The sequence below is a fragment of the Klebsiella sp. Q2 genome (assembly GCF_009900705.1).
GTDB classification, from domain to species: domain Bacteria; phylum Pseudomonadota; class Gammaproteobacteria; order Enterobacterales; family Enterobacteriaceae; genus Klebsiella; species Klebsiella quasipneumoniae.
The window spans coordinates 1-94079 of sequence record NZ_JAAABE010000009.1 but is presented as its reverse complement, the minus strand read 5'-3'; the positions used below and the strand labels follow the sequence as shown (position 1 = coordinate 94079).

92 protein-coding genes and 1 other annotated feature are annotated in these 94079 nt (G+C 57.3%); of the genes, 33 read left to right on the top strand and 59 right to left on the bottom strand.

Going from position 1 to position 94079, the window contains the following annotated elements; genetic code table 11:
• A partial coding sequence (locus tag GT756_RS24695; RefSeq protein WP_032423035.1) for a carbohydrate porin occupies positions 1 to 262 on the top strand: 262 nt, incomplete at its 5' end.
• Positions 263 to 466: 204 nt separating this feature from the next.
• On the opposite strand, the gene phnV is transcribed toward GT756_RS24695, so the two are convergent.
• The 5 genes from phnV to phnR all read right to left on the bottom strand — a co-directional run bounded on the left by phnV (position 467) and on the right by phnR (position 5156).
• Positions 467 to 1264 (bottom strand): 2-aminoethylphosphonate ABC transport system, membrane component PhnV, encoded by a 798-nt coding sequence (phnV, locus tag GT756_RS24690; protein ID WP_064178482.1) that lies wholly within the window; start codon positions 1262 to 1264, stop codon positions 467 to 469.
• 2 nt (positions 1265 to 1266) lie between these two features.
• Positions 1267 to 2127: a 2-aminoethylphosphonate ABC transporter permease subunit gene (gene phnU / locus GT756_RS24685; protein ID WP_004202231.1), complete on the bottom strand. Its 861-nt coding sequence runs from the start codon at positions 2125 to 2127 to the stop codon at positions 1267 to 1269.
• On the bottom strand, positions 2127 to 3239 hold the full coding sequence (gene phnT, locus GT756_RS24680; protein ID WP_049092166.1) for a 2-aminoethylphosphonate ABC transport system ATP-binding subunit PhnT: 1113 nt from the start codon (positions 3237 to 3239) through the stop codon (positions 2127 to 2129). The genes phnU and phnT overlap by 1 nt, the downstream gene beginning before the upstream one ends.
• Before the next feature lie 5 nt (positions 3240 to 3244).
• Positions 3245 to 4258 carry a 2-aminoethylphosphonate ABC transporter substrate-binding protein gene (gene phnS, locus GT756_RS24675; protein ID WP_160125114.1) on the bottom strand — a complete coding sequence of 338 codons (1014 nt, stop codon included), beginning with the start codon at positions 4256 to 4258 and terminating at the stop codon, positions 3245 to 3247.
• A gap of 178 nt (positions 4259 to 4436) precedes the next feature.
• Entirely contained in the window at positions 4437 to 5156 is a 720-nt protein-coding gene (gene phnR / locus GT756_RS24670) for a phosphonate utilization transcriptional regulator PhnR (protein WP_160125113.1), read from the bottom strand.
• Between the two features lie 141 nt (positions 5157 to 5297).
• Here phnR and phnW point away from each other — a divergent pair, with 141 nt between their 5' ends.
• Complete coding sequence (gene phnW / locus GT756_RS24665; RefSeq protein WP_004202236.1) at positions 5298 to 6401, top strand: 2-aminoethylphosphonate--pyruvate transaminase; 1104 nt, start codon at positions 5298 to 5300, stop codon at positions 6399 to 6401.
• Between the two features lie 9 nt (positions 6402 to 6410).
• Positions 6411 to 7220: a phosphonoacetaldehyde hydrolase gene (gene phnX / locus GT756_RS24660; protein ID WP_060656547.1), complete on the top strand. Its 810-nt coding sequence runs from the start codon at positions 6411 to 6413 to the stop codon at positions 7218 to 7220.
• Here the strand turns inward: phnX and nepI are convergent.
• A complete protein-coding gene (gene nepI, locus GT756_RS24655; protein ID WP_004202240.1) occupies positions 7217 to 8410 on the bottom strand; it encodes a purine ribonucleoside efflux pump NepI in 1194 nt (397 codons plus the stop codon). The two genes, phnX and nepI, sit on opposite strands and share 4 nt — an antisense overlap.
• 211 nt (positions 8411 to 8621) lie before the next feature.
• Between nepI and GT756_RS24650 the strand changes: the two genes are divergently transcribed.
• Both GT756_RS24650 and GT756_RS24645 read left to right on the top strand, forming a co-directional pair.
• Positions 8622 to 8981 (top strand): type II toxin-antitoxin system RelE/ParE family toxin, encoded by a 360-nt coding sequence (locus GT756_RS24650; protein ID WP_160125112.1) that lies wholly within the window; start codon positions 8622 to 8624, stop codon positions 8979 to 8981.
• Positions 8965 to 9288 (top strand): DNA-binding transcriptional regulator, encoded by a 324-nt coding sequence (locus GT756_RS24645; protein ID WP_004173862.1) that lies wholly within the window; start codon positions 8965 to 8967, stop codon positions 9286 to 9288. The genes GT756_RS24650 and GT756_RS24645 overlap by 17 nt, the downstream gene beginning before the upstream one ends.
• Before the next feature lie 128 nt (positions 9289 to 9416).
• On the opposite strand, the gene GT756_RS24640 is transcribed toward GT756_RS24645, so the two are convergent.
• The 8 genes from GT756_RS24640 to ivbL all read right to left on the bottom strand — a co-directional run bounded on the left by GT756_RS24640 (position 9417) and on the right by ivbL (position 17276).
• Positions 9417 to 9869 (bottom strand): DUF1198 domain-containing protein, encoded by a 453-nt coding sequence (locus GT756_RS24640; protein WP_004181583.1) that lies wholly within the window; start codon positions 9867 to 9869, stop codon positions 9417 to 9419.
• Between the two features lie 136 nt (positions 9870 to 10005).
• A complete protein-coding gene (gene uhpT / locus GT756_RS24635; protein WP_004202242.1) occupies positions 10006 to 11397 on the bottom strand; it encodes a hexose-6-phosphate:phosphate antiporter in 1392 nt (463 codons plus the stop codon).
• 145 nt (positions 11398 to 11542) lie between these two features.
• Positions 11543 to 12871, bottom strand: coding sequence for an MFS transporter (locus GT756_RS24630; protein WP_004202243.1), 1329 nt, complete (start codon positions 12869 to 12871; stop codon positions 11543 to 11545).
• A gap of 11 nt (positions 12872 to 12882) precedes the next feature.
• Complete coding sequence (gene uhpB, locus GT756_RS24625; RefSeq protein WP_074440958.1) at positions 12883 to 14364, bottom strand: signal transduction histidine-protein kinase/phosphatase UhpB; 1482 nt, start codon at positions 14362 to 14364, stop codon at positions 12883 to 12885.
• A 17-nt stretch (positions 14365 to 14381) separates the two neighbouring features.
• Entirely contained in the window at positions 14382 to 14975 is a 594-nt protein-coding gene (gene uhpA, locus GT756_RS24620; RefSeq protein ID WP_032456764.1) for a transcriptional regulator UhpA, read from the bottom strand.
• Positions 14976 to 15096: 121 nt separating this feature from the next.
• Entirely contained in the window at positions 15097 to 15384 is a 288-nt protein-coding gene (ilvN, locus tag GT756_RS24615) for an acetolactate synthase small subunit (RefSeq protein WP_023319383.1), read from the bottom strand.
• A gap of 3 nt (positions 15385 to 15387) precedes the next feature.
• On the bottom strand, positions 15388 to 17076 hold the full coding sequence (gene ilvB / locus GT756_RS24610) for an acetolactate synthase large subunit (protein WP_017899674.1): 1689 nt from the start codon (positions 17074 to 17076) through the stop codon (positions 15388 to 15390).
• 104 nt (positions 17077 to 17180) lie between these two features.
• Entirely contained in the window at positions 17181 to 17276 is a 96-nt protein-coding gene (gene ivbL / locus GT756_RS24605; RefSeq protein WP_002923286.1) for an ilvB operon leader peptide IvbL, read from the bottom strand.
• 12 nt (positions 17277 to 17288) lie between these two features.
• Between ivbL and GT756_RS26020 the strand changes: the two genes are divergently transcribed.
• The 5 genes from GT756_RS26020 (at position 17289) to emrD (ending at position 20824) form a co-directional block, all read left to right on the top strand.
• Positions 17289 to 17456 (top strand): hypothetical protein, encoded by a 168-nt coding sequence (locus GT756_RS26020; protein ID WP_072096580.1) that lies wholly within the window; start codon positions 17289 to 17291, stop codon positions 17454 to 17456.
• 450 nt (positions 17457 to 17906) lie between these two features.
• A complete protein-coding gene (gene tisB, locus GT756_RS24600; protein WP_004145059.1) occupies positions 17907 to 18026 on the top strand; it encodes a type I toxin-antitoxin system toxin TisB in 120 nt (39 codons plus the stop codon).
• 90 nt (positions 18027 to 18116) lie between these two features.
• Positions 18117 to 18563, top strand: coding sequence for a GNAT family N-acetyltransferase (locus tag GT756_RS24595; protein WP_004202251.1), 447 nt, complete (start codon positions 18117 to 18119; stop codon positions 18561 to 18563).
• A 67-nt stretch (positions 18564 to 18630) separates the two neighbouring features.
• The gene (locus tag GT756_RS24590) at positions 18631 to 19464 is read left to right on the top strand and encodes a DMT family transporter (RefSeq protein ID WP_004202252.1); all 834 of its coding nucleotides are present in this window, start codon (positions 18631 to 18633) and stop codon (positions 19462 to 19464) included.
• Between the two features lie 175 nt (positions 19465 to 19639).
• Positions 19640 to 20824 carry a multidrug efflux MFS transporter EmrD gene (gene emrD, locus GT756_RS24585; protein WP_004202254.1) on the top strand — a complete coding sequence of 395 codons (1185 nt, stop codon included), beginning with the start codon at positions 19640 to 19642 and terminating at the stop codon, positions 20822 to 20824.
• A 69-nt stretch (positions 20825 to 20893) separates the two neighbouring features.
• On the opposite strand, the gene dsdC is transcribed toward emrD, so the two are convergent.
• A complete protein-coding gene (dsdC, locus tag GT756_RS24580) occupies positions 20894 to 21817 on the bottom strand; it encodes a DNA-binding transcriptional regulator DsdC (RefSeq protein ID WP_064187995.1) in 924 nt (307 codons plus the stop codon).
• Positions 21817 to 21951, bottom strand: a complete 135-nt coding sequence (locus tag GT756_RS26290) for a hypothetical protein (protein WP_032425824.1) — start codon at positions 21949 to 21951, stop codon at positions 21817 to 21819. The genes dsdC and GT756_RS26290 overlap by 1 nt, the downstream gene beginning before the upstream one ends.
• Before the next feature lie 92 nt (positions 21952 to 22043).
• On the opposite strand from GT756_RS26290, the gene dsdX reads away from it, so the two are divergent.
• Positions 22044 to 23381: a D-serine transporter DsdX gene (dsdX, locus tag GT756_RS24575; RefSeq protein ID WP_004202257.1), complete on the top strand. Its 1338-nt coding sequence runs from the start codon at positions 22044 to 22046 to the stop codon at positions 23379 to 23381.
• A 17-nt stretch (positions 23382 to 23398) separates the two neighbouring features.
• Entirely contained in the window at positions 23399 to 24727 is a 1329-nt protein-coding gene (gene dsdA, locus GT756_RS24570; protein ID WP_135683552.1) for a D-serine ammonia-lyase, read from the top strand.
• A gap of 3 nt (positions 24728 to 24730) precedes the next feature.
• Here dsdA and GT756_RS24565 read toward each other — a convergent pair whose 3' ends face one another.
• The 5 genes from GT756_RS24565 to GT756_RS24545 all read right to left on the bottom strand — a co-directional run bounded on the left by GT756_RS24565 (position 24731) and on the right by GT756_RS24545 (position 28969).
• Positions 24731 to 25153, bottom strand: coding sequence for a hypothetical protein (locus GT756_RS24565; protein WP_025999188.1), 423 nt, complete (start codon positions 25151 to 25153; stop codon positions 24731 to 24733).
• A 74-nt stretch (positions 25154 to 25227) separates the two neighbouring features.
• The gene (locus tag GT756_RS24560; protein ID WP_004202261.1) at positions 25228 to 25590 is read right to left on the bottom strand and encodes a DUF202 domain-containing protein; all 363 of its coding nucleotides are present in this window, start codon (positions 25588 to 25590) and stop codon (positions 25228 to 25230) included.
• Positions 25580 to 25927: a YidH family protein gene (locus GT756_RS24555; protein ID WP_004202264.1), complete on the bottom strand. Its 348-nt coding sequence runs from the start codon at positions 25925 to 25927 to the stop codon at positions 25580 to 25582. The genes GT756_RS24560 and GT756_RS24555 overlap by 11 nt, the downstream gene beginning before the upstream one ends.
• Before the next feature lie 100 nt (positions 25928 to 26027).
• Positions 26028 to 27350 (bottom strand): 6-phospho-alpha-glucosidase, encoded by a 1323-nt coding sequence (locus GT756_RS24550; protein ID WP_017899668.1) that lies wholly within the window; start codon positions 27348 to 27350, stop codon positions 26028 to 26030.
• A complete protein-coding gene (locus GT756_RS24545) occupies positions 27347 to 28969 on the bottom strand; it encodes an alpha-glucoside-specific PTS transporter subunit IIBC (protein WP_053809840.1) in 1623 nt (540 codons plus the stop codon). Before GT756_RS24545 ends, GT756_RS24550 begins: the two co-directional genes overlap by 4 nt.
• 298 nt (positions 28970 to 29267) lie before the next feature.
• Here GT756_RS24545 and GT756_RS24540 point away from each other — a divergent pair, with 298 nt between their 5' ends.
• Positions 29268 to 30014, top strand: coding sequence for a GntR family transcriptional regulator (locus GT756_RS24540; RefSeq protein ID WP_004202269.1), 747 nt, complete (start codon positions 29268 to 29270; stop codon positions 30012 to 30014).
• Here the strand turns inward: GT756_RS24540 and GT756_RS24535 are convergent.
• The 3 genes from GT756_RS24535 to ibpA form a co-directional block, all read right to left on the bottom strand.
• Complete coding sequence (locus GT756_RS24535) at positions 29982 to 31643, bottom strand: putative transporter (RefSeq protein ID WP_004202271.1); 1662 nt, start codon at positions 31641 to 31643, stop codon at positions 29982 to 29984. The two genes, GT756_RS24540 and GT756_RS24535, sit on opposite strands and share 33 nt — an antisense overlap.
• A gap of 145 nt (positions 31644 to 31788) precedes the next feature.
• Positions 31789 to 32217 carry a small heat shock chaperone IbpB gene (ibpB, locus tag GT756_RS24530; protein WP_004145074.1) on the bottom strand — a complete coding sequence of 143 codons (429 nt, stop codon included), beginning with the start codon at positions 32215 to 32217 and terminating at the stop codon, positions 31789 to 31791.
• A 116-nt stretch (positions 32218 to 32333) separates the two neighbouring features.
• A complete protein-coding gene (gene ibpA, locus GT756_RS24525) occupies positions 32334 to 32747 on the bottom strand; it encodes a small heat shock chaperone IbpA (RefSeq protein ID WP_004151523.1) in 414 nt (137 codons plus the stop codon).
• Positions 32741 to 32816 (bottom strand) — a sequence feature (ROSE (Repression Of Heat Shock gene Expression) occurs in the 5'-region of heat shock genes and acts as an RNA thermometer to modulate expression.). It overlaps the preceding gene by 7 nt.
• A 244-nt stretch (positions 32817 to 33060) precedes the next feature.
• Here ibpA and GT756_RS24520 point away from each other — a divergent pair.
• The gene (locus tag GT756_RS24520; protein WP_004202272.1) at positions 33061 to 33393 is read left to right on the top strand and encodes a YceK/YidQ family lipoprotein; all 333 of its coding nucleotides are present in this window, start codon (positions 33061 to 33063) and stop codon (positions 33391 to 33393) included.
• Position 33394: 1 nt separating this feature from the next.
• Here the strand turns inward: GT756_RS24520 and GT756_RS24515 are convergent, their stop codons facing one another.
• The 8 genes from GT756_RS24515 to dnaA form a co-directional block, all read right to left on the bottom strand.
• On the bottom strand, positions 33395 to 34621 hold the full coding sequence (locus GT756_RS24515) for a DUF3748 domain-containing protein (protein WP_160125111.1): 1227 nt from the start codon (positions 34619 to 34621) through the stop codon (positions 33395 to 33397).
• Positions 34622 to 34698: 77 nt separating this feature from the next.
• Positions 34699 to 35814, bottom strand: coding sequence for a BamA/TamA family outer membrane protein (locus GT756_RS24510; RefSeq protein ID WP_174562455.1), 1116 nt, complete (start codon positions 35812 to 35814; stop codon positions 34699 to 34701).
• 20 nt (positions 35815 to 35834) lie between these two features.
• Entirely contained in the window at positions 35835 to 36917 is a 1083-nt protein-coding gene (locus tag GT756_RS24505; protein ID WP_126494022.1) for a hypothetical protein, read from the bottom strand.
• A gap of 150 nt (positions 36918 to 37067) precedes the next feature.
• Positions 37068 to 37880 (bottom strand): sugar-phosphatase, encoded by an 813-nt coding sequence (yidA, locus tag GT756_RS24500; RefSeq protein WP_004202280.1) that lies wholly within the window; start codon positions 37878 to 37880, stop codon positions 37068 to 37070.
• Positions 37881 to 38078: 198 nt separating this feature from the next.
• Positions 38079 to 40493 carry a DNA topoisomerase (ATP-hydrolyzing) subunit B gene (gene gyrB, locus GT756_RS24495; protein ID WP_060656538.1) on the bottom strand — a complete coding sequence of 805 codons (2415 nt, stop codon included), beginning with the start codon at positions 40491 to 40493 and terminating at the stop codon, positions 38079 to 38081.
• Between the two features lie 28 nt (positions 40494 to 40521).
• Positions 40522 to 41595, bottom strand: coding sequence for a DNA replication/repair protein RecF (gene recF / locus GT756_RS24490; protein ID WP_004202283.1), 1074 nt, complete (start codon positions 41593 to 41595; stop codon positions 40522 to 40524).
• 148 nt (positions 41596 to 41743) lie between these two features.
• Positions 41744 to 42844 (bottom strand): DNA polymerase III subunit beta, encoded by a 1101-nt coding sequence (gene dnaN, locus GT756_RS24485; RefSeq protein WP_004145090.1) that lies wholly within the window; start codon positions 42842 to 42844, stop codon positions 41744 to 41746.
• Positions 42845 to 42848: 4 nt separating this feature from the next.
• Positions 42849 to 44252 carry a chromosomal replication initiator protein DnaA gene (gene dnaA / locus GT756_RS24480; protein WP_012540254.1) on the bottom strand — a complete coding sequence of 468 codons (1404 nt, stop codon included), beginning with the start codon at positions 44250 to 44252 and terminating at the stop codon, positions 42849 to 42851.
• 621 nt (positions 44253 to 44873) lie between these two features.
• Between dnaA and rpmH the strand changes: the two genes are divergently transcribed.
• The 10 genes from rpmH (at position 44874) to GT756_RS24430 (ending at position 52985) form a co-directional block, all read left to right on the top strand.
• The gene (rpmH, locus tag GT756_RS24475; protein WP_000831330.1) at positions 44874 to 45014 is read left to right on the top strand and encodes a 50S ribosomal protein L34; all 141 of its coding nucleotides are present in this window, start codon (positions 44874 to 44876) and stop codon (positions 45012 to 45014) included.
• Positions 45015 to 45029: 15 nt separating this feature from the next.
• The gene (gene rnpA / locus GT756_RS24470; RefSeq protein ID WP_004151535.1) at positions 45030 to 45389 is read left to right on the top strand and encodes a ribonuclease P protein component; all 360 of its coding nucleotides are present in this window, start codon (positions 45030 to 45032) and stop codon (positions 45387 to 45389) included.
• On the top strand, positions 45353 to 45610 hold the full coding sequence (gene yidD / locus GT756_RS24465; protein WP_004151536.1) for a membrane protein insertion efficiency factor YidD: 258 nt from the start codon (positions 45353 to 45355) through the stop codon (positions 45608 to 45610). Before rnpA ends, yidD begins: the two co-directional genes overlap by 37 nt.
• A gap of 2 nt (positions 45611 to 45612) precedes the next feature.
• Positions 45613 to 47259: a membrane protein insertase YidC gene (gene yidC / locus GT756_RS24460; RefSeq protein WP_017899657.1), complete on the top strand. Its 1647-nt coding sequence runs from the start codon at positions 45613 to 45615 to the stop codon at positions 47257 to 47259.
• Between the two features lie 122 nt (positions 47260 to 47381).
• The gene (mnmE, locus tag GT756_RS24455) at positions 47382 to 48746 is read left to right on the top strand and encodes a tRNA uridine-5-carboxymethylaminomethyl(34) synthesis GTPase MnmE (RefSeq protein WP_004202288.1); all 1365 of its coding nucleotides are present in this window, start codon (positions 47382 to 47384) and stop codon (positions 48744 to 48746) included.
• A gap of 118 nt (positions 48747 to 48864) precedes the next feature.
• Positions 48865 to 49284 carry a GNAT family N-acetyltransferase gene (locus GT756_RS24450; protein WP_004202289.1) on the top strand — a complete coding sequence of 140 codons (420 nt, stop codon included), beginning with the start codon at positions 48865 to 48867 and terminating at the stop codon, positions 49282 to 49284.
• Between the two features lie 99 nt (positions 49285 to 49383).
• Positions 49384 to 50568, top strand: a complete 1185-nt coding sequence (locus GT756_RS24445) for an MFS transporter (protein WP_004202290.1) — start codon at positions 49384 to 49386, stop codon at positions 50566 to 50568.
• Complete coding sequence (yidZ, locus tag GT756_RS24440) at positions 50537 to 51496, top strand: HTH-type transcriptional regulator YidZ (protein WP_004202291.1); 960 nt, start codon at positions 50537 to 50539, stop codon at positions 51494 to 51496. The genes GT756_RS24445 and yidZ overlap by 32 nt, the downstream gene beginning before the upstream one ends.
• A 310-nt stretch (positions 51497 to 51806) precedes the next feature.
• On the top strand, positions 51807 to 52382 hold the full coding sequence (locus tag GT756_RS24435; protein WP_072140520.1) for a 4'-phosphopantetheinyl transferase superfamily protein: 576 nt from the start codon (positions 51807 to 51809) through the stop codon (positions 52380 to 52382).
• Positions 52383 to 52418: 36 nt separating this feature from the next.
• Positions 52419 to 52985: an NADPH-dependent FMN reductase gene (locus GT756_RS24430; protein WP_004202293.1), complete on the top strand. Its 567-nt coding sequence runs from the start codon at positions 52419 to 52421 to the stop codon at positions 52983 to 52985.
• Between the two features lie 45 nt (positions 52986 to 53030).
• Here GT756_RS24430 and GT756_RS24425 read toward each other — a convergent pair whose 3' ends face one another.
• Positions 53031 to 54368, bottom strand: a complete 1338-nt coding sequence (locus GT756_RS24425) for an NCS2 family permease (protein ID WP_004202294.1) — start codon at positions 54366 to 54368, stop codon at positions 53031 to 53033.
• A 169-nt stretch (positions 54369 to 54537) separates the two neighbouring features.
• Between GT756_RS24425 and yieH the strand changes: the two genes are divergently transcribed.
• A complete protein-coding gene (gene yieH / locus GT756_RS24420; protein WP_004202295.1) occupies positions 54538 to 55203 on the top strand; it encodes a 6-phosphogluconate phosphatase in 666 nt (221 codons plus the stop codon).
• Between the two features lie 174 nt (positions 55204 to 55377).
• Here yieH and GT756_RS24415 read toward each other — a convergent pair whose 3' ends face one another.
• From GT756_RS24415 to asnC, 22 genes are all read right to left on the bottom strand, one after another.
• Positions 55378 to 56544 carry an alpha/beta hydrolase-fold protein gene (locus GT756_RS24415; RefSeq protein ID WP_048326132.1) on the bottom strand — a complete coding sequence of 389 codons (1167 nt, stop codon included), beginning with the start codon at positions 56542 to 56544 and terminating at the stop codon, positions 55378 to 55380.
• A gap of 38 nt (positions 56545 to 56582) precedes the next feature.
• On the bottom strand, positions 56583 to 58214 hold the full coding sequence (locus GT756_RS24410) for a carbohydrate porin (protein WP_017899655.1): 1632 nt from the start codon (positions 58212 to 58214) through the stop codon (positions 56583 to 56585).
• Between the two features lie 473 nt (positions 58215 to 58687).
• Positions 58688 to 59413, bottom strand: coding sequence for a phosphate signaling complex protein PhoU (phoU, locus tag GT756_RS24405; RefSeq protein ID WP_004107251.1), 726 nt, complete (start codon positions 59411 to 59413; stop codon positions 58688 to 58690).
• A 50-nt stretch (positions 59414 to 59463) separates the two neighbouring features.
• On the bottom strand, positions 59464 to 60237 hold the full coding sequence (gene pstB / locus GT756_RS24400; RefSeq protein ID WP_004145006.1) for a phosphate ABC transporter ATP-binding protein PstB: 774 nt from the start codon (positions 60235 to 60237) through the stop codon (positions 59464 to 59466).
• Between the two features lie 47 nt (positions 60238 to 60284).
• Positions 60285 to 61175: a phosphate ABC transporter permease PstA gene (gene pstA / locus GT756_RS24395; RefSeq protein ID WP_004202301.1), complete on the bottom strand. Its 891-nt coding sequence runs from the start codon at positions 61173 to 61175 to the stop codon at positions 60285 to 60287.
• The gene (gene pstC / locus GT756_RS24390) at positions 61175 to 62134 is read right to left on the bottom strand and encodes a phosphate ABC transporter permease PstC (protein ID WP_004202302.1); all 960 of its coding nucleotides are present in this window, start codon (positions 62132 to 62134) and stop codon (positions 61175 to 61177) included. The genes pstA and pstC overlap by 1 nt, the downstream gene beginning before the upstream one ends.
• Positions 62135 to 62262: 128 nt before the next feature.
• Complete coding sequence (pstS, locus tag GT756_RS24385) at positions 62263 to 63303, bottom strand: phosphate ABC transporter substrate-binding protein PstS (RefSeq protein WP_004150308.1); 1041 nt, start codon at positions 63301 to 63303, stop codon at positions 62263 to 62265.
• A gap of 339 nt (positions 63304 to 63642) precedes the next feature.
• Positions 63643 to 65472 carry a glutamine--fructose-6-phosphate transaminase (isomerizing) gene (gene glmS, locus GT756_RS24380; RefSeq protein WP_032456774.1) on the bottom strand — a complete coding sequence of 610 codons (1830 nt, stop codon included), beginning with the start codon at positions 65470 to 65472 and terminating at the stop codon, positions 63643 to 63645.
• Between the two features lie 186 nt (positions 65473 to 65658).
• Positions 65659 to 67029, bottom strand: a complete 1371-nt coding sequence (glmU, locus tag GT756_RS24375) for a bifunctional UDP-N-acetylglucosamine diphosphorylase/glucosamine-1-phosphate N-acetyltransferase GlmU (RefSeq protein ID WP_017899654.1) — start codon at positions 67027 to 67029, stop codon at positions 65659 to 65661.
• Between the two features lie 695 nt (positions 67030 to 67724).
• A complete protein-coding gene (locus tag GT756_RS24370) occupies positions 67725 to 68144 on the bottom strand; it encodes a F0F1 ATP synthase subunit epsilon (RefSeq protein ID WP_001251971.1) in 420 nt (139 codons plus the stop codon).
• A 20-nt stretch (positions 68145 to 68164) separates the two neighbouring features.
• Positions 68165 to 69547 (bottom strand): F0F1 ATP synthase subunit beta, encoded by a 1383-nt coding sequence (atpD, locus tag GT756_RS24365; protein WP_004144997.1) that lies wholly within the window; start codon positions 69545 to 69547, stop codon positions 68165 to 68167.
• 26 nt (positions 69548 to 69573) lie between these two features.
• Positions 69574 to 70437, bottom strand: a complete 864-nt coding sequence (gene atpG / locus GT756_RS24360; RefSeq protein ID WP_004144996.1) for a F0F1 ATP synthase subunit gamma — start codon at positions 70435 to 70437, stop codon at positions 69574 to 69576.
• A 50-nt stretch (positions 70438 to 70487) separates the two neighbouring features.
• On the bottom strand, positions 70488 to 72029 hold the full coding sequence (gene atpA / locus GT756_RS24355) for a F0F1 ATP synthase subunit alpha (RefSeq protein ID WP_004144995.1): 1542 nt from the start codon (positions 72027 to 72029) through the stop codon (positions 70488 to 70490).
• Positions 72030 to 72041: 12 nt separating this feature from the next.
• Positions 72042 to 72575, bottom strand: a complete 534-nt coding sequence (atpH, locus tag GT756_RS24350; protein ID WP_004202307.1) for a F0F1 ATP synthase subunit delta — start codon at positions 72573 to 72575, stop codon at positions 72042 to 72044.
• A 14-nt stretch (positions 72576 to 72589) separates the two neighbouring features.
• Positions 72590 to 73060: a F0F1 ATP synthase subunit B gene (gene atpF, locus GT756_RS24345; RefSeq protein WP_004107293.1), complete on the bottom strand. Its 471-nt coding sequence runs from the start codon at positions 73058 to 73060 to the stop codon at positions 72590 to 72592.
• Positions 73061 to 73110: 50 nt separating this feature from the next.
• The gene (gene atpE / locus GT756_RS24340) at positions 73111 to 73350 is read right to left on the bottom strand and encodes a F0F1 ATP synthase subunit C (protein WP_000429386.1); all 240 of its coding nucleotides are present in this window, start codon (positions 73348 to 73350) and stop codon (positions 73111 to 73113) included.
• Between the two features lie 48 nt (positions 73351 to 73398).
• Positions 73399 to 74214 carry a F0F1 ATP synthase subunit A gene (gene atpB / locus GT756_RS24335; protein ID WP_004202309.1) on the bottom strand — a complete coding sequence of 272 codons (816 nt, stop codon included), beginning with the start codon at positions 74212 to 74214 and terminating at the stop codon, positions 73399 to 73401.
• 8 nt (positions 74215 to 74222) lie between these two features.
• The gene (gene atpI / locus GT756_RS24330) at positions 74223 to 74603 is read right to left on the bottom strand and encodes a F0F1 ATP synthase subunit I (protein ID WP_004202310.1); all 381 of its coding nucleotides are present in this window, start codon (positions 74601 to 74603) and stop codon (positions 74223 to 74225) included.
• Between the two features lie 616 nt (positions 74604 to 75219).
• On the bottom strand, positions 75220 to 75843 hold the full coding sequence (rsmG, locus tag GT756_RS24325) for a 16S rRNA (guanine(527)-N(7))-methyltransferase RsmG (RefSeq protein WP_004202311.1): 624 nt from the start codon (positions 75841 to 75843) through the stop codon (positions 75220 to 75222).
• A 115-nt stretch (positions 75844 to 75958) separates the two neighbouring features.
• Positions 75959 to 77848, bottom strand: a complete 1890-nt coding sequence (gene mnmG, locus GT756_RS24320; RefSeq protein WP_004202313.1) for a tRNA uridine-5-carboxymethylaminomethyl(34) synthesis enzyme MnmG — start codon at positions 77846 to 77848, stop codon at positions 75959 to 75961.
• A 381-nt stretch (positions 77849 to 78229) separates the two neighbouring features.
• Positions 78230 to 78670: an FMN-binding protein MioC gene (gene mioC / locus GT756_RS24315; protein WP_017899651.1), complete on the bottom strand. Its 441-nt coding sequence runs from the start codon at positions 78668 to 78670 to the stop codon at positions 78230 to 78232.
• A 92-nt stretch (positions 78671 to 78762) separates the two neighbouring features.
• A complete protein-coding gene (asnC, locus tag GT756_RS24310; RefSeq protein WP_002882510.1) occupies positions 78763 to 79221 on the bottom strand; it encodes a transcriptional regulator AsnC in 459 nt (152 codons plus the stop codon).
• A 151-nt stretch (positions 79222 to 79372) separates the two neighbouring features.
• Between asnC and asnA the strand changes: the two genes are divergently transcribed.
• A complete protein-coding gene (asnA, locus tag GT756_RS24305; RefSeq protein WP_004202316.1) occupies positions 79373 to 80365 on the top strand; it encodes an aspartate--ammonia ligase in 993 nt (330 codons plus the stop codon).
• A gap of 3 nt (positions 80366 to 80368) precedes the next feature.
• On the opposite strand, the gene viaA is transcribed toward asnA, so the two are convergent.
• Complete coding sequence (gene viaA, locus GT756_RS24300; RefSeq protein WP_160125109.1) at positions 80369 to 81817, bottom strand: ATPase RavA stimulator ViaA; 1449 nt, start codon at positions 81815 to 81817, stop codon at positions 80369 to 80371.
• Positions 81814 to 83313: an ATPase RavA gene (gene ravA, locus GT756_RS24295; RefSeq protein WP_004202318.1), complete on the bottom strand. Its 1500-nt coding sequence runs from the start codon at positions 83311 to 83313 to the stop codon at positions 81814 to 81816. The genes viaA and ravA overlap by 4 nt, the downstream gene beginning before the upstream one ends.
• A gap of 217 nt (positions 83314 to 83530) precedes the next feature.
• Between ravA and kup the strand changes: the two genes are divergently transcribed.
• The 7 genes from kup (at position 83531) to rbsR (ending at position 91437) form a co-directional block, all read left to right on the top strand.
• On the top strand, positions 83531 to 85399 hold the full coding sequence (gene kup / locus GT756_RS24290) for a low affinity potassium transporter Kup (RefSeq protein WP_004202319.1): 1869 nt from the start codon (positions 83531 to 83533) through the stop codon (positions 85397 to 85399).
• A 185-nt stretch (positions 85400 to 85584) separates the two neighbouring features.
• A complete protein-coding gene (gene rbsD / locus GT756_RS24285) occupies positions 85585 to 86004 on the top strand; it encodes a D-ribose pyranase (RefSeq protein WP_004202320.1) in 420 nt (139 codons plus the stop codon).
• A 10-nt stretch (positions 86005 to 86014) separates the two neighbouring features.
• Entirely contained in the window at positions 86015 to 87520 is a 1506-nt protein-coding gene (gene rbsA / locus GT756_RS24280) for a ribose ABC transporter ATP-binding protein RbsA (RefSeq protein WP_004202321.1), read from the top strand.
• Between the two features lie 5 nt (positions 87521 to 87525).
• Entirely contained in the window at positions 87526 to 88491 is a 966-nt protein-coding gene (gene rbsC / locus GT756_RS24275; RefSeq protein ID WP_004202322.1) for a ribose ABC transporter permease, read from the top strand.
• 27 nt (positions 88492 to 88518) lie between these two features.
• Positions 88519 to 89409: a ribose ABC transporter substrate-binding protein RbsB gene (rbsB, locus tag GT756_RS24270; protein ID WP_004202323.1), complete on the top strand. Its 891-nt coding sequence runs from the start codon at positions 88519 to 88521 to the stop codon at positions 89407 to 89409.
• A 102-nt stretch (positions 89410 to 89511) separates the two neighbouring features.
• Entirely contained in the window at positions 89512 to 90441 is a 930-nt protein-coding gene (gene rbsK, locus GT756_RS24265) for a ribokinase (RefSeq protein WP_004202324.1), read from the top strand.
• Between the two features lie 3 nt (positions 90442 to 90444).
• Positions 90445 to 91437: a ribose operon transcriptional repressor RbsR gene (rbsR, locus tag GT756_RS24260; RefSeq protein ID WP_004202326.1), complete on the top strand. Its 993-nt coding sequence runs from the start codon at positions 90445 to 90447 to the stop codon at positions 91435 to 91437.
• Here rbsR and mdtD read toward each other — a convergent pair.
• Positions 91434 to 92831 (bottom strand): multidrug transporter subunit MdtD, encoded by a 1398-nt coding sequence (gene mdtD / locus GT756_RS24255; protein ID WP_004202328.1) that lies wholly within the window; start codon positions 92829 to 92831, stop codon positions 91434 to 91436. The genes rbsR and mdtD overlap by 4 nt on opposite strands.
• Before the next feature lie 12 nt (positions 92832 to 92843).
• Entirely contained in the window at positions 92844 to 93545 is a 702-nt protein-coding gene (locus GT756_RS24250; protein ID WP_004202329.1) for a FadR/GntR family transcriptional regulator, read from the bottom strand.
• Positions 93546 to 94079 lie beyond the last annotated feature (534 nt).

Here is a 94079-nt window from a genome sequence, read left to right as displayed (position 1 = left end):
TTTCTGGAACGACGTGCACTCCACCTGGCTGGAAGCGGGCTACCAGCGCGTGGACTACGACCAGGGCGGGGATAACCACGGCTGGAAGCTGACGCTGTCGCAGAACATCGCCATCGGCATGGGGCCGGAGTTCCGTCCGATGCTGCGCTTCTACGTGACCGGCGGCCAGGTGGACAATGAGCATACCGCGAAGGTCAACGGCACCCAGGACCAGCAGCTGGATTCGCTGAACGTCGGCGGGATGTTTGAGGCGTGGTTCTGATGCGATAGCGTTGTCGAAGGAGCGTTCCCGGCTGGCGCTACGCTTAGCCGGGCTACGACTGGTGCGCTCCATTTATGCCGGATGGCGGCATACATGCCTTATCCGGCCTACGTTCCGGAGGAGGCCTGCGGGATCCCCCCAGGCCCGGCAGGCGCAGCGCCGCCGGGCGGTCTGGCGCCAGCCCCGCATGACGACATCCACTCTTTATCTCTGACACAAACGACGGGCGATGCGCTCCAGCTTCATCATCAACAGCAGCGTGACGCCCACCAGCACGATGGTCAGCGCCGAGCCATCGGCTATATTACCGCGATCGGTCAGGCTGAAAATGGTCACCGGCAGCGTCGTCCAGCCCGGCGGATAGATCATCACCGTCGCCCCTAACTCTCCCATCGACAACGACAGGCTCAGCGCCAGCGCCGAGATCATCCATGGCGTCATCAGCGGCAGCGTCACATGGCGCAGGCGGTACCACGGTGAAGCGCCCAGGCTGGAGGCGACGTTTTCAATATCAGCGGAAATCCGCGCCAGGCCGGTCGTGACGTTGCTGAAGGTAAAGGCCGAGATCAGCACGAAATGCGCCGCCAGGACGATAAAGAAGGTGCCGTTCATCTGCAGTGGCCCCTGGCTGAAGGCCACCAGAATGCCCAGTCCCACGGAAACCGAGGGGATGGCGCTGGGCAGATAAAACATCAGCCCAAGATATTTCTGCAGCTTCGCGCCAGTCTGGCGCAGCGCCAGCGCCGCCCACATCCCGCACAGCAGCGCCAGCAGGCTGGCGCAGAAGCCCACCACCAGGCTGGAAAACAGCGAATCCCACGCCGCCCCGCGAAACGCGTTAACAAAGTGGGCAAAGGTAAAGCCGGTGGGCAGCAGGCCGTTCCATTGTTTACTCAGGCTGGAGAGTAAAATCACCGCCAGCGGCAGCAGGAAAACGCCGGCAAAAAGCGTCACCGCCAGCGCGCCCGCCGCCGCGCGGCCTTTACGCGACCAAATCAACATCGTTAACTCCTTACGCCAGTGCGCACCGCCGCCAGCCGATAGAGCATAAACAGCCCCAGCGACAGCAAAATATTGATCAGCGCAATCATGCAGGCCACGCTGTAATCCGACTCCAGAATCGCCTTGCTGTAGACCATCATCGGCAGGGTATTGACCCCTTTGGCGCCAATAAACAGCACGATACCGAACTCGTTAGTGGTCAATAACAGGCACAGGCTGCCCCCCGCCATCAGCGCCGGCAGCGCCGCCGGGAAGATAACCTGGGTAATCACCCGTAACGGATGAGCGCCGAGAATACTCGCCGCTTCCAGCTGGCTCTTATCTATCTGCCGCAGTCCCGCCATCAGCGGGCGCATCACCAGCGGCGTAAACACGGTAATCTCCGCCAGAATCACGCCGTTAATCGAATAGAGGAAGTCTACCGGCGGCAGTTCAAAAGCAAACAGCGCCATCAGGGTGCCGTTGAGCAGCCCCGCCGAGCCGTAAATAAAGGTGAACGCGAGAGTGATAAGAAAGGTCGGCAGCGCAATAAAAGTATCAATGACCCGGCCCACCAGTTGGCTGCCGGGGAACGGAATAAACACCAGAATCAGCGCCAGGACGCTGCCGAGCACCAGGCAGCCAAGGGTGGCGAACACCGCAATCTGTAAGGTATTGAGCAGCGCGCCAATAAAGCGCTTAGAGTCGATCACCTGCCAGAAGGTCTCGAGGCTCAGGTTGCCGCTGGCGTCGCGTAACGCCTGTTCGGCGATCAGCAGCAGCGGATAGAAAAACAGCGTCGCCAGCACCAGCAGCGGCAACGCCAGCCACAGGTAAGGGCGCAGGTTTCGCGCCGGACGCGCAAGCGTGAGGGTTTGCGCCATCATTGCACCTCGATCAGAACCGCATCGCCAGGTTCGAAGTAGAGCGCCAGCTTATCCCCCGCGCGCGGCAGTGGATTTACGTGAGTCATGACGATCCTCACCGCTTCGCCCGCGACGTCGCACAGCAGATGCGTCAGATCGCCCTGCCAGTGCACCGACGTCAGGGTGGCGTTGAGGCGATTACTGGTTGCCGATCGCGGCGCCAGGCTCATGTGCTGCGGGCGAATGCATAACAGCTTATTGTTGCCATGCAGGCCGCCCCGGCAGAAGGCGTTGACCAGGCCGCCGCCGCAGCTTACGTTCACCAGACCCGGCTCGGGGCTGTCTTTCAGCGCCGTCGCCTGCAGGATATTAGCGCGGCCGAGGAATTCGGCGCTAAAGCGGTTCGGCGGATAGTGGTACAGCTCGTGCGTTTCACCGTGGGCGATCAGCGACCCGTCTTTCATAATGCCGATTTTGTCCGCCAGGGTCAGCGCTTCGGTCTGATCGTGGGTAACGTAGAGGATGGTCAGCTCCGGCAGTTCGCGATGCAGGCGGGCAATCTCTTCCACCATGTTATGGCGAATTTGCGCGTCCAGCGCCGACAGTGGTTCATCAAGCAGTAACACCCGAGGACGCACGGCAATCGCGCGGGCTATCGCCACGCGCTGCTGCTGGCCGCCGGAAAGCTGATGCGGATAGCGGGTGGCGTAGTCCGCCATACCGACGATTTTTAAGGCTTCGGTCACCCGCCCGGCGATAAGCCCCCTGGGCTGCTTTTGCGCCCGCAGGCCGAAGGCGACGTTGTCTTCCACCTTCATATGAGGAAACAGCGCGTAGTTCTGCACCACCATCGCCAGCCCACGCTGGTAAGGCGGCAGGTGGGTGACGTCCGTGTCGCCGATCAGGATCCGCCCGCCAGCCGGTTGCACAAAACCGGCAATCGCCCGCAGCACGGTGGTTTTCCCGGAACCGGAAGGGCCAATCAGCGCCAGCACTTCACCGGGCTCAATGGTCAATGACAGCGGTTTTAAGACCACGTTGCCGTGGTAGGAAACGCGCAGCGAGTCCAGGGTGATCCCGGAGGTCCCCGCCAGCGACGGGGAAGAGATGACGGTGGTTTTCATTAACATCAGGCTTACTCGCTATCGGTCACTTTATGCCAGCGGGCGATATCCGCCGAGAGAGAAACCGCGACGTCGTCCCAGTTGGGTTCCCAGCGCTTCACGCCGTCGAGCGCCGCCTGCGCTGCCTTAAAGTTAGCGTCATCCGGCGCCACGTCGTTGCGCACCGGTAAGCCCCAGGAGCGCGCGCTGACGCTGGATTGCGCCGGTTTATCCAGCAGGAAATTAATCAGCTTCTTGCCGTTTTCGCTGTTCGGTCCGTTCTGCACCAGCCCGATGGTGTAGGGCAGCGCCAGCGCGCTGCGCTCGCCTTTGTCGTCCGCCGGCCAGAAGATTTTGACGTTCGGATTACGCGCCATCTGCGACAGGTTCATCTGCAGATCGCCGTTGGCGACGTACAGCTCGCCTTTGTTGACCAGCGCCGTCAGCTTGCCGGTGGAGGCCGATGGGCCGACGTTATTGGCCTGCAGCTTGCCCAGATACTCGAAGCCGGCATCTTTGCCGCCAAGGCTGTGGAAGGCCTGCAGCATCACCGCGGTGCCGTCCCCCGCCTGGCCCGGCGTGGAGTACTGCAGCTTATTCTTAAAGCGGCTATCCAGCAGATCCTGCCAGCTGGCCGGCGCGGTTTTCAGCAACTGGCCGTTATAGATGAAGGTCAGATAGTTGTTCACCAGCGGCGAATAGCGGTCATTGGCGCTGGGGATCTGCGCGCTGCCCTGTGGGGTAAAGGTGGCCAGCAGCCGCTCTTTCGCGGCGCGCTGGATAAACGGCGGCACCGTGACCAGCACATCGGCCTGCGGATTGGTGCGCTCCTTCGCCAGACGCTCGACGATCGCGCCAGAGCCGCCTTCCACATACTGCACTTTGATACCCGTCGCTTTGGTGAAGGCGTCGAACTGGCTCTGATACCAGCTGTTATCGCCGTCATGCAGGCCGTCGGCGGAGTAAACCGTGACGACGCCGTCCGCCCAAACCGGGGAGCTGGTCAGCGCGAACAGGGACAGCAGAGCAAGTCGGGAGAGTTTCATCGTGTTAGCCTCATCGCAGTTAGTTGTTCTGGTGTAGACCAGATTTGCGTTCACGCTACCGAGGGTTTATGACAAAACAATGAAAGAAGTGTGTCGAAAGAGTTAAAGCGAAGGGGATACGTCGCCCCCGGTTAACGCTGACGCCACCGGGGATACGGGAAGGGTTAATACAATAAAATCAATGGGTATCGACTTCGATCCGCAGGCTGTCATGCCGCCAGTATTCGATATCGTAATCAAGAATACGCCCGTGCTGATCGTAATTCAGCCTGCGCAGCAGCAGCGCCGGGCGCCCCTCCATCACCCCCAACGCCTCTGCGGCCTGCGGCGGCATGGAGGTGGGATAAAACGACAGATGCATACTGGTATAGATCAGGTCGTAGTGACTCTGATAAATCTCGGTCAGACTGCCACTGAGATCGTGGCGCAGCAGCTCCGGCACCCGGGCCGGCAGGCAGTGGTTTTCGCAATAGCACACCGGACGCCCGTCGGCATAGCGCAGGCGGGTCAGCAGGTAGACCTGATCGAAGGGCTGCAGCGCCAGCGGCGCCATCACATCCAGCGGCACGGCGGTTAAGCGGCCATCAAGCAGCACCGTTTTCGGCTCACGTCCCTGTTCGAGACACAGCTTGTGGAAGTTGGTGTTCTGCGTCGGATCCAGCCACAGACGCTCCGGCGTCACAAACCAGCCGCGGCGGTCGGCGCGGTAGATCACGCCGCTGGCCTCCAGCTGCGCCAGGCTCTCGCGCACGGTGATACGGGTCGTGTTGAACAGCGCGCACAGCTCGCGCTCGGAAGGCAATTTATCGCCGCTTTTGAGGGCGCCGTTTTGAATACGCGCCTGCAGCTGCGCCTTAATCATCAGGTATTGCGGCATCTCGCCAGAGGGTGATTTCATGTTTACTCGCTGCCACGTTTGGTGCGCTCATTATACATAGCCAGATGAATTTTTTGTTGCAGCGCCACATTTCCTTTGACCCTGCCCCGGCTTTGTCTCCATGATAAATATAAATCTGGTATAGACCAAATGGTGAGACAAATGACTTCACGGAATTACCTGCTGCTGACTCCCGGCCCGCTAACCACCTCCCGCACGGTGAAAGAGGCGATGTTGTTCGATAGCTGCACCTGGGATGATGATTACAATCTCGGCGTGGTACAGACCATTCGCCAGCAGCTGGTGCAGCTGGCCACCCCGGCCGACGGTTATACGGCGGTGCTGCTGCAGGGCAGCGGCAGTTACGCGGTCGAAGCGGTGCTCGGCAGCGTCATCGGCGAACAGGGCAAAGTGCTGATCGTCAGCAATGGCGCCTATGGCGCGCGTATGATTGAGATGGCGCAGCTGATGGGCATCGCCTTTCATCCTTACGATTGCGGCGAAGTCGCCCGTCCGGACGCGGCGGCGATCGCGCGGATCCTGCAGGATGACCCGATGATCACCCATATCGCGATGGTGCATAGCGAAACCACCACCGGCATGCTCAACCCGATCGAAGAGGTAGCCGCGCTGGCGAAGGAGTATGGCAAACGCTATATCGTCGATGCGATGAGCAGCTTCGGCGGCATTCCGCTGGATATCGCCGCGCTGAATATTGACTATCTGATAAGCTCCGCCAACAAATGCATTCAGGGCGTGCCGGGCTTCGCTTTCGTCATCGCCCGCGAATCGGAGCTGGCCACCTGCAAAGGCCGCTCGCGCTCGCTGTCGCTGGATCTTTACGCCCAGTGGCGCTGTATGGAGGATAACCACGGCAAGTGGCGCTTCACCTCACCGACCCATACCGTGCTGGCCTTCGCTCAGGCGCTGAAAGAACTGGCCCAGGAGGGCGGCGTCAGCGCCCGCCATCAGCGCTACAGCCACAATCAGCGCCGACTGGTCGCCGGAATGCGCGCGCTCGGCTTCCGGACGCTGCTTGATGACAGCCTGCACTCGCCGATCATTACCGCCTTTTATTCACCGGACGCGCCGCAGTATCGCTTTCACACCTTCTACCAGAAGCTGAAAGATCAGGGCTTCGTTATCTATCCGGGCAAAGTGTCGCAAAGCGATTGCTTCCGCATCGGCAACATCGGCGAAGTCTACGACGCCGACATCACCGCCCTGCTGGCGGCCATTGACAACGCCATGTACTGGAAACAATAAGGAACCGCCATGAACCGTATCACCGCACTCATCCTCGACTGGGCCGGCACCACCGTGGACTTCGGCTCCTTCGCGCCGACGCAAATTTTCGTCGAGGCCTTCCGCCAGGCCTTCGATATTGAGCTCACCCTTGAAGAGGCCCGCGTGCCGATGGGGCTTGGCAAATGGCAGCACATTGAGGCGCTGGGCAAACTGCCGTCGGTCGATAGCCGCTGGCAGGCGAAATTTGGTCGGCCAATGACGGCTGCTGATATTGATGCGATCTACGCCGCGTTTATGCCGCTGCAAATCGCTAAGGTTGTCGATTTTTCCGCTCCGATCGCCGGCGTGGTCGACACCCTCGCCGCGCTGCGCGCCGACGGACTGAAGATCGGCTCCTGCTCTGGCTATCCGCGCCCGGTGATGGAAAAGCTGGTTCCAGCCGCCGCCGCCCAGGGCTATGCCCCGGACCATTGGGTCGCCACCGATGACCTTCCCGCCGGCGGGCGTCCGGGCCCCTGGATGGCGCTGCAGAACGTGATTACCCTGGGCATAGACGATGTGGCCCACTGCGTGAAGGTCGACGACGCCGCGCCGGGCATCAGCGAAGGGTTACATGCCGGGATGTGGAGCGTCGGCCTGGCGGTGTCCGGTAACGAATTCGGCGCTACCTGGGAGGCGTACCAGGCGATGTCGAAAGAGGAAATCGCCACCCGTCGCGAGCGGGCGGCAGGCAAGCTGTATGCCGCCGGGGCGCATTATGTGGTTGATACCCTGGCGGACCTGCCGGAAGTGATTGCCGACATTAACGCCCGGCTGGCAAAAGGCGAACGGCCTTAAGCGGGTGAATTCACCTTCACTTTTGCCGCCACCAACAGGCCGGTAAACAGCATTAATACCCCTGACAACACCAGCGGCGACAGCAGCCCTAAATGGTCAAGCGCAATGCCGCCGACCGCGGCGCCGCAGGTGTTGGCCAGCTGGATCACCGCCACCTGAATCGACCCGGCTTTTTCCGCCTGATCGGAGAGTGAACGGGTGATCCACGTTGACCACCCCACCGGGATCAAGGCGAACGCGAAGCCCCAGATAATTGCCACCGTCGAGGCGACGATTTTGCTTTCTCCCCACAGCACCAGCGCCGCCGCGCAGGCGGTCAACACCAGCGGCGCAATCGCCAGCGCCGCTTTCACCGAGCGTTTGAGCAGCACCGAGGAGAGCGACGTGCCGATGAAGCTGGCGATACCAAAGCTCAGCAGCACCAGCGTCAGGCCATCGACATCAAAGCCGGCGAGGGTCATGTAGACCGGGCGAATATAGGTAAAAAAGGCGAACTGTCCGGCAAAGGCCATGAAAATGGCGCACATGCCGGCCATCACCCCCGGCCGCTTCAGCAGGCCAAACATATTTTGCTGCTGAGCCGCCGATTCACCAGGTAGCGACGGCAGCGCTTTCAGCACCCAGAGCGTACACAGTACACCCATCACCGCCGCGCCGTTAAACACGTTGCGCCAGCCGATAAGCCCGCCAAGGAAACTGCCCAACGGGGCGGCGATCACCAGCGCGATGGATACCGCGCCGAAGATAATCGACAACGCTTTCGGCACCACGCGCATCGGCACCAGCCGCATGGTCAGCGAGGCTGACATCGCCCAGAAACCGCCGAGCGCCAGCCCCAGACAGGCGCGTCCCAGCAGCAGCAGGGTGAAGCTATCGGCAAAGGACACCAACAGGCAGGAAAGGGTCAGCAGCAGCGAAAAGAGGATCACCACGTAGCGGCGATCGGTTTTGCCAATGACGGAAGTGATAAACAGGCTGGAAAACATCGCGACGAATGCCGTCGTCGTCACCGACTGCCCGGCCATCCCTTCGGAGATACCTAAATCCAGCGCCATCGGCGTCAGCAGGCTGACCGGTAGAAATTCGACGGTAATCAGGCAGGCGACGCAGAAAGCAACCGCGAAGACCGCCGACCAGTTTGGTCGCGCGAGTTCGCGTGCATGGGGTTTGGCTTCATTTGAATAACTCATGAGTGACCTGCGAAGAAAGTGGCGGAAAGCTGCGCAGTGTAACATTTTGTTTGTGACGCATTTAACGTTTTCGCAACTATTCTCGCTTTTCATAAGAGGATGCGTAGCTGCTCGCATGTTTAAAAAAACGATGCTTGCTATCGCTTTAACAAATCTCAGGAGAATTTAATATAGCACTATGTGCTATACTTTTAACGACAGGATGTCAGCAATGCGTATCTTCAAAACCAAATGGTTCGCCAGCGAGGCTAGCTCTCATGGCATTTCCGACGACGAGCTCTATCAGGCAATTCAATCTGCGCTTCAGGGCAAGGTGGTTGATTTAGGAGGAGGGGTTTATAAAAAGCGACTCAACAAGAATCGCGATCGCGCAATCATCCTTACCAAAAGCGCAGGGTATTGGTTTTATACCTTTCTATATGCCAAACAGGATATGGCCAATATCAACCATCGCGAGTTAATGGGTTTTCGTGAGTTAGCAAAACACTATGCCAATCTCTCTGAAGAGAAAACGACGGTCTTAGTTAAAAGTAAAGAACTGGTGGAGATTTGCGATGACAGCAAAAAATAAATACAAAAGCCCGGCTTTCGAAGCGATCCATAGCGCTGCGTCGGGGCTATTCAGCGTTGGCGCAATCCCACAGGAAACAATGCGCCATTTTGATGAATCATGTCTCGGTAGCGTAGCCGCACTTCAACCCATTGAAATTAAAGCGCTACGTGAACAACTCAATGTTAGCCAACCCGTGTTCGCTCGTTATCTGAATACCAGCGTGTCTACCGTGCAAAAATGGGAGACTGGCGCTAAGCGACCAAGCGGAATGTCATTAAAATTGCTTAGCGTCGTACAAAAACACGGCCTGAAAATCCTACTGTAGTTATCCTGCCGGATGGCGCTTACGCTTATCCGGCCTACAAGTGACGAGTGCGGAAACCGTAGGCCGGATAAGGCGCAGCCGCCATCCGGCACAAAAAGCGATGAACCCCAGGCCGAATAACAATGAGATCAGTGCAGCCAGTGCACGCCGTCTTCCGGGAGAAACAGGTCGTTATAGCGCTGCTGAAGGTTATGCAAATCGCTCATATCCGGATCCAGCTCGCGCAGAAACCCTTGCGCCAGGCGGATCTGCGCCTCGGTGATCGGCGCCGCTAAACGCGCTTTTTGCATCAGGCGATACCAGTAATGCAGGTTTTTTTCGCTAGCGTCGACAATTGCAACCTGCCAGATCAGCAGCACCTGGGCAGCGTTCTGCAGATGCGCTTCATTCGGCCGTTCAAGGTAACGCAAATACTCATTGCCGGCGGTTTTACCCAGCTGATCGATCATCGATTCCAGCGGGACGGGCGTGATGCCCAGGCGTTCGCTCAGGCGGCGGATCGCGCGGCGTGAATCAGAGGTAAGCACCCGAAATCCCACAACAAATACCACTACCAGGGTGGCCAGTCCTATCCAGATCATGCATCCTCTCATCCAATCGCAGCCTGACTATCATAATGGGAATTTGCCTGCTGTCGACTGTCGGACCTGGCATATTACGCAAGAAATAAAAAAGCCCGGCGCAATGGCCGGGCAAGGTTACCAAATACCTGGTGAATCAGGCAGTCTGCAAAATACGGTTCTTTTTCTCGCGGCGAATTTTACGCTCTTCGAAGATAGCCACGATGGCCATCAGGCAGATACAGCCGATGGCGGCGGCGTCCAGCGCCGCAAAGGTGCCGGCCCAGCCGGTGAGGCCAAAGACCGGGGTGCCGTCGGCGATCATCCCGAGGCCCAGCTTGGCGAAGCTATCGCCGATCAGATAGGCGAAAGTGCCCTTGATCCCATCGGCGGCGCCGATCGCTTTTTTCGGTACGAAGCCAACGGCGGCGACGCCAATCAGCAGCTGCGGGCCAAACACCAGGAAGCCCAGCGCAAACAGCGAAGCCAGATAGACGTACTGATTGCTGGCATGTTGATAAACGCCAAGAGTGGCGATAATCAGCGCCAGCGCGATGCAGGCCACCAGCGCGCGGCGGCCGTTGGCCAGGTCCGACAGCCAGCCCCACAGCAGCGTGCCAACCAGGGCGCCGACTTCAAACAGGGTAAAGCCCTGAATCGCCACCTCTTTCGACAGTTTCAGCTCCTGGAAGGCATACACGGTGGACCATTGATCGATACCGATACGCACCACGTAGAGGAAGATGTTGGAGAAGCACAGCAGCCAGATCACTTTGTTTTTCAGCACGTACTCAACAAAGATCTGCCACTTGGTCATCGCGTTTTCTTCGGTCTCTTTATCCTCTTCGCTGATCGCTTCGCCAAACAGCTCCTCCGCCGTGCCGAGGCCGTAGGATTCCGGCGAGTCGCTACCGTAGCGCAGGCCAATAAAGCCGACGATCAGCGCAATAATCGACGGGAAGATAAACATGCCGATCACGTGGCCGTCGAACAGATAGTTGGCGCCAAACAGCGCCACGCCCGCCGCGCCGGCACCGCCGAGGTTGTGAGAGATATTCCAGAAGCCGAGGAAGGTGCCGCGTTTACGTCGTGGCGTCCATTTGGTGATGGTGGAATAGCTGCACGAGCCGCCGGTGCTCTGGAAGAAGCCGCTTAGCGCATAGAAGGCGATCATCAGGAACAGGCTGGTGGAACCCGCACCCATACTGGCGCTAAAGCCCAGCATGCAGATGGCGGAGAGGATCAGCATAAACGGCAGGAACTGCTTGGTGTTTTTGCCATCGGCATAGTAGGAAACCAGGGTTTTCCCTACGCCGTAGGTAATGGAGAAGCCCAGGCCAATCATCCCCAGCTGGGTCATGCTCAACCCGTAGGTGGAGATCATGTCGTTCTGCGCAATATTAAAGTTCTTGCGGATCAGGTACATGGTCAGGTAGCCAATGAAGACCACCAGATAGGACTGCATGAAAGGTTTGAACCACATTTTGCGCCGCACGTCGAGCGGCAGATCCAGGGTCGGCTTACGAACCTGATTCAGAAAGGCCAGCATGGGTATCTCCTGAGCTGATTTTTTATGCCTGCGTCATAGCCAGGCATTGTAAAAATCAGCGCGCCGTCTGGCCTGAGACGGCGTCCAGGTGAAACCGGGAAAATTTCTTAGTTTTGCCCCATTCGCGGCGAAAGAGTGAGATGCATCACGCTTCACTGGCGGCGCGCGGCGCCTGCGCGTTTAAGAACGGCAGCAGCAGCAGCGCGGAAATGCCGGCGGCAATCGCGATCGCCACGAAGAATCCGGTCCAGTGCCAGATATCCATTACCTGCGCCAGCGGCCAGCCGGAAAGCGATGCGCCAAGATATGCGAACAGGCCGACAAACCCGGTAGCCGCCCCGGCGGCCTCTTTATGCGAACACTCCGCCGCCGCCATGCCGATCAGCATCTGCGGGCCGAAGACAAAGAAACCGGTGGTGAAGAAGCAGGCCGCCTGCATCACGTAGCTGGCGAACGGCATCAGCCACAGGCCGCCAACCGACAGCAAAATGCCGGCGGCGAAGATCAGGTTCATCGGTCCGCGATTGCCGTTAAACAGCTTATCCGAGCCCCACCCCGCCACCAGCGCGCCGATAAATCCGCCCAGCTCGAACATGGTCACCGCCGAGTTAGCGGTCACCAGATCGACGCCAAGCGTCTCCGACATATACAGATTGCCCCAGTCGTTAATCGCCGCCCGCACCACGTACACCAGCACATAGCACAGCGACAGCAGCCAGATATAGGGGTTTGCCAGCACGTATCGGGTGAGGATCTCTTTGCGCGTCAGCCCGGCGCCCTCCTGCTGCTGGGCAATCTCCAGCGCATCGTGACGCCAGTCGCCCACGGCGGGTAGCCCCACCGCCTGCGGACGATCGCGCAGCCGCCAGCACAGATATAATCCGGCGAGGATCGCCAGGCCGCCGGCGATGGTCATCCCCGTGCGCCAGCCGTAATGTAGCGCCGCCGCTCCCACCACCATCGGGATCAGCGCGCCGCCCACGTTATGCGCCGTATTCCACAGCGCCCACCAGCCGCCGCGTTCGGTGCGTGAATACCAGGCCGTCAGCAGCCGGGCGCAGACCGGCGAGCCCCAACCCTGAAAGAAGGCGTTCAGTGCCCACAGCAGGGCGAAGGCCCACAGTGAGGAAGAAAAACCGAACAGAATATTCACCACCCCGGTGGCGATAAGCCCCAACCCCATAAAATAACGGGCATCGGAGCGGTCGCTGACGATACCGGAGAAAAATTTCGACAGTCCGTAGGTGATGTAAAACAGCGTGGCCAGCAGACCGATATCGCTGCGGGTCAGCACGTTGCTGGCGAGAATGTCAGGCACCGCGGCGTTAAAGCTTTTGCGGGTGAAATAGAACAGCGCGTAGCCCAGCCAGATGGTCAACAGGATATGGCGGCGCCAGTAGCGATAACGCGCATCAAGCTCGCGTTTATCGCTAATCGGCGCAGCGTCAGGCGGGGCTTTTAAAAAGGCGAACATCAGCGATCCTCTCAGGCGTAACGCAGCGGTAGATTGACGCACACCCGGGTACCGTGGGTGCAGGAGATCGTCAGCGTGCCCCCCAGGGCGGTCACGCGCTCGCGCATGCCGGTCAGACCGAATCCCTGCGCGCTGGATCCCGGCGGCAGGCCGCAGCCGTCATCCTCCAGCACCAGCATCAGACGCTCCTCCTGCTGCCAGCCCTGCAGGGTCACGGCGCTGGCGCTGGCGTGCTTGACGATATTGTTCAGTCCCTCCTGGCAGACGCGGAACAGGGTCACGCGCTGGTTTTCGCTCAGCCCCGCCTCGTTAATCCGCCAGTCGAGATGGCTGACAATGCCGCGGTCCTCCAGCTCCATCTCGCGCATCAGAGAACGTACCGCCTGCTCCAGCGGCAGGTCATCAAGCTGGCGCGGACGCAGGCGGCCCAGCAGGCGACGCACCGAGTCGTAAACCCCCAGCGAGAGGTGTTCAATCAGCTGGCCGCTCTGGCGAACGCTGGCGTTGTCCGGCGCCAGCCGCTGGACGATCCCCGCCTGGGTGCGTATTGCGGTGATGGTTTGGCCAATATCATCATGGAGCTCGCGCGCGACGTCGCGGCGCACGCTCTCTTCGGTCTCCAGCAGGCGATCCGCCAGACGACGATTACGCGCCAGCTCGTTCTGTAGCGACTGGTTAAGCTCGCGCAATCGCTGGATCCCCGCCCCCAGCAGCAGCCCGGTGAGGCTCTGCGCCAGCAGCGAAAGCAGGAGATCGACGGGGTGATCGTGCCAGGTCTGGCTGGCAATCAGGGCGATAGCGTTCATCAATGTGGCGATCAGTGCGCCCTGCCAGCCGTAGTGCCAGGCGAGGGCGATAATCGGCAGCGCAAGGCAAAACGGGGTAAAGCGGGAGAGCTCAGCGGGCAGCCCAAGCTGCAGCCACAGGCTAATAGTGAATAACAACAGATACCAGATCAGATGCCGCCCGCGCCAGTTTACCGGCTGCGCCACCAGCGACGGCCCCAGGGGCCGCCAGACGGTGCTGGTGAGGTAGTGCCAGAACACCAGACAGGTCGGCGCCAGAGTCAGGCCGCCGGTGAGCGTCAACAGCAGGGCGTTAAGACCCTCGTTCCCCTCCGCCAGCCAGGGCAGCGATTGCAGAAGCGCGGCGGCCATTAACGCCCCGCCCTGACGCAGAAGCGTCAGCCAGTCGCGCTGCTGGCGATATCGCGAGATCAGCGCCACCGGCAGGAGGGTCAGCAGGCTTCCGGTCATCAATATTATCGGGTGCGCCAGCGCCACTTCCTGCGCCAGCCAGAAGATCAGCAGCCACTCGGTTCCCAGCAGCACCGGCCAGTAGCCGCGCGGGCACTGCAGCATCAGCCCCAAACGCAGGCCGAAGGGGAACAGCAGCACCGCCAGATCGGCGCGCTCCACCAGATGCAGGCTGATGCTCCACAGACAAAACCAGGCGGCGGCGAAAATAAAGGCGCAGCCGATCACCGACAGCAGGCGCGGGAGTATGGTCTTCATTGCCAGCTGTCAAACATACGGCGCGCCAGCTCGACGTCATTGTTGACGCCCAGCTTTTCCAGCAGGTTAGCGCGGTGAACGTGGACGGTTTTCGGCGACAGTCCGAGCTCAGCGGCGATCTCTTTCACCGCCATGCCCTCCGCCAGCTTTTCCGCCACCTGGCGTTCGCGTTTGGTGAGCGGATCCTGGCGCCCGGCGGCCAGCTTCATGGCGATATCCGGTGTGAGATAGCAGCCGCCCGCCGCCACCGTGCGCACCGCGGCGATAAGTTCGTCCGGGCTGCAGCGTTTCGACAGAAAGCCCCGCGCGCCGGCGTTAAGCGCCTGCTCGACCAGCGCCGGGCTGTCGTGCACCGACAGCATGATGGTCGCCATCCCCTTCGGCAGCTGGCTGAGCAGCGCCAGCCCGGAAATATCCGGCATTGAGATATCGCAGATACAGACCTGAACGCCGCGCCCCGGCAACCCCGCCAGCGCCTCGCGGCCGCTGCCGAATTCGGCGACAACCTGAAAATCAGTTTCCAGCCCCAGCAGCTGAGCAAAGCCGGAGCGGACAATCAAATGATCGTCAATAAGGGCGATGGTGGTCATGATAGGGTCCTGGTGCCTGAGGCGACAAAGCGCTGTGTCCGTAGGCCGGATAAGCGCAGCGCCATCCGGCAAAGGCGCTTACCTTAACCATAAGCACCTTACCGTTCAAGCCTTGCGCGATTTACTCAAAGAACACCGCAATTTTGTTAAACATGGTGGGATCGGACTGGTTACGCGCCACTTTGGTGACATCTTCCAGCTTTTCAATCTGGCTAATCATCTGCCCGAGACGCTGATCGTCGTTCACCAGCAGCCAGATGCGGCTGTGTTCGCTGCCCTGAATCGGTAGACAAAGAATACCTTCGACGTTAAAGGCACGGCGGGCAAAAAGCCCGCAGACGTGGGTCATGACGCCGGGGTGGTTGCGGACGGTGAGTTCCAGAATGACGTTTTCACAGTGTTTTTGCATGGCTTATTCCCCCACCATTTCAGTATTGGCCGCACCCGGCGGTACCATCGGATACACTTTCTGCTGCGCGTCGATGCGCACGTGGATCAGCGCCGGTCCCGGACGAGCGATGATCGCCTGCAGCGCCGCCTGCGGATCGGCTTCGTTATTTAAATCACAGGTTTGCAGGCCAAAACCGGCGGCAATCTGCATAAAGTTAATCATCCCTGGATAAGTGGCGGCAAAAACGCCCTGCTGATAAAACAGGCTCTGCTGCTGATGCACCAGCCCCAGCGCTTCGTTGTTCAGCAGAATAATTTTTACATCCAGCTGATTTTCAGCGGCGGTAGCCATCTCCTGAATATTCATCATCAGGCTGCCGTCGCCGGAGAAGCAGATAACCTTGCGCTGCGGATTCGCCAGCGCCGCGCCAATCGCCGCCGGCAGGCCGAAGCCCATGGTACCGAGGCCGCCGGAGGTCAGCCACTGGCGCGGACGGTTGAGCGGGTAGGCCTGCGCCGTCCACATCTGGTGCTGGCCAACGTCGGTAGTGATGATCGCTTCATCATCCACGCAGGCGGCCACGGCGTTAATCAGGCCGTAATGGGAAAGCGGGTCGCTTTCCTGCGGGATGGCGCAAGGGAATTCGCGCTGCAAGTCGGCCACCAGCTGGCGCCATTCCTCGCGCGGCTGCGCCTCAATCTGCGGGTTCAGCTGGGCTAAGACTTCCGCCACATCGCCCTGAATCGCCACGTGCGGTTGCTTGATTTTGCCCAGCTCGGCGCGGTCGATATCGACGTGGATAATCTTCGCGTTCGGGCAGAACTGCTCGGTCTTGCCAATCGCCCGGTCATCAAAACGCGCGCCTAAAACAATCAGTAAATCCGCTTCCTGCAGAATGAAGTTGGTGCTGCGCGCGCCGTGCATCCCCAGCATCCCCAGCGACAGCGGGTGCGCCTTCGGCAGCATGCCCAGCGCCATCAGGGTCATGGTGGTCGGCAGATTGGCTTTTTCCGCCAGCTCACGGATCTCCTGCGGCGCGTTAATCACCCCGCCGCCCAGATAGAGCACCGGACGCTTCGCCGCATTGATCATCGCCGCCGCTTCGCGCACGCTTTCGGGGGCGAATGCCGGCGGAGCGGCGCGCTCGCCCGGTTCCGGCAACGTTTCCAGCTCAATGGTCGCCGACTGTACGTCCTTAGGAATGTCTATCCACACCGGCCCGGGACGCCCGGACTGAGCAATACGGAAGGCGTCGCTGATCACCTGCGGCAGCTCAGCGATGTCGCGCACCAGATAGTTATGTTTGGTGATGGGGATAGAGATGCCGTAGGTGTCCACTTCCTGGAAGGCGTCGGTGCCAATCATCGATGCCGGCACCTGGCCGGTGATGCAGACCAGTGGAATCGAATCCAGGCGGGCATCGGCGATCGCCGTCACCAGGTTCGTCGCCCCCGGGCCGCTGCAGGCCATACAGACCGCTGGTTTGCCTTCGGTACGCGCCATCCCCTGGGCGATAAAGCCCGCGCCCTGCTCGTGGCGCGCCAGGATGTGGCGGATCTGCGTGCTCTGGCTTAAGGCATCGTAAATAGGCAGGATGGAGCCGCCCGGAATGCCGCTAACCATAGTGATACCCTGGCGTTCCAGTAAATGAACAACCAGCTGCGCGCCGGTAAAGCGCATTGTGTTTGATGTGGTGCCCGAACTTGCCATGCTCCAGTCCTTTTCTTCTGGGCCGACTTTACCGGGGGGCTCGCCAACAAAAAACCCCGCTCGGTTTGCGCCGGCGGGGTTTGGAATTCGTGTTGTTCCGGACCCTACGGCGCATTGCCGACGACGACCACCACAGACACGACGACCACCGCGGCTGGCGCGGTTTTTAGTAGGGTCGAAGCGATCAGGGTTGCGTTCATTAGGGACCTGTTGTGTCGAAAAATAAGCTGAATTTATACAAACACAGGTTTTACGTTTTCACAATGGATTTATTTTCATCCACGAAAATTTGCGCGAAAGATCACAGTTCGGCGCAAAAGGGCAGAAAACAAAAAACCCCGCCGGAGCGAGGTTTTTATCAGTATGGTTACAGGTGGTAGCCGCAAGCACACTGTATTACGTCAACGCCAAAAGTATACGCGATCGCTGCAGTTCGCGCAATTTAAGGTCGCTTTTTCTCTGTCATAGAGTATGGGCGAGAGCGGCGGATTTGTCCAAAAAATACTGTTCATCCATACAGTATTTATCTATACTGGGTGTGTTCATGGTGTGCCATTCGGGGGCCGCAAGTTTGACCGGCGCAACGAAGTCCTGGCTGAAACGGGTGGTGCCGTCAGTGCCTTAACCCCGAGAGAGCACACTGTGTTACGTCAACAACGTGCAGTCACTGGTCCGCGCGGCAACGCGTGGTTCAGCGCTGCGCACCCCTGTCGTTGCTGGCGGCGGGCCGGGAAGCCGTCCACGGAAGGAGCAACCATTGGCCAGGGCGACGCCGCCGGCGACAGGCAGGGATAAGCTGGCAACAGGCAGCGGAAAGGTACGTCAGCTTATTGTGCTCCTTAACCACAGGAGACGCGCGTATGGGCGGAATGGATATTATTATTTTAATCCTGAAACTCATGGTTGCTGTGTTGCAACTACTTGATGCAGTCCTGAAACAGTTCCGCTGATTCAGGTTCAAGTCGCACCTGAGGGGGGCGGGAAACCGCCCCCCTGCAGGCGCCCGCCGGGCGTCCCGGGATGACTTGATGGAGGAAGCTATGCCACCCCTGTTAATTGCCGCCACGACGCCGGATGCCCCGGGGTTCGCGGCGCTGCGCACCGAAAGCCTTGAACAGCATTTCAATATGCTGCGCCGCCTGGCGGAAAACTGGCAGAGCGGCAAAAACCGCTTTACCGCGCCGGGCGAAACGCTGCTGGGCGCCTTTGTGAACCACCAGCTGGTTGGGGTATGCGGCATCAATAGCGATCCCTTCAGCCCGCAGCCGCGGGCCGGGCGTATTCGCCATCTCTACATCAGCGAGCGCTACCGCCGCCGGGGGATCGGCCAGCAGCTGCTGGTCTCGGTTATCACCCACTCCAGCGCCTGGTTTGATTTTCTGAACACCCACGCCCCGGCGCAGGCCTGGCCCTTTTATGAAAGACTTGGCTTTCGCCCGGTGTACGATGAACCGCGGGTGACGCATCGCCTGTTTTGTTCGCTGTAGCCCCCGCTGGCTGGCAGCGCGGGCGCGTGTTACAGTCCGGTGACCTTCACTGTTGAACCTGTCTGCGATGACCATCACCGTATTCTGCATTTTGCTGTTCGCCGCCCTGCTGCACGCCAGCTGGAACGCTATTGTCAAAGCCAGCGGCGATAAAATGTACGCGGCGATCGGCGTCAGCGGCTCGGCCGCGCTGATCGCGCTGGTGATGCTGCCCTTTTCCCCGCAGCCAACGCTTGCCAGCGCCCCCTATCTGCTGGCGTCGTGCGCGTTACAGGTGGTGTATACGGTGCTGGTGGCGAAGACCTATCAGGTGTCGGATATGAGCCAGACCTATCCGCTGATGCGGGGAACTGCCCCATTGCTGGTGGCGGCGATAAGCGTGCTGTTTCTCGGCGATCGTTTGTCGCCGCTGGCCTGGCTGGGCATCGGCGTCATCTGCCTGGCTATTCTGGCGATGGCCTTTAACGGCCGCGCCAGCTCGCGCAAAGGCATCGTGCTGGCGCTGATCAACGCCTGCTTCATCGCCGGCTATACGCTGGTGGACGGCACCGGCGTCCGACTGGCGGGCTCGGCGCTGGGCTACACCCTGTGGACCTTTTTTATGAACGGCTTCTGCCTGCTAAGCTGGGCAATGATGACCCGCCGCGCTGAAGCCAGCCGCTATCTGCGCCTGCACTGGCGAAAAGGTATCCTCGGCGGTATCGGCACCATGGGCTCCTACGGCCTGGCGCTGTGGGCGATGACCCAGGCGCCGCTGGCGGTGGTCGCCGCGCTGCGTGAAACCTCCATTTTGTTCGGCGCGCTAATCGCTTTTATCGTCCTGAAAGAGCAACTGATGCCGCTGCGCATCTTCGCCGCCTGCGGGATTGCCGCCGGGGCGATCCTCCTGCGCCTTGCGTAGCCTGCAATGGCAACATTAGTTGCCGTTCCTGTTTACATAATCTGCCTGGAATTCCCTCAACAATCGGCACTTTGCAGTTGTTCTGTCATTTTTATATGGTAGATTCCTCCATCGATTACGGGATGTGCCAGTCACATATTCTTCATTTCTCTTTACTCACAAAGTATTCATCGACATGAAACGGCATAAAAACTTCAATTTGTTGTTGATGCTGGTACTGCTGGTGGCCGTTGGCCAGATGGCGCAGACCATATATATTCCGGCCATCGCCGACATGGCGGTCGCGCTGAACGTTCGCGAAGGGGCGGTTCAAAGCGTGATGGCGGCCTACCTGCTGACCTACGGTATTTCACAGCTGTTTTACGGCCCGCTCTCCGACCGCATCGGTCGCCGCCCGGTGATCCTCGTCGGGATGTCGATTTTTATGCTGGCGACGCTGGTCGCCATGACCACCCATAGCCTGCCGGTGCTGATCGCCGCCAGCGCCATGCAAGGGATGGGCACCGGCGTCGGCGGCGTGATGGCGCGCACCCTGCCCCGCGATCTGTACGAAGGCGCCCAGCTGCGTCATGCCAATAGCCTGTTAAATATGGGTATTCTGGTCAGCCCGCTGATTGCCCCGTTGCTCGGCGGCATCCTCGACACCCTGTGGAGCTGGCGCGCCTGTTACGCTTTCCTGCTGGTTCTGTGCGCCGGGGTGACCTTCAGCATGGCGAAATGGATGCCGGAAACGCGCCCGGAGGGCGCGCCGCGCACCAAACTTCTGGCCAGCTACAAAACGCTGTTCGGCACTGGCGCGTTTAACTGCTATCTGCTGATGCTGATCGGCGGCCTGGCGGGGATTGCGGTATTCGAAGCCTGTTCCGGCGTACTGATGGGCGCGGTGCTCGGCCTGAGCAGCATGGCGGTGAGTATTCTGTTTATTCTGCCGATCCCGGCGGCCTTCTTCGGCGCCTGGTTTGCCGGCCGCCCCAACAAGCGTTTCCCGACCCTGATGTGGCAATCGGTTATCTGCTGCCTGCTGGCGGGTCTGATGATGTGGATCCCGGGGCTGCTGGGCGTCATGACCGTCTGGACCCTGCTGGTGCCGGCGGCGCTGTTCTTCTTCGGCGCCGGCATGCTGTTCCCGCTGGCCACCAGCGGCGCGATGGAGCCATTCCCGTTCCTCGCCGGTACCGCCGGGGCGCTGGTTGGCGGCTTGCAGAATATCGGCTCCGGCGTACTGGCCTGGCTGTCGGCGATGATGCCGCAAAACGGTCAGGGCAGTCTCGGTCTGCTGATGATGCTGATGGGTCTGTTGATTCTGCTGTGCTGGCTGCCGCTGGCCTCGCGCTTTACCCACCATCAGCAGCCGGTCTAAGCGCGGCGGCCGTGCCCCGGATAGCGGCTGACGCCTTATCCGGGCTACCTCCCGGTGGCTGCTTTTGTCTTATGTCAGGCTGTGCAGCCACTCGATAAAGGCGTCGATTTTCGGCCACTGGCGACCCGGCAGGGTGGTTACATAGTAGTGCTGGTGGCATTTCAGCGTCATATCGCCAAACGGGGCGATCAACTCCCCACTCTCCAGCCGCTTCTGCACCAGCCGCTTACGCCCCATCGCCACCCCGACATTATTCATCGCCGCAATCGTCGCTAAATCGGAACGATCGAAGCCAATACCCGACGATGGCGGCAGTTCCACCGCAAACTGCTGCGCCCAGCTATACCACTCGTCGGTGCCGGAATCGTTGCTCCATGCCTGGCGGTCGTGGAGCAACGTACAGTGGCGCAGATTGCCCGGATTCGACATTAACTGCCGCTGTTGCGCGTAATTCGGCGTACATACCGGCACGATCGCCTCATCCATCAGAAAATGGTGACTCAGCTGCGACGACGGCGCATCATCAAAATAGATCGCCAGATCGATGCCCGTCCGCTGCAGGTTAACGTTCTCATTGCCGGTCAGCACGGTGAGGGAAATGGCCGGGTAACGGCGGGTAAAGTCACCCAGGGCCGGCACCAGCCAGCACTGGGCGATAGAGGGCCGCGAGTAGACCGTCAGACTGCCGGAGAGCTCCTGGTTTTTGATATCGAGGATCTCCTGATTGAGACCATCCAGCGACGACTTCAGCGCCCAGTAGACCCGCTTACCTTCACGCGTCAGCTCAACTTTGCGATGCGAGCGGACAAAGAGCAGGATCCCCAGCTCCTCTTCAAGTTGATTAATCCGGTGGCTGACGGCGCCAGGCGTGAGCGCCAGCTCGTCGGCGGCCAGGGCAAACGACTCGTGCCGCGCCGCCACCTCAAAGGTCGACAGCCTGGAGAGCTGCCAGCCGTTCAGCAACCGGGTACCTAAGGTTTTTAGCACATCCATCACGCGCTCCTGGCAAATACAGTGGCTGTTGATGATAAAAAAATCACGCCGGTTTTGCCGCAAAAGGGTGAGTTAATTTGACCCATAGCATATTTAATGGTCTGTTTTTGAGCTAAATCACCCATTTGATTCAATTCTCCTCACCCTAAAGCCCATTTTTATCGTTTGTCAGCCCATGACGATTCTCGCTTCAATAAGGCCAGATTATTCACAGGCGAGGTGGAATATGGGTTCGCAAGTCTGGGTTGTGAGCACGCTGCTGATCAGCATCGTGTTAATCGTCTTAACGATCGTCAAACTGAAGTTTCATCCATTTCTGGCGCTGCTGCTGGCGAGCTTTTTCGTCGGCGCGATGATGGGGATGGGCCCGCTGGAGATGGTCAACGCTATTGAGAGCGGCATCGGCGGTACGCTGGGCTTCCTTGCGGCGGTGATCGGTCTCGGCACCATTCTCGGGAAGATGATGGAGGTCTCCGGCGCGGCGGAGCGCATCGGCCTGACGCTGCAGCGCTGCCGCTGGCTGTCGGCGGACGTGATTATGGTGCTGGTCGGCCTGATCTGCGGCATCACGTTGTTTGTCGAAGTCGGCGTGGTCCTGCTGATCCCCCTGGCCTTCTCCATCGCCAAAAAAACCAATACCTCGCTACTGAAGCTGGCTATTCCGCTGTGTACCGCGCTGATGGCGGTGCACTGCGTGGTCCCCCCGCATCCGGCGGCCCTGTTTGTCGCGAACAAACTGGGCGCCGATATCGGCACAGTGATTGTTTATGGCCTGCTGGTCGGTCTGATCGCCTCGCTGGTTGGCGGTCCGCTGTTTCTCAGAGCGTTAGGCAACCGCCTGCCGTACAAACCGGTTCCGGCCGAATTTGCCAACCTTGAGGTCCGCGAGGCGTCGACGCTGCCATCACTCGGCGCCACGCTGTTTACCGTACTGCTGCCGATTGGCCTGATGCTGGTGAAAACCGTCGCCGAACTGAACATGGAGAAAGGCGGCACGCTGTATACGGTGCTGGAATTTATCGGCAACCCCATCACCGCGATGTTTATCGCCGTCTTTGTCGCCTATTACATGCTCGGCATTCGTCGGCAGATGGGGATGGGCGTCCTGCTGACCCATACGGAAAACGGCTTTGGGTCTATCGCCAACATCCTGCTGATTATCGGCGCAGGCGGCGCATTCAACGCGATTTTAAAATCCAGCGGCCTGGCCGATAGCCTGGCGGTGATTCTGTCGAACCTCGACATGCATCCGATTTTGCTGGCCTGGCTGGTGGCGCTTATCCTGCACGCCGCCGTCGGCTCCGCCACCGTGGCGATGATGGGTGCCACCGCCATCGTCGCGCCGATGCTGCCGCTCTATCCCGGCGTCAGCCCGGAGATCATCGCTATTGCCATCGGTTCCGGCGCCATTGGCTGCACGATCGTCACCGATTCCCTGTTCTGGCTGGTAAAACAGTACTGCGGCGCCAGCCTCAGTGAAACGTTCAAGTACTACACGACGGCGACTTTTATCGCGTCGCTACTTGCACTGGCCGCCACCTTCCTGCTTTCTTTCATTATCTGAGCGCAAAGAGACGTATGATGAAACACGCTGACCTGACCACCTTAACCGCGACCTTCCCGCTTGTGCAGGATCTGATCGCCCTGAAAGAAACCACCTGGTTTAACCCCGCCACCACCTCTCTGGCGGAGGGGTTGCCTTACGTCGGCCTGACCGCCGACGACGTGCAGGGCGCCCATGCCCGCCTTCAGCGCTTCGCGCCCTATCTGGCGGAAGCCTTCCCGGAAACGGCCGCCAGCGGTGGGATTATCGAATCGGAAGTAGTCGCCATTCCGGCAATGAAGCACCGCCTTGAGCAAAAATTCGGCCAGCCGATTGGCGGCGAACTGCTGCTGAAAAAAGACAGCCATCTGCCGATCTCCGGCTCGATCAAAGCGCGCGGCGGCATTTATGAAGTGCTGACCCATGCGGAAAAGCTGGCGCTGGAAGCCGGTCTGCTGACTACCGCAGACGATTATCGCAAATTGCTGACGCCGGAGTTTAAACAGTTCTTCAGCCAGTACAGCATCGCCGTCGGCTCCACCGGCAACCTCGGGATGTCGATCGGCATCATGAGCGCCCGCATCGGCTTTAAGGTTACCGTGCATATGTCCGCAGACGCCCGGGCGTGGAAAAAGGCCAAACTGCGCAGCCACGGCGTGACGGTGGTGGAGTATGAAGAGGACTACGGCGTGGCGGTCGAACAGGGGCGCAAGGCGGCGGAATCCGACCCGAACTGCTTTTTCATCGACGATGAAAATTCGCGCACGCTGTTCCTCGGCTATGCCGTGGCCGGCGAGCGCCTGAAGGCGCAGTTCGCCAAAGCCGGACGGGTGGTCGATACCGACCATCCGCTGTTCGTCTACCTACCGTGCGGCGTCGGCGGCGGCCCTGGCGGCGTGGCGTTTGGCCTCAAGCTGGCCTTTGGCGACCACGTTCACTGCCTGTTCGCCGAACCGACCCACTCCCCCTGCATGCTGCTCGGCGTCTATACCGGGCTTCATGACCAGATAGCGGTGCAGGATTTAGGCATTGATAATCTGACCGCCGCCGACGGTCTGGCGGTCGGCCGGGCGTCCGGCTTCGTTGGCCGGGCAATGGAGCGCCTGCTCGACGGGTTCTATACCCTTGATGACCAGACGATGTATGACATGCTGGGCTGGCTGGCGACAGCGGAAAATATCCGCCTTGAACCCTCCGCGCTGGCCGGAATGGCCGGGCCGCAGCGCGTCTGCGCCAGCAAAGCGTACCATCAGCTGCAGGGGCTGAGTGAGCAACAGCTGCAGCAGGCGACCCACCTGGTGTGGGCCACCGGCGGCGGAATGGTGCCGGAAGAGGAGATGGCGCAGTATCTGGCGAAGGGGCGCTAATCTTCAGCGCAGCAGCGGCATCAACGCCTCTGGCGGCCGCTGCTGTCGGCGCAGGTCCCGCATCACCCGCATATAGGGCCCGCTGAGATCGTAAAACTGTCGGTAACCCGCACACAGCGGGTCTTCCTGTTCGCCGCAGCGGCACAGGCGCAGCCACGGACAGCCGTAGCAGGCGCTGTTGGCCGCCGGCGCTCCCGCCTGCGTTATCAACTCGCCGCACCAGGCGCTCAGCGTCTCGCTAAACAGCAAAATATTGATACGGCCAATATCTTCCCGCACCCAGCGGTGAAAGACTGCGCAGAGAAACTCACCCCACAGCGCGGCGTCGCCGGCCGCCAGCTGCGGAATAAAATGGATAGCCGTGAGTCCCTGTTGACGCAGCTGCGCATAGAACGCCTGCGGTTGATGGCAATGATGCGCCTCCACAACGACAGCCTGAAAGGGAGTGTCATGGTGCTGGCCGGGGGCATGAGTAAGAGGCAAATTCGCCGGACATCCTGTCATGACATATCCCTAATGAATAAAACGATCTGTTGAAGGTGAGTAACAGCAAACAGGAATGCCAAAGAAAGTACTGCGAGTGCGATCAAAAATTTGTCACGAACCGCCCGCGGCTGTAAAAAATCGCTGTCGTCGATGTCCATCAGATGACGACGGCGGGTATAGCCCCAGAGTATCACCGCCACTATCGTCAGCACGCCGATCGATAGCCAGAAAGGCAGTCCGGCGCGGTGCCAGCTGTGCTTAATCGCCAGCGCCATCAGCGCGCCATAGCCCAACAGGGTGCGAAACCAGGCCAGCGAGGTACGCTCTGGCTGTAGTCCCGGGTCGCTTTCCCGCCGCGCCCGGCGTTTATCCGCCATACAGCACCAGCAGCATCACCGCGACCACCACCGCCAGCAGCAGGATGCTAATCACCAGCAGCGTCCGGGTATAGGGGAGATCCTGCTTCAGGCGCATCGCCTTCTCGTTATTCAGCCAGCGCAGATAGCCATAGATGGCCATGCCGCCGGCAAACAGGCACAGCAGCAGGGCGAGAATTTCACGGATCAGCGGCGTGGCAAAGTCTGGCGCCAGCTGGTCAAGACCGACGCCAGCGGCGAGAAAACCGAGCGCCGTGCGGATCCATGCCAGAAAGGTACGTTCGTTAGCCAGCGAAAAGCGGTAATCCGGCGCTTCGCCGAGGCGGGAGATTTTCATGACGGTTCCTTGTTCATCGCGCAGCAGGCTTCAGCATAGCGTAAATCAGGAACCGGGGAGAAGAACCGGCGCCCCGCAGGGCGCCGGTCAACGGCGGGGATTAATGCAGCTCCGGCCAGTAATCTTTGTTGGCGGCAATCAGGTCGTCGAGGATCGCTTTTGCCACCGAGGCACTCGGCACGGTTTTCGACAGGGTAATCGCCTGCCACAGCTTGTGGTAAGAGCGCTGTTCCCAGGCATCGACCACCAGTTTTTCCACCGCCACCTGCTGGCTCATCATCCCTTTCTGGAAGTGCGGGATGTCGCCGACCGTCAGCGGCTCCGGCCCGTTGTGACCCACCAGGCAAGGAATTTCCACCATCGCGTCAGCGTCAAAGTTATGGATCGCGCCGTTGTTCGGCACAATCAGCAGCATCCTTTCCTGGGTGTTAAAGGCGATGGCCGTCGCCAGATCGACGATATACGACGCGTGTTCGTCAATTTCCAAATCGCCAGCGGAGGATTTCCCGGCGGCAATAATCGCCCGGCAGGCGCTGAAGACGTTTTTCTCGCGATGATCCATCACCTCATTGGCGCGGGTGCGTTCCGGGTTGGAGTGGGCCACCACGTAGTCCGGGAACAGGTAATATTTCAGATAGGTATTCGGCATGGTCTGCGGATCCAGCGCCTGCACATCTTTCGCTTTGGCAAAAGTGTCGTTCCAGCTGGCCTCGGTGTGCGGGTCGTTAGAAGGCGGCACATAGCCGTATTTCGCCACATATTCGCGCAGTTTCGGCATCAAATCATTGCCGTCGAGGTCCTCAATCGAGGTCCACCAGCCGAAGTGGTTGAGGCCGTAGTAGCGCACGCGCATCTGTTTACGGTCTTTGAGGCCAACAATCTGCGCCATCCGCCCTTCGATACCGATTGGCATATCGCAGATGTTGAGGATTTTGGCGTTTGGCCGCAGACGGCGGGTGGCTTCCGCCACAATCGCCGCCGGGTTGGAGTAGTTGAGCATCCAGGCATTCGGCGAATATTTTTCCATATAATCCACCAGCTCCAGCACGCCGCCGATAGAGCGCATACCGTAGGCGATCCCGCCCGGTCCGCAGGTCTCCTGGCCCAGCACGCCGTGGCGCAGCGGGATTTTCTCATCCTGTTCACGCATCGGATATTTCCCGACGCGGATATGCGCCATGACGAAATCAACATCGGTAAACGCCGCCTGCGGATCGGTGGTATAGCTGAATTCAATCTCCGGCGCCTGCTCTTTGAGGATCACTTTGCACGCCTCGGCGATGGTCTCCTGGCGCGCACCGTCGTTGTCGTAAAATTTCAGCGACCGCAGCGGAAAACGATCCTGGTTTGCCAGCAGCATCAGGACAATGCCCGGAGTGAAGGTGCTGCCGCCGCCTGCGATAACAACTGAGAATTTTTTCATGATACTGCCTCCGTCATGGTGGTATGTTCGGTCGAAAGAGAATCTTTCATCAGGTTTTCCAGCTGGTCGCGCACCTGGGGAACGTGCAGGCCGACGATGACCTGAATCCCGTTGCCGCGGCGAACTACCCCGTGGGCGCCCAGCGCTTTAAAGACGTCGTCACTTTGCGTTTTCGTCATATCGACCAGCGCGATGCGCAGTCGGGTGGCGCAGTTGTTGATGCTTTCAATGTTGCCGGCGCCGCCGAGGGCCTGCAGGAAGCCAGCGGCCTGACCCAGCCGGGTCTCTGGCGCGGCGGCGGCCGTGGTTTTACCTCGTGCCGCCTGGTAATCGGCCTTGCTGTAGAGCTTGATTTCGCTCTCTTCCCGGCCAGGCGTCTTCAGGTTCAGACGCAGGATCAGGGTGCGGAAGACCACGAAGTAGAGGGCGGTGAAACAGAGGCCGATGCCTATCTGAATGAACATCATCGAAGCGTGGTGATGGAACATTGGGATCCAGTTTTGCGGCAAGAATTGATCGAGCAGGCCGCCGCCGAAATTGCCCACCACCCCGCAGATGTACATTACCGTCGCCATGGACGCCGCCAGCACCGCGTGGACGGCGAACAGCAGCGGCGAGATGAACAGGAAGGTGAACTCCAGCGGCTCGGTGATCCCGACCAGCATCGCGGTCAACGTGGCGGGGATCAGCAGGCCGGCAACCTTGACGCGATTTTCCGGCGCGGCGGTGAAGTAGAGCGCCAGCGCAATGCCCACCGAACCAAACACTTTCGAGTTACCGTGCAGGGCAAAGCCGCCCTCCGGGAACAGCGTCTTCAGCGGTTCCGTACTCTGACTGAACGCCTGCAGATGCTCTGCCCAGTAGACCTGTAGTCCCCCCTCCACCACCGCCGGGCCAAAGATGAACGGGCCATAGACGAAGTGGTGCAGGCCGGTGGGGATCAGAATGCGCTCAAGGAAGATGTAAACCCACACCCCAAGCGCGCCGGCAGAGCGCAGGAAGGCCTGTAGCGATTCAATACCCAGCTGGACTTTTGGCCAGCCGAGCAGCGTCAGCCAGGCGCAGGGGATCATCGCGAGGAAGGCGACAATGACCACAAACGATGAGCCCTGGAAGATGCCGAGGAACACCGGCAGGGGTTTATCGAAATAGCGATTATGCAGGGCCGTCACCAGGCCGGAGATGACGATCGCCCCGATAATGCTGGTGTCGAGGGTTTTAATCCCCGCAATCATCGTCAGGCCGCTGCCGGCCGTGGGTTCAACGGAAAAGTCGACGCCGAAGAAGTGGCCCCAGGTCATCCCCATGGCATTGATAAAGTAGTTCCAGGTGAGAAAGCTCACCAGTACCGCCAGACAGGCCCGGCCCTGGGCCTGCTTCGCCAGGCCAATCGGCAGGCCGACGGCGAAAATCAGCGGCATATTACGAAAGACGGTCCAACCGCCCTCTTCGATGATGTGAACGATTTGTGCAAACAGGCTGTCGGGTGCGGTCAGCGCTTCGCCGACGAACATCGGGTTGCGCAACATAATGGCGATACCGACCACGATCCCGGCGAAAGGAAACAATAAAACCGGGGTAAACATGGCGCCGCCAAAGCGTTGTATTTGACTGAGCATTGGGAAATCCTCATATAACAACTCGTAGGGTGAATGGCCTTCTTTTTCTTGGTTACCGGCCTCACTCGAGAATAGGAATTTGCCCGTCCGACAACATGCCGCGCCGTTGCGATTCGTGATCGCTTTCATGGTTTTAATTTGGCCAACGTTGTCTACTTTCATAACAAAAGTTAGACATCGATAAGCTAAAGGATGTAATCGATCTAATGAATGGATAATAACTATCTGTCTTAAAACCTATTTTTTGCTAACAGGTGAAGAAAATAACCTCGCCCTTTCCTGTACAAGAGGACTACTGGTGATCTACAAATCCATTGCTGACCGCCTGCGGCTACGGCTGAATTCTGCCGACTTCGCCATCGGCAGCCCGCTGCCGGGAGAGAAAAAACTGGCCGAGGAGTTCGGGGTGGCGCGCATGACCATCCGCAAAGCCATCGACCTGCTGGTGGACTGGGGGCTGGTGGTCCGTCGTCACGGCTCGGGGACCTACGTGGCGCGCAAAGACGTCCATCATGAAACCAGCAATCTCACCGGCCTGGCGGAAGTGCTGCGCAAACAGGGTAAAGAGGTGGTGAGTCAGGTGCTGGCCTTCGAGGTGATGCCCGCCCCGCCGGCCATCGCCAGTCTGCTGCGGATTAAAATTGATGAACGGATCTACTTCTCACGGCGGGTGCGCTTCGTCGACGGCAAGCCGCTGATGCTGGAGGATAGCTATATGCCGGTGAAGCTGTTCCGCAACCTGTCGCTGAGTCATCTGGAAGGGTCGAAATTTGATTATATTGAGAAGGAGTGCGGGATCATCATCAGCGGGAACTATGAAACGCTGACGCCGGTGCTGGCGGACAAGCAACTGGCGCGCTCAATGAACGTCCCGGAGCAGACGCCGCTGCTGCGTATTACCTCCCTTTCCTACAGCGACAGCGGCGAGTTTCTTAACTATTCGGTCATGTTCCGCAACGCCAGCGAGTATCAGGTGGACTACCATCTGCGCCGCGTCCAGACGCACAGCCCGCTAGCTCAGCCCCCAGAACAGCACGGCGAGTAGCTGCGGGGTGATAATCCGCAGAAACATCACCAGCGGATAGACGGTAGCGTAAGAGAGCGCCGCCGCGCCGCTGGTGGCGTGCAGATTGTTGGCGAAGGCCAGCGCCGGCGGGTCGGTCATCGAGCCGGCCAGCATGCCGCACAGCGTCAGATAGTTCATGTTCGCCAGCATGCGCGCGAGAATGCCTACCGTCAGCAGCGGGATGGCGGTGATGAAAATGCCGTAAGCGATCCAGCTCAGGCCATCGCCCTGGGTCAGGGTCGCCACAAAGTCGCCCCCCGATTTTAGCCCGACCACCGCCAGAAACAGCACGATCCCCAGCTCGCGCAGCGCCAGGTTGGCGCTCGGCGGCATAAACCAGTACAGCTTGCCGATGCTACCGATACGCCCGAGGATCAGCGCCATAATCAGCGGCCCCCCGGCCAGCCCCAGCTTCAGGGCGGCGGGGAAGCCGGGAATAAACAACGGGATAGAACCCAGCAGTACCCCGAGGCCGATGCCGATAAATACCGGCAGCATCTGAACCTGCTGCAGCTTCTGCTGGGCGTTACCCAGCTCGGCGGCCACGGCGTCAATCGCCTCCGGACGGCCGACCAGGTTGAGGATATCGCCAAACTGCAGGCTGGCGCTGCTGCTGGCCACCAGTTCGACGCCTGCGCGATTAAGCCGGGAGATCACCACGTCATAGCGCTGTTTGACGTGCAGATCGCGTATTTTCTTCCCCAGCACTTTCTCGTTAGTCACCACCACCCGCTCCACCTTCAGGTCGGTGCCGCGCGTTGACAGCGAGGTGGCCACCTCCTGGCCGATCACCAGTTGCGCATTGTGCAGATCCTCCGGCCGCCCCACCAGGTGCAGCAGATCGCCGGCCTGGATAAGGGTTCCCGGCGCAGGCACCATCAGCAGCTCACCGCGCTTCAGCCGCGAACAGACGATATTGTCGCTGTTGAGCATCGGCACATCCTGAATCGCCATCTGGTGGAGGTTGGGGTTCTCCACCCGCACGTTGATGGTGTGCAAATGGGCATGGCCGTTGCCGCTGCTCTCCTCAAACTGCTGGGCCTCTTTCTCGACATTGATGCGAAAGAACAGGCGCACCAGCCACATGGTCAGCAGAATGCCGCAGATGCCGAACGGATACGCCATCGCGTAGCTCATCCCCATCTGATCGACCACCTCGAACGGCACCCCGAGATCGCGCAGGATTTGCTGCCCGGCCCCCAGCGCCGGCGTGTTGGTCACCGCGCCGGAGAAGATGCCAAGCACCACCGGGAGAGGAATATTGAACAGCTTATGCAGCACCGCGGTGACCAGGCCGCCGAGAATCACGATCAGGATAGCGAACAGATTGAGCCGCAGGCCTGAGACCCGCAGCGAGGCGAAAAAGCCCGGTCCCACCTGGATACCGATGGTGTAGACAAACAGGATCAAGCCGAATTCCTGAATAAAATGCAGCATCGGGCTGCTGAGGGCGACGCCCGCCTGATCGACAAAGTGACCGACGATAATGCCGCCAAATAACACGCCGCCAATACCAAAGCCAACGCCGCGGATTTTGACATTGCCGATCCACAACCCAACCACCGCCACCAGCGCCAGTACGCTGACCGTCAATGCTATCTCACTCATGGTACCGTCCCTGTGAATAACATTATTATTAACAGGGATTATGACCGCGGCCAGGCGGGTTGTATGCTGCCTGGCGCACAATACCAGCAAACAGACAGGCACAAAAAAGCCCCGAAAATCGGGGCTTTATAAGTTTTTCGCTTAATTAACTATTTAACGCCGGTCGTTCGCTGATGGCGATACGCTGCGGGGCGATCTGCTCAGGCTCATTGCGGGTCAGATCGATATGCAGCAGACCGTTGGTGAAGGTCGCGCCAGAGACCTCCATGTTGTCAGCGAGGGTGAAGCTCAGGCTGAAGGCCTGGCTCACCAGCCCCTGGTGTAGCCAGGTGGTCTCTTTTTCCGGCTGCTGCGGTGTGCCTTTTACCACCAGGCGGGTGCCTTCCAGTTGAATATCCAGATCTTCCTGACGGAAACCGGCCAGCGCAAGGGTGATGCGGTAGTGGTTATCGTCGCTTTTTTCGATGTTATAGGGCGGGAAGCTCTGGCTTTCACCGGCGGTTTGCAGGGCGCTGGCCAGTTTGTCAAAACCGATCCATTGACGCAGCAGGGGGGATAAATCGTAGTTACGCATACTGTTTTCTCCTTCTAAGAAGCGAGTGAATGTCTGCGAATTGCGTGAATTCGCATCTGCTCCCTGACGGCGAGCAGGTTGTTACATCAGGCCGCCTTGCGGCCTGAGAGAGACAATTAGTTGATTTCGATACGGCGCGGCTTGTTCGCTTCCGGGATCACCCGTTCCAGATCGATATACAGCAGACCGTTTACCAGGTTGGCGCCGCGGACATGAATGTTTTCCGCTAGCTGGAATTTGCGCTCGAAGTTGCGCTCGGCGATCCCCTGATACAGGTAGGTCCGCTCTTTCTGCTCGGCAGCGTGGGCGCCTTTGACGATCAGCAGATTGTCCTGGGCGGTGATCTCCAGTTCGCTTTCAGCAAAGCCGGCCACCGCGATGGCGATGCGATAGTGGTTTTCGTCTACCAGCTCGACGTTATACGGAGGGTAGCCGCCATTGCTCTGGCTTTGATTGTTTTCCAGCAGGTTAAACAGGCGGTCGAAACCAATGGCTGAACGATAAAGCGGGGAGAGATCGAAGTTACGCATAATAAATAGCTCCTGAAAATCAGCGAGAATCAAATGACCTTCCATCGTGGACAGGCCGCGGTAATCCGGAATACCCCTCAGGCGTATTCTCAGCGGGTTACACCTATAAAATGGGTTTCTCCCCGTCCTTTTCAAGGGATTCGGGGCGTTTTTTTTTGCAGTTTGCCGATGATTGCTTAGACTGGGGGGAGGAGCACAAAAAGCAAAGTGCGATGCCCGCCACAGTGCGGCGCAATAACGCTATGCATTCACGGGATGGCCCGATATAACCCAACAAGGTTATCTCAACGCCCGAAACGACGATGGAAGAACAATGAAAAGCAGACGACTGTTAAAGCTGGTCCTGTTCAGCGGGATAATAAGCCTGAGCGGTTGCTCCAGCGTAATGTCACATACCGGTGGCAAAGAGGGAACCTATCCGGGCACGCGATCCAGTGCGCAAACGCTGGGGGACAGCAATACCAACTGGGGTGTGAAATCGCTGGTGGCGCTGGACATGCCGTTCACCGCCGTCATGGATACCCTGCTGCTGCCGTGGGATATGTTCCGCACCGACAGCTCAATCAAATCTCGGGTCGAAAAGAGCGAGAAGGCCACGCTGGCGACCAACTCGGTGATCCCGCCAGCGCCTATGCCTGCCCAGTAAGTTATCGCCCGGTCTGCGTAACCCACAGCTGACGATAACCGTCCACCTCCTCCATCCAGGCAATCTGTTTACCGTCTGGCGAAAAGACGATCGCGTCCGCCGAGGGCGCATGAGCATGCGCCTCGGTTAAAAAGGTGATATCGCCTGTGCCGGCATGACAGCAGGCAATCCGCCCCTCCAGTACAAAGCCCAGCCACTCTCCCGACGGATGCCAGTTAAACGCCGACTGGATACCCGACGCGTGATGCGTCAACTGCCGCGGCTCGCCCCCCCGCGGGGAAATAAGCCATAGCTGCACTACGCCGGCGTCGTCGCGCATCAGAAAGGCTATCGCCGTCGCCTGCGGATTGGCGCGCATCCAGTGGCGCGGAACGTTCACTAGCCCCGGGTAGCGGCGATGGTGGGTGAAGGTCAAACGACGCTGACTGACGCCCGCCGGCGGCGCCGGCATCGTGCTTGCGGTGCCCGCCAGCGGCGCCCCGCCGGGCTGCTTCCAGCCGGCTTCATCCTGCGGCAGCTCGACAATAAACAGCTCCGGGACTTTGTCGCCGTTTTCCGCCAGCGTATCGCCAATAAACGCCAGCGCATGGTTCCCGACCCAGCCCTCTTCATAGGCGCGATTAATCTCATCGCTGCCCGGCGCGGGAGTCGGCGTCGTGCGGCTCACCAGAACGCACCAGTGGCTGCCGCCGTATTCGCGCGGATGGTGGCCCGGCGGCGTCACTGGTCCATACGGCGCCGCCACGCCGACGTTGCGCAGATCCAGCGCCGGGTCGCGCTCATGCAGCACATGATCGTTGTAGGTAAAACTGACCAGTTGGCCGTTGGGGCTATAGACATGGACGTGGCTGCCGCCGCGCAGCGCCCCGGGGGTGTAAGGGGCGGTAATGTCCATGGCGTCCAGATTCTCGACGGCTCCCTGAAAGGCCACCACCCCGCGACGGTGATGAAAATCATACTGCCACTGTGCATCCGGCCGCTCGGGGCCATGAATAAACACATAGCGATCCTGGGTTGGATGCACGGTCACCACGCCGACGTGCGCGCCTTGCGTGGCACGATAAATGGTCTCCACCGCGCCGCTGTTTACGTTCACTCGCTCTATGGTCTCGCCGGTGAACGACGCGCCGGACGGGCGAACGTCGTACACCAGCCACTGGCTGTCGGGGGTCCAGGTGCGGGTGTTGGTGAGCTGGTGGTTGCGAGGAGCAAAGGTAACTTGTTTCATGGTGTGCTGACCGGGCCGATATGAGAGTAGCCTTAGCATACCGCAATCCGCACCGGGTTGAATGCCCGGCGACGAGCTTAAAACGCTTCGCCGACCTGGAAGTAAAAGCCGCTGCTGCCTTTGCCGATACCGTAGTCGAGGCGAACGTTAACGCGAGGTTTGAATTCAAAGCGGTAGCCAACGCCCGCCGAAGGCAGCCAGCGGTCATTATTCAGCGACGACAGTGAAGGCCCCATGGTTCCCGCCCCGGCCCAGGCGACAATCCCGTGCCGCCAGGTGAGCTGCCGGCGATATTCCAGCTGGCTGCTGAAGACGTTTTTATCCCGGTAGCGCCCCTGGTAGTAGCCGCGCATCCGTTCATCGCTGCCCAGCAGCGGCATCATGCTCCACGGTACCTCGCCCTGGGTGAAGGCGCCATCGGCCTCCCAGGCGAGGACGCTCTTCTCGCTGAGGGCATGATAATGGCTGTAGTGCAGCTGAAATTCTTCAAAGCGGGTATCGCTGCCTAAGCCGGGCGCATAGTGGGTGTAACGGAAGTTGGCATACTGACCCCGGCGCGGATTGGGGACGAAGTCGCGATCGTCCCAGTTGAGCGCGACGCTGGCACCCGAGCTGAATACCGACGGTCCCTGCGGGGTATTTTCAATTTTCGGCAGATCGTTATGGTCCATCTTATCGGCATTCTGCGCCGCCAGCGACCATCCAGCGCCGAGATAAACATTGTCGATAAGCTGCCGGTAGACCGTCGGGCGCAGGGTCAGCACCTGGGCGGTATATTTCTCTTTTTCGTTGTCTTTATCGCCGGCATGAAAGCCTTGTCCCCAGAAGTACGTCGGGGTGTTGGCCATTGAACCATCAACAAAAATTCGCCATCGGTCGTGGTCAAAAAAAGCGTAGTTTTTCACGCTAAGGCCAAAGGCGCCGGTGGAGCTGGCGTAGCCGCTGAGCGTCAGCGTGGAATTCTGGCTGGTGGTATCCTGCGGATCGGGACGGTAGAGACCGACGATGGCAGTGCCGATGCCCAGCCCCAGCTCCGGCGTATAAAACGGACCGGGCATCATGCCCCAGTCAATGCCTTTGCTGGCGTCGAACTTATCGCTGGCGCCGAGATGCTGCAGCCAGCCGTCGATTTGCTCGCGGCTGATGGCCTTGGCCTGGACCGGCGCGCATAGCGCGCATGTCAGAAGCAACAGAACAGGGTTAAGCGGTCGGCTCAAAAGCGATACTCACCGGAGATAAAGAAGCTGTTACGTTCGGCAAAACCAAACTCCGTGGTGATGTTAAAATTCTGCGTCAGCTCATACTGTGCGCCCACCAGCACGTTCCACGGCGACTGCAGATGCTGCTTCACATCGAAGCGACCGTTATTGTCCTGGTTGGCCAGGTTGACCATGTTTTGCAGCAGCGGCGACGGCATCGAGAGATCGTTAAGGCTGCCCTTAAACTCCTGCTGCACGTCCTGATACATGCTGCCGACCCACAGGTTCAGCTTACCGGCGGGGAGATGTAGCGCATCGACCGAAGGCGTAATGAAACGATAGCCTACGCGCGGCGAAAAGGTAAACGCATCAATGCTGCCGTCGAGGATATCAAAGCGGGTCTGGGTGTAGTTAGCGTCCAGCACCGTAAACCAGTTGCCGACGCCGCCCACCAGCGTGGTGCCCATCCCATAGGTGGTACCTTTAAAATCGAGGCGAAAGTCGAGGTCCTGCATCCCGGGCATGGGCACCACTTTGCCGTTCGGTCCCTTCAGGCCGACGGCAATCTGCGAAATGGAGTGTCCCTCGGTGTGTCCGACGAGACCATAAACATTTATAAACGGCAGCAGCCAGGCATCCAGCTTGAGCGTCTCGGTTTTGCTGCTTTCCCGCGTATGACCAACGCCAATCTGGAAGGCGTTATCCAGTGAGACCGGCCCCTTAGCGAAAATGTTCTTCACGGCGTGTTTGCAAACAGGATCCTTACCGCAATCGATATTGCGGCCGTCCAGCGACAGGCCGGTGAAGCTAATGCTGTCGACATTAATATTCTGCCGCATATCCATATAATTAATGCTGACGCCAAACGGCAGCGGCAGGACGTAGCCACGTTTTCTGGCCTCATCGCCTAGAAATGGCAATATCGGCGCCGATTCCGCTGTCTCAGTCTCGGTGTCGACCGGCGCCGGCAGATCCGCAGGCTCGGCGCCGTGATAGGCGTACGCCGGCTCAAGCGGCGTCGTTGGTTCCGCGGCCGCGCAAATCTGAACAGAGGCGAATGGCAGCGTAACCAACATCAAATAATGGCGTTTATTCATGAAAAATCTGATGTTAGTTCTGAATTGCAAAAAAAGAGGGCGGGTAGCTTATAGAATCCCCTGTGCGGAATAAGGGATTTAAATGCGGATTAACATCTGTTCATGAAAAAAGAGAAGACAGGCCCGAAGAACGCCAGGCCTGAAGGAAGCTTACGCTAAAACGTATTTTTCAATAGCGAAGGCGACGCCATCATCGAGGTTCGATTTGGTAATGAAGTTCGCCGCCTCTTTAACCGCCGGAATGGCGTTATCCATCGCCACGCCGACGCCGGCAAATTCTATCATCGCGATATCATTTTCCTGATCGCCAATCGCCATAATCTCTTCCGGTTTGATACCCAGCGCATCGGCCAGCGACTTCACGCCGGTGCCTTTATTGACGCGTTTATCCAGTATTTCGAGGAAGTAAGGCGCGCTTTTCAGCACGGTGTACTTCTCTTTCACTTCCGCCGGGATACGGGCGATGGCCTGGTCGAGGATCGCCGGCTCATCGATCATCATGACTTTCAGCAGCTGGATCTCAGGGTCCATCTTTTCCGCTTCGCAGAACACCAGCGGGATGGTCGCCACATAGGATTCATGCACGGTGTAGTAGCTGATATCGCGGTTTGCGGTATACAGCGTATTGCGATCGAGCGCGTGGAAGTGGGAGCCGACCTCGCGGGAAAGCTGTTCGAGGAAGCGATAGTCGTCATAGCTCAACGCGGTTTGCGCCACGGTGCTGCCGTCCCCGGCTTTTTGCACCAGCGCGCCATTGTAGGTAATGCAGTAATCACCCGGCTGCTCCATATGTAGCTCTTTCAGATAGCTGTGAACGCCGGCGTAAGGGCGGCCGGTGGTCAGCACCACGTTGACGCCGCGCTCACGCGCCGCGGCAATGGCGGCTTTCACCGCAGGAGAGATGGTATGGTCTGGCAGCAGCAGAGTGCCGTCCATATCGATTGCAATCAGTTTAATAGCCATAGGATCCCCGGGTAAGATGAGTCTTCCCTCATGCTAACGCGATTCCGCTCAAAAAACAGTAAAAGTGTCGGCCAGAAAGGGGGATGGAACCGCAGCAGAGGATTCCTCTTTTACTGGCAAAGAAAAGCCCGGTCGCGCCATGCGACCGGGCTCAGACATTCCGTTACCCCGGGCAAACTCGCTCCGGGGGAACACGGCTTAGATATCGATATTCGCCGCTTTCAGGGCGTTTTCTTCGATAAAGGCGCGACGTGGTTCAACCGCATCACCCATCAGGGTGGTGAACAGCTGATCGGCAGCAATGGCATCCTTGACGGTGACGCGCAGCATGCGGCGGCTGTCCGGATCCATGGTGGTCTCCCACAGCTGATCCGGGTTCATCTCGCCCAGACCTTTATAGCGCTGGATAGAGAGGCCGCGACGGGACTCTTTCACCAGCCAGTCCAGAGCCTGCTCGAAGCTGGCCACCGGCTGACGACGTTCGCCGCGCTCGATGTAAGCATCTTCTTCCATCAGGCCGCGCAGTTTCTCACCCAGGGTACAGATACGGCGATATTCCGGCCCCATAATGAACTCATTATCCAGCGGATAGTCGGTGTCCACGCCGTGGGTACGAACGCGAATAACCGGTTCAAAATGCTGCAGCTCTTTGTTCTCGTGGAGATCAAATTTCCACTGGCTGCCGTGCTGCTCTTTCTCATTCAGCTCGGATACCAGCGTGTTCACCCAGCGGGTCACCTTCTGTTCGTCAGCCAGATCGGTCTCGGTCAGGGTCGGCTGATAGATAAGCTCTTTCAGCAGCGCTTTCGGGAAGCGGCGCTCCATGCGGCCAATCATTTTCTGGGTGGCGTTAAACTCGGCAACCAGTTTTTCCAGCGGTTCGCCCGCCAGCGCCGGCGCATTGGCGTTAGTATGCAGGGTCGCACCGTCAAGAGCGATAGCGATCTGATACTGATCCATCGCTTCGTCGTCTTTAATGTACTGTTCCTGTTTGCCTTTCTTCACTTTGTACAGCGGCGGCTGGGCAATATAGACGTGGCCGCGCTCGACGATCTCCGGCATCTGACGATAGAAGAAGGTCAACAGCAGGGTACGAATGTGCGAGCCGTCGACGTCCGCATCGGTCATGATGATGATGCTGTGATAGCGCAGTTTGTCCGGGTTGTACTCATCGCGGCCGATGCCGCAGCCCAGAGCGGTGATCAGCGTGGCCACTTCCTGAGAAGAGAGCATCTTGTCGAAGCGGGCTTTCTCAACGTTAAGGATTTTACCCTTCAGCGGCAGGATCGCCTGATTCTTACGGTTACGACCCTGTTTAGCAGAGCCGCCCGCAGAGTCCCCTTCCACCAGGTACAGTTCGGAGAGCGCCGGGTCGCGTTCCTGGCAGTCCGCCAGTTTGCCCGGCAGGCCAGCCAGATCCAGCGCGCCTTTACGGCGGGTCATCTCACGGGCACGACGCGCGGCTTCGCGCGCGCGCGCGGCGTCAATAATTTTGCCGACCACGATTTTCGCATCGGACGGGTTTTCCAGCAGGTATTCGCTCAGCAGTTCGTTCATCTGCTGCTCAACCGCCGATTTCACCTCGGAGGAGACCAGCTTGTCTTTGGTCTGTGAGGAGAATTTCGGATCCGGCACTTTCACCGATACCACGGCAATCAGGCCTTCACGGGCGTCGTCGCCGGTGGCGCTGACTTTCGCTTTTTTACTGTAGCCCTCTTTGTCCATGTAGGCGTTGAGGGTACGGGTCATCGCCGCACGGAAGCCGGCAAGGTGAGTACCACCGTCACGCTGCGGAATGTTATTGGTAAAGCAGTAAATGTTTTCCTGGAAGCCATCGTTCCACTGCAGGGCCACTTCCACACCGATACCGTCTTTTTCCGTAGAGAAATAGAAGATATTCGGATGGATCGGCGTTTTGTTCTTGTTGAGATACTCAACGAACGCCTTGATGCCGCCTTCGTAGTGGAAATGATCTTCTTTGCCGTCACGCTTATCGCGCAGGCGGATAGAGACCCCGGAGTTCAGGAACGACAGTTCGCGCAGGCGTTTCGCCAGGATATCGTATTCAAACTCGGTGACGTTGGTGAAGGTTTCCAGGCTCGGCCAGAAACGCACCATGGTGCCGGTTTTATCGGTCTCGCCGGTCACGGCCAGCGGCGCCTGCGGCACACCGTGCTCATACATTTGTTTGTGCACTTTGTTATCGCGCTGGATAACCAGCTCCAGCTTCTGCGACAGGGCGTTAACCACCGAGACGCCCACGCCGTGCAGGCCGCCGGAGACTTTATAGGAGTTATCGTCAAATTTACCGCCAGCGTGCAGGACGGTCATGATAACTTCCGCTGCGGAGACGCCCTCTTCCGGGTGAATGCCGGTCGGGATGCCGCGGCCGTCATCCTGGACGGAGACGGAGTTATCGCTGTGGATGGTCACCACGATATCTTTGCAGTAACCCGCGAGCGCTTCGTCGATAGCGTTATCCACAACCTCGAATACCATGTGGTGCAGACCGGTGCCGTCATCCGTGTCGCCGATATACATACCCGGGCGCTTACGCACCGCATCCAGCCCTTTCAGGACTTTGATACTGGAGGAGTCATAAGAATTCGACATCAACGTTTCTCGCTCATTTAATCTTGGGTTAATCCGTTATTTTACCTTTTTCCACGCGGAACATCTTCGAATTTTTGTCCGACATGTCCATAACGTGCTCAGCGCTGATCGCGCTGACGAAAACCTGCGACTGCGTCGCTTTCAGGCGACTGGATAACAGACCGCGGCGGGCATCATCGAGTTCCGAGGCAAAATCATCTATCAGGTACAGGCAGCGCCGCCCGCTGACGCGGGTGAGGAACTCGCCCTGCGCCAGACGCAGGGCGCACATCAGCAGCTTAAGCTGCCCGCGCGACAAGGTATCTTCCACCGGCGCCCCGTCGGCACGAATACGGAAATCCGCTTTATGCGGGCCGTGGGCGGTATAGGTTAACATTCTGTCGCGCTCGAAATTCCGCTCCAGCACTTCAGCGTAGTCGGTCTCTTTTTCCCAGCCGCGCTGGAAGGAGAAAGAGAGCGAGAATTCCGGTAAAAATTGCTGACAGGTATCCGCCATGTCTTCGACGATAGCGGCGCTGTATTCGGCACGCCAGCGGCTGATCTGCTCCGCCAGCGGGATTAATTCCAGATCCCATGGCCGCAGCTGGGCATAGCGGCTGACCTGACGCAGCGCGGCGTTGCGCTGCTTGACCAGGCGCTTCAGGTTGCTCCAGGCGGTGAAGAATCCGGCTTCGTTATGAAAGCATCCCCAGTCAAGGAATGCTCTTCTGTATTTGGGGCCGCCGTTGAGTAAAGTAAACCCCTCCGGCGTAATAAGCTGCATCGGCATCAGGTGCGCCAGCTCCGCCACTTTGTGGCCGTCGGTGCCGTCGATACGCACCTTGCTGTCGCCCTGTTTGTCTTTGGTCAGGCCGATGGCGGTTTCCCGCTCTTCGCCCTGTAAACGCCCGTGCAGAACAAACGCATCCTGCTCGTGGCGGATCACCCGGCCAATTTGCAAACTACGAAACGCCCGGCCATGACCGAGCGTATAGATAGCTTCCAGCACGCTGGTTTTGCCGCTGCCGTTGGCGCCAACCAGGAAGTTAAAGCCGGGAGATAAAGCGAGATCCGCATGTTCAATATTGCGGAAGTCTTTGATCAGGAGTCGGGATAGCGACATATCAGCTCGTCATCATTCAAGGGGCGTGGGTGTCGCAGCCAGTTCGTCTACCGCCAGCGCGCAGAAAGCGGAGCGTACACGAAGTACGTGAGCATTTCGAGCACTGCCGGAAGGCGAAATGGCAAGTAAACCAGCCCCTTTGCAGATTCTACAATCGCATTGGCATGACAACGTAGGCGGCGGATTGCGAAGCCGCATCCTCAATCTGCACGCTCGACACCGAATCCGTCAGCAGAATCCGTACATTCTCGCACTTCAGCGCGTTCAGCACATCCAGCACGTAGCTAACGTTGAAGCCAATCTCCATCTCCGTTCCGGCGTAGGTCACGTCCAGAATCTCTTCCGCTTCTTCCTGCTCCGGGTTATTGGCGGTGATTTTCAGCTGATTTTCGCTCACGTACAGCCGCACGCCGCGGAATTTCTCATTGGAGAGAATCGCCGCGCGGGCAAAAGCCTGCTTCAGAATATCGCAGCCCGCTTCGAGGTGTTTATCCGGATTTTTCGGCAATACGCGGCGATAATCCGGGAAACGGCCATCAACCAGCTTCGAAGTGAAGATAAAATCGCCGACGTGGGCGCGGATGTTATTGCTGCCAATCTGCACGCGCAGCGGCGTATCACCGCCGTCGAGCATCCGCATCAGCTCAATCACCCCTTTACGCGGCACGATCACCGAATGGTTCGGCAGCGACGCTTCCAGCGGCATCGAACAGACCGCCAGACGGTGGCCGTCGGTCGCGACGGTGCGCAGTTCGCTGCCTTCGGTTTCGAACAGCATACCGTTTAAGTAGTAACGAACATCCTGGTGCGCCATCGAGAACTGGGTCGCTTCGATCAGACGCTTCATGGTCGCCTGCGGCAGGGTAAATTCCACCTCGCTCTGCCAGTCGTCAAGATTCGGGAAATCGGCAGCGGGCAGGGTCGACAGCGAGAAGCGGCTGCGGCCGGAACGCACCAGCATGCGATCGCCTTCCAGCTGCACCGCGATCTCCGCACCTTCCGGCAGGCCGCGGCAGATATCAAAGAATTTACGCGCCGGAACGGTGGTGGCGCCCGCTTCGTGCGGCTGAACCAGCGCCACGCGCGCCACCATCTCCATTTCAAGATCGGTACCGGTCAGCGACAGCGCGCCGTCCGCGACCTGAAGCAGCAGGTTACCGAGAATGGGCAGCGTCGGACGACCACCTAACGGACCGCTCACCTGTTGCAGCGGTTTTAATAAATGTTCACGTTCTACGGTAAATTTCATAGCGTCACGAGGATAATGTTCTGATTAAATTGGAAAAATCTTCTTTAATGTCGTGGCTTTCTTCACGCAGCTGCTCAATCTTGCGGCAGGCGTGCAGCACGGTGGTATGGTCGCGGCCACCAAACGCATCGCCGATTTCCGGCAGGCTGTGGTTGGTCAGCTCTTTGGCCAGCGCCATCGCCATCTGGCGAGGACGCGCCACCGAACGGGAGCGGCGTTTGGACAGCAGGTCCGCTACCTTAATCTTGTAGTACTCCGCCACCGTCTTTTGAATATTGTCGATGGTGACCAGTTTTTCCTGCAGCGCCAGCAGATCGCGCAGCGCTTCGCGCACGAAATCGATGGTGATCGCCCGGCCGGTGAAGTTGGCGTTGGCGATAACGCGGTTCAGCGCCCCCTCCAGCTCACGCACGTTTGAGCGCAGGCGCTTGGCAATAAAGAACGCCACTTCACCCGGCAGGCGGATGTCGTTCTCATCGGCTTTTTTCATCAGGATCGCGACGCGGGTTTCCAGCTCCGGCGGCTCGATCGCCACCGTCAGCCCCCAGCCGAAGCGGGATTTCAGACGATCTTCAACGCCGTTGATCTCTTTGGGATAACGATCCGAGGTCAAAATGATCTGCTGATTACCTTCCAGCAGGGCATTGAAGGTGTGGAAAAACTCTTCCTGGGATCGCTCTTTATTGGCGAAGAACTGAATGTCATCGATCAGCAGGGCGTCAACGGATCGGTAGTAGCGCTTAAACTCTTCGATGGCGTTGTTCTGCAGCGCTTTAACCATGTCCTGAACGAAACGCTCCGAGTGCATATAGACCACTTTGGCGTTCGGTTTACGCGCCACGATACCGTTCCCCACCGCGTGCAGCAGGTGGGTTTTACCCAGACCCGTTCCGCCGTAGAGGAACAGGGGGTTATAGGCGCCGCCCGGGTTATCCGCCACCTGACGCGCCGCCGCGCGGGCCAGCTGGTTAGATTTACCTTCGACAAAGTTATCAAACGTGTGTTTCACGTTAACGTTAGAACGGTAGGTCGGCTCCGCCGGCGCCGGGACATTATCCCAGCCAGGGCGCACGATCGTCGGCGCCACGCGCGCGGTCTGCACCTGCGCCGCCGGAATGGCCGCTGCGGCCGGGCTTACCGCCCCTTTCTGCAGCGAGCTGGCGGGCTTAGCGCCCACCTCAAAACGCAGCTGCGGGGCGTCCGCACCGCAAAAATCATTGAGGAGTCCATTGATATTATTGAGGTATTTGTCCCTTACCCAGTCGAGCACAAAACGGTTTGGCGCATACAGTGCCAGCGTGTTATCGCTCAGTTCCGCCTGCAATGGGCGGATCCACATGCTGAATTCTGTGGCTGGTAACTCATCCTGCAATCGGGCAAGACACTGCTGCCAAAGCGAAAGTGACACGGCGGACTCCACTCGAACATAAAATCGATATCAAAGAAAAACTGAAACAATCGTGATTGTTGGCACACGTCGACAAGACCCTGCATTAGCCGAAAAGCCCCTGCACAAAAGGGGTGACGTGCGAACCGCTATCTGCGGTTATTTCCCGCTGCGGATCCGGGGATCGCGATCGGGACCGGGGATCATAGCCTAAACTGAGAAAGAGATCTTGTGTTTCTCAACAGATTCTTCCCGATTTATCCACAGGAAGGATCGAAACCGGGTAAGTGTAATCGATCCTGGAAGGAGTGAAGCACGATTTCCGCCGCATATTGGAAAAATTAATGAGCTATGCCGCTTTTGGGCGCAAACGATCTAACAAAGATCCTTCAGGATCCTTGCGCTTTACTGGCCAGGCCGTATAATCCCCCACCCGGCGCGTAATGCCCGTTTTCGTCACACGTCTCAGCTTATTTTTTGTGCGACGAGGTGCGAGAAATAAGGAAAGAGAATTGACTCCGGAGTGTACAATTATTACAATCCGGCCTCTTTAATCACCCACGCTGAGGCGTAAGTCGTTCGAAGTTCGTTCGGGTCTACGCAAAAGTCAGTGAATTTATTCAAGTTTAGGTAGAAATCGCCATGAAACGCACTTTTCAACCGTCTGTACTGAAGCGCAACCGTTCTCACGGCTTCCGTGCTCGTATGGCTACTAAAAATGGTCGTCAGGTTCTGGCACGTCGTCGTGCTAAAGGCCGCGCTCGTCTGACCGTTTCCAAGTAATAAAGCTAACCCTGCGTGGTTAAGCTCGCATTTCCCAGGGAGTTACGCTTGTTAACTCCCAGTCATTTCACTTTCGTCTTCCAGCAGCCACAACGGGCTGGCACGCCGCAAATCACCATCCTCGGCCGCCTGAATTCGCTGGGGCATCCCCGCATCGGTCTCACCGTCGCCAAGAAAAACGTGAAACGCGCACATGAACGCAATCGGATTAAACGTCTGACGCGTGAAAGTTTTCGTTTGCGTCAACATGAACTCCCACCTATGGATTTCGTGGTGGTGGCGAAAAGAGGGGTTGCCGACCTCGATAACCGTGCTCTCTCGGAAGCGTTGGAAAAATTATGGCGCCGCCATTGTCGCCTGGCTCGCGGGTCCTGATCGGCCTGATTCGAGTTTATCAGCGCCTGATTAGTCCGCTACTCGGGCCGCATTGTCGTTTCACCCCAACCTGTTCTCAATACGGAATTGAGGCCTTACGCAGGTTTGGAGTGATAAAAGGCAGTTGGTTGACGATGAAACGCGTATTAAAATGCCACCCTTTACACCCTGGTGGTGACGATCCCGTCCCGCCTGGACCATTTGATACCAGAGAACACTAACGATGGATTCGCAACGCAATCTTCTTATCATCGCTTTGTTGTTCGTGTCTTTCATGATCTGGCAAGCCTGGGAGCAGGACAAAAATCCGCAACCCCAGCAGCAGACCACGCAGACTACGACCACAGCAGCGGGTAGCGCCGCCGACCAGGGCGTACCGGCCAGTGGCCAGGGGAAACTGATTACGGTTAAAACCGACGTGCTTGAGCTGACTATCAACACCAACGGTGGCGATATTGAGCAGGCGCTGCTTCTGGCGTATCCAAAAACGCTGAAATCGACCGAACCGTTCCAGTTACTGGAAACCACCCCGCAGTTTGTCTACCAGGCGCAGAGCGGCTTAACCGGCCGTGACGGTCCGGATAACCCGGCAAACGGCCCGCGTCCGCTGTACAGCGTCGATAAAGAGGCGTTTGTGCTGGCCGATGGCCAGGATGAGCTCGTCATCCCGCTGACCTACACCGACAAAGCCGGCAACGTCTTCACCAAAACCTTCACCCTGAAACGCGGTGGCTATGCGGTGAACGTCGGTTATAGCGTGCAGAATGCCAGCGAGAAACCGCTGGAAGTCTCGACCTTCGGTCAGCTGAAGCAGACCGCTGCGCTGCCGTCCAGTCGCGATACGCAGACCGGCGGCCTGTCCACGATGCATACTTTCCGTGGCGCAGCGTTCTCCACCGCGGATTCGAAATACGAAAAATACAAATTCGATACCATTCTGGATAACGAAAACCTGAACGTTAGCACCAAAAACGGTTGGGTTGCCATGCTGCAGCAGTACTTCACCACTGCGTGGGTGCCGCAGAATAACGGGACGAATAACTTCTATACCGCCAACCTCGGCAACGGCATTGTTGCTATCGGCTATAAATCTCAGCCGGTACTGGTACAGCCTGGTCAAACCGACAAACTGCAGAGCACGCTGTGGGTCGGCCCGGCGATTCAGGACAAAATGGCTGCCGTCGCGCCGCACCTGGATCTGACCGTCGACTACGGCTGGCTGTGGTTCATCTCCCAACCGCTGTTCAAGCTGCTGAAGTTCATCCACAGCTTCCTCGGCAACTGGGGCTTCTCGATCATCGTCATCACCTTTATCGTTCGTGGCATCATGTACCCGCTGACCAAAGCGCAGTACACCTCCATGGCGAAGATGCGTATGCTGCAGCCGAAGATTCAGGCCATGCGCGAGCGTCTGGGCGACGATAAACAACGTCAAAGCCAGGAGATGATGGCGCTGTATAAAGCGGAGAAAGTGAACCCGCTGGGCGGCTGCTTCCCGCTGATTATTCAGATGCCGATCTTCCTTGCGCTGTACTACATGCTGAGCGCCTCGGTTGAACTGCGTCATGCGCCGTTTATCCTGTGGATCCACGACCTGTCTGCTCAGGACCCGTACTACATCCTGCCGATCATCATGGGCGCGACGATGTTCTTCATCCAGAAGATGTCGCCGACCACCGTGACTGACCCGATGCAGCAGAAGATCATGACCTTTATGCCGGTCATCTTCACGGTGTTCTTCCTGTGGTTCCCGTCTGGCCTGGTGGTGTACTACATCGTCAGCAACCTGGTGACCATTATTCAGCAGCAGCTGATTTACCGTGGTCTGGAGAAGCGTGGCCTGCATAGCCGCGAGAAGAAGAAATCCTGATACTCTTCATTCTTCAAGGCAACGCATCTGCGACTTGAATGATTTAGAGTAGTTACGGTAACGTTAATGCCAGAGAAGGCGGTCAATGGACCGCCTTTTTTACATCTACATAGAGAGTCACCATGAGCCATAACGACACTATCGTCGCCCAGGCAACCCCACCGGGACGCGGGGGGGTGGGCATCCTGCGCATCTCCGGCCTCAAAGCGCGCGACGTCGCGCAGGCGGTACTCGGCAAGCTGCCGAAACCGCGCTATGCCGACTACCTGCCGTTCAACGACGTTGACGGTACGCCGCTTGATCAGGGGATTGCGCTTTGGTTCCCCGGGCCGAACTCCTTTACCGGGGAAGATGTGCTTGAGCTGCAGGGCCACGGCGGCCCGGTCATTCTCGACCTGCTGCTTAAACGTATTCTGACCCTGCCGGGCCTGCGCATCGCCAGGCCCGGCGAATTCTCTGAGCGCGCGTTCCTTAACGACAAGCTCGACCTGGCGCAGGCAGAGGCCATCGCCGACCTTATCGACGCCAGCTCAGAACAGGCGGCGCGCTCGGCGCTGAACTCACTGCAGGGGGCCTTCTCCGCGCGGGTTAACCACCTTGTGGAAGCACTCACTCACCTGCGCATCTATGTGGAAGCGGCGATTGATTTTCCGGATGAAGAAATTGATTTCCTCTCCGACGGCAAAATTGAAGCCCAGCTGAACGAGGTGATGGCCGACCTCGACGCCGTCCGCGCCGAAGCCCGTCAGGGCAGTCTGCTGCGCGAAGGGATGAAGGTGGTGATCGCCGGGCGGCCAAATGCCGGTAAATCGAGCCTGCTAAACGCCCTGGCGGGCCGCGAAGCAGCGATCGTCACCGACATCGCCGGCACCACCCGCGACGTGCTGCGCGAGCATATCCATATCGACGGCATGCCGCTGCATATCATTGATACCGCAGGCCTGCGCGACGCCAATGACGAAGTGGAACGTATCGGCATCGAGCGCGCCTGGCAGGAGATTGCCCAGGCCGATCGGGTGCTGTTTATGGTCGATGGCACCACCACCAGCGCCGTTGATCCGGCGGAGATCTGGCCAGATTTTATCGAGCGCCTGCCCGCTAAACTGCCGATTACCGTGGTGCGTAATAAAGCCGATGTCACCGGCGAAGCGCTGGGTATCAGCGAAGTAAATGGCCACTCACTGATCCGCCTGTCGGCACGCACTGGCGAAGGCGTCGAGGTGCTGCGTAACCACCTCAAGCAGAGCATGGGCTTCGATACCAATATGGAAGGCGGCTTCCTCGCCCGCCGTCGCCATCTGCAGGCGCTGGAAGAGGCGGCGGACCATCTGCAGCAGGGCAAAGCCCAGCTGCTGGGCGCCTGGGCCGGCGAGCTGCTGGCGGAAGAGCTGCGTCTCGCGCAGCAGGCGCTGAGCGAGATCACCGGGGAGTTCACCTCCGATGACCTGCTGGGCCGCATCTTCTCCAGCTTCTGTATCGGCAAATAACGTTTAGTCCGTAAATGTTCACTCACCCGCATTAACGCCGCGTTAATGCGGGTTTTTTCTTGCCCTTTGCGGCGCAACGTTCTCTACTTTTATCTCCCCTTAACCACGAGACTAAAGCATGACCGTTGAATATACCGTGATCGAGAAGGTGCCCTCCGCCGAAGCGTTTTGCCACCTGCGAGAGGTAGCGGGTATGTCGCCGCGCCCCCTGGAAGGCGCCAGAGCCGGGCTGCCGCGCAGCTGTTATGGCGTACATATCCTCTGGCAGGAGACGCCTATCGCCATGGGGCGCATCGTCGGCGACGGCGCAATTAATTTCGACATTGTCGACGTCGCCGTCGATCCGGCTCACCAGGGAAAGGGCCTTGGGCGGCTGGTGATGGAGAAGCTGGTTGCCTGGCTGGACGCTAACGCCTTTGACGGCGCCTACGTTACGCTGGTGGCGGATGTTCCGGAGCTGTACGCGAAGTTTGGCTTCGAAAGCGTTCGGCCGGAAAGCGAAGGGATGGCCCGCGTGTGGCGATGCCGGGGCCGCTAGTTCGCGTTTCCTGCCAGGAAAATAGCGTTGTCCAAATGGCAACTCGTCTTGCGGGACGTTCCTCACTATGCTGAACGCCATTCACATCGCGAGGATCTCATGACACGCTTTCTTCTCTGCAGCTTTGCCCTGGTTCTGCTCTATCCCTCCGGCATCGATATGTATCTCGTCGGCCTGCCGCGTATTGCTCAGGATCTGGGAGCCAGCGAGGCGCAATTACATATCGCCTTCTCGGTCTATCTGGCCGGAATGGCCTCCGCGATGCTGTTTGCTGGCCGTATCGCCGACCGCTCGGGGCGTAAGCCTGTCGCCATGGTGGGGGCGGCGATCTTTGTTATCGCCTCCCTGCTCTGCGCGCAGGCGCACACCAGCAGCCACTTCCTTACCGGACGCTTTATCCAGGGGATCGGCGCCGGCTGCTGCTACGTGGTGGCTTTCGCTATTCTGCGCGATACGCTGAACGACCGTCGACGGGCCAAAGTGCTGTCGTTGCTCAACGGCATTACCTGCATCATCCCCGTGCTGGCGCCGGTGCTCGGCCACCTGATCATGCTGAAATACCCGTGGCAGAGTCTGTTCTACACCATGATCGGCATGGGGGTAACAGTGGGTTTGCTGGCGGTATTTATCCTGCGCGAGACGCGTCCGACGGCGCCTGCGCAGACGGCTATGCCGCAGCATGGCGCGGGCGAATCGCTGTTGAACCGCTTTTTCCTCAGCCGCATTCTCATCACCACCCTCAGCGTGACGGCGATCCTCACCTACGTGAACGTCTCGCCGGTACTGATGATGGAGGAGATGGGGTTCGATCGCGGCACCTATTCCATGACGATGGCGCTGATGGCGATGGTCAGCATGGCGGTCTCCTTCTCGACGCCGTTCGCCCTGTCGCTGTTTAAACCACGCACCCTGATGATAACCTCGCAGCTGCTGTTCCTGGCGGCAGGCGTGGCGCTGAGCCTCGCCACCCAGCAGGTCGTCACCCTGGTCGGGCTGGGCATGATTTGCGCCGGCTTCTCCGTCGGCTTCGGCGTCGCAATGAGCCAGGCCCTGGGGCCATTCACGCTGCGCGCCGGTGTCGCCAGCTCGGTCCTCGGCATCGCGCAGGTGTGCGGTTCGTCGCTGTGGATTTGGATCGCCGCCATCATCGGACTCAGCGCAATGAATATGCTGATCGGGATACTCATTGCCTGTAGCATAGTGAGTCTTGTTCTGCTACTGGTCGCCACTCCGCCGCGGGTTGCGCAACACAATGAAGAAGCCGCTTTCGAGTCTCGATCTTAATTTACTGCTCTGCCTGCAGCTCCTGACCCAGGAGCTCAGCGTCACCCGTACGGCGAAGCGGATGAACGTTTCGCCCTCGGCGGTGAGCAAGTCGCTGGCCAAGCTGCGCGCCTGGTTTGACGATCCGCTGTTTGTCAAAACGCCGCTGGGCCTGGCGCCTACACCGCTGGTCAGCAGCATGGAGCAGGATCTGGCGGACTGGATGCAGATGGGCAACCAGATCCTCGATAAACCGCACCACACCATGCCGAGCGGCCTCAAGTTCGAGCTGGCGGCGGAAACGCCGTTGCTGATGATCCTGTTTAACACCCTCTCCCAGCGCATCTATCAGCGCTACCCGCAGGCATTGATTCGTTTGCGCAACTGGGACTACGACTCCCTGGACGCCATCATCCGCGGCGAGGTGGATATCGGCTTCTGCGGACGCGAAAGCCATCCGCAGTCGCGGGAGCTGCTGAGCCTGCTGCCGTGGTATATCGATTTTGATGTGCTGTTCACCGACCTGCCGCAGGTCTGGCTGCGCGCCGATCATCCGGCGCTCAGGGAGGAGTGGGATCTGGCGGCATTCTTACGCTATCCGCATATCACCATCTGCTGGGAACAACGCGATACCTGGGCGCTGGACGACGTGCTGCAGGAGCTGGGGCATAAGCGTAACGTGGCGCTGACCGTGCCGGGGTTTGAGCAATCCCTCTTTATGGCGGCTCAACCGCAGCACACCATGCTGGCCACCGCGCCACGCTACTGCCAGCACTATAATCAGCAGCATCAGCTACCGCTGGTCTCCCGGCCGCTGCCGCTGGAGCCGCAGCATCTGGAAAAGCTTCGCGTCCCCTTCACCTTGCTATGGCATAAACGCAACAGCTACAACCCGAAGCTTGTCTGGCTTAGAGATACGTTGAAAGCGCTCTATTCCGGTACGCTGTAAGCTTTGTTTCGTGTCCGTAGCACCTTATTTGCGCAAGAATTTGTAAAATCCAAACAAATTCCCTTTTCAAGGGGGGATTTCGGCATTAAAACCTGTTAATACCAGGCGATAATAGCGCCCGCAGTTTTCATTCAGACCATTACTCACGGAGCGACGTATGGCAACGCATTTTGCACGAGGGATACTCAGTACCGGGGAGCCGCTATCGACACGTTTGTCAGCGGCCTGTCATCAATCCGCACGTCGGCTCCCTGAATACCGGCAAGCCCGCTTTCGCGCTTCGCGGTCGCTGCTCGCCGAACTGCTGTTTATGCTTTACGGCATCGGCGAGCTGCCTGAAATCGTTAACGAAGCCAATGGCCGACCGGTTTTTAGCGATCGTCACCTTCCCCGCTTCTCTATCTCTTATACTGGCAATATCGTTGGCGTAGCGCTGACCACCGAAGGGGATTGTGGCCTCGATATGGAGCTGCAGCGCACTGTCCGCAGCCACGACGCCGACCGGCAAAATTTCAGTAACAATGAGAATCTGTGGGTTAACATTCAGCATGACCCGGACGAAGCGCGCAGCCAACTGGTGGCGCTGCGGCGCAGCGTGCTGAAGCTGACCGGTGAAACATCAACGCAGCTGCAGCTGCTGCCTGGCTCCGGCCGCCTGCGTACCGCCGGCAGCCTGCCGATCGAAGCCGTCTGTGACGCCGAATCGCTGCTGGTGTGGTCGATTGCCGCTACCCCGAATATCGGCCCGCTGAAGGTCTGGGAGTATGACGCTAAGGGAGGCGACTGGCACAGCCTGGCGGACGCTCAGCGGCGCGCGCGCGAGCCGTCAGCCCGCCTGATGCGCTTTACCAGCCTACCCACGGAAAAAACCTTATCCCTCAATTGACCGGTCTTGCCGGCATCATGATCCAAAGGAGCAATCATGTCAGATACCTTGAAAGTGGTTACGTTACTCGGCAGCCTGCGTAAAGGGTCGTTTAATGGAATGGTCGCGCGTACCCTGCCCGGCATCGCGCCGGCGGGCATGGACATCTCCGCGCTGCCGTCAATCGGCGATATTCCGCTGTACGATGCTGATATTCAGGAAGAAGAGGGATTCCCGCAGCGCGTGCAGGAGATTGCGCAACAGATCCGCGAGGCGGATGGCGTGGTGATCGTCACCCCCGAGTATAACTATTCCGTGCCTGGCGGCCTGAAAAACGCCATCGACTGGCTTTCACGCCTGCCAGAGCAGCCGCTGTCCGGCAAGCCGGTGCTGATTCAAACCAGCTCAATGGGCGCCATCGGCGGCGCGCGCTGCCAGTATCATCTGCGGCAGATTCTGGTGTTCCTCGATGCGATGGTAATGAATAAACCGGAATTTATGGGCGGCGTGATCCAGAACAAAGTGGATCCGCAGTCAGGTGAAGTGGTCGATCAGAGCACCCTCGACCATCTGCGCGGCCAGCTGACCGCCTTTGGCGATTATATTAAGCGGGTAAAAGCATAAAAAAAGCCCGGCAGCGATGCCGGGCTTTTTCATCATGCGTGCGGATTAATGTGCATCAATAAAGACAATCTTCAGCACGAACAGCAGCGAGACGATAATTACGCAAGGGCTGAGGTCGCGCAGACGGCCGGTGCCGATCTTCATCACGCAGTAGGAGATAAAGCCCAGGGCGATACCTTCAGTGATCGAGAAGCTAAACGGCATCATCACCGCGGTGATAAACGCCGGTACCGCTTCCGTCAGGTCATCCCACTTCACGCGCGCCAGGCTGGAGGTCATCAGCACGCCGACGTAAATCAGCGCGCCGGCGGCCGCATAGGCCGGAACCATCCCCGCCAGCGGAGAGAGGAAGATAACCAGCAGGAACAGGATACCGACGACAACGGCGGTCAGGCCGGTGCGCCCGCCTACGGAAACGCCGGAGGAGGATTCGATATACGCTGTTACCGACGAGGTGCCGATGAAGGAACCTGCCACCGACGAGACGCTATCGACAAACAGCGCCTGCTTCATGCGCGGGAATTTACCGTTGGCGTCCGCCAGACCCGCTTTATCCGTCACGCCGATCAGCGTCCCGGAGGAGTCAAACAGGTTGACCAGCATAAAGGAGAAGATTACCCCGGCCAGGCCCAGATTCAGGGAGCCCGCCAGATCGACATGACCGATCACCGAAGTCACGCTCGGCGGAGCTGAGACGATACCGGTGTAGTGCACATCCCCCAGCATCCAGCCCAGCAGGGTGGTCACCACGATAGAGACCAGTACCGCGGCGTGAATGTTGCGCGACGCCAGAATCGCGATGATAAAGAAGCCCAGCACGCCCAGCAGCACGCTGTGGGAAGTCAGATGACCAATGCTGACCAGCGTTTCCGGGTTAGCGACGATAACCCCGGCGTTCTTCAGGCCCATCATACCGATAAACAGGCCGATCCCGCTGGTGATGCCCACGCGCAGGCTCAGCGGAATATTGGCGATCATCCAGTAGCGTACGCGGAAGATCGTCAGCAGCAGCAGGCCGACGGCGCCCCAGAAAATCGCGCCCATGCCGACCTGCCATGGCAGGCCCATCGCCTGCACCACCACAAAGGCGAAAAAGGCGTTCAGGCCCATCGCCGGCGCCAGAGCAACCGGCAGGTTCGCGAACAGCCCCATCATGATACTGCCGAAAGCGGCAATCAGACAGGTGGTCACAAACACGGCGCTGGTATCCATGCCCGCTACGCCAAGAATTTGTGGGTTAACAAAAACGATATACACCATCGTCAGGAACGTGGTGAAACCGGCGATGGCTTCCGTGCGCACCGTGGTGCCGTGCTCGCGCAGTTTAAATACGCGCTCCAGCAGACCCTGGCCAGAAGACTGGCTGGTTTGTTGTTGACTCATTATCGGTTTCCGAACGTAAGGAGGGAAAATTCGACGCTATCCTATACCAAATTACAGCGCCAGGCGCGGTTGTATGGTAATTTTTTTCATTTATTTTGCTTATACGGCAACGATTGCGTCGCGGCATTGGACATGACGAAAACGTTAAACTTGTTAATATGGAATGGCTATGACTCAACCAGAAGCAGTATTTTTTGACTGTGACGGCACGCTGGTCGACAGCGAGGTAATTTGCTCCCGCGCCTACGTGCACATGTTCCAGGAATTTGGCATTACGCTGGAGCTGGCAGAGATTTTTAAGCGCTTCAAAGGCGTAAAGCTGTACGAAATAATCGACACCATCAACGCCGAGCATGGCGTTAACCTGCAAAAGGCCACCCTGGAGCCGATTTACCGTGCGGAAGTCGCCCGCCTGTTCGATAGCGAACTGGAGGTGATTGCTGGAGCCCAGGCGCTGCTGGATGCGGTAAGCGTCCCGATGTGCGTGGTCTCCAATGGCCCGGTCAGTAAGATGCAACACTCTCTCGGCCGCACCGGCCTGCTGCACCATTTCGCTGACCGGTTGTACAGCGGCTACGATATTCAGCGCTGGAAACCCGATCCGGCGCTGATGTTCCATGCCGCAAAGGCGATGAACGTTAACGTTGAGAACTGCATTCTGGTTGATGATTCCAGTGCAGGTGCACAATCGGGAATAGCCGCCGGCATGGAGGTGTTCTACTTCTGCGCCGATCCGCACAACCCGCCAATCGATCATCCCAAAGTGACAACCTTTACCGATCTGGCTGCGCTGCCGGCATTGTGGAAAGCGCGCGGTTGGGATATCACTCGCTAGCCCCCGGCGTCGCCTGGCCGGGCGACGGTTGGCAGCAAGGGTAGCCCGGTAGCGCTGTGATCTCGCCCAGAACAGGATGGCTGGCGACCGGCTTAACTCATTATCTTCGGACACAAGCACTTTCATCTTGTCTTTCTTCACTCGCGGAAAACGGGGGCTAAACGCCCCCTCCGGCTATTTAAACAGTTTTTGCACAAACTCCGCGTAGGCAGGGCGCCAGACGTCCATTTCATGGTTCAGGCCGGGATAGGCGTGATAGTCAAAGTTGATCTTCTGTTTTTCCAGCTCGCTTTTCAGACCCGCGATGTCTTTGCCGGTCACGGAATCTTTTTCCCCGACGACCACGGTAAAGTTACGCAGCTGTTTATTGATCGCCTCAGGATGTTTCAGCTGCGCTTCCACACCAGCATTCGGCACCGTGGTGGTTGTGACGCCGCTAAACGTGGCGAGCCAGCCAAAGCTCTCCAGATGATTCATTCCGGAGACCAGCGCCTGATAGCCGCCCTGCGACAGCCCGGCGAGCGCCCGACCGTCGGCATCTTTACGCACGTTAAACCGGGCATCGATCAGCGGAATAATATCCTGCATGAGCTCTTTATCCGCCGCCTGCGCATTCAGCGGATAGAAGGTTTTGCGTCGCTCCTGCGGCGGGAAGTTTTCCGCGATGGCTTCCGGGATATCGGTTTCGGTATCCGGGACCACCACCAGCATTGGCTTGATCTTGCCCTCCGCCAGCAGGTTATCCATGATTTGCGGGATCCGCCCCTGATCGATGGCCGACAGGCCGCTGTCGCCAAAGCCATGATAGAAATAGAGCACCGGCAGCGGATCGCCGGTTCCGCTATAACCCGGCGGCGTCCAGACATAGAGACGACGTTCAGCGTTCAGCGCCTTTGAGTGATAGGTAAGGGTGCGCAGATCGCCGTGCGCGACCGCCCGATCGTCAAGAATACTGCCCGGCACCAGAATCAAACTGGTGTTCACCTGGCGCTGCGGCTTCTGATAGCGGCCGCCGGTATCTACCGAGCGGAAGCCATCCACATCGAAATAGTATTCATAGAGATTGGGCTTCATCGGCTCGCTTTTCCATGTCCAGACTCCGTCCGCTGCCTTGGTCATGTCGTGCGAGACAAAAGAGTCCGGCGTGGCGCCGGTGACTACCGAAACCCGCCGGGCATCAGGGGCAAACAGGCGGTAAGTGATACTTTTATCCGCGTTAACTTGGGTGATAAAGTGGCTCACCGGCAGGGAGGGGTCCGGCACCGCGGGCAACGGTGCCGCCTGAATGGTGAACGCCGCGCCCGCCAGCGCCAGGGCGAAATAAATTGCATGTCGTTTCATCGTTATTCCTCTTATGTTGTGTCCGTTCTGTTATCGTCTCACCACCAGATTTCCGCCTGCGCCCCTACGGCAAACTGATCGTTTTTACCGTCTTCAAAAATGCTGGTGGTGTTATTCGCGGCCTTATCCAGGTCGATATCCTTCGCTTTAATATAGGTGGCATAGAAGCGAATTTCCGGGCGCGAGGTCAGCATACTGGTATTAACTTTGAAGGTATGGAACAGCGTGGTCTTATAGCCGGACTCGTTATATTTTTTGCCGGTAACATCTTTGTTTTGCTGCTTGAAGTACCCCAGTTCGACGCCGGTCTGGTTATATTTATTCCAGATATAAGCCGGTCGCAGGACCGTACGGATGGATTCAAAATCGGAGTGGGCCCCGGTCTCGTAGCTGTAAACGTCGTTACCAAAAGAGTAAACGATGGCATTCGCCATAATAATGTCATCACGTAAATAGGTTTCCCCTTGCGAGGTTAAGCGCACGGCGGTGCCATTGGTATGGTCGCCATAATAGCGGCCGTTAAAGGTTGTATAGGGGCTGGATCCGGCATAGCGCGAGAAGCTGCTGGCAATGGAGTTATTCGCCAGTAAGAAAGAGAATTCGTTAAAGCCGCCGTTAGCAAATTTTTGCGTTAACGAGGTGCCGGCCATCCAGGTATCTTTCCATGGATAATAGCCTTCATTGCCCTCTTTATATTTCTCAGAAGAACTTTGGTTGGCAGCGACATAGCGTCCGCTGACCATCAGGCTGGCTTTATCCCACAGCGGGATCTCTTTGTAACGGATATCAAGGGTATTGGTGTTTATTTGCTGCTTATTGCTCAAGGAACGATCGTAGTCATCAACATCTTCCCGCACCAGCGCGATATCGAATTTCCCGACGCCAACCTGCCAGTTTTCCAGCCCCACGCCAGCCGCCGCATCGGTTCTCTGCGTTTTCCAGTCCAGCATCTGGATCTCGATTTTTGGCGCACCGTGTTTGCCGACCCAGAAATCGGCCTCCGGGGCAAACGGCAGGAATCCTTTGGTGTTAACGTACATATCCGAGAATTGGATGTAGTTTTCGCCGCCGGCATTGTCGCCAAACCAGCCAGTGGAATACTGCTGGCCAACGTTCCCGTCGAGCATCACGATGGCGTCGACGCGTTTATCGCCTTCCTGAAACACCCGCTGCTTCAGCTGCAGATCGAACCAGCCGGAATATTCATTGCCCAGACGGCCAAGCGAGCCGATGGCCCACGATTTTGGCGAGCCATGCGAGGCGGTTCCCCAGCCCGAGCGGAAGTAGCCGTTATAGCTAAAGCCAATTTCATCTTTGACGAACCTGCTAAAATCTTTCAGCGTCATCGCGCTGTAGGCTGGTGCACTGTCTGTAGCAGGTTGTTGATTTTTGACCAGTACCGCATCCGGTTTCACCGCTGCTTTCGGTCCGGCCGCCGCCGCGACGTTGCGCTTCTGGCTCTCTGCAGGCGGAGACCATGAGGCCCAAATCTGGTCTCTTTTTCTCTCCTGGTCTTGATATTTTTTGAGCTCTTTTTGCGTATCGCTGAGCGCTTTTTCCAGCAACTCAAGCCGTTGCTCTACCGTCAGCTGGCTCGCGATCAGGGAGGTTGAATAACAAAGCGGCGCCAGCAAGGCTATCGCCGAAGCGATCCTGGTTTTTCTCATCATAATATTCCCTTATATAAGTATTGGCATTAATAAAAACGACAGCGACAAGCATCGCGCGGGTTCAAATAGCTTTATCCATACCGCTTAAGGGCGCGGGGACTGTTATTTTTGCGCCTGGAAAAAAGCAAAAAAACCCGAAGAAGACGATCTGCCTTAACAGATAATCCTCTTCAGGTTTTGCCCGCGCATCGCGGTAGCAACCCTTATTAAGTCATTCTTCGCACGCATAAAAAAACCTGATATCGCCGCCGTGGGGGCAATATCAGGTTTTGCCTGCTGTCGCAGTAACAATCCGTTTAAAACATTCTGAGCTTGCGCGCTCAGTCAGTGGATGCTGATTGTTACGCGATAAAATGAAGAACTCAAACGGGCAGCCTGTTAATTGTGACGATAATCTCAGCAATATCGCTGCCGGTGGAGGAATCATATCTAATTCTGATAAATCCATTCATCAGAATTAGACAAAATGATTATTACTCTTTCGGATCTTTACCAGCGAGCAATTTATCCAGTTCATCGCCGCCCACATGACGGAAATCCTGGCCTTTGACGAAGTAGAAAATATATTCGCAGATATTCTGGCAGCGGTCGCCGATACGCTCGATGGAGCGCGCGCAGAACAGCGCCGTCAGGACGCTGGGGATAGTGCGCGAGTCTTCCATCATGTAGGTCATCAGCTGACGTACGATGCCTTCATATTCCTGGTCGACTTTCTTGTCTTCGCGATAGATACGTACCGCCTCGTCGAGATCCATACGCGCGAAGGCATCCAGCACGTCATGCAGCATCTGCACCGTATGGCGGCCCAGCGATTCAAGGCTCACCAGCAGCGGCTGATGCTGCTGGGAAAACTTCTCCAGCGCGGTACGGCAGATTTTATCCGCCACATCGCCAATGCGTTCCAGCTCAGCGATAGTCTTGATGATCGCCATCACCAGGCGCAGGTCGCTGGCGGTCGGCTGGCGCTTGGCGATGATGCGCACGCAGGCTTCATCGATCGCCACTTCCATCATGTTGACCTGTTTGTCGCCGTCAATCACGCGTTTCGCCAGTTCGCTGTCCTGGTTATGCATTGCGGTGATCGCATCAGAAAGCTGTTGCTCCACCAGCCCCCCCATGGTCATCACCTGGGTGCGGATATACTCCAGTTCAGCGTTGAACTGGCCGGAAATATGTTTGTTAAGATTTAGGTTGTCCATGGTGTCTCCTGATTGCCCAACTGGTGAGAGCCTGAAAGCACAAGGGCAAATCAACCGTAGCGGCCAGTAATATAATCTTCAGTTTGTTTCTTCGCGGGCTTGGTGAACAGGTCATCCGTATTGCTGAACTCAATCAGCTCGCCAAGATACATAAATGCCGTATGGTCGGAGCAACGCGCAGCCTGCTGCATGTTGTGAGTCACGATAACGACGGTGTAGTCCTGTTTCAGCTCGGTGATCAGCTCTTCGATACGCCCGGTGGAGATCGGGTCCAGCGCGGAGCACGGCTCATCAAGCAGCAGCACTTCCGGGCGGATCGCGATACCGCGGGCAATACACAGACGCTGCTGCTGACCACCGGAGAGAGAATACCCGCTCTGGTGCAGTTTATCTTTGGTTTCGTTCCATAATGCGGCTTTGGTCAGCGCCCACTGCACGCGCTCGTCCATATCGGCACGGGACAGTTTTTCAAACAGGCGCACGCCGAAAGCGATGTTGTCGTAAATGGACATCGGGAACGGCGTTGGCTTCTGGAACACCATGCCAACCTTAGCGCGCAGCAGGGCGATATCCTGGGTGTTAGTCAGAATATTGTCGCCATCCAGTAGGATCTCGCCTTCCGCACGCTGCTCCGGATACAGTTCAAACATTTTGTTGAACGTGCGCAGCAGGGTGGATTTACCACAGCCTGACGGACCGATAAACGCCGTTACCTGGTTTTTGGTGATATCCAGGTTGATGTTCTTCAGGGCATGGAATTTGCCGTAGTAGAAGTTCAGGTTACGAACTGAAATCTTACCCGGAGCTGTATTCACCATACTCATCTCAATCTCTTCCTCATTCAGCGCAGCCGTGGCTGCGCCGCAAAAAATTAACCGTGTTTCTTCTTGGCGAAGATAACGCGCGCCAGGATGTTCAGCAGCAAGACGCACAGGGTGATAATCAATACCCCGGCCCATGCCAGTTGCTGCCACTCCGCAAACGGACTCATGGCAAATTTGAAAATGGTCACCGGCAGGTTGGCAATCGGCTGCATCATGTCGGTGCTCCAGAACTGGTTAGACAACGCGGTGAACAGCAAGGGCGCCGTTTCCCCAGCGATACGGGCGATAGCCAGCAGGATCCCGGTCATAATCCCTGAGACGGAGGCTTTCAGGGTGATCGCCGAGATCATCTTCCACTTCGGCGTCCCCAGCGCATAGGCCGCTTCACGCAGGCTATCCGGCACCAGTTTCAGCATGTTTTCGGTGGTACGAATAACGATAGGCACCTGCAGCAGCGCCAGGGCGATAACGCCCGCCCAGCCCGAGAAGTGCTGCATCTGCGCCACCACGATGGTGTAGACGAACAGGCCGACCACGATAGACGGTGCGGAAAGCAGAATATCGTTGATAAAGCGGATAATTTCAGCCAGCACCGACTTGCGGCCATACTCCGCCAAATAAATTCCGGCGAGGATACCCAGCGGCGTACCAAAGACGGTTGCCCACAGGATCAGCAGGCCGCTGCCGGCGAGGGCGTTGGCCAGACCACCGCCCGCGGTATTCGGCGGCGGCGTCATTTCGGTAAACAGCGCCAGACTCATGCCGTCGAAGCCGCGGGTTATGGTCGCCATCAGGATCCAGATAAGCCAGAACAAACCAAACGCCATGGTGGCCATCGACAGCGCCAGAGCGATACGGTTCTTCATGCGGCGTTTGGCCTGCATCTTGCGGCGGGACTCCGCCAGCTCGGCGGTGCTTTGCATTTCAATGGTCGCCATTAGCGTGCCCCCTCATTCTTCGCGAGGCGCATAATCATAAACTTCGACGCCGCCAGAACGATAAAGGTGATAACGAACAGGATCAGGCCCAGCTCCATTAGCGCCGCCACGTGCAGGCCGGTTTCCGCTTCGGCAAATTCGTTGGCCAGCGCGGAGGTAATGCTGTTCCCCGGCATATACAGCGATATGCTGTCGAGCTGGTAGGTGTTGCCGATGATAAAGGTGACCGCCATGGTTTCACCCAGCGCGCGGCCCAGACCGAGCATCACGCCGCCGATCACCCCGTTTTTGGTGAACGGTAAAACGATGCGCCAGATCACTTCCCAGGTGGTGCAGCCGATGCCATAGGCCGACTCTTTCATCATCACCGGCGTCTGTTCGAAAACATCGCGCATGACCGCGGCGATATAAGGGATGATCATGATGGCCAGAATGACGCCAGCGGCGAGAATGCCAATCCCAAACGCCGGGCCGGCAAACAGCGCGCCGACGAACGGGATGGTCGACAGGACGTTCCCCACCGGCTCCTGGAAGTAAGTCGCAAACAGCGGGGCGAAAATAAACAGGCCCCACATGCCGTACACGATACTCGGGATTGCCGCCAGCAGCTCAATCGCAATGCCCAGCGGGCGCTTGAGCCAGGCGGGGGACAGTTCAGTCAGAAACAGCGCGATGCCGAAGCTCACCGGGACGGCGATCAGCAGCGCGATAAAGGAGGTCACCAGAGTTCCGTAGATCGGCACCAGCGCGCCGAAGATTTCGTTGGGCGCATCCCACTCTTTGGTCCACAAAAAGGCAAAGCCAAACTTTTGAATGCTCGGCCAGGAAGAGATGATCAGGGAAACAATGATGCCGCCCAGCATCAATAGCACAATCAGCGCAGCCAGTTTTACCAGCGCACTGAAAATTATGTCACCCTTTTTCCCCGGAGGGGTAAATGCAGGCTTGGTTGCAGCCATAGATTACTCTTTACGTATTAAAACTTGTTCGAATAAATGCCCGGTGGCGTTGGCTCCCGGGCCTACAGTCTGAACCGTAGGGCGGGCAGCGCCTGAACGCCCCCGCCATCTTCGTCAAAAATCTACTGTTAGTACAGCGCTTTACCGCTGCTGTCTTTGACGTTGGTTTTCCATGCCGCACGAACCTGCTCTACCACGCTTTCCGGCAGCGTCGCGTAATCCAGCGCATTAGCTTCTTTCCCGCCGTTTTTATACGCCCAGTCAAAGAACTTCAGCACTTCGGCGGTCTGCTCAGGCTTGTTCGTCGCCTTATGCACCAGGATGAAGGTGGTTGAGGTGATCGGCCATGCGTTTTCACCTTTCTGGTTAGTCAGGTCCTGAGCGAAAGACTTGCTCCAGTCAACGCCTTTTGCGGCGTTAGCGAAGTTGTCTTCAGTCGGGCTAACCGGCTTGCCGTCGGCAGAGACCAGTTTGGTGTACGCCAGGTTGTTTTGCTTGGCGTAAGCGTATTCGACGTAACCAATCGAGCCCGGCAGACGCTGAACAAAAGCGGCGATACCGTCGTTGCCTTTACCGCCCAGACCGGTTGGCCAGTTAACGGTAGAGCCTGCGCCGATTTTCGATTTCCACTCTTCATTCACTTTGGACAGGTAGCTGGTAAAGACGAAGGAGGTACCGGAACCATCGGCGCGGCGAACCACGGCGATATTCTGCGACGGCAGCTTCAGACCCGGGTTGAGCTTAGCGATCGCTTCGTCATCCCATTTTTTAATTTTACCCAGGTAGATATCGCCGAGGGTTTTGCCATCCAGCACCAGCTCGCCGGATTTCACGCCAGGCAGGTTAACCGCCAGCACCACGCCGCCAATCACGGTCGGGAACTGGAACAGGCCTTCCTGGGTCAGTTTGTCATCAGCCAGCGGAGCATCAGAAGCACCGAAATCCACGGTGTTGGCAATAATCTGTTTAACGCCACCAGAGGAACCAATACCCTGGTAGTTCACTTTATTGCCAGTTTCTTTCTGATAGGTGTCAGCCCATTTGGCATACACCGGCGCAGGAAAAGTTGCACCTGCGCCAGTCAGGCTTGCTGCTGCGAAAGCAGAGAAAGCGCTCATCGATAAGGTCGCGGCGACAACTGTTGCGACGGTGGTACGCATAACGTTCATAATGTCTCCTGCTGGGATTCGTAAATCATTGTTTCGAGGCTATGGTGAGCAAAATAGGTCAAAGAGGTGACAGTAAAATGTACGAATCATGACAGTTTTATGACACGCCGGGAGGGGGGATTTTACGTCAAATAATACGCTTATAACTCAAATAGTTATCTACTAGCATGACCACACAATGACAGAATAATTTTCTTTTTATGACAGCGAAATCGCAGAGCAAAACGATCGTTTGTCATCTATCGCCTCCCCAGATATTGCGCACAAGATCGGCGAAAAACAGCAGGTAAAAATAAAAAAGGGCCGCCGCCGGCAGCCCTTTGCAAAAGAGATAATACGTTACTCAACCGTGACCGATTTCGCCAGGTTACGCGGCTGATCAACGTCAGTGCCTTTGATCAGCGCAACGTGATAAGCCAGCAGCTGCAGCGGTACGGTGTAGAAGATAGGCGCGATGCTCTCTTCGACATGCGGCATCTCAATGATGTGCATGTTGTCGCTGCCGTTGAAGCCGGCGTCACCGTCGGCGAAAACGTACAGCTCACCGCCGCGGGCGCGAACCTCTTCGATGTTGGATTTCAGTTTTTCCAGCAGCTCATTGTTCGGCGCCACTACGATCACCGGCATTTCCGCATCAATCAGCGCCAGCGGGCCGTGCTTAAGCTCGCCTGCCGCGTAGGCTTCCGCGTGAATATAGGAGATCTCTTTCAGCTTCAGCGCCCCTTCCATAGCGATCGGGTACTGATCGCCGCGGCCAAGGAACAGCGCATGATGCTTATCAGAGAAACGCTCTGCCAGCTGCTCAATACGCTTGTCCTGGGAGAGCATCTGCTCGATACGGTTCGGCAGCGCCTGCAGGCCGTGGACGATATCATGCTCAATGGACGCATCCTGGCCTTTCAATCGCGCCAGTTTCGCCACCAGCATCAGCAGCACCGTCAGCTGAGTGGTAAAGGCCTTGGTCGAGGCCACGCCAATTTCCGTTCCGGCTTTGGTCATCAGCGCCAGATCGGATTCACGCACCAGCGACGAGCCCGGCACGTTGCAGATGGCCAGCGAGCCGAGATAGCCCAGCTCTTTCGACAAACGCAGCGCCGCCAGGGTATCGGCGGTTTCACCAGACTGGGAAAGGGTGATCATCAGGCTGTTACGACGCACCGCAGACTTCCGATAGCGGAATTCGGAGGCGATTTCCACATCGCACGGCACGCCGGCTAACGCCTCGAACCAATAGCGGGAGACCATCCCGGAGTTATAGGAGGTCCCGCAGGCAACAATCTGAATATGTTCAACCTGAGCCAGCATTTCATTGGCGTTCGGTCCCAGCTCGCTGAGATCGACTTCGCCGTGGCTGATTCGCCCGGTCAGGGTGTTCTTAATCGCATTCGGCTGTTCGAAAATCTCTTTCTGCATATAGTGGCGATAGATACCTTTATCGCCGGCATCATATTGCAGATTGGATTCGATCTCCTGGCGCTTCACTTGCGCAGCGGATTTATCGAAAATCACTACCGAGCGACGAGTCACTTCCGCAATGTCGCCTTCTTCAAGGAAGATGAAGCGGCGGGTAACCGGCAGCAGCGCCAGCTGGTCGGAGGCGATAAAGTTTTCCCCCATGCCCAGACCGATAACCAGCGGGCTACCGGAGCGGGCCGCCAGCAGGGTACCCGGGTCGCGGGTATCCATGATCACGGTGCCGTAGGCGCCGCGCAGCTGCGGGATGGCGCGCAGCACGGCTTCACGCAAGGTTCCACCTTGTTCCAGCTCCCAGTGCACCAGATGGGCGATAACTTCGGTATCGGTCTCAGTGACGAAGACATAGCCGCGAGACTGCAGCAATGCGCGCAGCGGCTCGTGGTTTTCGATGATCCCGTTATGGACCACCACAATGTGTTCAGAAACATGCGGATGCGCATTGCTCTCGGACGGTTCGCCGTGCGTCGCCCAGCGAGTATGGGCGATCCCGGTACCACCGTGTAACGGTTGCTCTTCGACCGCCTGAGCCAGCATCTGTACCTTACCCAGGCGACGCACGCGGGTCATATGACCTTCGCTGTCGACTACCGCCAGACCGGCAGAGTCATAGCCACGGTATTCCAGACGACGTAAACCTTCGAGAAGGATTTCAGCAATATCACGCTGCGCGACTGCGCCAACAATTCCACACATAGTTAAATTTCCTGATAATGGCGATATGCCATGCGTTGTCGCTGACCTGTATTTGCCCGTTTTCCGGGCGCCCCGAGCCTTGTAGAGAGTGGGGTTATTGTTATGGTACTGCCTGCGGACGGGGATCTATGTTGACCCTCTCATCCTGGTTCGCCTGGCGTTGTACACCCCCGGCGACAATTCTGTTCATTTTTTCTTCACCGGACGCTGCCAGCCCTGCTTATGGACCTGCGGCACGCGGCTCAACACCAGTTCGTTATCGGCGATATTGCGTGTGACGGTGGTGCCGGCGGCGATAGTGACGCCGTTGCCTACCGTAACCGGGGCCACCAGCTGGGTATCCGAGCCGACAAAGACATCGTCGCCAATAATCGTTTTGTGTTTGTTCGCGCCATCGTAGTTGCAGGTGATGGTGCCCGCGCCGATATTGACGTTATCACCGATCTCCGCATCGCCCAGATAGGTCAGATGACCCGCCTTGGAGCCTTTGCCGAGACGCGCCTTTTTCATTTCCACGAAGTTGCCAACGTGGGCGCCTTCCAGCAATTCGGCGCCCGGGCGCAGACGGGCAAATGGACCGATGGTGCAGGCCGCCTGCAGCTGGGCATCTTCCACCACGCTGTAGGGGCTGATTTCACAATCATCGCCGATAATGCTGTTTTTAATCACGCAGCCGGCGCCGATTTTCACTCGATCGCCCAGCACGATGCGGCCTTCCAGAATAACGTTAGTATCGATCTCCACATCGCGCCCGTGCTGCAGCGTACCGCGCAGATCGAAACGCGCCGGATCGCGCAGCATCACTCCCGCCAGCAGCAGCTTTTCCGCTTGCTCAGCCTGGTAGACGCGCTCCAGGCGCGCAAGCTGCAGGCGGTTGTTGACGCCTTCGACTTCGCTCAGGCGCTGGGGATGCACGGCAACGATCTCGCGACCTTCCTGATGCGCCATGGCGATGATATCGGTGATGTAGTATTCGCCCTGGGCGTTGTTATTGGTGAGATTCGCCAGCCAGCGCTTGAGGTCCGCTCCGCCGGCGATCAGGATCCCAGTGTTAATTTCCTGAATCTGGCGCTGCGCCTCGCTGGCATCTTTGTGCTCAACGATGCCCGTCACCTGGCCATTTTCACGGGTAATGCGGCCGTAGCCGGTTGGATCATCCAGCTTCACGGTCAGCAGACCAATCCCGCCCTGCGGCTTCGCGGCGCGCAGGCGCTGTAGCGTCTCGACGGAGATCAGCGGCACATCGCCGTAGAGCATCAGGATGTCTTCATCATCATTGAAGAACGGCGCCGCCTGCTGCATGGCGTGCCCGGTTCCAAGCTGCTCGGCCTGCAGCACCCAGTTCAGGTTGTCTTCATGCAGCGTCTGACGCAGCAGATCGCCACCGTGGCCATACACCAGGTGTACCGCACATGCGCCTAAATCGTTAGCGGCATCAATGACATGCTGCACCATTGGCTTCCCGGCCAGGGTATGCAGCACCTTAGGAAGATCGGAATACATGCGGGTCCCTTTGCCTGCGGCAAGGATAACCACGCTCATCGCACTATTTGACATACTCATCCTGACGGTAGTTAGAACGAAAAGTAAAAGCCTTTCACGTTGAAATTTCTACATATTTTTCATCATAAAACGAGACGTGGAGAAAACGTCCAGGCTCACTGCTATACACCATTTTATGACGCTATTTTTAACCACTGCAAATCAGTTTAACGCTGAAAAAGGAGGGCGGGGAGGATAATCATTGACTATCTCACTGCTTTTGCTGTTTTTTCGCCACCTGAATAAAGCCGCTGCGGAAAGCGATTTTCAGTACCCACAGCGGGAAGAACCAGGATAATCGTCGCCAGTCGCTGGCGGGGGAGGGCGGCAAAGTGATTGATGTAGCGATAAAAAACGAAAGGCCACCGTCAGGTGACCTTCTTTGCCCGGTTTCACATCGCCAGTGTTGTCGTTTTGATGGGCGATACGTCGTGTCAGCGGGGGGGATAGCGCGGAGCTTAGAAGCTCAGGACGCTAAATTTAGCGATGATTTTATGGAACAGTTTCATGATGATTTCCTGACGCAGGTGCAGTTTGATAACGCTATTTTATGTGATATACATCACATAAAATAGAGTCTACGCTTCATCATTTAACTAATCAATAACAATTAAGGGTGAATTCTGTTTTCACTTCATCCGCTCGTCAGCAGCTGGGCATAAAAAAAGCCAGCCTGGAAACCAGACTGGCTTTTTACGTTCAAGCCGGTGTTACATCGCTTTTTTGGTCAACTCGATAACGCGCAGTTTAGCGATCGCTTTGGCCAGTTCCGCAGACGCCTGAGCGTAATCCACATCGCCGTGAGAGCTCTTAATGTGCTCTTCCGCTTTGCGTTTCGCTTCCAGCGCTCGCGCTTCGTCGAGGTCCTGACCACGAATTGCGGTATCCGCCAGGACGGTCACGCTGCCAGGCTGCACTTCAAGAATGCCGCCGGACAGATAGATAAACTCTTCATGACCGTGCTGTTTAACGATGCGAATCATACCAGGCTTAATGGCGGTGAGCAGCGGTGCGTGTCCCGGGTAAATACCCAGTTCACCTTCGCTACCCGTTACCTGGATTTTTTCGACCAGACCAGAGAACATTTGTTGCTCTGCGCTGACGACGTCCAGGTGGTAAGTCATTGCCATATCACCCTCCGATTAAGGCGTTAAAGTTTTTTGGCTTTTTCCACGGCTTCGTCGATGGAACCGACCATGTAGAACGCCTGCTCTGGCAGGTGATCGTATTCGCCTTCCATGATGCCTTTAAAGCCACGGATGGTGTCTTTCAGCGCCACGTATTTGCCCGGAGAACCGGTAAAGACTTCAGCCACGAAGAACGGCTGGGACAGGAAGCGCTGGATCTTACGTGCGCGAGCTACCACCAGTTTGTCTTCTTCAGACAGTTCGTCCATACCGAGGATGGCGATGATGTCTTTCAGTTCCTGATAACGCTGCAGGATGGACTGAACGCCACGCGCGGTGTCGTAGTGTTCCTGACCAACAACCAGCGGATCCAGCTGACGGCTGGTGGAGTCCAGCGGGTCAACAGCCGGGTAGATACCCAGGGAAGCGATCTGACGGCTCAGTACTACGGTTGCATCTAAGTGAGCAAAGGTAGTGGCTGGGGATGGGTCAGTTAAGTCATCCGCCGGTACGTATACCGCCTGTACGGAGGTGATAGAACCGGTTTTGGTGGAGGTGATACGTTCCTGCAGAACGCCCATCTCTTCCGCCAGAGTCGGCTGATAACCTACCGCTGAAGGCATACGACCCAGCAGTGCGGATACTTCCGTACCGGCCAGGGTGTAACGATAGATGTTATCGACGAACAGCAGTACGTCACGACCTTCGTCACGGAATTTCTCAGCCATGGTCAGGCCGGTCAGCGCAACGCGCAGACGGTTTCCCGGCGGCTCGTTCATCTGGCCGTACACCAGGGATACTTTATCGATAACGTTGGAGTCGGTCATTTCGTGGTAGAAGTCGTTACCCTCACGAGTACGCTCACCTACGCCCGCAAACACGGAGTAACCGGAGTGCTCGATCGCGATGTTACGGATCAGCTCCATCATGTTTACGGTTTTACCGACACCCGCACCACCGAACAGACCGACTTTACCGCCCTTCGCGAACGGACACATCAGGTCGATAACTTTGATGCCGGTTTCCAGCAGTTCCTGAGAGCTGGACAGCTCTTCATAGGACGGCGCTGCGCGGTGGATAGCCCAACGCTCTTCTTCGCCGATGTCGCCTTTCATGTCGACCGGTTGACCCAGTACGTTCATGATACGACCCAGCGTAGCTTTACCAACCGGGACTTCGATCGGGTGCTCGAGGTCTTTTACATCCAGACCGCGGCGCAGACCATCGGAAGAACCCATGGCGATGGTACGCACGATACCGCCGCCCAGCTGCTGCTGAACTTCCAGCACCAGAACTTCATTACCATTCTGTACCTCAAGGGCTTCGTACACGCGTGGTACGGCATCCTGAGGGAACTCGACGTCGACCACGGCGCCGATTACCTGGACAATCTTTCCAGTAGCCATCTTAAATCCTCTACGAAATAACCTGGTTAAACCGCGGCGGCCCCCGAGACGATCTCGGTGAGTTCCTGAGTAATGCTGGCCTGACGAGCTTTGTTGTATACCAACTGCAGCTCTTTAATCAGGCTGCCGCCATTATCGGTCGCGGCTTTCATCGCCACCATACGGGCGGCCTGCTCGCTGGCCAGGTTTTCAACCACGCCCTGATAAACCTGAGACTCGACGTAGCGGCGCAGGAGGGTATCCAGCAGCGCTTTCGGATCGGGCTCATACAGGTAATCCCAGGATTTACGTTTCAGATCAGCGTCTTCTGATGCCGGTAACGGCAGCAGCTGAGTGATCGTCGGAACCTGAGACATGGTGTTAATAAATTTGTTGCTGACAACGTACAGCTTGTCCAGACGGCCTTCATCATAGGCCTGCAACATCACTTTTACCGGGCCGATCAGTTCGGACAGGGATGGGTTATCCCCCATACCGGTCACCTGTGCAACAACGTTGCCGCCAACGGAGTTAAAGAAAGAGACGCCCTTAGAGCCGATCATTGCGAGGTCGCACTGAACGCCTTTATCGGACCATGCTTTCATTTCCGCCAGCAGTTTCTTGAACAGGTTAATGTTCAAGCCGCCGCACAAACCACGGTCGGTCGACACCACCAGGTAGCCCACGCGCTTAACGTCGCGTTCTTCCAGGTAAGGGTGCTTATATTCCAGATTACCGTTCGCAAGGTGACCAATCACTTTGCGCATAGTATCTGCGTAAGGACGGCTGGCCGCCATGCGCTCCTGCGATTTACGCATTTTGGAAGCGGCGACCATCTCCATCGCTTTAGTGATCTTTTGCGTGTTCTGGACGCTTGCGATCTTACTACGTATCTCTTTTGCGCCGGCCATGAGCTTCTCCTCAATGCCTTGCGGCCTGCCCTAAGACAGACCGCCAGACGTTACCAGGACTGGGTTGCTTTGAAGGAATCGAGGATGCCTTTCAGCTTGCCTTCGATTTCGTCGTTATAGCCACCGGACTGGTTAATCTCTTGCATCAGCGGAGCGTGATCACGGTCGACGTAAGCCAGCAGTGCGGCTTCGAAGCTACCGATTTTCGCCAGTTCTACATCAGCCAGATAACCACGTTCTGCTGCGAACAGAACCAGAGACTGCTGCGCGACGGACATCGGCGCATACTGTTTCTGTTTCAGCAGTTCGGTCACTTTCTGACCGTGGTCCAGCTGTTTGCGGGTTGCATCGTCAAGGTCGGATGCAAACTGGGAGAACGCCGCCAGTTCACGATACTGCGCCAGCGCGGTACGGATACCACCGGACAGTTTCTTCATGATCTTGGTCTGCGCTGCACCACCCACACGGGATACCGAGATACCCGGGTTAACCGCAGGACGAATACCGGCGTTGAACAGGTTGGTTTCCAGGAAGATCTGACCATCGGTAATGGAGATTACGTTGGTCGGAACGAACGCGGAAACGTCACCCGCCTGGGTTTCGATAATCGGCAGCGCGGTCAGAGAACCGGTTTTCCCTTTCACTTCACCTTTGGTGAAGGCTTCAACGTATTCGGCGTTAACACGCGCAGCACGCTCCAGCAGACGAGAGTGGAGGTAGAATACGTCACCCGGGAACGCTTCACGTCCTGGCGGACGACGGAGCAGCAGGGAGATCTGACGATAAGCAACAGCCTGTTTAGACAGGTCATCGTAAACGATCAGCGCATCTTCACCGCGGTCGCGGAAGTATTCGCCCATTGCGCAACCGGCGTATGGCGCCAGGTATTGCAGTGCAGCAGATTCGGATGCAGTCGCTACCACCACGATGGTGTTAGCCAGCGCGCCGTGCTCTTCCAGTTTACGCACCACGTTAGAGATGGTGGACGCTTTCTGGCCGATAGCAACATAGACGCACTTGATGCCGGAATCACGCTGGTTGATGATGGCATCGATAGCCAGCGCAGTTTTACCGGTCTGACGGTCGCCGATGATCAGTTCACGCTGACCACGACCGATTGGGATCATGGCGTCAACGGATTTATAACCGGTCTGTACCGGCTGATCGACGGACTGACGTTCGATTACGCCCGGCGCGATCGCTTCAACGGCGGAGAAACCGTCGTTTTCCAGCGGACCTTTACCATCAATTGGCGCGCCCAGGGTGTTAACCACGCGGCCCAGCAGGCCACGACCAACCGGAACTTCCAGGATACGGCCAGTACATTTCACCTTCATGCCTTCGGCGAGGTCAGCGTACGGACCCATCACCACCGCACCGACGGAGTCGCGCTCCAGGTTCAGTGCGATAGCGTAACGGTTACCCGGCAGGGAGATCATCTCACCCTGCATACATTCGGCAAGGCCGTGGATGCGGATAACACCGTCACTTACAGAAACAATAGTACCTTCGTTATGAGCTTCGCTCACAACATTGAACTGAGCAATGCGCTGCTTGATCAGTTCGCTGATTTCGGTGGAATTCAGTTGCATGCTCCAGTCCCCTTAAGACTGCAAGACGTCTGCAAGGCGATCAAGACGGCCGCGTACGCTGCCATCAATGACCATATCACCCGCACGGATGATAATACCTGCCATAACAGACTTATCGATTTTGCAATTCAGCTTAACTTTGCGTGACAGACGTTTTTCCATCGCGCTGACGATCCTGGCAAGCTGTTCATCACTCAGTTGGTTGGCAGATATGACTTCTACCTCTGCGATGGCCTCACTGGCCGCGCGCAGGTGAATGAATTGCTCAAGAACGTCCGGGAGCACCTTCAGACGATTATTTTCCGCCATCACCTTAATCAGGTTCTGGCCGTTTTCGTCAAGTTGCTCGCCGCAGATAGCGATAAACGCTTCTGAGAGCGTTTCCGGCGCCAAAGCACCGGAGAGAAGCTCTGCCATTTGATCGTTTTTGGTCACTTCGGCGGCAAACGCCAGCATATCCTGCCAGCGTTCAACACTGTTGTGTTCGACGGCAAAGTCAAAAGCTGCTTTGGCGTAGGGGCGAGCTACCGTTACAAATTCAGACATCAGCCCCTCCCTCCTTACAGTTCAGCGACAAGTTTATCCACGATGTCGCTGTTAGCAGCTTCATCCACGGAACGTTCGATGATCTTCTCGGCGCCAGCAACAGCCAGGATAGCGACCTGCTTACGCAGCTCCTCGCGTGCACGTTTACGCTCAGCATCAATTTCAGCCTGCGCTTGTGCAACGATTTTGGTGCGTTCCTGTTCTGCTTCAGCTTTAGCTTCGTCCAGAATCTGAGAGCGGCGCTTGTTCGCCTGCTCAATGATTACCTGGGCTTCCGCTTTCGCTTTTTTCAGCTGGTCGGTCGCGTTGGCCTGTGCAAGGTCCAAATCTTTCTTAGCGCGTTCTGCAGAAGCTAAACCGTCAGAAATCTCTTTCTGGCGTTTTTCGATGGCAGCCATTAAAGGCGGCCATACGTACTTCATGCAGAACCATACGAAGATAACAAACGCGATGGCCTGGCCGAGGATTGTTGCGTTCATGTTCACAGCACAATACCTCTTTAATTAACTCTGTGGCTTAGGTTTCTAACAACTTACTACGCGACGGCGAACATCACGTACAGACCCAGACCTACAGCGATCATCGGGATAGCATCCACCAGACCCATAACGATAAAGAACTGAGTACGCAGCAGAGGGATCAGATCCGGCTGACGCGCTGCGCCTTCCAGGAATTTACCTCCGAGGATGCCGATACCGATCGCAGCACCGATTGCCGCCAGACCCATCATCACAGCGGCAGCCATGTACAGCAGATCCATATTCAGGTTTTCCATGACAGTCTCCAGTTTGTTTCAGTTAAAACGTAGTAGTGTTGGTAAAAATCAATGCTCTTCAGACGCCATCGACAGATAGACAATCGTCAGAACCATGAAGATGAAGGCTTGCAGCGTAATAATCAGAATGTGGAAAATGGCCCAAGGCACATTCAGAACCCACTGTGACCACCACGGCAACAGACCAGCAATCAGAATGAAAATCAGCTCACCGGCATACATGTTGCCGAACAGTCGCAGACCGAGAGAGACCGGTTTGGACAGCAGGCTTACCCCTTCAAGGATTAAGTTGACAGGAATGAACGCCCAGTGATTGAACGGCTGCATGGTCAGTTCTTTAACGAACCCACCCACGCCTTTCATTTTGATGCTGTAGAAAAGAATCAGGATGAACACGCCAAGCGCCATCGACAGGGTGATGTTCACGTCAGCAGACGGAACCACGCGCAGTGCAGGCAGGCCGAAAATGTGTTCGCCGATATAAGGAAGCAGGTCGATTGGCAGCAGGTCCATCAGGTTCATCAGGAAGACCCAGACGAACACGGTCAGCGCCAGCGGCGCGATAACCTTGCTCTTGCCATGGTACATGTCTTTGACGCTACCATGGACGAAGCCGATGATCATTTCGATGAAGGTCTGGAATTTCCCTGGTACGCCGCTGGTCGCTTTCTTAGCAACGCTACGGAACATGGCCAGGAACAGCAGACCGAGAACCACCGAGAAGAACATGGAGTCAATGTTGAGCGTCCAGAAGGTGGCCGGGGGGTTGTGCGGATCCACCAGCGAGAAAGTACGCAGGTCAATCTGAAGGTTGTTCAGATGGTGACCTATGTATTCCTGCGGCGTCATATTTTCTGAAGCCATGATGCCTTTTACCCTTTGTTGTTGATTACAGCTGGCGCCAGAACTTGTACCACCAGCACCAAAACCCACGTCACGATCAGTGGCAAAAATACCACTTTTAAAACGGCCAGCGCCACCGCCAGGAGGGCGAAGGTCAGCAACACCTTGAAGGCTTCACCGAAGGCGAAGGTCCAGGCCACACGGCCTTTTGCTGGTGTATGCGCCTGATGACGCCAGGCAAAAATCATAAACATCAGATTTGGCAAAACCACTGCCAAACCGCCGCATACCGCGGAAATGCCCCAGAAGGGGTCTTTGAGGCTGAACAGCAGTCCACTTGCCATTACTGCCAGTAACTGAATAAACAGAAGCTTGCGAGCAACGTTTCGACTCAAGAGCGACACTGACATCACGTTTTTACTCCTGCTCCCTTTGAGGTATGTCGCGTGTCGTATAAAACGTCCTTTAAGACGAAGAGTCAAGCATCAAAAAGCGGACAAATTATACGGTGACGCCCCGTGATTTCAAACAATAAGTAGCAAAATAGTGAATAAATGTTTAATTATTTTCCAACGGACAACTTTCCGCGCATTTCAGCGTTCTGTGAGCGGTCATACAAAACTGCAAATAACGTGGAAACACGGCAATTAAAGCGTGCATTAGATCACATAATAAACATTTCAAGCGCCCTTTAATGAATCAAGGACATAAAACACTATTTTTCATGCTTTTGATATTCAAGATAAAAAGTGAGGACATTATCTAAAACAACCCCACATACAATAAAAACCTTTTATTGACATTTATAATAAAAATTTAACATCGCTATGCTGTTTATCGTTGTCGATTTTTAGCACCCTGATATTTTCAAAGTTGACTATTTTGTCAGTGAATCAGTTACGCTAAGTTAACCGCAAGAAAAACCATAGTAAAAACATGGTTAAATGCAGCCCGATAAGAACGGGAGGTGTCCTTTATTTTTGTAACATTCACGGGCCACATTTTTTCCACATTTTTTGATAAAAATTAACTCGATTTTGGCGTAATCACCACCAGGTGCCGCTCCCCTTCCAGCTGAGGAACATGTAGCTCAATGACCTCGGCTATGGCATACCCTTCCGGCAGGTTTTCCATTTCGTCTTTTTGCGCTAACCCTTTGAGCGCATAGAAGTGACCGTTCGCGGCCGGCAAATGATGGCACCAGCTCACCATATCATTAAGCGATGCGAAGGCGCGGCTTATCACGCCATCAAACGGCGGCTCAGCCGGGAAAGCTTCCACGCGGCTCTGCACCGGGGTAACGTTATCCAGCTTCAGCTCATGCTGCACCTGACGCAGGAAGCGCACGCGTTTGCCAAGGCTGTCCAGCAGGGTGAAATGCGACTCCGGGCGCACGATAGCCAACGGGATCCCAGGCAGCCCCGGTCCCGTACCGACATCGATAAAGCGCGAGCCCTGCAGATAAGGCGCGACGACGATGCTGTCCAGGATATGACGCACCAGCATCTCATTTGGATCGCGAACGGAGGTCAGGTTATAGGCTTTGTTCCACTTATCGAGCAGCCCGACGTAAGCCACCAGCTGATTTTTCTGGTGATCGGTGAGCAAAATACCCGCTTCATCCAGCAGACGAGAAAGTTTGTTGAGCACGGTAAGTACCTTCAAAAAATAATGAGCCCGGAGGCGCTAACGCTTACCGGGCCAGGAATGATAAAGGCGAACGCTGATTATGCAACTGGGAAATCAGCGCGGCAGGCTGCCGCAATCAGGCGCTGCGACGCAGCATCCCCTGCTTTTTCAACCAAACCAGCAAAATAGAGATCGCCGCCGGGGTGATCCCGGAAATACGTGACGCCTGCCCTATCGACGACGGTTTATGGTCGTTTAGTTTAGCGATCACTTCATTAGACAGTCCGGTGACCTGACGGTAGTCGAGTGTCGCCGGTAACAAGGTATTCTCGTTGCGCTGCTGTTTCTCGATCTCATCCTGCTGGCGCGCGATATAGCCTTCATACTTCACCTGGATCTCAACCTGCTCAGCCGCCTGCCGATCTTCCAGCCCCGGCGCGAACGGCGAGAGCTGAACCAGCTGCTCGTAGGTCATTTCCGGACGACGCAGCAGATCTTCACCGCTGGCTTCGCGCGACAGCGGCGCGGTCAGGTGAGCGTTCACTTCGTTAGCGCTCTCAGCCTGAGGGTTCACCCAGGTCGATTTCAGGCGCTGGCGTTCACGCTCAATGCTTTCCAGCTTCTCGTTGTAACGCGCCCAGCGTTCATCATCCACCAGACCCAGTTCACGCCCCTGCTCAGTCAGACGCAGGTCGGCGTTGTCTTCGCGCAGCATCAGACGATATTCAGCACGAGAGGTAAACATGCGGTACGGTTCTTTGGTACCCAGAGTACACAGGTCATCCACCAGCACGCCGAGGTAGGCCTGATCGCGACGCGGTGCCCAGCCCTCTTTTTCCGCCGAGAAACGAGCTGCGTTAAGACCGGCCAGCAGACCCTGAGCCGCAGCTTCTTCATAACCGGTGGTGCCGTTGATCTGACCGGCGAAGAACAGACCCTGAATGAATTTGCTCTCGAGCGTCGGCTTCAGATCGCGCGGGTCGAAGAAATCGTACTCAATAGCGTAGCCAGGACGGACGATCCGCGCATTCTCCATCCCCTGCATCGAGCGGACGATTTGCATTTGCACATCGAACGGCAGGCTGGTGGAGATGCCGTTCGGATAAATTTCGTTTGAGGTCAGGCCTTCCGGTTCGAGGAAGATCTGATGTTGGTTGCGATCGGCAAAACGCATGACTTTGTCTTCGATCGACGGGCAGTAGCGTGGACCGATCCCTTCGATCACCCCGGCGTACATGGGGCTGCGATCGAGGTTATTGCGGATCACGTCATGGGTTTTCTCGTTAGTGTGGGTGATATAGCACGGCACCTGACGCGGATGCTGATCGGCAGATCCCATAAACGAGAAGACCGGCATTGGGTTATCGCCATGCTGTTGCGCCAGCACGCTGAAATCGATGGTGCGCGCGTCAATGCGCGGCGGGGTCCCGGTTTTCAGCCGGCTTACGCGCAGCGGCAGTTCACGCAGGCGACGAGACAGCGGGATCGACGGCGGGTCGCCGGCGCGTCCGCCGCTGTAGTTATCCAGACCAATATGGATTTTGCCGTCAAGGAAGGTCCCGACGGTCAGTACCACCGCTTTAGCACGGAATTTGAGGCCCATCTGGGTGACCGCGCCTACGACACGATCGTTTTCGACAATCAGATCTTCCACTGCCTGCTGGAAGATCATCAGGTTCGGCTGGTTCTCCAGCGCAGTGCGTACCGCCTGACGGTACAGCACGCGGTCAGCCTGGGCGCGAGTGGCGCGCACCGCGGGGCCTTTGCTGGCGTTTAGTATCCTAAACTGAATGCCTGCCTGATCGATCGCTTTGGCCATCAGACCGCCGAGCGCGTCCACTTCTTTTACCAGGTGTCCTTTCCCAATGCCGCCAATCGCCGGGTTGCAGCTCATCTGCCCCAGCGTGTCGATATTGTGTGTCAAAAGCAGGGTCTGTTGACCCATACGCGCTGCGGCCATTGCGGCCTCAGTGCCTGCGTGACCCCCGCCAATGATAATGACGTCAAAAGGATCCTGATAAAACATGGTGGTCTGCCTCGCATAACGCGGTTTGAAAATGGATTGAAGCCCGGGCCGTGGATTCTACTCGGCTTTGGTCTTTTGAGAAAGACTCCGGGATCCTGAGTATTAAAAAGAAGATCTTTATATAGAGATCTGTTCTATTGTGATCTTTTATTAGGATCGACTCACTTTGTGGATAAGTCGGATCCACGAAGTAAGATCAAAAGCTTAAGAAGGATCACTATCTGTGAATGATCGGTGATCCTGGTCCGTATAAGCTGGGATCAGAATGAAGGGTTATGCACAGCTCAAAAACCATACTCCGGTTATTCTTTGGATAACTACCGGTTGATCCAAGCTTTTAAGCATGGTTATCCACAGGAGAACGGACGATCTTTACAATTCTCAGAGCAAATTTTTCCAGGATCCCAGCCAGATTTCCGCCGGATCCTCCGGAATTTCATGTTCCAGCACGTTGATCTTCAGGGTCTCGCCGATCTGTTTTGCCCCGCAGGCCTTCAGCGCCGCTTCTAATTTATCGATCGCGCCGCAAAAAGTGTCGTATTCACGGCTGCCGATCCCGATGGCGCCAAAGCGCACGGCGGAAAGATCGGCCTGCTGCGCCAGCAGTGCGTCATAGAAGGGAACCAGGTTGTCGGGAATGTCGCCGGCGCCATGGGTGGAAGAGATAACTAACCAGATCCCTTGCGCCTGCAGATCGTCCACCAGCGGGCCGTGCTGGATTTCAGTGCTGTAGCCTGCTTCTTCCAGCTTTTCTGCCAGATGCTCCGCTACGTATTCCGCACTGCCCAGGGTGCTGCCGCTGATAAGTGTAATGTCTGCCATAGATCGCCCGCTCAACTGTTCAGAGTGGCGTATTGTACGCTGTGAGCGAGCTGGGATCTACCTGTGGAAAAATGTGGGATTAAAAAAAACGATCAGGGCTTAATGGTGCGCATGATCGGGTTCTGCAGCACGATCAGGGTTTCAGTGGACTGAATTTCATCAATTGTTTGGATCTTGTTGATAAGTACCTGCTGCAGGGCATCGATGGATTTACACATCACCTTAATAAAGATGCTGTAGTGGCCGGTGGTGTAGTAAGCCTCGGTCACCTCCTCCAGGCTTTCCAGGCGGGCGAGGGCGGAGGGATAGTCTTTGGCGCTCTTGAGAATAATGCCGATGAAGCAGCCGACGTCATAGCCCAGCTGTTTGGGGCTGACGTCAATGCGCGCGCCAGTAATGATGCCCGCCTGTTTCATCTTTTCGACGCGCACATGAATAGTGCCCGGGCTGACGCTGAATTGTTTGGCCAGTTCGGCATAGGCGGTACGGGCGTTGGCCATGAGCGCATCGAGAATGCCGCGGTCCAGATTGTCGATCTGATAATTTTCCATATCTTTTTCTTATGAAGTTTGACGGTTCTTACTATTTTAGCTCTATATTTTGTTGAATTAAAAGTTGACGAGCCTTTTTATTGATTGATTATTGTATTGGCGGCCTGTTTTGTTGCTTAATCAATGGCAACAGGACGCAGGAGTCATAAAAATGAAAACCGCTTATATCGCAAAACAACGCCAGATCAGTTTCGTTAAATCCCATTTTTCCCGTCAGCTGGAAGAGAAGCTTGGCCTGATTGAAGTCCAGGCGCCAATCTTAAGCCGCGTGGGCGATGGGACGCAGGATAACTTGTCCGGCTGCGAGAAAGCGGTTCAGGTGAAAGTGAAAACACTGCCCGACGCCCAGTTCGAAGTGGTTCATTCGCTGGCGAAATGGAAGCGTCAAACCCTGGGACAACACGACTTCAGCGCGGGCGAAGGGCTGTACACGCACATGAAGGCCCTTCGCCCCGATGAAGACCGTCTTACGCCGATCCACTCCGTCTATGTCGACCAGTGGGACTGGGAGCGGGTGATGGGGGATGAAGAGCGCCACGTCGGCACGCTGAAGGCGACCGTCGAAGCGATCTACGCCGGGATTAAAGCCACCGAGCTGGCGGTCAGCCAGGAATTTGGCCTGACGCCGTTCCTGCCGGAACAGATCCACTTTGTTCACAGCCAGGCGCTGCTGAGTCGCTATCCGGATCTTGATGCCAAAGGCCGCGAGCGAGCGATTGCCAAAGAGCTGGGCGCCGTCTTCTTAATCGGCATCGGCGGCAAACTCTCTGATGGCAAGCGCCATGATGTACGTGCGCCGGATTATGATGACTGGAGCACTGAGGTTTCTGAAGGCTTTGCCGGACTGAACGGCGATATCCTGGTGTGGAACCCGGTGCTGGAAGATGCGTTCGAGATCTCATCAATGGGGATCCGCGTTGACGCCGCGGCGCTAAAACGCCAGCTGGCGCTGACTGGCGACGAAGATCGCCTGCAACTGGAGTGGCACCAGGCGCTGCTGCGCGGCGAGATGCCGCAGACTATCGGCGGCGGCATTGGCCAGTCTCGCCTGACGATGCTGCTGCTGCAGCTCGACCATATCGGCCAGGTGCAGTGCGGCGTATGGCCGGCACAGGTTCGCGAAAGCGTTCCCGCGCTGCTGTAACGATTAGCGCCGCCAGCGTCGCAGCAGGCGGCTACGCAACCCGGTATCAAAGCGCCAGATATGATCGAAGATGCGCATGATGCCGGGTTTGCCGTGTACCGACATCGCCACCGCGTGAAAACGGTGCTGATGCTTTCGCTGTAGCTCCCCCACCTGCGCAATCACCTCATCCGGCAACCGCTGGGCAATAAAGTCGGAGATCACCACGGCATCCGCATCCACCCACTGCGGGTTTTGCAGACGTTCAATAATGGCGCGAAAACAGCTGGCCAGATCGGTGCCGCCGCGAAAGCGCTGGCTCAGAAAGCGGATCGCCTGCTCCAGGCCGCCCTCGCAGGTCAGTTCGTAGTGCACCACTTCGCTGGAGAACAGCATAATAAAGCAGCGGCGGTTATCCGCCAGCGCGACGCGCATCAGGGCCAGACAAAAGGCTTTGGCGCACTGCTCGTTAAAACCGCCCATCGATCCTGAGGTATCGACGCAGACAATAAAGGGCCCGCGAGGCTGTTCATCAAAATCCTGCCGCGTCACCGGGCGTTCGGTGATTTTTTCGCGCCAGGCGTCACCGTGCAGCCGGTAAGTCAGGAGCTGTTTCTCCACCAGCTTGCGATAAAATTCAAACTCCAGCTCCGTGATGCCGAGCGTCGCCAGCTCCGGCGGCAGCAGGCGCAGAATATCATCGCTCTGCTGGAGGCCGTCGACCTGTTCCGGCACCGTCGCTGGCTCGCGCACCAGACTACGGAAGGTCTCCATCGGCGCGTCTTTCTTCGGCACGGATTTCGCTTCCCGTGAACGCCCCAGTTGTTCCGCCAGCTGCTGCAGCTCCGGCTGCTGGTTAAGAAAATCGCCATAGCGCACAATCAGCTGATAGTCGCCACGTTTCAGTTCGCCGGCACTCATATCCCACAGGCGTCCGGCGGCGGTGTCATTCTCCGCCAGCACCGGATCGAGCTGACCGCTGAGTGTCATTCGTTCCTGGACCTCACTGAGCAACTGATCGCGCTCCTCATCCAGCAACTGCTGATTAAGGCTGGTGGCTTGCACCACCAGGCTTAGGCGCCAGCGCTGTAAAAACAGCGTATGCAGCGCCGGGGTAAAGGTAGCATTGTCGTCCACCAGCTTCTGCGCCTGGGCGGCAAAAGGGGACTGGAGCTGGTGCAGCTTGCCGAGGATCTGCGGTAGCTGGACGATAAACTGTGAGGTAGAGAGCAGTTGAGCCTGCTGATAGGTTTGTACTTCGGCGTCCAGATCCGGCGGGATGTTAACCTCTTTTAAGCGGGCGCGAACGGCTTCCCGCCAGCGCGGAATATCCGCCGCGATGATGTTTTTCAGGCGGGGAAATTTCTCAAAGAAAACCGCCAGCTGCGGAGAGGCCAGCAGCGCCAGCAGCATCTCCTCGATCATTCCCTCTTCGCTGACTGCCAGCATGACATTCAGCATATCCAGCGTCATGGCTGCTTCGCCTGTTTAATCTGCGCGCCGACGTCCTGCAGGCTGGCTTCGATTCTTCCCAGCCACTCGACCGGGATAAACAGGCACTTCTGCTGCTCGCTGAAGCGGTTATGTTGCTGGTGCCACTCATCGTCCAGCGCCTCCAGCTGCTGGCGAATTTCCGCCGGCATGTTCTCCTGCGACGCGCTGCCGGGCAGCGCGAGGCGTGAGCCCTGCAGGCTGACGTCGCGAACGACCAGATGCTGGCTGGTGTCGACATCCATATTGAGCAGTTGGGCAAAGCCGATCCCGTTGAGCTTGCCGCGGATCTCGCCGCCTTTTTCCAGCCAGCTGGCTAACGCCTCGCGCTCAAAAGTAATGTGGATCACTTCCATATCGTGAAGTTTGAGCGGCTGCTGCAGCAGCAGGGTCAGGGTGGATCCCTGGATCTCCGCCGGCAGCTCATAGTGCGGCTTGCGGCTAAACATGCCGCCAAGGCGGGTGACCTTTAGCGCCGTTTTGTCACTTTGCTGCTGTTGGATTTGAATGCGTCGCTGCACAATCGCCCCGAGCCGCGTCAGCATTGCCTGCTGCTGCCAGGCGTGGCAGGTCATCAGCGTTTCCAGCTGCTGCGACATCAGGTGCATGCTCTCGACGTTGTGCCACAGACAATCTTTCAGCAGGATAAGATCTATCGGCGCGATGCTGTCGCGGCCGCTGAAGAAGGCGCTGGCCTGCAGCAGGCGAATGGCCTTTTTCCAGCGGCGATCTGAAACGTACGGCGCGTTTGGCAGGGCATCCAGCTGCTGGCGCAGCTGGAATATCAGCTCAAACACCGCGTCCGGTAGTTTGATATTGCCGATCTGCTGCTGCCATTGCGTAAACTCCTCGTCGCTTACCTGCAGCGCGCTGGGCACCGGATTGCTGTTTTCATCCTGCTGGCTGACCAGCATCGAACGGAAATTTCCTTTATCCTGCACTTTATCAAGCCACAGACGGATCAGCATTCGGTCATACAGCGCTTCCAGGCTGCTGTCGGCTTCGGGGAGTTCGTTCGAGGCGGCCACCAGCAGGCGCATTGGGATTTTCTCTTCGTGAGCGCCATTGCGGAAGTGACGTTCGTTAATCGCCGTCAGCAGGGTGTTGAGGATAGCCGGACCCGCTTTCCATATTTCATCGAGGAACACGATTTCTGCTTCCGGCAGGTAGCCGGCGGTTAAACGCTCGTAGCGCCCTTCATCTTTCAGCGCCTGAATGGACAGTGGGCCAAAAACCTCTTCCGGGGTGGAAAAGCGGGTCATCAGGTATTCAAAAGCGCGCGCCTGCTGGAAGGCGAACTTGAGGCGGCGGGCAATCAGGCTTTTGGCGATCCCCGGCGGACCGAGCAAAAATACGCTCTCGCCGCTGAGCGCCGCCAGCAGGCACAGGCGTATCGCGTGGCTGCGTTCAAAGAGTCCTTTTTCGAGTGCCGCGCTGAGTCGGGAAATTCTTTCAGCCAGTAAATGTGTTTGAGCCATAATTGAGTTGCGTGCTTTGTCATGTATCGTTATTGGGACGAGTATAGATGTTAGAGCAGGGGCGGTAATAGCCTGAAGAATCGATTTATTTTTTTTGAGCCAGGTTAATATGGTGTCTGTTAGGGGTACGATTTCACAAATAATCGTGCATACTGTGCGCTTTTTGTGGGCCAAGGGACTAGGCACACATTTGTTTTATAAACGAAAAGACTAGTCTATGAGCACTGATAATAAACAATCGTTGCCGGCGTTAACGCTGGCGGCCATCGGCGTGGTGTACGGTGATATCGGTACCAGTCCACTGTATACCCTGCGTGAATGCCTGTCAGGTCAGTTTGGCTTTGGCGTTGAGCGCGATGCCGTTTTTGGCTTTTTGTCGCTGATTTTCTGGCTGTTAATCTTTACCGTATCGATTAAATACATCACCTTCGTGATGCGGGCGGATAACGCCGGGGAAGGCGGGATCTTAACGCTGATGTCACTGGCCGGACGCAATACCTCGGCGCGGATGACCTCTGTGCTGGTGATCCTCGGCCTGATCGGCGGCAGTTTCTTCTATGGCGAAGTGGTGATAACCCCGGCGATTTCGGTCATGTCGGCGATAGAGGGGTTAGAAATTATCGCCCCGCAGCTCGATAGCTGGATTGTGCCGATCTCCATTATCGTGCTTACCCTGCTGTTTATGATCCAGAAGCACGGGACCGGGATGGTCGGCAAGCTGTTTGCGCCGATTATGCTGATCTGGTTCCTGTTGCTGGCGGTGCTTGGCGCGCGAAGCATTTACGCTAACCCGGAAGTTCTGCAGGCGCTGAACCCCTACTGGGCGGTGCACTTCTTCCTACAGTACAAGACCGTTTCCTTTATTGCGCTTGGCGCGGTGGTGCTGTCGATTACCGGGGTGGAAGCGCTGTACGCCGATATGGGGCACTTCGGCAAACTGCCCATCCGCGTCGCCTGGTTCTCCGTCGTACTGCCTTCGCTGGTGCTGAACTATTTTGGCCAGGGGGCATTGCTGCTTAAGCATCCGGAAGCGATTAAAAACCCGTTCTTCCTGCTGGCGCCGGAGTGGGCGCTGATCCCGATGCTGATTATCGCCACGCTGGCGACGGTTATCGCCTCGCAGGCGGTGATCTCCGGGGTCTTCTCCTTAACCCGTCAGGCGGTGCGTCTGGGCTATCTGTCGCCGATGCGCATCATCCACACCTCGGAAATGGAGTCCGGGCAGATCTATATCCCGTTTATTAACTGGCTGCTGTATGTCTCGGTAGTGATCGTCATCGTCAGCTTCGAGCACTCCTCTAACCTGGCGGCGGCGTACGGTATCGCGGTAACGGGCACCATGGTGCTGACCTCCATCCTTTCGGCAACGGTGGCGCGCAAAAACTGGCACTGGAATAAGCTGTTCGTTGGGCTGATGCTGGTGGCCTTCCTGTGCATTGATGTTCCGCTGTTCTCGGCGAACCTCGATAAGATTGTCTCCGGCGGCTGGCTGCCGTTATCCCTGGGTCTGGTGATGTTTACGGTGATGACCACCTGGAAGAGCGAGCGCTTCCGCCTGCTGCGTCGGATGCACGAGCACGGCAACTCGCTGGAAGCGATGATCTCTTCACTGGAGAAATCGCCGCCGGTACGCGTCCCGGGTACCGCGGTGTATATGTCCCGCGCCCTGAACGTGATCCCGTTTGCCCTGCTGCATAACCTGAAGCACAACAAGGTGCTGCATGAGCGAGTGATCCTCCTGACCCTGCGCACCGAGGACGCGCCTTACGTGCATAACGTTCGCCGGGTGCAGATTGAGCAGCTGTCGCCCTCGTTCTGGCGGGTGGTGGCCAGCTACGGCTGGCGGGAAACGCCAAATGTCGAAGAGGTGTTCCATCGCTGTGGCCTGGAAGGACTCAGCTGCCGGATGATGGAGACCTCGTTCTTTATGTCCCATGAGTCGTTGATTATCGGCAAACGGCCGTGGTATCTGCGTCTGCGCGGCAAGCTTTATCTGCTGTTGCAGCGTAACGCCCTGCGCGCGCCGGATCAGTTTGAAATCCCGCCAAACCGGGTTATCGAGCTCGGTACTCAGGTCGAAATCTGATGTCAAAAAAGCCCTTCCGTTGCGAAGGGCTTTTTGTTTCTCACTCCGTTTGTCATGTCCTGTCGCTGTCTCGCGAAACGTTTCGATGGCGATCACATTTCTCTCTTCTGGTGATGGTTTTCTGCTCACACATTGATAATAATTATTGTAGCGAAACGTTTCGCTAGTGGAGCAAAAGAGAAAAAATGAAAAAAGGCACCGTACTTAACGCTGATATTTCCGCGGTCATCTCCCGCCTGGGTCACACCGATACGCTGGTGGTCTGCGATGCCGGATTGCCGGTTCCCCGCAGCAGCGCGCGCATCGATATGGCGTTAACCCAGGGCGTACCTTCATTTATGCAGGTTCTGGAAGTGGTGACGACGGAAATGCAGGTTGAAGCGGCTGTCATCGCGGAGGAAATTAAGACGCATAATCCGCAGCTCCACGCGACGTTGCTCAACCATCTTGAGCAGCTTCAGCAGCACCAGGGAAATACCATTGAAATTCGTTACACCAGTCATGAGCAGTTCAAAAAACAAACCGCAGACAGTCAGGCGGTAATTCGCAGCGGGGAGTGTTCCCCGTTCGCGAATATCATTCTCTGTGCCGGCGTTACGTTCTGAGGTCGCCGTCATGGAAGCCTTATTGCAACTGAAAGGGATCGATAAAGCGTTCCCTGGCGTCAAGGCGCTCTCCGGCGCCTCGCTGAATGTCTATCCTGGCCGGGTGATGGCGCTGGTGGGTGAGAACGGCGCCGGTAAATCCACCATGATGAAAGTGCTGACCGGGATCTACACCCGTGACGCCGGCGCTTTATTATGGCTCGGTAAAGAGACCACCTTTAACGGCCCAAAATCTTCCCAGGAAGCCGGGATCGGCATTATCCATCAGGAACTGAACCTGATCCCGCAGTTGACGATCGCCGAGAACATCTTCCTTGGCCGCGAGTTCGTTAACCGCTTTGGCAAAATCGACTGGAAGCGGATGTATGCCGAAGCCGACAAGCTGCTGGCGAAGCTGAATCTCCGTTTTACCAGCCAGAAGCTGGTGGGCGATTTGTCGATTGGCGATCAGCAAATGGTGGAGATCGCCAAAGTGCTGAGCTTCGAGTCGAAGGTCATCATTATGGATGAACCGACCGACGCGCTGACCGATACCGAAACCGAATCGCTGTTCCGCGTGATCCGCGAACTAAAATCGCAGGGGCGCGGCATCGTCTACATCTCCCACCGCATGAAAGAGATCTTCGAGATTTGCGACGACGTGACCGTGTTCCGCGACGGGCAGTTTATCGCCGAACGCGAGGTCTCCTCGCTGGATGAAGACCGTCTGATCGAAATGATGGTTGGCCGGAAGCTGGAAGATCAGTATCCGCATCTGGCTAAGGCGCCGGGCGCGGTGCGTCTGAAAGTCGATAATCTCTGCGGCCCGGGCGTGGAAAACGTGACCTTTACCCTGCGCCAGGGGGAAATCCTCGGCGTCGCCGGGCTGATGGGCGCCGGGCGGACCGAGCTGATGAAAGTGTTGTATGGCGCACTGCCGCGCAGCAGCGGCTCTGTGACGCTCGACGGTCACGAAGTGGTGACCCGTTCGCCGCAGGATGGTCTGGCGAACGGCATTGTCTATATCTCCGAAGACCGTAAGCGCGACGGCTTAGTGCTCGGGATGTCGGTAAAAGAAAATATGTCCCTGACCGCCTTGCGCTACTTTAGCCGGACGGGAGGGAGCCTCAAGCATAAAGATGAACAGCAGGCGGTCAGTGATTTCATCCGGCTGTTTAACGTGAAAACGCCGTCCATGGAGCAGGCGATCGGCCTGCTCTCCGGCGGCAACCAGCAAAAGGTCGCCATCGCCCGCGGGCTGATGACCCGGCCGAAGGTCCTGATCCTCGATGAGCCGACCCGTGGCGTCGACGTCGGGGCGAAGAAAGAGATCTACCAGCTCATCAATCAGTTCAAAGCCGATGGCCTGAGCATCATTCTGGTCTCCTCCGAGATGCCGGAAGTGTTGGGCATGAGCGATCGCATCATAGTGATGCATGAAGGGCATCTCGGCGGTGAATTCACACGCGAGCAGGCCACCCAGGAAGTATTGATGGCTGCCGCTGTGGGCAAGCTTAACCGTGTGAATCAGGAGTAAGAAAGATGACAACCCAGGCTGTTTCTGGTCGCCGTTATTTCACGAAAGCGTGGCTGATGGAGCAAAAATCGCTGATTGCCCTGCTGGTGCTGATCGCGGTGGTATCGACCATGAGCCCCAACTTTTTTACCGTCAATAACCTGTTCAATATTCTGCAGCAGACCTCCGTTAACGCCATTATGGCGGTAGGGATGACGTTGGTCATACTGACCTCGGGGATCGACCTGTCCGTCGGTTCCCTGCTGGCGCTCACCGGCGCGGTGGCGGCGTCGATCGTTGGCATTGAGGTGAATGCGCTGGTGGCGGTCGCTGCTGCCCTCGCATTAGGTGCGGCGATCGGCGCAGTCACCGGGGTGATTGTGGCGAAAGGCCGCGTGCAGGCTTTCATCGCCACCCTGGTGATGATGCTGCTGCTGCGCGGCGTGACCATGGTGTACACCAACGGCAGCCCGATCAATACCGGCTTTAGCGATAATGCCGATCTGTTCGGCTGGTTTGGTATCGGGCGTCCGCTGGGGATCCCGACGCCGGTATGGATCATGGCGATTGTCTTCCTGGCGGCCTGGTACATGCTGCACCATACTCGCCTGGGCCGTTATATCTATGCCCTTGGCGGTAATGAGGCAGCGACGCGTCTGTCCGGGATTAGCGTCAATAAAGTCAAAATTATCGTTTACGCGTTGTGCGGGATGCTGGCGTCGCTGGCCGGGATTATCGAAGTGGCGCGCCTCTCCTCCGCACAGCCAACGGCCGGGACAGGCTATGAGCTGGACGCCATTGCGGCAGTCGTGCTCGGTGGCACCAGCCTGGCGGGCGGCAAAGGACGCATTGTCGGCACGCTGATTGGCGCGCTGATCCTTGGCTTCCTGAATAATGGTTTGAACCTTTTAGGCGTTTCTTCCTATTACCAGATGATCGTTAAAGCGGTGGTGATTTTGCTGGCGGTACTGGTAGATAACAAAAAGCAGTAACTGAGAACTCTACAGGACATCTTAACTATGAATATGAAAAAACTGGCGACCCTGGTCTCTGCTGTTGCGCTAAGTGCGACCGTTAGCGCGAACGCGATGGCCAAAGACACCATCGCTCTGGTTATCTCTACTCTCAACAACCCGTTTTTCGTGTCTCTGAAAGACGGCGCGCAAAAAGAAGCTGACAAACTGGGCTACAACCTGGTGGTGCTCGATTCCCAGAACAACCCGGCGAAAGAGCTGGCTAACGTTCAGGATTTAACGGTGCGCGGCGCGAAGCTGTTGCTGATCAACCCCACCGACTCTGATGCCGTCGGCAATGCTGTGAAGATGGCGAACCAGGCGAAAATCCCGGTCATCACCCTTGACCGTCAGGCGACAAAAGGCGATGTCGTGAGCCACATCGCCTCTGACAACGTGCAGGGCGGAAAAATGGCGGGCGATTACATCGCGAAAAAGCTGGGTGAAAGTGCGAAAGTTATTGAGCTGCAGGGCATTGCCGGGACTTCCGCGGCGCGCGAGCGTGGCGAAGGCTTCAAACAGGCTGTGGCGGCGCACAAGTTCAATGTTCTGGCCAGCCAGCCGGCCGATTTCGACCGTACCAAAGGGCTGAACGTGATGCAGAACCTGCTGACCGCCCATCCTGACGTCCAGGCGGTGTTCGCGCAGAATGATGAAATGGCGCTCGGCGCCCTGCGCGCGCTGCAGACCGCAGGCAAGTCCGATGTGATGGTGGTTGGATTTGACGGCACTCCGGATGGCGAAAAAGCAGTAAACAGTGGCAAACTGGCGGCGACCGTCGCACAGTTGCCGGAGCAGATCGGCGCGAAAGGCGTTGAGACTGCTGATAAGGTACTGAAGGGCGAAAAAGTGGAGGCTAACTACCCGGTTGAGCTGAAGCTGGTCGTTAAGCAGTAATATGCGATTCGGACTGGCAACGGTCCGAGGGACAATATAAAAAAGAAAAGCAGGGCATGCGCCACCGGATGCCGGTGGCGCGCTTTCCCGGGAACAGAAACGATGAAAACTGCAGGCAAACTTGTCGTCCTTGGCAGCATCAATGCCGATCACATTCTCAACCTTGACGCTTTCCCGACACCGGGTGAAACCGTCACCGGCAACCACTACCAGCTGGCGTTCGGGGGGAAAGGGGCCAACCAGGCGGTGGCCGCCGGGCGCAGCGGGGCGGATATCGCGTTTATCGCCTGCACCGGCGATGACGACATCGGTGAACGCATCCGCCGCCAGCTGGCAAGCGATAAAATCGATGTGGCGCCTGTGCGCGCGGTCGCCGGGGAAGCAACCGGCGTGGCGTTAATCTTCGTTAACGCCGAAGGTGAGAATGTCATCGGTATTCATGCCGGCGCCAATGCGGCATTATCCGTCGCTCAGGTAGAGGCGGAAAAAGCGCGGATCGCCAGCGCGCAGGCGTTGTTGATGCAGCTCGAGTCACCGCTGGAGAGCGTGCTGGCGGCGGCGAAAATCGCCCATCACCATCAGACCACCGTGGTGCTTAATCCCGCGCCAGCGCGTGAACTGTCCGATGAACTGCTGGCGCTGGTGGATATCATTACCCCCAACGAAACCGAAGCGGAAAAGCTGACGGGTATTCGCGTTGAGAGTGACGAGGATGCGGCAAAAGCCGCCGACGTGCTGCATGCCAAAGGCATTGGTACCGTGATGATCACCCTCGGCAGCCGCGGCGTCTGGCTCAGTGCCGAAGGCGAAAGCCGCCGGATCCCAGGGTTTCGTGTGCAGGCTATTGATACTATCGCCGCCGGCGACACCTTCAACGGCGCGCTGGTAACCGCGCTGCTGGAAGGGACCGACCTGCCGGAGGCGATCCGCTTTGCGCATGCCGCGGCGGCGATTGCCGTAACCCGCAAAGGCGCGCAGCCTTCCGTGCCGTGGCGCACAGAGATCGATGAATTTTTAGCGCAACAGGGGTAATGCTTGGCTACGATGAAAGATGTGGCCCGCGTAGCGGGCGTTTCCACATCGACGGTGTCACACGTCATCAATAAGGACCGCTTTGTCAGCGAGGCGATCACCGCCAAAGTCGACGCCGCGATCAAAAGCCTTAACTACGCCCCCTCTGCGCTGGCGCGTAGCCTCAAGCTTAATCAAACCCGCACCATCGGCATGCTGATCACCGCCAGTACCAATCCGTTTTATTCGGAGCTGGTGCGGGGCGTGGAGCGCAGCTGCTTTGAGCGGGGTTATAGTCTCGTACTCTGTAATACGGAAGGTGATGAGCAGCGAATGAATCGTAATCTGGAGACGTTAATGCAAAAACGCGTCGATGGATTACTGCTGCTGTGCACTGAGACCCACCAACCCTCTCCGGAAATTATGCAGCGCTATCCGTCGGTTCCGACGGTCATGATGGACTGGGCGCCGTTTGATGGCGATAGCGATCTGATTCAGGATAACTCGCTGCTCGGTGGTGATATGGCGACCCAGTACCTGATCGATCAAGGGTATTCACACATCGCCTGCATTGCCGGCCCGCTGGATAAAACCCCGGCGCGTCTGCGCCTTGAAGGTTACCATGCCGCGATGGCGCGCTGCGGTCTGCCCGTAGCCGAGGGATACGTGGTGACCAGCGATTTTGAGTTTGGCGGCGGGTTTAGCGCGATGCAGCGGCTGCTGGCGTTGCCGCAGCGGCCGCAGGCGGTGTTTGTCGGTAACGATGCCATGGCGGTTGGCGCTTATCAGGCGTTATACCAGGCCGGGCTGCAGATCCCGCAGGATATGGCGCTGGTGGGTTACGATGATATTGAACTGGCTCGCTATATGACGCCGCCGTTGACCACCATTCATCAACCGAAAGATGAGCTGGGGGAACTGGCCATCGACGTGCTGATCCATCGCATGGCCGACCCGCAGCAAAAACAGCAGCGCGTACAGTTAACCCCGGAGCTGGTGGTCCGCGGTTCCGCTTAGCGTTTGTGCCGCTCGCTAATCAGGTTGCGGCCATCCTTCGCTCTTAACAGCATAAACATCAGCGCCGACACGATGGTTATCACGCCCATGGTAATAAAGGTGTAGTGAAACTGCTCTACGGTGCTGGCGCTGTCAAAACCTTCATAGAAGCGCAGCACCGCAGCGCTGATGGCCACCCCGAGACTGATGGAAAGCTGCTGGGTGACGGCCAGCAGGCTGTTGCCGCTGCTGGCATTGTCATCCGTCAGATCGGCCAGGGTAATGGTATTCATGGCGGTAAACTGCGTGGACATCGCCATCCCCAGCACGAACAGCGGCAGAAGAAGCATCCACAGCGGCATTTCTGGCGACTGCAGCGAGAACTGGGCAATCATAAGGCCAATAAACACGGTGATCCCCACCAGGGTCTTACGATAGCCAAACCAGCGCAGCACCTGGGTAACGGTAGATTTCGCAATAATCGAGCCGATAGCGGTGGGGGCGATCATACAGCCGGCGATAATAGCCGGATAGCCGAAGCCAACCTGTAGCATGAGCGGCATCAGAAACGGCACGCAACCGGTACCCAACCGCGTGGCAAGGTTGCCGGCAATGCCAACCGAGAACGTATGGGTCTTAAATAAAGAGAGCGAGATAAGCGGCGCAGGATGGCGGCGCGCGTGACGGACATAGGCCAGGAGCAATATCAGACTGACTGCGATCACCGCCAGCGCCAGCCATGTCGCCACAATTTTTTCGCCAAACAGTTCAATACCGCTGGAAAATAACACCAGGCTTAAGCCAAATAACAGAAAACCGGTTATATCGAAGCGTCGGCGCGGCGTTGTGAAATTTGGCATGTATTTACGGGCGTACAGAATGCCGATCACGCCGATGGGTATGTTTATCAGGAAAATCCAATGCCAGCTGGCCCAGGTAACAAATACCCCGCCGAGCACCGGACCCAGAATCGGTCCCACCAGTCCTGGCATGGTGACAAAGTTCAGAACCGGCAGCAGTTCGCTGCGCGGATAGGCGCGCAGGAGGGCCAGCCTCGCCACCGGCATCATCATCGCCCCGCCGATCCCCTGAATGACGCGAAAAATGACCAGTTCCGTTAATGAACTGGAGAGCGCGCAGGCGAGGGAGCCGAGAGTAAACAGGCTAACGGCGATGATAAAGACCCGACGCGTGCCGAAGCGATCGGCCAGCCAGCCGCTGACCGGGATCAGCATCGCCACCGTCAGCGTATAGCTGATGATGGCCGACTGCATTGCTAACGGGGAACGATTCAGGCTGTGGGCGATAGCCGGGAGGGCAGTGTTAAGAATGGTGGCATCCAGCGCCTGCATAAAGAAGGCCATCGCCGCAATCCACGGCAGGCCGGCCATGCTGCGCCCTTTTTTTCCGCTCATGCCAAATCCTTGTTATTGATTTACGTGGTGGGGGGCGTTTAGCAGCGCCTGGCAGGCAAGTAAGGCACCCGGCGCATCACTGTTGAGAATGGCATCGACAATCGCCTGGTGGAGATCGAGCTTCACCACTTCATTTTGCGTAATTGATGTGAAGTAAGTGTGGTAGACCGAATGAAATAAAGAAGCGAATGAGCTGAGGAAAGGATTACCGCTCATTTCATAGATATGTTCATGCCAGGCCATATCGACTGCTATCCAGCGATCGCGCTGAAAATGGCGTTTCAGGGCAATCATCTCTTCCATTAGGGTATTGAGCTGCGCTTTCTGCTCTGCGGTGCCGTGGGCGGCGGCGAGAAAACAGGCCTGTGGCTCCAGGCTGCTGCGCATGACGAGAAAGTGGCTCACCACCTCTTCGAAGTTATCTTCTGTTAGCCACCAGGAGAGGAGCTCTTTATCAAGGAAGTTCCAGCTGCTGCGCGGCATGACCCGGGTGCCAATGCGAGGGCGGGGCAGCAGCATGCCTTTTGCAGTGAGTGTCTTCACCGCTTCGCGGACGGCGGTACGACTCACGCCGAACTGCTCCCCTAACTCCATTTCGCCGGGAAGAATGCTTTCCGGCTGATATTCGCCAGTCAGTATTTTTTGGGCGAGCTTCTCGGCTAGTACCCAGGAGATGTTCTTTTGTGCCGCCAGTTGCTGTGCGCTTAAAGACATAAATGCCGTTCCTTTCTTTTCTCTACTCTAACAGTATGCCACCAGGCGCCCCGTTTCGTCGGTTAAAACAGCAAAACGGCGGTTTTTTGCGACATTCCTCGCCGCATTGTTGAAAAAAGAGACGGTTGAAAAGTTTTTTTGCATTTCCCCTTGTCACCTCGGAATTACTCCCTATAATGCGCCTCCACTGACACGGAACAACGGCAAGCAAGCCGCCGGGTCAGCGGGGTTCCGGTGAGAACCTCGCAGAGAAAAGCAAAAATAAATGCTTGACTCTGCAGCGGGAAAGCGTAATATGCACACCCCGCGCCGCAGCGAAAAACGAAGCGGCACTGCTCTTTAACAATTTATCAGACAATCTGTGTGGGCACTCAAAGTGACATGGATTCTTAATGTCTTCGGACAATAAATGAATACCAAGTCTCAAGAGTGAACACGTAATTCATTACGAAGTTTAATTCTTTGAGCATCAAACTTAAATTGAAGAGTTTGATCATGGCTCAGATTGAACGCTGGCGGCAGGCCTAACACATG

Coding starts and splice junctions, on each gene's coding strand:
- phnV (WP_064178482.1), bottom strand. CDS start 1,264: ATGTTGATTTGGTCGCGTAAAGGCCGCGCGGCGGCGGGCGCGCTGGCG.
- phnU (WP_004202231.1), bottom strand. CDS start 2,127: ATGGCGCAAACCCTCACGCTTGCGCGTCCGGCGCGAAACCTGCGCCCT.
- phnT (WP_049092166.1), bottom strand. CDS start 3,239: ATGTTAATGAAAACCACCGTCATCTCTTCCCCGTCGCTGGCGGGGACC.
- phnS (WP_160125114.1), bottom strand. CDS start 4,258: ATGAAACTCTCCCGACTTGCTCTGCTGTCCCTGTTCGCGCTGACCAGC.
- phnR (WP_160125113.1), bottom strand. CDS start 5,156: ATGAAATCACCCTCTGGCGAGATGCCGCAATACCTGATGATTAAGGCG.
- phnW (WP_004202236.1), top strand. CDS start 5,298: ATGACTTCACGGAATTACCTGCTGCTGACTCCCGGCCCGCTAACCACC.
- phnX (WP_060656547.1), top strand. CDS start 6,411: ATGAACCGTATCACCGCACTCATCCTCGACTGGGCCGGCACCACCGTG.
- nepI (WP_004202240.1), bottom strand. CDS start 8,410: ATGAGTTATTCAAATGAAGCCAAACCCCATGCACGCGAACTCGCGCGA.
- GT756_RS24650 (WP_160125112.1), top strand. CDS start 8,622: ATGCGTATCTTCAAAACCAAATGGTTCGCCAGCGAGGCTAGCTCTCAT.
- GT756_RS24645 (WP_004173862.1), top strand. CDS start 8,965: ATGACAGCAAAAAATAAATACAAAAGCCCGGCTTTCGAAGCGATCCAT.
- GT756_RS24640 (WP_004181583.1), bottom strand. CDS start 9,869: ATGATCTGGATAGGACTGGCCACCCTGGTAGTGGTATTTGTTGTGGGA.
- uhpT (WP_004202242.1), bottom strand. CDS start 11,397: ATGCTGGCCTTTCTGAATCAGGTTCGTAAGCCGACCCTGGATCTGCCG.
- GT756_RS24630 (WP_004202243.1), bottom strand. CDS start 12,871: ATGTTCGCCTTTTTAAAAGCCCCGCCTGACGCTGCGCCGATTAGCGAT.
- uhpA (WP_032456764.1), bottom strand. CDS start 14,975: ATGACCACCATCGCCCTTATTGACGATCATTTGATTGTCCGCTCCGGC.
- ilvN (WP_023319383.1), bottom strand. CDS start 15,384: ATGCAAAAACACTGTGAAAACGTCATTCTGGAACTCACCGTCCGCAAC.
- ilvB (WP_017899674.1), bottom strand. CDS start 17,076: ATGGCAAGTTCGGGCACCACATCAAACACAATGCGCTTTACCGGCGCG.
- ivbL (WP_002923286.1), bottom strand. CDS start 17,276: ATGAACGCAACCCTGATCGCTTCGACCCTACTAAAAACCGCGCCAGCC.
- GT756_RS24595 (WP_004202251.1), top strand. CDS start 18,117: ATGCCACCCCTGTTAATTGCCGCCACGACGCCGGATGCCCCGGGGTTC.
- GT756_RS24590 (WP_004202252.1), top strand. CDS start 18,631: ATGACCATCACCGTATTCTGCATTTTGCTGTTCGCCGCCCTGCTGCAC.
- emrD (WP_004202254.1), top strand. CDS start 19,640: ATGAAACGGCATAAAAACTTCAATTTGTTGTTGATGCTGGTACTGCTG.
- dsdC (WP_064187995.1), bottom strand. CDS start 21,817: ATGGATGTGCTAAAAACCTTAGGTACCCGGTTGCTGAACGGCTGGCAG.
- dsdX (WP_004202257.1), top strand. CDS start 22,044: ATGGGTTCGCAAGTCTGGGTTGTGAGCACGCTGCTGATCAGCATCGTG.
- dsdA (WP_135683552.1), top strand. CDS start 23,399: ATGAAACACGCTGACCTGACCACCTTAACCGCGACCTTCCCGCTTGTG.
- GT756_RS24560 (WP_004202261.1), bottom strand. CDS start 25,590: ATGGCGGATAAACGCCGGGCGCGGCGGGAAAGCGACCCGGGACTACAG.
- GT756_RS24555 (WP_004202264.1), bottom strand. CDS start 25,927: ATGAAAATCTCCCGCCTCGGCGAAGCGCCGGATTACCGCTTTTCGCTG.
- GT756_RS24550 (WP_017899668.1), bottom strand. CDS start 27,350: ATGAAAAAATTCTCAGTTGTTATCGCAGGCGGCGGCAGCACCTTCACT.
- GT756_RS24545 (WP_053809840.1), bottom strand. CDS start 28,969: ATGCTCAGTCAAATACAACGCTTTGGCGGCGCCATGTTTACCCCGGTT.
- GT756_RS24535 (WP_004202271.1), bottom strand. CDS start 31,643: ATGAGTGAGATAGCATTGACGGTCAGCGTACTGGCGCTGGTGGCGGTG.
- ibpB (WP_004145074.1), bottom strand. CDS start 32,217: ATGCGTAACTACGATTTATCCCCCCTGCTGCGTCAATGGATCGGTTTT.
- ibpA (WP_004151523.1), bottom strand. CDS start 32,747: ATGCGTAACTTCGATCTCTCCCCGCTTTATCGTTCAGCCATTGGTTTC.
- GT756_RS24520 (WP_004202272.1), top strand. CDS start 33,061: ATGAAAAGCAGACGACTGTTAAAGCTGGTCCTGTTCAGCGGGATAATA.
- GT756_RS24515 (WP_160125111.1), bottom strand. CDS start 34,621: ATGAAACAAGTTACCTTTGCTCCTCGCAACCACCAGCTCACCAACACC.
- GT756_RS24505 (WP_126494022.1), bottom strand. CDS start 36,917: ATGAATAAACGCCATTATTTGATGTTGGTTACGCTGCCATTCGCCTCT.
- yidA (WP_004202280.1), bottom strand. CDS start 37,880: ATGGCTATTAAACTGATTGCAATCGATATGGACGGCACTCTGCTGCTG.
- gyrB (WP_060656538.1), bottom strand. CDS start 40,493: ATGTCGAATTCTTATGACTCCTCCAGTATCAAAGTCCTGAAAGGGCTG.
- recF (WP_004202283.1), bottom strand. CDS start 41,595: ATGTCGCTATCCCGACTCCTGATCAAAGACTTCCGCAATATTGAACAT.
- dnaN (WP_004145090.1), bottom strand. CDS start 42,844: ATGAAATTTACCGTAGAACGTGAACATTTATTAAAACCGCTGCAACAG.
- rpmH (WP_000831330.1), top strand. CDS start 44,874: ATGAAACGCACTTTTCAACCGTCTGTACTGAAGCGCAACCGTTCTCAC.
- yidD (WP_004151536.1), top strand. CDS start 45,353: ATGGCGCCGCCATTGTCGCCTGGCTCGCGGGTCCTGATCGGCCTGATT.
- yidC (WP_017899657.1), top strand. CDS start 45,613: ATGGATTCGCAACGCAATCTTCTTATCATCGCTTTGTTGTTCGTGTCT.
- mnmE (WP_004202288.1), top strand. CDS start 47,382: ATGAGCCATAACGACACTATCGTCGCCCAGGCAACCCCACCGGGACGC.
- GT756_RS24450 (WP_004202289.1), top strand. CDS start 48,865: ATGACCGTTGAATATACCGTGATCGAGAAGGTGCCCTCCGCCGAAGCG.
- GT756_RS24445 (WP_004202290.1), top strand. CDS start 49,384: ATGACACGCTTTCTTCTCTGCAGCTTTGCCCTGGTTCTGCTCTATCCC.
- yidZ (WP_004202291.1), top strand. CDS start 50,537: ATGAAGAAGCCGCTTTCGAGTCTCGATCTTAATTTACTGCTCTGCCTG.
- GT756_RS24435 (WP_072140520.1), top strand. CDS start 51,807: ATGCTTTACGGCATCGGCGAGCTGCCTGAAATCGTTAACGAAGCCAAT.
- GT756_RS24430 (WP_004202293.1), top strand. CDS start 52,419: ATGTCAGATACCTTGAAAGTGGTTACGTTACTCGGCAGCCTGCGTAAA.
- GT756_RS24425 (WP_004202294.1), bottom strand. CDS start 54,368: ATGAGTCAACAACAAACCAGCCAGTCTTCTGGCCAGGGTCTGCTGGAG.
- yieH (WP_004202295.1), top strand. CDS start 54,538: ATGACTCAACCAGAAGCAGTATTTTTTGACTGTGACGGCACGCTGGTC.
- GT756_RS24415 (WP_048326132.1), bottom strand. CDS start 56,544: ATGAAACGACATGCAATTTATTTCGCCCTGGCGCTGGCGGGCGCGGCG.
- GT756_RS24410 (WP_017899655.1), bottom strand. CDS start 58,214: ATGATGAGAAAAACCAGGATCGCTTCGGCGATAGCCTTGCTGGCGCCG.
- phoU (WP_004107251.1), bottom strand. CDS start 59,413: ATGGACAACCTAAATCTTAACAAACATATTTCCGGCCAGTTCAACGCT.
- pstB (WP_004145006.1), bottom strand. CDS start 60,237: ATGAGTATGGTGAATACAGCTCCGGGTAAGATTTCAGTTCGTAACCTG.
- pstA (WP_004202301.1), bottom strand. CDS start 61,175: ATGGCGACCATTGAAATGCAAAGCACCGCCGAGCTGGCGGAGTCCCGC.
- pstC (WP_004202302.1), bottom strand. CDS start 62,134: ATGGCTGCAACCAAGCCTGCATTTACCCCTCCGGGGAAAAAGGGTGAC.
- pstS (WP_004150308.1), bottom strand. CDS start 63,303: ATGAACGTTATGCGTACCACCGTCGCAACAGTTGTCGCCGCGACCTTA.
- glmS (WP_032456774.1), bottom strand. CDS start 65,472: ATGTGTGGAATTGTTGGCGCAGTCGCGCAGCGTGATATTGCTGAAATC.
- glmU (WP_017899654.1), bottom strand. CDS start 67,029: ATGTCAAATAGTGCGATGAGCGTGGTTATCCTTGCCGCAGGCAAAGGG.
- GT756_RS24370 (WP_001251971.1), bottom strand. CDS start 68,144: ATGGCAATGACTTACCACCTGGACGTCGTCAGCGCAGAGCAACAAATG.
- atpD (WP_004144997.1), bottom strand. CDS start 69,547: ATGGCTACTGGAAAGATTGTCCAGGTAATCGGCGCCGTGGTCGACGTC.
- atpG (WP_004144996.1), bottom strand. CDS start 70,437: ATGGCCGGCGCAAAAGAGATACGTAGTAAGATCGCAAGCGTCCAGAAC.
- atpA (WP_004144995.1), bottom strand. CDS start 72,029: ATGCAACTGAATTCCACCGAAATCAGCGAACTGATCAAGCAGCGCATT.
- atpH (WP_004202307.1), bottom strand. CDS start 72,575: ATGTCTGAATTTGTAACGGTAGCTCGCCCCTACGCCAAAGCAGCTTTT.
- atpE (WP_000429386.1), bottom strand. CDS start 73,350: ATGGAAAACCTGAATATGGATCTGCTGTACATGGCTGCCGCTGTGATG.
- atpB (WP_004202309.1), bottom strand. CDS start 74,214: ATGGCTTCAGAAAATATGACGCCGCAGGAATACATAGGTCACCATCTG.
- atpI (WP_004202310.1), bottom strand. CDS start 74,603: ATGTCAGTGTCGCTCTTGAGTCGAAACGTTGCTCGCAAGCTTCTGTTT.
- mnmG (WP_004202313.1), bottom strand. CDS start 77,848: ATGTTTTATCAGGATCCTTTTGACGTCATTATCATTGGCGGGGGTCAC.
- mioC (WP_017899651.1), bottom strand. CDS start 78,670: ATGGCAGACATTACACTTATCAGCGGCAGCACCCTGGGCAGTGCGGAA.
- asnC (WP_002882510.1), bottom strand. CDS start 79,221: ATGGAAAATTATCAGATCGACAATCTGGACCGCGGCATTCTCGATGCG.
- asnA (WP_004202316.1), top strand. CDS start 79,373: ATGAAAACCGCTTATATCGCAAAACAACGCCAGATCAGTTTCGTTAAA.
- viaA (WP_160125109.1), bottom strand. CDS start 81,817: ATGACGCTGGATATGCTGAATGTCATGCTGGCAGTCAGCGAAGAGGGA.
- ravA (WP_004202318.1), bottom strand. CDS start 83,313: ATGGCTCAAACACATTTACTGGCTGAAAGAATTTCCCGACTCAGCGCG.
- kup (WP_004202319.1), top strand. CDS start 83,531: ATGAGCACTGATAATAAACAATCGTTGCCGGCGTTAACGCTGGCGGCC.
- rbsD (WP_004202320.1), top strand. CDS start 85,585: ATGAAAAAAGGCACCGTACTTAACGCTGATATTTCCGCGGTCATCTCC.
- rbsA (WP_004202321.1), top strand. CDS start 86,015: ATGGAAGCCTTATTGCAACTGAAAGGGATCGATAAAGCGTTCCCTGGC.
- rbsC (WP_004202322.1), top strand. CDS start 87,526: ATGACAACCCAGGCTGTTTCTGGTCGCCGTTATTTCACGAAAGCGTGG.
- rbsB (WP_004202323.1), top strand. CDS start 88,519: ATGAATATGAAAAAACTGGCGACCCTGGTCTCTGCTGTTGCGCTAAGT.
- rbsK (WP_004202324.1), top strand. CDS start 89,512: ATGAAAACTGCAGGCAAACTTGTCGTCCTTGGCAGCATCAATGCCGAT.
- mdtD (WP_004202328.1), bottom strand. CDS start 92,831: ATGAGCGGAAAAAAAGGGCGCAGCATGGCCGGCCTGCCGTGGATTGCG.
- GT756_RS24250 (WP_004202329.1), bottom strand. CDS start 93,545: ATGTCTTTAAGCGCACAGCAACTGGCGGCACAAAAGAACATCTCCTGG.